The organism is Mycobacterium sp. IDUB_39 (assembly GCF_055419205.1).
Genome location: NZ_JBVAXF010000007.1, coordinates 286,459 through 382,439 on the forward strand (window position 1 = coordinate 286,459; position 95,981 = coordinate 382,439).

Here is a 95,981-nt window from a genome sequence, read left to right on the forward strand (position 1 = left end):
GAAGCGTTGCTGCACAGCATCCGAGAGGGTGTCGTTGCGGTGAACACCGACGGCGTCGTCACCCTGCTCAACGACAGCGCACAGGGGCTGCTAGGCGTCACGGGTGATGCGGTGGGACGCCACGTCGACGCGAGCGGGATGGACCCCGCTGTCGTCGATTTCCTCTTGTCCGGTGACGACGGCCGCGACGTCGTGATAACGACGCGGACAAGGGTTCTCGCGCTCAATCGGCGGGCGGCCAGCACCGGCGGCGAGCGGATCGGTACCGTCACCACGATGCGCGACAGCACCGAGCTGGCCTCGATGCAGGCCCAGCTGTCATCACACAAGAGCGTGACCGACACTCTTCGCGCGCAGACCCACGAATTCGCCAACCAGTTGCACACCATCTCGGGGCTCGTCCAGCTCGGCGAGTACGACGCTGTGCGCGATCTGGTCGGAACACTGACCCGGCGCCGTGCCGAGATCAGTGACGCCGTGACACGCCACGTCGCCGATCCCGCGGTGGCAGCGCTGTTGATCGCCAAGTCCTCACTGGCGGCAGAGAGCGGAGTCGCCCTCGTGCTCGACGATGACAGCCACCTCACCGCATTGGATCCCGCACTGGCGACCGATGTCATCACGGTCCTGGGGAATCTGATCGACAACGCGGTGGACGTGTCGGAGGGATCCGAGCGCGCAGTCGTCACCGTCGCCCTCGACGACGCCGGCGAACTGACCATCTCGGTCGCCGACTCCGGGCCGGGTGTGCCCGAGCACCTGCGCGAGTCCATCTTCGCCCGCGGCGTCACCTCCAAACCCGATGTGCCCGGTGGCAGAGGCATTGGGCTCGCGCTGGTCCGACTCGTCAGCGCGCAACTGGGCGGCACGGTCGACGTGTCCGACGGGCCACACGGCGGCGCAGTCTTCGACGTGCGATTGCCACTGGACCGTCCCGATGGGAGTCGCGGCGATGCGTGAGGTCCTCGTGGTCGATGACGACTTCATGGTCGCCGAGATCCACCGGCGATTCGTGGACCGGGTCGACGGATTCCATGCCTCCGGCGTCGCCCGCACCGGCACCGAGGCTCTCACCCATGCCGCGGAGTCCAGCCTCGATCTGATCCTGCTCGACGTCCATCTACCCGATATGACGGGACTGGAGGTGTTGCAACGCTTGCGTTCTCGCGGCGACCGTGTCGGGGTGATCATGATAACTGCGGCCAGGGAACTCGACACCGTGTCCGGCGCATTGGACGGCGGCGCCGCCGACTACCTGATCAAGCCGTTCGAATTCGACCAGTTCAAGGCGAAACTCGAGGCGTTCGCTGCCCGCGACGACGCCCTGCGGTCAGCTGCCGGAGTCGATCAATCCCTGATCGACTCGCTCTTCGGTGGCTCGACGCCCGCGCGCGGCGGTGAGTCGCTACCCAAGGGCCTGGGCCCCGAGACGGGCCAGTTGGTGCTCGAGGCCGTCAGGTCGGCCGGCGAGGTGTCCGCAGCCGAATGCGCCGAGCTGGTGGGGATCTCGCGTGTCAGCGCGCGACGCTATCTCGAGCACTACCTCGGTGTGGGTGCGCTCGAGCTACGTCTGCAGTACGGCGTGGGACGGCCCGAGCGTCGATACCGCACGTCCTGATTGCGACGAAGACTCGTCACGATACGACCCGCGTCGACCGGGTACGGCTACGCCGCGTCGGGTTGGGGTGGATCGGAACTGGATTGTGCGCCAGCGTCTTCGGCGGTGTCGTCGTCGGCGGTCTCGTTATCGGCGGTCTCGTTATCGGCGGGTCGGTGGAGACGTTCCGGGCGGTGATAGTCGTTGACGCGGGCCTGACCGGTGTCGAGGTGTTGCGGTGGGAGCCATTCGACGTCGTTGCGCGCGTTGATGCGGGTGGTCCAGCCGTCAGGGCCGACCATGCGGTTGTCCGGTCCGCAGGCCAGGCCGAGCTCATCGACGTTGGTCTGGCCGTCATCGGCCCAGTCGCGGGCGGCGTGATGGACCTGGGTGCCGTAGGCCGGTACCGGGCAGCCAGGTTTGGTGCACCCACCGTCGCGGGCGATCAGCATGATCCGCTGGGCTGGGGAGGCCACTCGGCGGGTGCGGAACAGCTCCAGGGCCGATCCGGTGGCCCCGTCGAACACCGCCAGGCTGTGGTGGGAGTGCGCGCCGAGGCGGATCACGTCACGGATCGGGAGCACCGTCCCCCCACCGGTGATGCCGACCCCGGCGCGGCTCTCGAGGTCTTGCAGGGTGGTGCGGATGATGATCGAGGTGGGCAGGCCGTTGTGTTGGCCCAGTACACCGCTTTCGAGCACATTGCGCCCGATCGCGATCAGCGCGTCGTGCTGACGCTGGGCCAGGCTGCGGTGATCGTTGTCGATCTGCTCCTGAGATGGGGTGCCGGTGATACAGGGTTGGTCGTCGTCAGGATTGCACATCCCGGGGCCGGCCCACTTGGCGAAGATCGCCTCATAGATCGCCCACGCCTCGGGGGTGAGGTTGCCCCTGATCGCGATCTTCCCGTCGCGCTGCTGGGGGCTGACCGTCAGCCCGCGGCGCCGGCTGCGTTCGGTGTCATCGGGTTCGGGACCGTCCTGGTCGAGCAGGAAGATGGTCCGCTCGGCGTTGTCCTTGAGTTGTTTGGGTCCTACTCCGGTGGCGGCGCGGACCAGGTCGACCTCGATCTGGCCGCGGGTGAGGGTGTCGACCGCGGGCGGGATGTTTGCCATCGCGTCGCGGATCACCTGCACGTGTTCGCCGGTGATCGACCCGTGCGCACCCGCCAGTGCTGTGGCGGGCAGCACCGGATCCAGCGGCGCCCCGCTCACCGTGCGGCGTGGGCCCAGTACGGCGGCTTCGTCGAGTCGGCGTTTGGCCTCGCGGGTGGAGATGCGCCACCGGATCGCGAGCACATCGCGCCAGGACTTCGCACCCATCGCCTGGGATGTGGTCTCGGCCTGCAGGCGGGTCAGCAGCCGATGGCCCTGGCTGGGCAGCTGACAGGCCAGCGTCTCGAGATCGTCGAGTACCTCTAGCAGTTCGGGTGCGGTGAGCGCATCGATGGGCAGTGCAGCCAGGTCGTCGTGGGCCGCGCGCATCGCGGCGACCGCCTCGCGAACCGAACCCGAACCCCCACCCATGACTCGAACATATGTGCGAACTCTAAGGACTTGACGGTGGCGTTCCGAAGAGAACTCTGAGAAACAGCACCAGGATAGGAATCATTGAAACGCAAGTGACAGTTGAGCTTTCACCACACACCCTTGATCCGATCGCGATACGACCGTCCGTCGGGGTCGTAGATCATGCGGTACGCGGGTCCGGCCCACAGTCGGGTGAGGACGCCCAGCCTCTCCGGCCGGTGCGCACGCAGACGCCCGGGCGGTCGCGGGCCCACACGGCCATCCGCGTGCCATTCGTCCAGCGCCCGCGCCGTCTCGTCGAGCACCTGCACCACCGTGGCCGGATCGACCAGCCCGTCGTCATCGCTGCCGTCCGCCGCGCGGTCCAGGTGCTCACGCAGGAGGCGCAATCGCAGGTCACGCGCGAACACCCGCGCACCGTCACCGCGTCCCGCCGGATCCCTCGGCGACCGCTCGTCTCGGGTGTCGTCGAGCACGGCACAGGAAAGCTCACTGTCATGGCTCCACGACCGCCGATTGAAGTTGTCACTGCCGACACAGGCCCACACGTCGTCGATGACGCACGCCTTCGCGTGGACGTACACCGGAGTTCCGACGTGGTTCTCGACGTCGAAGACGTGTACCCGATCGGCACTGACCCGACGGCACGCCTCGATAGCCTTGTGGCGACCAATCTGATTGGGCGGCAAGGCCAACCGCCCGTCGACGTCCGGGAAGCGCGGCACCACCGCCACCAGGTGCAGCTGCGGGTTGTCCCGTAGTGCCTCGGCGAACAGGTGGGCGACCTGCCTGGACCACAGGTACTGGTCCTCGAGGTAGATCAGCCGTTTCGCACGCTTGACCGCCTTGGTGTAACCACGGGCGATGCTGCGCTCACCGTGCGGTGCGAAGGAGTACGCGAAGTGGGCGTCGGGATAGGTCCGCAAGGGCTGCACCGCGTGCGGTCCGCAGACCGGCGGCACCGACGGCCGGTCGGGCAGCGGGTCCGGCCGCATGTCTGCGCCGCGGAACTTGTCCCGCGCCCAGGCGACGGGCGACATCACGTCCAACGGAGCGGAGTCAGTCCAACGCTCGCGGAACGTTGCGTCGAGGGCGTCGACGATCGGCCCCCTGAGCCGCAGTTGGATGTCATGCCATGGCGGGTGATCCCCGTACCGCGGTGACATCTGCACCGCCTGCGGGTCTCCGAGATGCCGCTCGTCGTCCCGGCGGGAGTGGCACAGATCGATGCCGCCCGCGAAGGCGACGTCTCGCTGGGGGTCCGCCGGATGCCGGATCACCACCAGCTTCTGATGATGCGATCCGCCGAACCTGACCCGCTGATCGAGCAGCACCTCACCGCCCGCGCGCTCGACATCCTCCCCGAGGTGGCGGTTCTCCTCCTCGCTGTACTGCAGTTTGTCGAGATGCGAACGCCACATCAGTCCCTTGACAATGACGCCGCGTTCGGCTGCCGCGCAGAGAGATTCGGCGACCGTCGGGCCGCTCTCGCGCAGGTTCTCGTCGGGGTCGCCGCGCCAGTCGGTGAAGAACACGTGGTCGCCGGGACCGCACGCCGCAATCTCGGTGGCCAGCGCGTCGAAGTAGGTCGCGCCGTGCACCAGCGGTTCAATCAGATTGCCGTCACACCACGCGGCGATATCGGTGTGCGGGTTACCCCGTTCGGCTGAGGTCAGGAACCAGTCGGTCGGATCCATGCCGCCACCCCTCACCTGAGCCATCAGGCACAGTCATGCCCCGCTCAGATGCCCACCAAACGCACCCCGCATCAGCGCATCGCCTCAAGATCAAACCGTGACATGATCCGGGCATGCTCACCCGCCTGCTCGCTGCGCTCAGCACCGTCGCACTCATCGCGTCCTGTGCGCCCGCCGCGAATCGCTCGGAATCACCCACCCCCAGTGCCGATACGACGCGATCCGACGCGGTGATGCGCATCGTCGACGACGTCATGAAGCAGGAACACCTCAAGGCCGTGATCATTCGGGTCACCGAAGACGGGCGCGAGCTGCTCACCCGCGCCTCCGGCGAGTCGATGACCGGCGTGCCCGCCACTCCCGCCATGCACTTCCGCAACGGTGCCGTCGCGATCTCGTACGTGTCGACGCTGCTGCTGCGACTGGTGGATCAGGGCAAGGTGAGCCTCGACGACAAGCTCTCCACCTGGCTGCCGGACGTCCCGCACTCCGATCAGGTGACGCTGGGCCAGCTCGCCCAGATGACGTCCGGCTACGACGACTACGTCATCGGCAACACGGAGTTCATCGCCGCGTCGTACCAGGATCCGTTCCGCCAGTGGGAGCCCGAGCAACTGCTCGGGTTCGCGACGTCCAAACCGCTGCTCTATGAGCCCGGAACCAACTGGAACTACGCCCACACCAACTACGTCCTGCTCGGCAAGGCGTTGGAGAAGGCGACTGGCGAGCAGATGCCCAAGCTGCTCGACGATGAGGTGCTCGAACCGCTCGGGCTGACCAACACCGCGAACTCCTTCACACCGGAGATCCCCGCACCCGCCCTGCACGCCTACACCAGTGAACGTCGCGAGGCGCTTCAGATCCCCAGCGGCACACCGTTCTACGAGGAGTCCACCTTCTGGAACCCCTCATGGACCATCACGCACGGCGCGATCCAGACCACGAATATCTACGATATGGAGGCCAGCGCGGCGGCCATCGGGTCCGGCAAGCTGCTGTCGAAGAAGTCCCATGAGCTGATGGTGTCGCGCGACCTGCTTGGCAAGACGCATGCGCAACCAGGCTGTACGACGTGTGGTCCGATGAGCGATTTCTACACCTACGGCATAGGCATCGTGACATCTGGCGACTGGCTTCTGCAGAATCCATTGTTCTCGGGCGAGGCCGGGGTCATGGCCTACCTCCCGTCGAAGAAGATCTCCATCGCCATCGCCGTGACGTATCTGCCCGAGGCATTCGACGAACAAGGCAACTACGTCAACGCCGCCGACAAGCTGTTCCGCAGGGTCGGCGCCGAGCTCGCGCCCGATGACGCCCCACCGACCCCACCCCGGTGACGCGCATACGGAACAATTGGTCACCATGACCCGCACCGTGCTCTTCATTCGCAACGAACACCTGGCCACCGAGGCGATGCTGGGCGAGGCGTTCGACGAATGCGGTTATGAGATAGCCACATTCGATGTCGTCCCGAGCGATCGGGTCGACTCCCCCGACGTCGAGGTCACATTTCCAGACCCACGTGACTACGACGTCATCGTCCCCCTCGGCGCGCGGTGGCCGGTCTATGACGAGACACTGCGCCGCGGGTGGGTGGGCGCGGAGATGGCGATGCTGCGCGATGCGGCCACGGCGGGCGTCGCCACGCTGGGGGTCTGCTTCGGCGGACAGCTGATCGCACAGGCCTTCGGCGGCTCCGTGGCGCGGTCCGATGTCCCCGAGATCGGCTGGTACGACGTGCAGACCGACGATGATGCGCTGATCCCCGCCGGTCGGTGGTTCCAGTGGCACTTCGACCGGTGGACGGTGCCGCCCGGTGCGACCGAGATCGCCAGGACCGCGAACTCGTCGCAGGCGTTCGTCCTCGGACGGGCACTTGCCCTGCAGTTCCATCCCGAGCTCGACGAGGCCTTGCTCGAACTGTGGCTCGACGTCGACCGTGACGGTGACGTCGAGTCCCTCGGGTTGACCGCGGATCGGCTACGCGAGGCCACCCGCGATATGCGGCCCGACGCCGCGGCCCGCATCCGGCGCCTGGTGCGAGGGTTCTCCGAGAAGGTCCTCGCTCAGCCCTGCCCAAGCTGATGAGCGAGGGCGACTGCGACCTCGGGTTGGCGGAACCGGTGGCCAAGCGCCACGAGCTTGTCCGGGATCACACGTTGATTGGCCTCGGCGAGTTCGCGGGCGCCCTGCTCGCCGAGCAGTAGCCGCGGCCCGAAGGCCGGGACCGGGAGCAGCGCGGGCCGATGCATCACCCCGGCGAGCGCCTTGGTGTACTCGGTGTTGCGCACCGGGTTAGGCGACACGGCGTTGACCGGCCCGACCAGTCGCTCGTCGTACACGGCGCGGTAGTACACGTCGAGCAGGTCGTCGAGCCCGATCCAGGACGTCCACTGCCGACCGCTGCCCAGTCGTCCACCGAGACCCGCCGCGAACAGCGGGCGCAAGAGCTTAAGCGTGCCGCCGTCGGCAGCCTGCACGATCCCCGTCCGGACGGTGACGACGCGCAGACCCGCGTCAGAGGCCGGTGCGGTCGCCTCCTCCCAGTCAGCGACCACATCCGCGAGGAAACCCTGGCCGCGCGAGCCACCCTCGGTCAGCGGCTCGTCGCCGCGGTCGAAGCCGTAATACCCGATGGCTGAGGCGCTTACGAAGACCCGCGGGCCGTCGGGTGTGCGGGCCGCGCACTGCGCCAGCCTGCGGGTCGGGTCAACGCGGCTGTCGCGGATCGCCGACCGGTGCGCCGCCGTGAACCGCCCCGCGATCGACTCGCCAGCCAGGTGCACAACGGCGTCCACCCCAGCCAGCAGATCGGGTGTGGGCGAGCGCGGATCCCAGCGCCGCTCTCCGGCACCGGTCGGATCATGACGCACCAGCCGGATGACCCGGTGGCCGCCGGTGCTCAACAGTGCCGACAACGCGGTGCCGACCAGACCCGTGGCCCCCGTCATCGCGACGGTCAGCGGACCTGTGCCCATCGTGGCGGCGTCACGGTGCGCGGCCAGATCATCGGCCAGCTGACGATGGCGGTACACGAACGTCGAGCGCAGGGCCGCACCCGGCACCGCGGTCTCGACGGTGTCGTGCACCCGTGTGGTGCCGGCGGCGGGACCGTCGGTGAAATCATGCGTGTGCCGCCATCGGCCGATCACCCGCGGCGGTAGCGACCGCACACCCGACGAGGTGAGCACGTCGACGAACCGGCGTGGCGGGTCGAACTCAGCGGGTTCGTGCTGGGCCACCCACCGCAATCCGCCGGGCAGAGCGAGAACCGCGCGACCGTCAGCCAGCGAGTCGGTCTCGGCGACGACCCTCATCGGCTGCCAGGGCGGGACCAGACGCCGCATCGCGCCGGGTCGCGTGTGCCACGCGAACACGTCGTCGCGCGGATGATCGACGATGCTGTCGTACTCGATGCCCACATCTCTCGATTCGTCGCTGCGGCCAAGTCGGATTGCCGAGCCACCCAACCTAGCGCTGCGCACGGGCCTAAGCTTCAGGTATTCCGATGTCAGCCACCCGGAGAACGTTCCGGGACCGCGGGAAAGCCGGCCGGGCGCTGGCCGCACTTCTCACGGCCTATCGCGGCCGAGATGACGTGGTGGTGCTGGGTCTGGCGCGCGGCGGTGTGCCTGTCGGATGGGAGGTCGCGGCCGACCTGCATGCCCCACTCGATGTCTTTCTGGTGCGCAAACTGGGCGTTCCCAACTGGGCCGAACTCGCGATGGGTGCCATCGCCAGCGGCGGCGAGGTAGTTCTCAATGACGACGTGATACGCCGTCTGCGGATCTCTGCGGCCGAGCTGGAGGACATCATCGGCCGGGAGACTGAGGAGTTGCATCGACGAGAGTCGGCCTACCGCGGCGATCGGGGCCAGCGGAGTCTGCCCGGCAAGATGGTGATCGTGGTCGACGACGGGATCGCCACCGGCGCGAGTATGAAGGTGGCGGTGCGTGCGATCCGCTCGGCCGGTCCGGCAGGCATCGTGGTCGCGGTGCCGGTGGCACCGCGTTCGGTGTGCCGTGAACTCGCCGCCGAGGTCGATGATGTGTTCTGCGCGACGACTCCCGCCTCATTCGACGCCGTCGGGCAGGTCTACGACGACTTCCACCAGGTCTCCGACGACGAGGTCAGAGACACGCTGGGGCGTCCGACTAGCGACGTGCGCTAATCGCGCTTGGTGGAATCCTCCACGCCGGACTTTTCGTCCGCCGGTAGGTCATCGTCGACGGCGACCGCGGTGGTATCCGCCTCCGCAGATGCACCCGAGGTCCCGAAGACCTCGGTCTCATCGGAACCGGCCGCTTCGTTCGAGTAGGCCGTGTCATCCGAGTACGCCGCGTCATCGGTGGTCACCGGAAACTGCGAGGTCTCCTCGTCCGGGTAGTCCTCTGCCGGCTCGGACGCCGCCAAGGCGGCCGTCTGGTCGTCGGCGTCATCGGAGTCGGAGCCGCCTGCGCCCCTCGAGCGCTCACGAAGGGCATCGACGATCAGCAGCAGCACCCCGATCACGCTGGCGGCGATGCACACCCACGCGATCACCTCGTTGCTGGTGACGACCGCGGTGACGAGGGAGGCCAGGCCGATGACGGCAAGGACTAGCGCGATGATTAGCACAGGTGAACCGATCGGTTAGTTGTTGCCCCGGTTGAACTGGTTGAAGCCACCGTCATTGTTGGCGGTCGAGTCGACCGGTGCCGCCGAGCCACGCTGGCCCAGCTCCTCGAGCTGCGACTCGAGGTAGGTCTTGAGCCGGGTGCGGTATTCACGCTCGAATGTCCGCAACTGCTCGAGACGTCCCTCGAGGACCGTCCGCTGCTGGTTGATCGTGCCCATGATCTCGGAGTGCTTGCGCTCGGCGTCCGCCTGGAGGGCGTCGGCCTTCTCCTGTGCCTGCCGGAGTTGGGTCTCCGACCGCGTCTGCGCGTCGAGCAGCATCGCGTCTGCACGCTGCTTCGCCTCGGACACCGTGGTCTCGGCGGTCTGCCGGGCCTCGGTGACCATGGCATCGGCCTGCGCGCGGGCGTCCGACAGCATCTTGTCCGACTCGGCCTTCGCCGTTCCGGTCAGGCGGTCTGCGGTGTCCTGTGCCAGGCCGAGGATCTTGGCCGCCTTGATATGCGACTCCTCGCTGACCGGGGCCGCCACGAACGCCGGCTGTGCAGGCGCGACCGGCTCCGGCTCAGGCTCGGGTTCGGGCTGCTGGTAGGACGGGATCGTCTGCGTGGCCTGCACGCCACCGCCTGCGCGCGCAGCTGCCACCTCCTGATCCAGTTCGCTGACTCGCTGGCGCAGGTCGGCGTTCTCCTCAATCAGCCGGCTGAGTTCGTTCTCAACGAGATCGAGGAATGCATCGACTTCGTCCTCGTTGTAGCCACGTTTGCCGATGGGTGGCTTGCTGAACGCGACATTATGAACGTCGGCGGGTGTGAGCGGCATTGTCTGCCCCCTTGGAGTCTGGACCGTCAACCGGTCGCAAGTGTCGAGCCATTGTTAGGAGTAACTGGAGTCCATCCTGTCACAGGCGACCCTGCGGTTGCAGGAGAGGTCGCGAATTAAGAATGAATTTCAATCTTGAGCGATCGCCTAGCCGCTCCCGGCAAAGCGCGACCCTGTTGTGTCAGGCCGCAGCGCCGAAGGCCATCTGCATGCCGATGAACGCCAACAGCAACAGCACCATGATCGACAGGTCGAACCGCACCGCACCTATCGTGAGCTGCGGAATCAGTCGACGCAGCAATTTCACCGGCGGGTCGGTCAACGACAGGATGATTTCGAGGACAACGACCGTGAAGCCCGTCGGCTGCCAGTCCCTGCTGAAGGACCGGATGAACTCGACCACGACTCGGGCGATGAGCAACAACCAGAAGAGAAACAGCGCGAAGCCCAGAATCTCGAAGAACAGCGCCAACTGGGCGACCTCACTCATGAGAATGCGTGACCGCAGGGCCACACGGAATACGGGTAGACGAAGGGATTGCCGTCAGCCTACCCGGCCAGCGTCGGCCTACTGGTAGGCGTAGAAACCGGCCTCGGCGATCCGCTTGCGCTCCTCGGCGCTGACGTCGGTGCCCGATGGCGACAGCAGAAACACCTTGGTGGCGACCTTGTCGAAAGATCCCCGCAGGGCGAATGCCAGCCCGGCGGCGAAGTCGACGAGACGCTTGGCGTCGGCGTTGTCCATCGACACCAGATCCATGATCACCGGGGTGCCGTCACGGAACTGCTCGCCGATGGTGCGGGCCTCGCTGTAATCCTTCGGACGCAACGTGGTGATCTTGGCCAGCGGGCTGCCCGCCTCGAACAGTTCGGCCATCCGGCGCGGCTCCATGGCGACCGCGCCACGGGTGGCACCGCGCAGCGTGTTGAAGCGGGGCCGCTCGAACTCGCGACGGCCGCGGAACGGCTCGTCGTCGCCGTAGCCGCCGCGGTAGCCAGCGGGCGCGGGCTCCATGTCGCGGCCGAACTCTCGCTCGAACTCGCGTCCGCCCAGACGGTCGTCATAACCCCTGGCGTCCATACGACCGTACGAGTCGTCCTCGAAGCGCTCGTCGCGCGGCCGGCGCGGGTATGCCCCGCGCGACGAACGCTCGTCGTCCTCGTAGTACTCGTCGTCATAGTCGTCCATGGGCGCCATACCGAAGTAGGCCTTGACCTTGTGAAGTGTGCTCATCTCAGAACCCTTCTGGAGACTGTGGTTTGTGTTGTCTGTGATGAAGATGTGACTGGAGTGACTACTCAGGGTGACGTTAGTGGCCGTTGCCCCATAAGCGAGGTTCCGACACGCACACACGTGGACCCGTGTTTGACCGCCGTCTCGAGGTCGCCTGACATACCCGCCGACAGACCGAGCCGTTGCTGGTAGCTGGTCTGTACCCGCTCCCGCTCGGCAGCCAAACGCCCGAACGCCTCATCTGCGTCGGAATCCAGCGGTGGAATCGCCATCAATCCGACGAACGTCAGACCGTCGGTCGAGTCGGCGGCGGCGCACACCTCGTCGACCTCATCACGGTTGCGGGCGTCCACGCCGCCCCGTTGAACGTCTCCGTCGAGGCTCAACTGGACGTACACCCCAAGCGCTTCCTCGCGCCGCCCGTCGGCCAACGCCTCGACCGACGCGCGACCCAGCGCACGGAGCAAGGCAATGCTGTCGACCGAGTGCGCGGTGTGGGCCCAGCCTGCGACCGCCTTCGCCTTGTTGCGCTGGATGCGGCCGACCATGTGCCAGCGAATCGGGCGCTCGGTCAATTCGCCACCCAATTCGGTCGCGACTTCGGCGACCTTATTCGACGCTTCCTGCTCGCGGGATTCGCCGAATGCGTCGCATCCAAGTCGCCGTAGGGAAATGACATCGGCTGCCGGAAAGAATTTCGTCACAGGCAGCAATTCAATGTCATTCACGTCACGTCCGGCGGCATCCGCCGCGTCGCGCAATCTGGTCCGCAGCCCGGTCAACGCCGCACCGAGTTCGGCTTCGCGTGGTGATGTCATTCCGCGTGCACCGTCATTCCATCCACACCAACGACGCCAGTCGGCCGGTGGGCGCATCGCGCCGATGACTGAACAGGTTCGGGTCGTCGACCGTGCACCTCGGATCAACCGATATCGCCGAGATACCCAAACCCGTGAGCTGTCTTGCGATCCCGGCCCGCAGGTCCAGGCCCGGGGTGCCGCGGCCGGTGACGGTGCGACTGCCCGGCAACGCGGCCTCGACCTCGGCGGCCATGGCCTCGGGCACTTCATAGTTGGTCCCGCTGACGGCGGGCCCGAGCAGCACCGAGATGTCCTCGGCGCGCGCTCCCCTGTCGACCATCGTCTCGACGGCGCGAAGCACCACGCCGTTCTGCGCGCCGACCCGGCCCGCGTGCACGGCGGCGATGACGCCGGCGCGCGCATCGGACAACAGCAGCGGAACACAGTCGGCGGTCACGACGGCCAATGCCAGACCCCGAGTGGCGGTCACCAAACCGTCGGCGTCGCCGTCGACCGGACCGGGACCGTCCACGACGACGACACGGTCGGAGTGGACCTGGTTCATCCACACCACGCGCTCAGGGCCGAGCCCGGTGGCCTTCGCCAGCCGAAGACGATTGGCGGCCACGGCCGCCGGATCGTCGCCGACGTGATCACCGAGATTGAAGGATGCGAATGGGGCCACCGAGACCCCGCCCGCGCGGGTGGTGGTTACCCGACGAATGCGTACGGTCACGGTTCCAAGTATTCGCGTAGCGACGCTGCCAGCTCTCAGTGCCGCATGAAGGGCGGGACGTCGACATCGTCGTCGTCATCGCCACCGCCGCCGATGCTCACCGTGGCGCCGTTGGTGTGCAACGGCACACTGGCCGGATCGGCGGATTCGACGAACGGCGAGGTGACCTTGCCCGCGCGGCCGGGCACGATGCCCTGCCCCGTACCACCGACAACCGGGTTGCGGTTGGGTCCGCTGGCCTCGAACCCGGCCGCGATCACGGTGACTCGGACCTCATCGCCCAACGAGTCGTCGATGACCGTGCCGAAGATGATGTTCGCGTCTTGGTGGGCGGCGTCCTGCACCAGCGATGCCGCTTCATTGATCTCGAACAGTCCGAGATCGCTGCCACCGGCGACCGACAGCAGCACACCCTGTGCGCCCTCCATCGAGGCCTCGAGCAGCGGCGAGTTGATCGCAATCTCCGCGGCCTTGAGCGCCCGACCGTCGCCTCGCGCCGAACCGATGCCCATCAGCGCGGTGCCCGCACCGCTCATCACACCCTTGACGTCGGCGAAGTCGACGTTGATCAGACCGGGTGTGGTGATGAGGTCGGTGATGCCCTGAACTCCGTTGAGCAGCACCTCGTCAGCACTGCGGAACGCATCCATCAAGGACACTGCCGCGTCGCCCATCTGGAGCAGACGGTCGTTGGGGATGACGATGAGCGTGTCGCAGCTCTCGCGGAGCGCGGTGATACCGGCCTCGGCCTGATTACTCCGCCGCTTGCCCTCGAAGGAGAACGGCCGAGTGACCACGCCGACGGTGAGCGCACCGAGCTTGCGGGCGATTGTCGCGACGACGGGCGCGCCACCGGTTCCGGTGCCACCACCCTCGCCTGCGGTGACGAACACCATGTCGGCACCGCGGAGCAGTTCCTCGATGTCGTCCTTGGCGTCGTCTGCGGCCTTGCGCCCGACCTCCGGGTCGGCTCCTGCACCCAGACCTCGGGTGGAGTCGCGCCCGACATCGAGCTTGACGTCGGCATCACTCATCAACAGCGCCTGCGCGTCTGTGTTGATGGCGATGAACTCAACGCCCTTCAGACCCTGTTCGATCATCCGGTTGACGGCATTCACGCCGCCGCCACCGATGCCGACGACCTTGATGACGGCGAGATAGTTGTGCGGGGGCGTCATGGGTCCCGTTCCTCCCTGGGTTGCCTTTCGTGGTGCCGGAACCCTCGATCAAAACCCTCAACCTGAACCATAGGCTTAGAGTTATGTCAAGTAGTTCCGCGCAAACAGAACGGTAGGGCGAGTTCGGAGTACATCTGCGCAGGCGCGCCGAAGGGTTTTCGAGCATTTTCGCCTCGGACGCGTGTAAGGCGTCACCTGACCGTCGGCAGGTCCGGGCTGGAGACGTCGTAGGTCTGACCCGGCTGAGTCAGGAGCGCGCCGAGTTTGAGCGCCTTCTCCTCCGTGCGATCCGTGGTGCCCCAGATGACCTGTCGGCCATCGAACAGCGTCAGCGTTATCGACGCGACCGACGGAGCGGCGACGCGGCTCACCTGTCCGGCCACCTCCGGCCGCAGTGCGAGCAGGACCTCCAGCGCCGCCCTCGTCGGTGGATCGCTGGGTCCGGGATTGTCGGCATCGAGATAAGCCAGGCCGAGCGGCGGTGTCGCCGTGGCGAAGTCGACACCGTCCCGGTCGAACAGATGCGGACCGTCGGGATAGTCCTTGACCACGACGGGGACGCGTTCGACGACGGTGATGCGCAATGTGGACGGGTACTCGCGCTGCACCCTGGCGCTGGCCACCCGCCGGATCGTCGCGACCCGTTCGGCGACCGCATCCGTATCGATCTGCAGCAGCGGTGTGTCGGGCGCGACGGCGGCGGCCTGCTCGACCTCCTCCTGAGTGATCGTGACCAGACCGGTGATCACCGTGGACCGCGCCGCCATGATCGGCGTGAAGTACAGCAGCAGACCAAGGCTAACCGCCAGCACGCTGATCAATGCGGACCACAGCAGCGCCTTCAAACCCCGGATCAGGCCGCGGGCAGGGCGTTTCGGCTCCGCGACGGTGCGGCCGTCGACCTTGCGCTTGGCCTCCCGCCGGGCGTCCTCGATGGCCGTCGCCCGCGCCTGAGCGGCACGCCGCTCCTCCCGCTCCCGTCGTGCCCGTCGACGCGGGCCCTCGTGGTCCGGCTCCGGTTCGGGTTCCTCGGCTACACCGCCGGGGTCAGCGGCGGGATCGTCAGGCGTGTCAGCGGCGGGTTCCGGGGCCTCGGCAGTGTCGTCCGGATCCGGTTCGGCGTCAGTCGATTCCGGTACCTCTGATTCCACGACATCGTCTGATTCCAGTGGGCCGTCTGATTCCAGTACGCCGTCGGCCTCCGCGGGATCCTGGGGCTCGGTCATGGATTCCGAGCCCGTGCGTCGAGCGCCACCAGGATCTCCTGTCCGAGCAGCGTCACGTCACCGGCGCCCATCGTCACGACGACGTCACCGGGTCGGGCCGCGGCCGCGACGCGAGCGGCGACCGCGGAGAAGTCGGGCACGTAGTGCGTGTTCACCGTGGTGTGCTCGGCGACACTCGCACCGCTCACGCCTGCCAGGGGCTGCTCTCGCGCGGCGTACACATCGAGAACGAAGACCTCGTCGGCCAGATCGAGCGCGTGGCCGAACTCGCGGGCGAAGGTCTGTGTCCGCGAGTACAGGTGTGGCTGGAACACGACGAGGGAACGCCCGTCGCCCGCGACGGCCCGCACCGCCTCCAGCGTCGCGCGCACCTCGGTGGGGTGATGCGCGTAGTCGTCGAAGACCCGCACACCCGCGGCGGTGCCCACCGCCTCGAATCGGCGGCGGACCCCCTCGAAACCGGCGAGTCCGTCGAGAACGGCCGCAACGTCGGCACCCGCTTCACGGGAAGCCAACAGTGCGGCCAATGCGTTGAGCGCCATGTGTCTGCCGGGTACCGCCAACCGCATACCGCGGGGGCCGGAATCGCCTGCGAGTTTGATCTCCGCGACGCCACCGGTGCCCTGCTGGGTCCAAGTCACCAGCTTCGCTTCGAGATTCGGGTCGTCGCCCTTGTCACTACCGCCCCTGTCACTGCCGTAGGCCAGCACTCGTACGCCCAGTTCGCGGGACCGCGCGGCCAGCGCTGCGCCGCCAGCGTCGTCGGTGCACACCACCAGCGACCCGCCGGGCCGCAGCCGCGCGACGAACTGGTCGAACACCGCGTTGTAGGCCTCGACGCTTCCAAAGTGGTCCAGGTGGTCTGCGTCGACATTGGTCACGACGGCGACGTCGGGGGTGTACTCGAGCAGTGAGCCGTCACTCTCGTCGGCCTCGGCCACGAAACAGTCGCCGCTGCCGTGGTGAGCGTTGGTGCCTGCCTCCCCGAGATCACCACCGACGGCGAACGACGGGTCGAAACCGCTGTGCTGCAACGCGACAATGACCATGGACGTCGTCGTGGTCTTGCCGTGAGTGCCGGTCACCATGACCGTGGTGTAGCCGTCCATCAGGCTGGCGAGCACTGCGGGCCGCAGCACGACCGGGATGCCCCTGCGGTGCGCCTCAACGAGTTCGGGGTTTGTCTTGGGGATGGCGGCGTGCGTGCTGACGACGGTGGTCGGCCCACCCGGCAGCATGTCGAGCGACGAGGCGTCGTGGCCGACGCGGATCAACGCTCCCCGAGCGCGCAACGCAACCAGCCCGCGCGACTCCTTGGCGTCGGATCCCGACACCTGACCGCCGCGGTCCAAGAGGATGCGCGCAATGCCCGACATGCCCGCACCCCCGATGCCGATCATGTGCACACGCTGCAACTCCGCGGGCAGGTCACGGGCGCTCATCGGATCCGACTCCGACGCTCGCCGACCACGGCCAGTGCCACCTCGGCCACTCGCCGGGCCGCATCGGGATGGCCGGCCGACACCGCCGCTGACGTCATCTCAGACAACCTCTGATCATCGGACAACAGACCTCCCACGGTCTCGGCGATGAGTGACGGTGTCAGGTCGGCATCGTCGACCAGCACCCCACCCCCTGCATTGACCACGGGTAACGCGTTCAGGCGCTGCTCGCCATTGCCGATCGGCAGCGGCACGTAGATCGCCGGAAGGCCGACGGCGCTGACCTCTGCCACCGTCATGGCGCCGGACCGGCAGACCGCCAGGTCGGCGGCCGCGTAGGCCAGATCCATCCGGGACAGGTAGGGCACCGCGACGTATGGCGGATCACCGGGCCGCGGTTCGGGAAGGTCAAGGACGTTCTTCGGCCCATGCGCGTGCAGCACCGAGATCCCGGCTGCGGCAAGGGCATCGGCGGCACCGGAGACGGCGCGGTTGATCGACTGCGCACCCTGGGACCCACCGAACACGAACAGCACCCTGGCATCTGCGTCGAAGCCGAAGTGCGCGCGGGCCTGCGCCCGCAGCGCGGCGCGGTCCAGATCCGTGATGGCCTGACGGACCGGCACCCCCACCACTTCGACGCGTCGCAGGCCAGGGTCGGGTACCGCCGACAGGACGCGGTGCGCCGAGCGTGCGCCCACCCGGTTGGCCCACCCGGCGGCGGCGTTGGCCTCGTGCACGACCACCGGAATGGACCGCCGTCGCAGCAGACCGCCGCGGGCGGCCAGGTAAGCCGGCAGCGCCACGTACCCACCGAACCCGATCACGACGTCGGCTTGCACGTCGTCGAGGACGTCACGGGTCTGGCGCACCGATGATCGCACCCGCAACGGCAGGCGCAGCAGTTCACCGGTCAGCTTGCGAGGCAGCGGCACGGGCGGAATCAATCGCAGGTCGTAGCCACGTTCGGGCACCAGTCTGGTCTCCAGACCGCGCTCGGTGCCCAGAGCCGTTATTCGGATACCGGGATGCAGTGCTACCAGGGCATCGGCGACTGCCATCGCCGGCTCCACGTGTCCCGCGGTGCCTCCACCGGCAAGGACCACGGAAATCGCGGGGTCGTTCACCCGTAACGCTGGCCTTCCAGTGAGCGAGCCCGCCGGCCCTGTTGGCTCTGTTGGCTCTGACGGCCTCCATGATGCCCTGCGCCCCCAACCCGCCGGTCGGCCGCATGGCCGGTACGCCTGCGCTCGTCGCGCCCCGGCTGCGGCTTGCGCGCCGGATCCGCCTTGGCTCGAGCCCTGCCCGGAGACTTGGGTGCCGCCGCCCTCTTGCTGTTCTTGGCGGTCTTCGCCGTCTTGGCGGTCTTTGCGGTCTTGGCGTCGGCGGTGTTCTTCGGTCGCGAGCGCAGCCGGTCCTTGGCGGCCTCCAACCGGGTCGGCACGTAGGGCTCGGGCAGCGGCAGACGCAACAGCCGGTTCATCCGGTCGTCGCGGCCAGAGCGAAGCGCCGCCACGGCCTCGGGTTCGTGTCGCGCCGCGTTGGTGATGATGCCCATCATCAGGAGCGTTGTCGCCGTTGATGTTCCACCAGCTGAGATCAGTGGCAGCTGCAGTCCGGTAACGGGTAGTAGGCCAACCACGTAGCCGACGTTGATGAACACCTGGCCGAGGATCCACAAGGTGGTGGTCGCGGTCAGCAGGCGCAGGAACGGATCGGCCGAACGTCGTGCGATGCGCATACCGGTGTAGGTGAACACGCCGAACAACAACAGCAGACCCATCGCACCGACGAACCCCAGTTCCTCGCCGATGATCGCGAAGATGAAGTCGTTGTGCGCGTTCGGCAGGTAGTTCCACTTGGCGGTGCCCTGACCAAGGCCATCGCCGAAGATCCCGCCGTTGGCCAGTGCGTACCGCGCCTGGCGGGCCTGATAACCCGCCCCCTGTGAGTCGGCGCCCGGGTTCAGCCACGACTGCACGCGAGTCGAACGGTAGCCCGCCGACATCGCCAGCACCGCGGCCGACACCATGACCGCCACCAGCGAGCTGACAAAGACCCGCAACGGCAGACCTGCGAACCAGAGCAGGCCGAGCAGGATGATGCCCAGCGACACCGTCTGGCCGAGGTCGGGCTGCATCACGATGAGAAACAGCGCGATGACCGCGGCGGGAACCAGTGGGAAGAGCATCTCCTTCGGTGATGCGCGTTCCATGCGGCGCGAGGCCAGCAAATGTGCTCCCCATATCGCGAAGGCGATCTTCGCCAGCTCCGATGGCTGCATCGAGAGCCCACCGAAAACGAACCAGCCGCGGGAGCCGTTGGCAATCTTGCCGATTCCGGGGATGAGCACCAGGACGAGCAGCACGATCGTCAGGGCGAAGCCGGGAAATGCGAGGCGCCGCATGAGGCTGACCGGCATGCGGAGCGCGATGTAGAACGCGACCAGCCCGACGAGCGTCCACAGCACCTGTTTGCCGAAGACGGCCCATGGGCTGCCGTCAAAGTCGTAGGAGTACACGCCAGATGCCGACAGCACCATGGTCAGGCCGAGTGTGGTGAGCAATGCGGCCACGGCGATGATCAGGTGGAATGACGTCATCGGGCGGCTCAGCCAGGCGCCGACGCGGGTACGCGGGACGACGGGCGCGGTGGCAGGGGCGGCGCCATCGGCGGCGGGTTCGGGTTGCCGGACGAACGGCATGCGCAGTCGTAACCGGGACAGCAATGCGGGCATCGTCACCTACCCGGCCACGTCAATCACATGAGTCACAAAAACATCACAAGACTCAGCTGTCCCCTGCACCCCAAAATCCTCCCCCGTCACACGCAGGATCGGCCGGACATCCGGCGCGTGTCGCCCAAAGTGAAGGTCTCGTTCAGGGCACGGCGAGACCAGGTCACGCTCCGACGGTGGATATCCACTCGCTGTAGAAGAGAGCGACGCCCAATCCACAGGCGATCGCTGTCAGCAACCAGAATCTGATGATGACCGTGGTCTCGGCCCACCCGACCAACTCGAAGTGGTGGTGGAACGGAGCCATTCGGAACACGCGGCGACCGGTGGTCCGGAACGCCAGGATCTGCACTACGACTGAGGTGACCTCGGCGACGAACAACGCGCCAAGCACGATCGCCAACGTCTCGGTCCGGCTGGTCACCGACAACCCGGCGATGATGCCGCCAAGTGCCAGCGATCCGGTGTCCCCCATGAAGATCTTGGCCGGCGCGGCGTTCCACCACAGGAAGCCGATACAGGCACCCGCGGTCGCGGCGGCGACCAGCGCGAGATCGAGTGGGTCGCGCACGTTGTAGCAGCCCAGCCCCGGACTCGTCGCACACGCGTTGCGGAACTGCCAGAACGTGATGAGCACGTAGGCCGCGGTGACCATGGCCATCGCGCCCGCGGCAAGACCGTCGAGACCGTCAGTGAAGTTCACCGCGTTGGACCACGCACTGACCAGCACCACGACGAACAGCACGAACACCGCCGGGGCCAGCGTCACCGTGGCGATCTCGCGGACGTAGGACAGTTCGGGGCTGCCCGGAGTCAAACCGTCGGCGTTGCGGAATTGAAGTGCCAGCACGCCGAACAGCACCGCCGCCACCAGTTGACCGACGGTCTTGGCGGTCTTGTTCAGCCCGAGGTTGCGGGACCGGCGGATCTTGATCAGGTCGTCGATGAAACCGACGGCGCCCAGAGCGGTCGCCAGCCCCAGCACCAGCAGACCCGATGCCGACGGCCCCTTACCGTCGAGGGCGAGTCCGACCAGGTGGGTGCCGAGGTAGCCGGCCCAGATGCCCGCCAGGATCGCGACGCCACCCATCGAGGGCGTGCCACGCTTCTTCTGGTGGCTCGGCGGCCCGTCCTCGCGGATCTCGTGCCCGAATCCCTGTCGGGTGAACACCCGGATCAGTGCCGGTGTCAGGAGTATCGACACCGCCAGCGCGATGCCGACGGCGATGAGTATCTGTCTCATGCCGTGTCGATCCCCCGGTCGCTGCGCTCCTGCCCGCCGGTGTCGATCCCCCGGTCGTCAGCGAGCGCCTCCGCAAGAGCCGACAGTCCCGCGGAGTTGGATGCCTTCACCAGCACCACGTCGTCATCGTGCAGCTCGGCCCGCAACAGGGCCAGCGCCGCGTCCGCGTCGGGCACCATCATGGACTCACTGCCCCACGATCCCTCCATGACAGCTCCGTGATGCATCGCGCTCATCGACCTCCCAGTTCCAACCACGACGAGTCGTGACACATCTAAACGCACCGCCAGTCGACCGATGTTGTCATGCTCGATGATCGCGTCGTCGCCGAGTTCGGCCATCTCGCCCAGAACCGCCCAGCTTCTGCGCGGCGCCCCGTCCGGTCCCCCGGACTTCGCCATCCACGCCAGCGCCTTCAGGCCAGCCCGCATCGAGTCGGGGTTGGCGTTGTAGGCGTCGTTGACGATCGTCACACCGTCGGCCCTCGTACTGACCTGCATGCGGTGCCGCGACACCGGACCCGCACCCGCCAGCGACGTGGCCACCTGCTCGAGGCTCGCGCCGCACTCGAGGGCGACGGCAGCGGCACACAACGCGTTTGAGACCTGATGGTCACCGTGCACGGCGAGTTCGACGGCCACCGCGCCCGACGCGGTGTGCATCGTGAACCGCGGCCGCGCGAGTTCGTCGAGCATGACGTCCTGCGCCCAGACATCGGCCCGCTGGGCGCCGTCGCGTGCCACCCGCACCACACGTGCCGCCGTCTTATCCGCCATCGCCGCCACCGCGGCGTCATCGGCATTGAGGATCACCACACCAGAGGCCGGGACGGCCTGCGGCAACTCGGCCTTCGTCGCGGCGATGACCTCGCGGGAGCCGAACTCACCGAGATGAGCCGTGCCGACGTTGAGCACCACCGCGATCGCAGGCGGTGCGATGGCGGCCAGCGCCGCGATATTGCCCGGGTGGCGAGCCGACATCTCGAGGATGAGGTAGTCGGTGTCTGTGGTGGCGCGGAGCACCGTCCACGGGTGGCCCAGTTCGTTGTTGAAGGATCCCGGCGGGGCGATCACTTCGCCCAGCGGGTCCAGTACGGCCGCCAGCAGATCCTTGGTGGACGTCTTACCCGATGACCCGGTCACGCCGACGATCGTGAGACCGCCTGCCACTAGCTCGGCTGCGACGGCAGCCGCCAGCCTCGCCAGCGCCGCGAGTACGGCGGCCCCGGAGCCATCGGTGTCGTACTCCAACACTCCCGCGGCCGAACCCGATGCCGCCGGTGCGGGCTTCACGACGATGGCGGGTACTCCGACGGGCCGCGCAGCCAGCACCGCGACGGCGCCCGCGGCCACCGCGCCTGCAGCGAAGTCGTGGCCGTCCGATCTCGCGCCCGGCAGCGCCAGGAACAGTCCGCCGGCGCTCACTGCGCGAGAGTCGAACTCGACGGTCCCCGTCACCCGTGTGAGGGCGGCCTCCTGCGGCGAGATGTCGGACAGCTCGCCGCCCACGATCTCGGCGATACGGGCCAGGGTCAGGTCGATCACGCTTTGTCCCTTCGTGTCTCGAGGGCGAGCGCGAGTTCCTCACGGTCGTCAAACGGCCGGGTCTGCCCACCCGCGGTCTGGCCGGCCTCGTGTCCCTTGCCCGCCACCAGCACGACATCGCCGTCACGGGCCCAGCGCACCGCGTGCTCGATCGCCGAGCGCCGATCTCCCACCTCGACCACCTCCGCAGACGTATCGGCTGCGCGCGCCGCGGCCACGATGGACGCACGGATCTCGGCGGGATCCTCATCGCGTGGGTTGTCGTCGGTCACCACGACGAGGTCGGCCAGTTCGGCCGCGACCCTGCCCATGGGTTCGCGCTTGCCCTGATCTCGGTTGCCGCCCGCGCCGAAGACCACAGCCACCCGGCCGTCAGTCTCGCGACGCAACGTCTCGAGCACGGCGTTCAACGCTCCTGGCTTGTGCGCGTAGTCGACGACGGCCAGGAATCCCTGTCCCCTGTCGACGGGTTCGAGGCGACCCGGGACCCGCGCCGTCCGCAGTCCCGGTGCGGCCTGATCCGGGGACACGCCGACGGCGTCGAGCATCGCCGCGGCCAGTAGGCAGTTCGCCACGTTGTAGCGGCCCGGCAGTGCGACACGCAGCGGATGGCGCGCGCCCGCGGGGTCGCGGGCCACGAAGTCCTGGCCGGCCTGGCCTGCCGCGCGCACATCCTGCGCCTGCCAGCCGTCACCCAGACCCTCGATGCTCACCGTCACCGGGTCGTGCGCCCTCGCCGCGATGCTCTGACCCGCATCGTCATCGATGCACACCACCGAGATGTCGGCGTGTGTCGCGGACTCGGGTTCGAAGAGACGCGCCTTGGCGTCCAGGTAGTCGGCCATCGTCGGATGGAAATCCAGGTGATCGCGGGACAGATTAGTGAAGCCGCCGACGGCGAAGTGCACGGCGTCCACCCTGCCCAGGGTCAGCGCGTGGCTCGACACCTCCATCACAACGGTGTCGACGCCCCGCTCAGCCATGACAGCGAGCAGCGCCTGAAGGTCGGGCGCCTCGGGTGTGGTCAGCGAGCTGGGCTCGTCGCGTCCGTCGATTCGGATGCCGACCGTCCCGATCAGCCCGGCCACCCGCCCGGCGGCCCGAAGCCCGGCCTCCACCAGATAGGTGGTGGTGGTCTTGCCGGATGTGCCGGTCACGCCGATGACGCGTACATGGTCCGAGGGGTTCCCGTAGACGGTGCTCGCCAACTCTCCGAGCACCGCACGCGGCGTCGGATGCACCAGAACCGCGACCCCCAGATCGGCACCCAGCAGCGCGGCGCCGTCTGGATCGGTCAGCACGGCCAACGCCCCCTGTGCGACGGCGTCGGCAGCGAAGGCGGCGCCATGCGAGGACGACCCTGGCAGCGCGGCGAACAGATCGCCGGGCATCGCATCCTGGCTGCGCAGCGTGGCACCGGTGACCGTGACACCCGCGGTGACCGCCCCAAATGCGGGTGTGGCGGCGATATGTTCCGCGAGGTGCGCGAGATCGGCACCGACCGGGTGCGAGGGACGCAGCTTCATGGCGTTGACACAGTACCGGCCCGACGACGTCGGCCGTCCATGCTCAGCCCTGGAGGACCAGCGGGGGTCCGGGATCGGGCGACAGCGGCACGTTCTCCCGCTGCAGCAGCCATGCGGCGATGTTGTGGAACAACGGCGCCGCCGTCGTACCCGGCTGTCCGTCGGCCGTGCGATGCGGGTTGTCCATCATCACGCCGACCACATACCTCGGGTCATCGGCAGGCACCATACCGGCGAACGTGATCCAGTAGACGTCCTGGAAATAGCAGCCGCAGCCCGGGTCGATCTGCTGGGCCGTTCCGGTCTTGCCCGCGATCTGATACCCCTCGACGGCGGCCTGCCAGCCGGTGCCCTGCTGTTCACCACGCGGATCGCGCTGGATCGTGGCCCGCAGCATGTGCCGCACCGTGCGCGCCGTCTCGGGTGAGACCACCCGCACTCCCTCGGGCCGCGGCTCGTCGGAGCGGCTACCGTCGTCAGCGATGATGGACTTGATGATGCGCGGGGGCACGCGGACACCGTCGTTGGCGATCGCCTGGTACATGCCGGTCATCTGCAGCAGCGTCATCGAGAGCCCCTGTCCGATGGGCAGGTTGGCGAACGAACTGCCCGACCACTGATCGATCGGCGGCACCAGACCCGCGCTCTCACCGGGCAGGCCCACGCCGGTGCGCTGTCCGAGCCCGAACTTGTCGAGCATCTCGGCATACCGCTGCTCACCGACACGCTGCGCGAGCATGAGCGTTCCGACGTTGGAGGACTTTCCGAACACTCCCGTGGTGGTGTACGGCATCACGCCGTGCACCCAGGCGTCTTTCACGGTGACGCCACCCATGTCGATCGAGCCGGGTACCGACAGCATCTCGTCGGGGTTGGTCAGCCCGAACTCGATCGCCGACGCGGCGGTGATGATCTTGTTCACCGAGCCCGGTTCGAACGGTGAGGACACCGAGAGATTGCCGAGTTCGCGGTCCTCCTGCCTACCGATGTCCTGGCTGGGGTCGAACGTGTTGTCGTTCGACATGGCAAGGACCTCACCAGTTTTCGAGTCGAGCACCACAGCCGACACGTTCTTCGCCCCGGACAGGCTCTTGGCCTGCGCGACCTGTTGCTGGACGTAGAACTGGATATCGTCGTCGATGGTCAGCTGGACCGTCGACCCGTCGACGGCGTCATGCCGGTTGCGGTAGCTGCCCGGGATCACGACACCGTCGGAGCCACGGTCGTAGGTGACCGAACCATCGGTGCCCGCGAGCTTGGCGTCGAGTGAGTCCTCAAGACCCAGCAGGCCGTGGCCATCCCAGTCAATGCCGCCGACGATATTGGCGGCCAGCGACCCACCCGGGTACTGGCGGATGTCCTGACGCTCGGAGCCGACCTCGGGGTACTTGGTGGTGATCGCATCAGTGATCGACGGATCCACGGAGCGCGCCAGGTAGACGAACGAGTCCTTGCCGGTGAGCTTCTTGAGCAGAGTCTTGGTGTCGGGCTTGTTGTTCAGCAGACCCGAGACTCCTGCCGCGATGGCGGCGAGGCGCTTGGCCGGTTCGGGCGCAGCGGGATCGGCGGTGTGCGCGTCGGCCAGCTGCTTCTGGATCTTGGCCGGCTGGAAGGTGAGTGCCCGGGCCTCAATGGTGAATGCCAACTTGTCATTATTGCGGTCGACGATGCTGCCGCGCACCGCCGGGTTGATGTCAGTCACCTTGAGCTGACCGGCAGCCTCGGCGCGCAGCCCGGCGGCCTTTGGCACCTGCAGATTGAAGAGTTGCGCACCCGCGATCAACAGCAGCAGTGCGATGACCGCGTTCCCCACCCGATGCCGGAAGACGAACGACGCGCTGCGCAGGCCGCCCTCAGCGGCCGGCTCCCTGGTGCGCCGAGCACGAGCCGAATGCGGTTGACCGGCAGTGGACTTCGCCGGTTGGGGGGTGCGGCGGATCCGACTCATTCAGGTACACCGGGAGCGGGTGGGGCGACCAAGACGGGCTGCTCGCTGGACGGGCCGGGCAGCGTGGGCGTCAGCGGCGAGGCGATGTGCCCCGCCTCAGGCGCCAACGGCGCAGCCAGCGGGGCGACGTCGGTGGCCGGCATCTCGGCACCGGGAACCGCGGGACCGGGGAGCGTGGGCACACCGTGTTCCGGCACGGCGGGCGCGGGTGGTGCGGCCGGCACGTCAGGCGCGGCGGGCGGCGCGGCCGCGAGTGGCGCGCCTGGCGCGGCCGGTGCGGCCGGTGCGGCCGGGACTCCGGCCATGTCCGGTGCCGCGAGAACCCCTCCGGGCACGGGCACCTCGGGATTCGGCTGGGCCGGTCGACCCGGGAGGCGTACCACCTGCTCACGCGGCTCGACCACGCGCGGCCCGGGAGCCGCAGGCGGCGCCGGTGGGGCCGCCTCGGGCAGTGGGGAGTTCAGCGGCGGCGGCGAGACGCCCTCGGCGGGTTTGGGCGTGCCGACGACGACCCATGCTCCCGCCGGGTCCTGCACCAGGTGGGCGGTGTCCCGCGAGGGGATCATTCCGAGCTGGCGCGCGGACTCCGCCAGGGCAGGTGCCGCCTGGGCTTCGAGCACATCGCGCTCGAGAGCTTCCTTCTGCTGCAGCAGAGCCTGATTCGTCTGGCGGGCATGGCCGAGTTGGTAGGAGCGCTCAGCTGCGTCGGTGGACAGCCACAGCGTGACCGCCAGTCCGATGCCAAGCGCACCGATCACCAGGACCACGAACGGCACCCTGCTGACGAGTTCGCGGGGGTTCAGCTCGATGGTCGAGAGTTTGACCAGAATCCGTTCCCGAAGCCGAACCCGCAGTGGCGGCCGAACGACCTTGGGCGCCTTGGCCTTGCGTGCCTTGGAGCGAGCCTTGGCCTGGGCCGCGTTCTTCGGCCTGCCCGGCGCCTCGTTGGGCCGTGGGATCGGACTGGTCGCCGGAGCGCTGCCCTTGGCCCGCTGTGGACGCTGCTCGCGCGTGGACCGGCGCCCGCGCGGCGCAGCCTCACCCGAGCGCCGCGAAGTCGGGTTGTCCCGCCCCGGTCGTTTCCGCTCGCCGCTGCGGCGTACGGGTTCTGTCCGTTTGGCCATCACGAGCCCTCCCTACTGATGACTTTCTCGAGTGCCCGCAGCCGAACCGATGCGCTACGCGGGTTGAATTCGATCTCCGTGGCGTCGGCCTTCTCCGCACCACGGGTCAGCGCCGTGAAATGCGGTTCGTAGCCGGGTAGTTCGACTGGCAACCCCGATGGGCTGCGAGATGCTGTGGCCGCGCTGAACAAGCCCTTGACGATCTTGTCCTCGAGCGACTGGTATGCCATCACGACGATCCGGCCACCGGCCGGGAGCGCGTCGAGCGCCGCGGGCAGCGCATCGCGAAGCGAGTCCAGTTCACCGTTGACCGCCGTGCGCAGCGCCTGGAACGTTCGCTTACCCGGGTGCCCACCGGTGCGTCGAGCGGGTATCGGGATGGCGGCGTAGAGCACCTCGACGAGTTCACCGGTGGTGGTGAACGGCTGCCGAGCCCGACGCCTACCGATCTCGGCGGCGATCTTGGAGGCGAAGCGTTCCTCGCCGAACTCCCGCAGGATCCGCGCGATCTCCTTCTCACTGAAGGTGTTCACGATATCGGCGGCAGTCAGCGGTCCGTCCGGATCCATCCGCATGTCCAGCGGGGCGTCGTGGGAGTAGGAGAAGCCACGTTGGGTCTGGTCGAGTTGCATCGACGACACACCGAGGTCGAAGAGCACGCCGTCCACCGTCGGTTCGGCGCGGTCCGCCCAGTAGCCGTCGTAGGCGGTGCGGACGAAACGGACGCGGTCGCCGAAGGGGGCCAGGCGCTTGGCGGCGATCGCCAGCGCAGTGGGGTCACGGTCGAGGCCGACCAGTCGCAGACCGGGAAGGTCGGCGAGGAATCGTTCGGAGTGCCCACCGGCTCCCAGGGTGGCGTCGACGAGAACCGCGCCGGTGCCGTCGGCGCTGTGCCGGGTGAGCGCGGGCGTCAGCAGTTCGACGCAGCGGTCGAGCATGACGGGTACGTGCGGCGCTTCGCGTGGTGTGTCGTCGCGGGGTGTGTCGGAGCGCGGTGTGTTGGAGCGCTCGTCGTTGTCGGGGTTGTCATCGGACATCGCGAACCTCCTCGCCTCAGTCATCCGCAGGAGAAGCGATGCCCCTACATCGAGGTCCCTGCCCGAGGTCGCGAACCTGGCGTCGGGGAAGTACGCCAGGGTCGGTTCGGGCAGAGGCCACGATGCACGGGCACCGTGCAGGCCGGCTTCCGGATCAAATGATGTCGCGCAGAGTTTCATCGCTGGCCGCGGAGAAGTTCTCTTCGTGGGCAGCCTGGTATTCCTGCCAGGCCTGCGCGTCCCAGATCTCCAGATACGTGATCGAACCGGTGACCACGCATTCCTTGGTCAGGTCCGCGTACCGCCGGTGGTCGGCCGTCAGCGTGATCCGGCCCTGCGCATCCGGATGCTGCTCGTCGGTGGCCGCGGCCAGGTTGCGCAGGTAGGCCCGGGCCTCCGGATTGCTCCGCGACGCCTGCGTGAGCCGTTCCGCGAGCGCTTCGAACTCGGCACGCGGATAGACGGCGAGGCTGTGATCTTGGCTCTTGGTGACCATCAACCCCCCTGCCAGTGCGTCGCGGAACTTGGCGGGCAGCGTGAGCCGCCCCTTGTCGTCGAGCTTTGGCGTGTAGGTGCCGAGAAACATCCCGCCACCTCCCACCACCTCAGAACCCCGGTCGTTCCGATGTCCGCCACTTTACCCCACAATCCCCCACTTTGTGCCACACGATGGCAAAAGTTCCCCCACTTCCCCCACCTTCTGCCACGCCTGCCCATCTCGGAGCGTTCGCGGGCCCGCGTCGTTCCAGCGGCAGTTCCCAAAGTCGCAGCTAGGCGCCCTTTAGGTATGAGGTGGGGCGTGGTGGGGCGTCATCACCCCCGCCCGCCCGGCGCCGGCCGAAATCGGCGTGTCGTGACCCGCGGCAAGGCAAAGCCCCACGGCCCCCCACCAGGGGCACGCCAGATGGGCATGAAAAAGGGGCGGCCCCTATGGGGCCACCCCTGTGTCGACTACCGAGCGTCTACTCGTCGAACCGGCGGCGGAACCTGTCCTCCATGCGGCTGGTGAATGAGCCGCTGCCGCCCTTGGCCTTCCGTGCGCGCTGCGCACCACCCTCGGGCGCTTGCGCATCGCGACCACCCACCACGCGCGGACCCGTGATCGCGAAGACCACACCGCCGAACATGATGATGAAGCCGACGACCGAGAGCGCCGGCAGGCTTGAGATCCAGGTGGCCTTGACGGCGATGCCCGCGACGAGCATCGCCAGACCGATCACGAACAGCACTCCGCCCTGCAGGCGGCGACGGGCTGAGGGGGCGCGGAGATTTCCACCGCGGACACTCGAGGCGAATTTTGGGTCCTCGGCGTAGAGAGCGCTCTCGATCTGGTCGAGCATGCGCTGCTCATGATCGGAGAGTGGCATCCGTGCCTCCCATGCTGCCGCGGCCGTGGCGACCGTCCAAAGTCGTCTAGCGTTGTCTGCGCCCACAGTCGCGGGCACTCAACAATCATGATACGAGGTCAATCTCGGGCGTACCACCTTGTTCGATGGTCGATTGTAGGGCCTTGGTCACTGCGACCCGGGTACCGCGTCACCCGCCGAACCCCGAGCCCGATAATGGCGTGAATCAGTGGGCATCATTCCCAGACCGCGAAGGGCATCAAAGGTTGGCGACGTACGTGATCGATCTGTCGCCCGGCGACATGCAACGGCGCCTGGGCGAGGCCCTCGCCGTCTACGTCGACGCGATGCGCTACCCGAGGGGAACCGAGGAGCAACGCGCGTCGATGTGGCTCGAGCACACCCGCCGCGACGGTTGGAAAGCCGTGGCCGTCGTCGATGCGCCGCCCGACACCCAGGACCCCGACCGACTCGCGGATGCGCCCCTACTCGGGGTGGCCTACGGCTACTGCGGCGCCCCCGATCAGTGGTGGCAGCAGCAGGTCGTCGCGGGTCTGCAGCGCGGTGGCGCCGATGAGGCACACATCGCCGACCTGATGACCAGCTACTTCGAGCTCACCGAGCTGCACATCCACACCCGGGGCCAGGGTCACGGGCTGGGCGAGGCTCTTGCTCGGCGCCTGCTCGCCGGTCGGGCCGAGTCACACGTCCTGCTGTCGACCCCGGAGATCAACGGCGAGTCCAACCGGGCCTGGCGGCTCTACCGCAGGCTCGGGTTCACCGACGTAATCCGCGGCTACCACTTCGCAGGCGATCCCCGGCCGTTCGCCATCCTCGGCCGTCGTCTTCCCCTATGAGCGCGCTCTGAACTGTTGGGTCTGGCACGATGACCGGGTGCCCGACCGACCGCGCCGCACCCCAGGCCGCACCCGCAGCCGTCGCCGGAGCCAACGATTGTTGGCCCTGCTTCTACTCCTCGTGATCGTTCCGGCCGCCGCCGGCTGCGTCCGGGTGCGGGCCACGATCACCGTCTCCCCCGACGACCGGGTGTCTGGACAGATCATCGCGGCAGCCATCCCGCGTGACGGTGACGACAAGGGACCCCAGCTCCTCAACAGCCTGCCCTTCAGCAATAAGGTGTCCGTCTCCCCGTACAAGCGCGACGACTACGTCGGCTCACAGGCCGTGTTCTCCGACCTGACGTTCGCCGAACTCCCCCAGCTCGCGGGCATGAATCGCGACGCGGCGGGCGTGGACATCTCACTGCGACGCGCCGGCGACCTGGTCATCCTGGAGGGCCGCGCCGACCTGACGTCGCTGAGCGACCCCGAAGCCGACGTCACACTCAGTGTCGCGTTCCCCGGCGAGGTGACCTCGACCAACGGCGACCAGGTGTCCGGGGACGTTGTGGAGTGGAAACTGCGACCGGGTGTCGTCAGCACCATGAACGCCCAGGCCCGCTACACCGACCCCAGCGCGCGCTCGTTCACCGGCGCCGCGATTTGGCTCACCGTCGGTGCGTTCGTGGTGGCCGGCATCATCGGCTACATCGCGTGGTTGAGCCGCGACCGCCGACCGGTGCTGGCGAACCCCCACGACCCGGCACGCTGATGCCGCAAGCTCTAGTCTGATGTCACTCCGGGGTAATGAAAGGGGCGTCCGCTGAGCGTGGATGCAGCCGCACCGTCGACCGCCCAACTGGTGGCGGCCGTCACCGACCAACTGCGGGACTATCTCCGCTGTCGCCGACGCGACGCCGCCTACATCGGCGAGGACTTCGCTGAGCTGACGGCGGCTCTCGACGAATTCGTCCTGCGCGGCGGTAAGCGACTGCGGCCCGCGTTCGCCTACTGGGGCTGGCGCGCGGTGGCCGAACCCGACGCGGATGTGGCCGGCACCGACTTAATGCTGCTGTTCTCAGCGCTGGAACTCCTGCACGCCTGCGCGCTCGCCCACGACGATCTGATCGACGCGTCCGCCACACGACGTGGCCTCGCCACCGTGCACCACCTGTTCGCCGACCTGCACCGCGACCGCGACTGGCACGGATCACCACAACAGTTCGGCATGTCGGCGGCCATCCTGCTCGGCGACCTGTCGCTGGTGTGGGCCGATGACATCGTGGCGACGGTCGACCTGGCCCCCGATGCCTACCGTCGTGTCCGCCGCGTCTGGGCCGACATCCGGACCGAGGTCCTCGGCGGCCAATACCTCGACATCGCCGCGGAGGCCGGTCGCGCCGAGTCGGTGGCCTCGGCGTTGAACGTCAACACCTTCAAGACGGCCTCCTACACGATCTCGCGGCCACTGCAGTTCGGCGCGGCCGCCGCGGCGGACCGACCCGACGTCCAGGAGATCTTCCACGAGGTGGGCACCGATCTCGGCGTCGCGTTCCAGCTCCGCGACGACGTCCTCGGGGTGTTCGGCGACCCGGTGGTGACCGGCAAGCCCTCTGGCGACGATCTGCGTTCGGGCAAGCGCACCGTATTGCTCGCCGAGGCGCTCGAGCGGGCCGACCGCTCGGACCCAGTTGCCGCCAAACTCCTGCGCACGTCTATCGGCACCGAGCTGTCCGATGGCGAGGTCGGAGAACTGTGCTCGGCAATCGAGTCCGTCGGCGCACTGGCGGCGGTCGAGGAGCGCATCGCCGAACTCACTCACCGCGGGCTCGACATCCTGGCCGCCGCGCCGATCGATGATCGCGCCAAGGTCGGTCTCGCCGAGCTCGCCAGATTGGCGTCGAACCGGACCGCTTGACATCAATGCCTACCACGACATCGACACATGATCCGAAATCTGGCCTTGGGGCTGGCATTTCGCGGCTAATCGCGTTCACCGCGTCGCCAGAGGCCCGACCCGCGCTGATGGGATTTCTGGGCGCCTGCCTGATAACCCTCGGCGGCCTCGGTGCAGGCAGCACTCAACTCCACGATCCGCTGCTCGAGTCGCTACACGTGTCCTGGCTGCGGTTCGGCCACGGGCTGGTGGTGTCGTCGATACTGCTCTGGACCGGTGTCGCGGTAATGCTGGCGTCATGGCTGTGGCTGGGGCGACGGGTCGTCGACCGCACCGCGTCCGAGTACACGATGGTCGCCACGACGGGGTTCTGGCTCGCGCCACTGCTGCTGAGCGTGCCGGTGTTCAGCCGCGACACGTACTCCTATCTGGCGCAGGGTGCGCTGCTGCGAGATGGCTTCGACCCCTACATCGTCGGGCCGATCGAGAACCCGAATTCCCTGCTCGACGATGTCAGCCCGATCTGGACGACGACGACGGCACCGTACGGTCCGGCGTTCATCCTGGTCGCGAAGTTCGTCACGATGATGGTCGGCGACCACGTCATCGCCGGGACCATGCTGCTGCGCCTGTGCATGCTGCCCGGACTGGCGCTGCTGATCTGGGCGGCCCCCCGCGTGGCTCGCCACATCGGCGCCAACGGCGCTGCGGCACTGTGGATCTGCGTGCTGAACCCCCTTGTGATCATCCATCTGATGGGTGGTGTGCACAACGAGATGCTGATGGTGGGCCTGATGATGGCCGCCATCGCGCTGACGCTGCGCAACCATCCGGGCTGGGGGGTGAGCCTCATCGCGATAGCCGTCGCGGTCAAGGCCACCGCGGGTATCGCGCTGCCGTTCATGGTTTGGATGTGGGTGCACCGACTCCGGGCCAACCGGAACCTCGGGCCGATCCGCGCGTTCGCCACCGCGACCGCGGCGTCTGCGGCGATATTCGTGGTGGTGTTCGCCGTGGTCTCCTGGCTGGCGGGTGTGGGACTGGGCTGGCTCACGGCCCTGGCGGGTTCGGTGAAGATCATCAACTGGCTGACCCTGCCCACCGCTGCGGCCAACCTGGTCAACGCCGTCGGCGGGTTGTTCCTGCCGGTGAACTTCTACGCCGTGCTCGAGGTCACCCGCATCATCGGCATCGCGGTCATCGCCATCACGCTTCCGCTGCTCTGGTGGCGGTTCCGCCACGACGACCGCGAGGCGCTGACCGGCATCGCGCTGGCCATGCTGGTTGTGGTGCTGTTCGTTCCCGCGGCCCTGCCCTGGTACTACACCTGGCCGTTGGCGGTGTTGTCCGTGCTGATGCAGAACCGCGCCGGGATCGCCGTCATCGCCGGCTTCTCGACGTGGATCATGGTGATCTTCAAACCCGATGGCTCACACGGCATGTACTCCTGGCTGCACGTGCTGTTGGCCACCGCATGCGCCGCCGGGGCGTGGTACTACCTGGCCAAGGCGCCGGAGCCGACGAGCATCGAACCCGACCCGCTGACCGCTGACCGCTGACCGTCAGTAGGTCAGTACGCCATCGCCTGTGCCCGGCGCAGCACCTCACGGGCCTGATGGGAGTGCAGTGCGTCGACGGGCCTGGCATTGGACTGCGCCTCAGTCGTACCGTCGCGGCTGATCGTCAGCGAGGAGTCGGGCGTGAACAGCCAACGCACAATCTCGGTCTCCTCGAAACCACCGTCGTGCAGCACGACCAGCAGTCCGGGAAGGCTCTTGGCGATGCGCCCCGAATCGTCGAAGAACGCCGTAGGCACCACCGCATTGCCAGCTCGACGCACCGCCAACAGGTGACGCTCACGCAGGTATTGATGAACCCTGGTGATGGGGACTCGTAGGAGGGACGCGACAGTGGGAAGGTCGTATACGGCCTCGTCGGGGTCGAGTACGTCTTCGGCGGCCGGAATGATGCTCACCGTGCCGAGTCTAGGATGTGGATGCGTGGAGAGCAGCCAACGTCACGACCCACTCATCGGTGTCGTCTTGGACGGGCGCTACCGAGTCGACACCCCCATCGCCACCGGAGGCATGTCCACCGTCTACCGCGGGCTGGACATGCGACTGGACCGACCCGTGGCACTGAAGGTGATGGATTCGCGGTACGCGAGCGATCAGCAGTTCCTGACTCGGTTTCAGCGGGAGGCACGCGCGGTCGCCCGGTTGAAGGATCACGGTGTTGTCGCCGTCTACGACCAGGGCTTTGACGGCAGACATCCTTTCCTTGTCATGGAACTCGTCGAGGGCGGAACCCTGCGGGAGTTGTTGCGCGAGCGTGGTCCGATGCCGCCGCATGCCGTGGCGGCCGTGCTCGCCCCGGTGTTGAGTGGGCTGGCGGTGGCGCACCGCGCCGGCCTGGTGCACCGTGACGTGAAACCCGAGAACGTCCTCATCTCCGATGACGGTGAGGTCAAGATCGCCGATTTCGGTCTGGTGCGCGCCGTCGCTGAGGCGAAGATCACGTCGACCAGCGTCATCCTGGGCACCGCGGCCTACCTGTCACCCGAACAGGTGAGCAGTGGTGACGCAGGCCCGCGCAGCGACGTGTACGCCGTCGGAATCCTGGCCTATGAACTGCTCACCGGCCAGACCCCGTTCACCGGTGACAACGCCCTGGCCGTCGCCTATCAGCGGATGGACCACGACGTGCCGCCGCCCAGCGCCGCCATCGCTGGCGTACCAACACAATTCGACGATCTGGTGGGTTGCGCAACGGCACGCGACCCCGCCGACCGGTTCGCCGACGCCGAGGACATGGGCGCCGAACTCGCCGATATCGTCGACGAACTCGGACTACCCGACTTCCGCGTGCCCGCGCCGACCAACTCGGCACAGCACGCGGCGGCCACGGCGCACATCGGCCCGGTCGACCCCGAGCGGACCACCGAGCACAGCGGCAGACCAGCCCGCCAGCACACCCGGGAGTTGACCCGCGGCCCCGACGACTGGCAACCGGCCGAGCCGACGACGGATGTCGCCATCCAATCCCGCTCGGCGCCAGGACGATTCGCCGGAATCGAGATCGACGAGTTCGAGTGGGCCAGGCAACGCAACAAGCGCGCCCAGTTGTTCTGGGTAGTCGCCATACTCACGTTGACCGGGCTGATCGCCGCGGGTGCGTGGACACTCGGCAGCAACCTTTCCGGACTGTTGTAGCTACCGAACATGCGGCCGGGCCGAACATTTACATCACCCCCAACGGTGTCGTCCTCGGACTGCTGTCGATGTTTGCACTGTGCAAGGTTCCAGAATCAATCGTGATGATCGCGCCTAAGGCAACCGATCCGGGTCGATAATCAACACGGCGGCGAGCGGTCTGACTGATCGAGGAGCCGCGCCGTGCGACTCCCCGGACCGGCCACGCCCCTCGCGGCCGGAATATCCGATGCGATGAACGGGGTGCGAAATGTCAATACAGGAAAACAAAGACGTCATCCAGCGAGGCTATGAAGCCTTCTCCAGCGGTGATCTGGAATCGGTGATGAGCCTGTTCGACGACGACATCGAATGGGTGCAACCGGGCGAGAGCGCGATCAGCGGCACCTTCCACGGCAAGGCCGAAGTCATCGAGCACCTCGGGCGAATGGCCGAGAAGGCGCTGACGGTGAAGCTCAACCGCCTTATCGCCGAGGGCGATACGGTCGTCGCGCTCACCGAGGTCACAGCGGGAGGCGAGACCGGCCAGGACGCCGACATATTCACCATCCGCGACGGCAAGACCACCCACGTTCTAGTGCACGGTGACACGGCGCTGGTTGAGCGCGTATACGGAAAGAAGCAGCTCGCGTCTGGCTAACAAACGACGAATACAAGCTAGTCGCGCAGCATCTCCGCGACCAGGAACGCCAGCTCCAGTGACTGCTGGGTGTTGAGCCGGGGATCGCACGCCGTCTCGTAGCGACCGGCCAGATCCGAGTCCGAGATGTCCTGCGCGCCACCGAGACACTCGGTGACGTTCTCGCCGGTGATCTCGACGTGGATGCCGCCGGGATGGGTGCCCAGCGCCCGGTGCACCTCGAAGAAGCCCTGGACCTCGTCGACGATGCGGTCGAAGTGGCGCGTCTTGTACCCGGTGGACGACTCATGGGTGTTGCCGTGCATCGGGTCGCACTGCCAGATCACCTGATGACCAGACGCCTGCACCTTCTCGATGATCGCGGGCAGCACATCGCGCACCTTGCCGTTGCCCATCCGGCTGACGAATGTCAGACGGCCCGCCTCGTTGCGCGGGTCGAGCCGCTCGACGTACTCGACGGCCATCTCGGGTGTGGTGGTCGGACCGATCTTCACGCCGATCGGGTTGGCAATCACCTCGGCGAACGCAATGTGGGCGCCGTCCAGCTGACGGGTGCGCTCACCGATCCAGACGTAGTGCGCCGAGAGGTCGTACAGCTTCGGGCCACCCTCCGCGTCAGCGTCCATCCGCAGCATCGCGCGCTCGTAATCCAGCACCAGCGCCTCGTGGCTGGCGTAGATCTCGGCGGTCTGCAGGTTGCGGTCATTGACACCGCAGGCGGTCATGAACCGCAGCCCGCGGTCGATCTCGCCGGCCAACGCCTCATAGCGCGCCCCCGCGGGCGAAGTCCGCACGAACTCCCGGTTCCAGTCGTGCACCTGGTGCAGCGAGGCCAGGCCCGACGATGTCAGCGCCCGCACCAGGTTCATCGCGGCACTCGCGTTCGCGTAGGCCCGAACCAGACGGGACGCGTCGTGTTCGCGCACCGACGCATCCGGCGCGAAACCGTTGATCATGTCGCCGCGGTAGGACCGCAGGCCCAGCGCATCGATGTCCGATGAGCGCGGCTTCGCGTACTGCCCGGCGATGCGAGCCACCTTGACCACGGGCATGCTCGCGCCGTAGGTGAGCACGACTGCCATCTGCAACAGCGTGCGGATGTTGGCCCGGATGTGCGGCTCGGTGTTATCGACGAAGGTCTCGGCGCAGTCGCCGCCCTGCAGCAGGAAGGCCTCACCCCGCGCGACGTCGGCCAGATGGGCCTTGAGCCTCTCGATCTCCGACGGCACGGTGACCGGCGGGACACTCTCGAGAACGGTCCGCATCGCCTTCGCCTGGTCCGCGGGCCAGCTCGGCTGCTGCAGAGCGGGCTTGGCCAACGCAGCATCGAGCCGATGGCGCAGGTCCTCGGGCAGCGGCGGCAAATCCGGGAGCTGGTCGATGGGTACGTCGACGGTCCAATTCACCCGTCTATGGTAACCGCGCCCCCGAGCGCAAGTTACCAGCCATACCCGCAGCTCAGGCCCGTGTGGCCCAGGCGCCGTCCGCGTCGTCGGTCATCAGGGTGAAGCGCAGCAGGTTGTGTTTGGCGTCGACCAGAGCATCGTGGGCGTCGCGCGGGCGCGGTGGCATCCGCGGTGATCCCCGTTCCTCCCAGAACTGCCGCAGCTCCCGGGTGAAGCGCGGGATGGCGGGCGGCAGGTCGGTCATGGGACCCCACAGCTGACACAGCACCACGTGGTCGTAGGCGCCGACCCAGGCCCACAGCTCGATGGGCTCATCACCGTCAATGTCGAAGAAGTCCTCGAGATCCGACCGGATCTGGCGTCGCGAACGCCACAGCTTCGACGACGGCGACGGCAGCTTCGGCAGCACGTGCTTGCGCACCCAGGCGCCCGCTCGGTCTGGATCGAACTCCGTCGAGATCGCGTAGTACTCGCGGCCATCCTCGGCGGCCACGCCGATCGAGATCAGCTCGATGGTCCGACCGTCGTCGATGAACTCGGTGTCATAGAAGAAGCGCATCGCCGCTCAGGCCACCACTTCTCGCTCTGCAGATGCCGAGGCCGGAGCCGGGGCCGGGGCGGCATGAATCTCGCGATCCAACTCCTCATCCACCTTCGCGTCGTCGGGGAACTGCGGCTCGCCGGCTATGACGTGCTGCAGCCAGAGCTTCGCCTGAACCACCGGCCGACGCAACCGCCGCTCGCGCTCCAGGGCCTTGTGCATCTTGCGCGGGCGGGTGGTGTAGCGCCAGCGCGCCCACGGTGCGTGCGGCCGGGACAACCGAATCGCACCCACGATCAACAGCGGCGTGATGAACATGCCGATCAGCCCGGTCCACACCTTGCCCTTGAACAGGACCACGACGGCGAGCAGCAGGGTCAGCACAGCGATCACGATCACGCTGATCCTGGCCACCATCGAGTGGTCGTCGCGCCAGATCCCGACGTCGAAGAACGACAGCGGGTTGAAGCCGAGCACCAGCAGCCCCGCGACGGCGACGGCGGCGAACACCGCGTCGACCGATGTGCGGCCGTCCTCTGCCCAGTACACGTCCTCGAGGTGCAGGATCAGCGCGAACTCGTCGAGCACCAGTGCCGCACCGATGCCGAAGAAGATTGCCGCGGCTGTGAATTCGGCCACTCCGCCGTTCACCGCGAGCGTCACCATGGTCACCCCGGACACCATCACCAGAACCACGCCGATCACCACGTGGTGGATGTGCAGTCCGCCGCCGCCCATCGAGATGTTGCGCGGCTGCCACCATCTGCGCGGGGCGTCACTGCCGGCCTGGCTGCGGATGTATCGGACGATGGTTCGGGTCACGAAGAACGTCAGGATGAAGGCCACCAGACAGCTCAGCAGTGGCAGTCGATCGTGCGTGATGAAGTCCAACTGGACGGTGAGGTGCACGGTCGGAAACTTACGCTGGCCCCCTCGCGTCGCCGGGTGGATACCCGGTGACGCGCCGAGACGCACGGATAGTCTGTTGTCCGATATGAGTAGACGGCAGACGCTCGGTGGGGCTAAGTGGTGGCCGGGAGCATGGCCAACCGTGGCGTGGCGGTTGTTCCAACTCCTCACCGTCGCCGCCGTGGTGTGGGCGGGGTGGCGGCTGCTCGGCCACATGGCCTATCGCATCGACATCGACGTGTACCGAATGGGCGGTCGGGCCTGGTTGGACGGCACGCGGCTCTATAGCGACGACACCATCTTTCACACCCAGGCCGGACTGGATCTGCCTTTCACCTACCCGCCGCTCGCCGCGATCGTGTTCGCGCCGTTCGCCTGGCTCACACTCCCGGCCGCCAGCGCGCTCATCACCGTGATCACGTTCCTGCTGCTCATCATGTCCACCTGGATTGTGCTGACCCGGCTGCGGGTCGCCGAGCACACCACAGTCATCTCCGGGTCCGCATGGGCGCGGCGGGTTTGGCTCGCCGCGGCCATCGTCGCGCCGGCGGTGATCTACTTCGAACCCCTGCGGGCGAACTTCGAGTTCGGCCAGATCAACGTCGTACTCATGACTTTGGTCATCGCGGACTGTGTGCCCCGCAAGACTCCGTGGCCGCGCGGGCTGCTGCTGGGCATCGGGATCGCGCTGAAGCTCACGCCCGCGGTGTTCCTGCTCTACCTACTCGTGCGACGCGACACCCGCGCCATCCTGGTCACCGCGGCCTCGGCGGCTGGCGCGACGGTGGTCGGCTTCATTCTGGCCTGGCGCGACTCTTTCCAGTACTGGACCCAGACCGTGCATGACACCGACCGGATCGGCACGGCCACGCTGAACACCAACCAGAACATCGCGGGCACGCTGGCACGCCTTGGCCTGGGCGAGACACCCCGGTTCGTGCTGTGGCTCCTGGCCTGCTTCGCCGTGCTGGGCCTTACGGTGTGGGCAGCGCGGCGCGTTCTGCGCGGGCGGCCCGCCGAGTCTGTGCGCGCATTCGATGAGGCGCCGGTGCTGGCCCTGATCTGTGTGGCGATGTTCGGGCTGGTGGTCTCGCCGGTGTCCTGGTCGCACCACTGGGTGTGGGCGCTGCCGACGGTGCTGACCACGACGGTGCTGGCCTACCGGTACCGCGATATCGCGCTGGCGTTGATCAGCGTGTGCGGTTTCGCGCTGATGGTGTGGACGCCGATCACGCTGATGACACCACACGAGGAGACCTCAGCGTCGCTGTGGCGGCAGCTGGCGGGAGGCTCCTATCTGTGGTGGGCGCTGGCAGTCATCGCCGTGGCAGGTGCCGTCGGCGGCAAATTGACCACTGCCGCCGACCGACGGGAGTCTGGCAACCCCTCACCGGCCGGCGTGCCGCCGATACCTGCGACCAACTGATATCCCCGGGTCGCTTCGCTCTACCCCGCAAGCGGGGGGACCCCCAGCCCGCCGCAACTAGCCCGCCGCAGTCGCGGGGATGCGACTGGGCGGTTGTCCCCCGCCGTCGCCCTTGCCGTCCTGTGCGGTCTTGACGTCAGCGGCGTAGAGGTCGACGTACTCCTGGCCCGACAGTTGCATCAGCTCGTAGACGATCTCGTCGATGACGGCGCGTTCGATGAACCGGTTACCAGCCAGACCCTCGAACCGAGAGAAGTCCATGGGCTTTCCGAAGCGCACCTCGACACGGCCGAACCGCCACATCTTGCTTCCCGGCGGATTCACCACGTCGGTTCCGATCATCGCGACCGGAATGACGGGGACACCCGTCTCGAGCGCCAACCGGGCCAGTCCGGTCTTGCCCTTGTAGAGGCGCCCGTCGGGTGAACGGGTGCCCTCGGGGTACATGCCGAGCAGTTTGCCCGCGTCGAGGATCCTCTGCGCGGTGCTCAGGGCGGCCTGCGCCGAGTCGGCGTCGGTGCGGTCGATGGGAACCTGGCCGGCGACTGTGTAGAACCATCGGCTGGCCCAGCCCTTGAGCCCCGTGCCGGTGAAGTACTCGGACTTGGCGAGGAACGTGATTCGCCGCTTGACCACCAGCGGCAAATAGAAGCTATCGGCGACCGCGAGGTGATTGCTGGCCAGGATTACCGCGCCGGAGTCCGGAACATATTCCAGCCCTTGCACTTTCGGCCGGCCCAGCAGCGAGAGCAGTGGTCCCATGAAGACGTATTTGAACAGCCAGTACCACATCAAACCTCCCGCGGCGGGCGCCCCGGTCGGTGCCCCCCGACAACTTTACCCACGTGTCGGTGTACCGACCACATGGCCACGATGAGATACGTGCAGCTGCGCCGCTCAGTCGTCGATGGTGACCGGGATGTGCTGGTATCGGCCGGGCCCCGGGGGCGGCGGATCGTCATCCGGCGGTGGCTCGGGCGGACCCGACGGCGAGGTCGGCGGTTCGGGGAATCCGGTGCCCGAGGAGTCCGGAAGGTTGTCCACCATGGCCCGGACCACGGCCAGGAGGGCGACGCTGTGTTCGGAGATCACCGTCAGCAGCGGATGCTGCTCACCAGCGACAAGCGCCGCCAATGCGCACACCGGGCACCACACCTGCTCGCAGTTGCTGGCACCGCCCTGCCCTGCCCGTGCCGCGGCTAGCCGTACCGCCGGGTCAAGCCGGTCCAGCAGCGCCTGCGCGAGCTGACGCAACTCGGGACCCAAGTCGGGGTGAGAGCCACTCATTGAGGCCACACCTCCGGATTCGGTCGGAAACGGACTGTCAGCTCAGTGCCGCGAAGCTGGGCATCCGTCACGATGCATCGCCTCAGCACAGACGCCAATCGAACCCGGCGCCGCATGCCACCCGCACCGATGATCAGATCGTCGTCGACCCGGCCCAGGGTCAACGTCGTCGGGTCGACCTGCGGCAACTCTAACCGCAGGCGATACACGGCATCGAGCCCGGACCCGGACTCACGGTCCACCACGGGCTGCACCGGTCCCGGCGGCGGTGAGCCGTCCCTGCGGCGCGCGCCCTCGAGCAGTTCGGCCAGTGCCTTGGGCCCGATCGGTTCACCCGCCACGTGCGGAACCAGCACCAGCAGGACATCGCCGATCGCCGTGTCGAGTTCGTCGAGGACGGCCTTCTGCTCGGCGATTCGCTCGGTGTACCAGTCGAAGGCCGGGTGCTCCGGCAGGTTGCGGTACTCGAACGACTCGTCTTGTACGAGAACCTGATTGACGATCAACTCGTTGACCGACACCCCCATCAGCGCCAGCGCGCCCAGGGTTCGAGCCGCCTCGGCGGCCACGACGCGTTCCGGGGTGAGAACCAGGTGAGCGCCGACCCGCGAGCCGTCGACCAGCAGTCCGCTCAGTCGATCGGTCCCCGCCATGATCTGTTCAACCAGTGCGACGACGCCGGCCGACCGCGCCTCGGCAGCGGCCAGCGACAGACGGCGGTGACGTGGCCAGGCGCGCTCCAGGTACAGCCCGAACGTCGATGGCAGGGTCAGCATTCGCATGGCGTCCGCGGTCGAGGCGCAGTCCACCACCACGTGATCCCAGTCGCCGCAGGCGGCGAGTTCGCCGACCTCGTGCAGACCGAGTACCTCCTGAACTCCCGGCAGGGCCGAGAGTTCCTCGGGGGCGAAGTCACCCAGGTCGGACTCCGGGAAGCGGACCGCGAGGACGCCCGCGATCTGCCGCCAGCGCGCCTCGAGCAGCGCCAGCGTGTCCAGCGCCAGCGCGTCGAGGAAGCCACCGTCGGCGTCGGCACGCCCGGCGCCGAGATCAGCAAGTATCCGGGTCGGGCGCCGCTCACCGGTCGGGGTGATCGTCACCCCGAGCACGTCGCCGGTGGAATGCGCCTGGTCGGTCGACACGATGAGCACGCGCTGCCCGGCCCGGGCATCGCGCACCGCGGTCGCGGTCGCCAACGTGGACTTGCCTACTCCGCCCTTACCGACGAAGAGGCTGATTCGGCTACCGGCCTGCGCCTGGACACCACTGGCCGTCACTCAGCCTCGACTCGCTTCTTGAGGTCCTTGAGCGCGGTGTCGGTCAGGCGGCGCTCGGCCTTGCGTTTGAGTAGCCCGATCATCGGGATGACGAGGTCCACCGCGAGTTCATAGGTGACATCGGTGCCAGATCCGTTGGGCTTCAACCGATATGCGCCGTCGAGCGCCTTGAGCAGCGAGCTGGACACCAGCGACCACGTGACCGAGGTGTGATCGGCAGGCCATACGTAGGACAGCACCATGGTGTCCTTGAGGACGGCGGCGTCCAACACCAGCCGTGCGGTGCGCGGGTATCCCTCGTCGTCGACCTCGAGGACCTCGGTCTCCTTGTACTCCGCCACCCAGTCCGGATACGAGCCGATGTCGGCGATCACGTCCATCACGGTCGCCGGATCGGCGTCGATGAAGATCGTCTGCGCAGTCTTGTCAGCCACGTGTTCCCTTCCCGGGGTCACCCTTCAGCACAGAAATGTACCCTCATCGGCTCTTCTGGGTCGCCGGAGCGCTCTGCAGACGCCGCGCCCTCAGGCCAGCCGCGAGACCCCGACCGGCCGCGATTCCTCGAGGGTCCGCTTCACCTCGAACGCCATCTCCTTGCCTGCCACCCGGCGCTGATGATTGCACTTCGCCAGATTCATCCGCGCCAGCTCCCGCGCGGAGACGCCAGAGGGCTCGGCGTGCAGGAAGTAGTGCAGGATGACGCCGTCGAGCGCGGCCTCGAGCCATACCTCCATGGTGCCGGTGAGGGCACCGGTGACCGTCCAGCGGTGACCCACGGGCCCGCGGTCCTCGACAACGGCCAACCGCAGGTCCGGCCACCACCGGGCCCACGAAGCCGGGTTCGCGACGGCGGCGCCGACGTCCTCGGGGTCGGCGCACACGAACGTCTCGTCCGCGATCTGGATGCTGTTCATCGTCGTCGAGTTTCGCATACGCCTCTTCGCAGGTGTGGGCCCGCGACCTGCGGGAGGCCGACTAGGCTGGAGGACGGCAAATGCGGTCTGATCCCCCTGCCGCCTCATCCCGTCCGAAAGGCCTCGATCGTGCGTGAGTTCAGTGTTCCCGCATCGTTTACCGTCGGCGAGCATGACAACGTCGTGAGCGCCGTCTTCGCCAATGAGCGCGACGACCCCGACCACGTCATCATCCAGCGTCTCGTAGACGGATCGTGGACGGACGTGACCTGCGCGCAGGTCGCTGCCGAGGTCCGCGCCCTGGCACAGGGCCTGATCGCCGAGGGCGTCAAGCCCGGCGACCGTGTCGCCATCCTCTCCTCGACCAGGTACGAATGGCCGATCATCGACTTCGGGATCCTGGCTGCGGGCGCGGTCACCGTGCCGATCTACGAGACCTCATCGGCCGAACAGGTGCGATTCGTGCTCGCCGACTCGGGCGCGGTGGCGATTTTCGCCGAGTCCGATGCCCACGCGCGCACGATCTCGGCGCTCACCGCCGAGCTGCCGGAGCTGCGCAAGGTGTATGTGATCGAGGGATCCGACAACGACTCCGATCAATCAACTCTCGAGGCCCTGTCCCGGACCGGAGGCGACGCTGACGGTGCCGACCTGGAGGCGGGCATCGCCGCCGTCAAGTCGTCGGATCCCGCAACGCTGATCTACACATCGGGTACGACGGGGCGACCGAAGGGCTGCCAGCTGACCCACTCGAACCTGCTTCACGAGATCCGCGGCGCGAAGGCCTGCTTCCCCGACCAGCTCGCCAAGGGCGAGAAGCTGCTGGTGTTCCTACCGCTGGCCCACGTGCTGGCCCGCGCCATCACCGTTGCCGCGTTCACCAACAAGGTCACGCTCGGCTTCACCAACGACATCAAGAATCTGGTACCCACCCTGGCTGTGTTCCGACCCACCCTGGTGGTGTCGGTGCCACGCGTGTTCGAGAAGGTCTACAACACCGCAGAGCAGAACGCTCAAAACGACGGCAAGGGCCGCATCTTCGAGATCGCCGCCAACACCGCGATCGAGTGGAGTCAGGCCCAGGACACCGGTGGCCCCGGCCTGCTGCTGAAGCTCAAGCACTCAGTGTTCGACAAGCTCGTCTACGGCAAGTTGCGCGCCGCGCTCGGCGGCAGGTGCCACTCGGCCATCTCCGGTGGCGCTCCCCTTGGCGCCCGGCTCGGGCACTTCTACCGCGGTGTCGGCCTGTCCATCTACGAGGGCTACGGGCTCACCGAGACCAGCGCGGCGATCACCGTCAACCGGACAGACGATCTGAAGGTCGGTTCGGTCGGAAAGCTGGTGCCGGGCAACAGCATGCGCATCAACGATGACGGCGAACTGTTGGTCAAGGGCGGTGTGGTCTTCGGCGGCTACTGGCGCAATGAGGACGAGACGAAGGCCGTGTTCTCCGATGGCTGGTTCCACACCGGCGACCTCGGCGCGATCGACGATGCCGGATTCCTGACCATCGTCGGGCGCAAGAAGGAGATCATCGTGACCGCGGGCGGCAAGAACGTCGCGCCCGCCCTGCTCGAGGATCGGTTGCGTGCCCACCCCTTGATCAGCCAGGCGATGGCCGTCGGTGACGCGCAACCATTCATCGCGGCGCTGGTGACCATCGATCCCGAGGCCTTCCCCGGCTGGAAGGAACGCAACGGCAAGGACGCGGGGGCTTCGGTCGGCGACCTGGCCGATGATCCGGACCTCGTCGCCGAGATCGACCTGGCCGTCAAGGAGGCCAATCAGGCGGTGTCCAAGGCTGAGGCCATTCGCAAGTTCCGCATCCTGCTCGTCGACTTCACCGAGGCCACCGGCGAGTTGACGCCGACGCTCAAGGTGAAGCGCAAGGTCGTGGCCGAGAAGTTCGCAGGCGATATCGAGGCGCTCTACGCGAAGACGGGCGACTAGCCCCGCACTCGTCGAGGTAGGCGGCCGATTCATCCCGGGCCGCTTGGTGTTTCGCCGCGATATTCGGATGACTCGCATCGGCGCCTCGGGTACACATGGGTGTGTGCCCGCGCTGAAGCTGCGAACCATCGCCGATGAAGATGACTACCAGTCATTCATGTCCGCGGCGTACACGGTGTTCCTGCAGGACGTGCAGAAGGACGAGATCGACCTAACCCGCAAGTTCACCGATCTCGACCGGATGTTCGGGTTTCACGACGGAACACGGTGGGCGTCCACCGGCGGGGCGTTCACCAAGGAAGTGGTGCTGCCTGGGGGTGTCATCACCCCGGTCGCCGCCGTCACCGCGATCACGGTATCGCCCAGCCATCGGCGCCGCGGCCTGCTCACCGCGATGATGCGGTATCAACTCGACGACATCACGGCCCGCGGAACCGAGGCGATCGCGATGCTCTACGCATCGGAGGCCTTGATCTACGGGCGTTTTGGCTACGGGATGGCCAGTGCGGATGCCGTGCTGTCCGGGCAGGTGCGCGATCTCGGATTCCGTCCCGACGTCGATCTGGGCGACGGCGCGGTGACCGAGACCGACGCCGACACGCTACTGGCATCCGCGCCGGCCATTTACGACCTGGCGATCGCGCAGCTGCCCGGGCAGATGCCCAGATCCCGTCCGTGGTGGGACACGTGGATTCACGACAATGACGAACGGCGCAAGGAGACCGGCCGGATCCGCTTTGCCCTGCACCACGAGGCCGACGGCACCGCCAGCGGCTTCGCCATCTACCGGCCCAAGCCACAGTGGAGCGACGGTGGGCAACCGACGAGCGAGATTCACCTCCAGGAGGTGCGGGCCACCAACCACCGGGCGTACGCCCGGATCTGCCGCTACCTCCTCGACATGGACCTCATCAGGAGCGTGAAGTTCCACGGTGCCGCTGTCGACGAGCCGCTGCGCTATCTGGTCGCCAACCAGCGGGCACTGCAGTGTGCGGTGGGCGACGGCATCTATGTACGGCTTGTCGACGTCGCGCGCGCACTGACGTTGCGCTCCTACGCCGCTCCCATCGACGTGGTGCTCGACGTGACCGACGAGTTCTGCCCGTGGAACACCGGACGGTTCCGCCTGCGCAGCACGCCCGATGGGGCCGAGTGTGAGATCACCACTGCACCGGCCGATATCGCCATCTCCGCCCGTGATCTCGGCGCCATCTACCTGGGCGGTGTGAGCCTGGCGGCATTGGCCGGCGCGGGGTTGGCGGTCGAACTCAGCGCAGGGTCGCTACACCGGACGGCGATCGCCTTCGGCTGGCCCGTCGCGCCGAGCGTGCCCGACGACTTCTAGACCTCCAGCAACTCCGCGAGGCGCGCGGCCTTGGTGCGCCACTGCCAGTTCTGCACGACCCAATCACGGCCGGCCGCGCCCATGGCTGCGGCGCGGTCGGGGTCGGCGAGCAGGTCACCGACCGCTGCCGCGATCGCCGCGACGTCACCGCCGTCCACCACCAGACCGGTCTCGCCGTCACGCACCGATTCCGGCGCACCCCCGGAGCGACCGGCCACGACCGGCACACCGGTGGCTGACGCCTCCAGGTAGACGATGCCGAGCCCTTCCACGTCGAGCCCCGCTCCACGGGTGCGGCACGGCATCGCGAACACATCGGCCATCGCGTGGTGTGCGGGTAACTCCTCGCCTGGCACGCCGTCGGTGAACACGATGTGATCGTCGACGCCGGAGTCGCGGGCGAGATCGTGCAGCGACTCCCGATACGGTCCGCCCCCGACGATGACCAACACGGCGTCGTCCACCCGCTTCCGGATGGTGGGTAGCGCACGGATCAGCATGTCCTGACCCTTGCGGGGAACCAGGCGCGACAGGCACAACACAACGGGGCGGTCGCCGAGCCCGTACCGCGCGCGCAGTTCGGCTCGGGCCACCGGGTCGGGCACGAAGCGATCCGTGTCCACCCCCGGGGCGAGGTGTTCGAGCGCCGCCCGTGGGCCGAACGCCGAGGCGAACCGGTCTCGCGTGTAGTGACTGATGAACGTGATGACGTCGGCATCGTTACCTATGCGCCGCAAGGCCGTTCTGGCCAACGGCAGCATCGACCATCCCACTTCGTGGCCGTGCGTGCTGGCGACAATGCGGCGCGCTCCCGCGGCGCGAGCCACCGGCGACATGAGTGCCAACGGGGCTGCGGCACCGAACCAGACCGTCTCGATGTCGTGTCTTCTGATGAGCTGACGCATCCGCAGTGCCACCGCGGGTTCGGGCAGCATCAGCGTGGTCGGGTGACGCACCACCTGGTAGCCGGTGGCGGCGGCCGCGACGTCATAGTCCTCGGCGCCCTTCCACTTCGGCGCGTAGACGGTCAGCTGGCGGTCACCACTCGCGACCAGCCCCCCCACCAGGTTCTCCAGGTAGGACTGGATGCCGCCACGGCGCGGCGGAAAATCGTTGGTTACCAGCAGCACCCTCGTCACCGCAGTGAGGCTAGCCGCTGAGCCACTGCCGCCACGCGATCAGCACCTCATCCAGCTGCACGCCCAACACATCGCGCACCCCGTCGGCGATGTCGGTGTGCCCGACACCGCAGGTCGCCAGGTACAGCCTGCGCAAGCTGTCGGGGCCGTAGCGGTCGGCGATGAACCGGCTGAACCACCACGCCCGGTCGTACGCCAGTGACCGGGCAGCGCCGGGTGTGTCCAGGTCGAGGTCGGTCGGCAGCCGAGCCAGGTCGGCAGCGGCCGCGGGGCCGCGCAGCGGGATCGGTGGCCGCCCGACATAGTCGGCCACGCCCTCGGTGAGCCAGCGCGGTGCATCGGTGGCGGTGACGTGCCGTACCGCATGGTGGAAGAGTTCGTGGCGCAACACGATTCGCAATGATGCGTCGCTCATGCCCGCTGCGCCGGGGGCGAACACGATGCGCTCCGAGGTCGTCGCCGCGGCGATATCGGAACCACCGCCACCCATGGCGGTGAACTGTTCGTCCGTGCCGGTGACGACCACCGCGATGTCACGTCTCCAGTCCTCCCCCCAGAACTCGGTGACCGCGTCGGCCGCATCGTCGAGATCACCTCGGATGCGGTCGGCCAGGCCGGTCGTCCCCGGGCCGGGAAGGACCAGGATCTCCGCGGTGCGGCCGTCACGCAGCGCGACGTGCTGGGTGGCGGCTGCAGGTGGGGTCGGCGCCACGACGGCAGAGGACGGTGCGGGTGTCGCCGTTATCGCGGGTGTAGCGGGTGTCGCCCGGGTGAGCAGGACGACGGCAGCGACCAACTCAACGAGCAGGACCAGCGCCAGTAAGGGGCGTCTTGTGCCAGTGAACTCAGTACCGCTGAACTCAGTACCGGCGAACGTTGTGGATCGGCGCATTGTTGACCGGCGCGACCCTGACCGGCGTGCCGTAGGTGGACGCATGCACCATCATGCCGTCCCCGATGTAGATGCCCACGTGGGATGCATCGGAGTAATAGGTGACCAGGTCACCCGGCTGCATTTGATCCATCGACACCGGCTGGCCACCCTGAGCCAGTGCCTGGCTAGAGTGCGGGAGGTTGACGCCGACCTGGCCGAAGGCCCACATGACCAGCCCGGAGCAGTCGAAGGCGTTGGGGCCGGACCCGCCCCAGGAGTACGGCGATCCGATGCGTGTCAGCGCGGCCTGCACGGCCATCTGTCCCTCGGCACCGCCGCCCGGCATCACCACTGCACCCTCGGGCAGGCCGCCGATAGCGCCACCGGGGCCGGCCGCCAGGACCTCGGGACCACCATCACCTGGCGGCACCGCGCCCGGCGGGGGCGGGATCGGCGGGATTGCGGCCAGCGCCTCGCGCTGGGCCGGCGTGAGCGCCGTGTACTGAGACTTGACGACCGCGATCTGCACCTGCAGCTTGCTTTGCTTGGATTGCAGTTCTGCGCGGACGGCCGCGGCCTGCTCGGCTGCGGTCTTGGCGTCGGCGGCCGACTTGGCGGACGCCTCGCGGGTGCGCAGTGCCTGCTCGCCGACCGTCCGGAAGTTCTTCATCTGTACCGACATCTCGGTCGCCATCACGCGCTGGACGGCGAGCTGGTCGATGAGTCGTTGGGGCGAATCGGCGGTCAACATCGCGTCGAGTCCGTCGGTGCGGCCACCCATGTACTGCGCTGCAGCAACTCTGTCGACAGCCTTCTGGAACGTTGCCAGCTGCGTCTGTGCGGCGTCCGCCGCGGCCATGTCCGCACCGTACTGCGCATCGGCGTTCTGCTGCGCAGCGACCTTTGCGTCAAGGTCAAGCTGTGCGCTGTGCATCGCCTCGGTGGACTGTTCTGCCTCGCGGGACAGCTCGTTGAGCTTTGCCAGCGCGTCGTCGGCGGGATCAGCCTGCACATTCCCCGCGAGAATGCCGGAGAAGACGGCAATTCCGGCTATGGCGCCTGCAAGGGGTCGACGAATTCCACGTGTGCTCATGTGTGTGCGGTCGAACCTCAAGATTTATGCGTCCTTCAACTGCCGTTGCGAGCCGTCGAACTTCTGTTAGGTCTCAGATAGGTTACGAAACGGCATCGGGCTTGTCCAACAGAAGAGGCAAATTTAACAGGCGAAAGGACTTTTTTTCGCTGTGAACGCGTTGCGGTGCGTTCAGGCAACCCCGGATTGACCATGGCGATGAATCGGAACCAGCCGCAGTCTTGGGGCCAGCCCCACATCAGCCAAGACTTCCAACGCCCGCTGTTCGTCGGGGCGCAGCGTCTCGGGGACGCCCAGCAAAACACTGATGACGCAGTCCTTACATCCGTGTCCCCGCACGGCGCAGTCGTCACAGTCGATGATGACGCTGCCGGTGTCACTGCCGGTGTCCGGCGTCTCGTTAGGTGCCATGTCAGCACTCCTCTCACTTCGAGTTGACTCGGACGCTAACGACACCCCCCGACAAGGTCCGCCGTGCTGCCGACGGATGCGGACCGCGAACTACACGCATGTCAGTCGCGGGGCCTAGCGTCACTTCCGTGGGACGACCGAATCTTGCCGAGGCCGAGCAGCTGGCACTCGACATGGACGTCGCGATGGACGGGCTGGCGCTGCGCGACACCACATTCGTCGTGGTCGACCTCGAGACCACCGGAGGACGTGCGACCGAGAGCGCGCCGGGCCGCGGCGACCACGACCAGATCACCGAGATCGGCGCGGTCAAGGTGCGCGGCGGAGAGATCATCGGTGAACTCGGCACGCTGGTCGATCCCGGACGGACCATCCCACCCCAGATCGTCGCGCTGACCGGGATCACCACGGCAATGGTGTGCGACGCGCCGCGCATCGAGTCGGTGCTGCCGTCGTTCCTCGAGTTCGCCCGAGGCGCCGTCCTCGTGGCGCACAACGCCGGGTTCGACATCGGCTTCCTCAAGGCCGCCGCCAAGCGGTGCGATATTGCCTGGCCACGGCCACCGGTGCTGTGCACCGTCAAGCTCGCGCGCAGGGTTCTTACGCGCGACGAGGCGCCCAGCGTCCGACTCTCGGCACTGGCCCAGTTGTTCAGCGCCAACACCACGCCGAACCACCGTGCCCTCGACGACGCCCGCGCCACCGTCGATGTCCTGCACGGGCTGATCGAGCGTGTGGGCAATCAGGGCGTGCACACGTTTCCAGAGCTACGCACGTACCTGCCCAACGTCACACCGGCCCAACGCGGCAAGCGCCATCTCGCCGCAGGCCTGCCCCGGCGACCCGGCGTGTATCTGTTCCGCGGTCCGAGCGACGAGGTGCTCTATGTCGGCACTGCCGTCGACCTGCACCGCCGCGTTGCGCAGTACTTCACCGGCGCCGACCCACGCACACGCATGAAGGAGATGGTGGCGCTGGCCACTGCCGTCGCCCACGTCGAGTGCGCCCACGACCTGGAGGCGGGCGTGCGGGAACTGCGCCTGCTCGCCGCGCATGCACCGCCGTACAACCGACGGTCGAAGTTCCCGCACAAGTGGTGGTGGGTGGTCCTCACTGATGAGCCATTCCCCCGGTTCTCGGTCGTGCGCAGACCCACGCACGATCGAGTCGTCGGCCCGTTCCGGGCGCGCGCCGACGCCGCCGATACCGCCGCGCTGCTGGCCCGGTTCACTGAGGTGCGGACGTGTACGTCGCGGCTGTCCCGTACGGCGCACCATGGACCGGCCTGCCCCGAACGGGAATTGGCGCCATGTCCGGCGGTACGCGACGTCGGGGCCGCTGACTACGCTCCGGCGCCCACGCGGGCCCAACGCCTGATCGACGGCGCCGAACGGACGGCACTGTGCGATGCGCTCACCGAGGTTGAAGACCTCGCAAGACGCGGCCGCTACGAAACGGCAGCACGGTTACGTGATCACGCTGCGACGGCCATCGATGCGCTCTGGCGAGGCCAGCGGCTACACGCCCTGGTCGCGGTCGAGGAGTTGGTTGCCGCACGCCCCGACGGCGCGGGCGGGTGGCACCTCGCGGTCATCCGACGTGGCCAACTCAGCTCGGCGGGCAGTGCCAGGCGGGGCGTCCCACCGATGCCCGTGGTCGACGCGATATGCGCTGCGGCCCAGACCATCCTGCCGGCGCCCGCGCCGTTGGGCGGAGCCATGGTCGAGGAGACCGCGCTCATCGCGCGCTGGTTGGGCCACCCGGGGGTGCGGATCGTGCGCGCGGACGACGGCTACGCCAGCCCACTGGGAGCCGCCGGAGGGCTCGCGGATTGGGCTGCCCTGGCCCGCTCAGCGCGGCTCGCCGCCCAGGCCGGTTCCGATGCGGAACTCGACGACCGATACGGGACCACGCCGGTACCGAAACCCGTGCGCCTCAGCGCTTCTGGGTGAACCGCGCCCAGCGCCCGAGCAGCTGCTGGGCCGCACCGGAGTCGATCGCCTCGGTGGCACGTGCCAACCCGGCCTCCCACGCCGGCACCCACTTGGCGTCACTGGACAGTCCGGCGTGGGCGACCATCGCACCGGCGGCGTTGAGCACCACCGCATCGCGAACCGGACCCTTGGCGCCACCGAACACCTCGCGCACCGATACCGCATTGGTCTCGGCGTCGCCGCCCATCAGCTCACTGAGGTGAGCCCGCGCGAAACCGAACGCCGCGGGATCGAAGGTCAGCCGTTCCACGGTGCCCGCCTGGACCCGCCAGATCGTGCTGGTGGTCGTGGTGGTCAACTCGTCGAGACCGTCATCGCCGTGCACCACCAGGACACTGGAGCCACGCTGAGCGAACACACCCGCCATCACCTCGGACAGGTCCGCCCACGCGCAGCCGATCAACCCGGCTCGCGGTGACGCCGGGTTGGCCAGCGGCCCAAGCAGATTGAAGACCGTGGGCACACCGATCTCGCGACGGACGACCGACGCGTGCCGGTAGGAGGGATGGAACTGCGGCGCGAAGGCGAAGCCGATACCGACCTCGGCCACGCTGCGCGCGACATCGTCGGGGCCGAGGTCGATCTTCACCCCGAGCGCCTCGAGAGTGTCAGCACCACCCGAAAGGGAGGACGCGGCGCGATTTCCATGCTTGATCACGGGCACCCCGCACGCCGCCACCACGATCGAGGCCATTGTCGACAGGTTCACCGTGTTGGCACCGTCACCGCCGGTACCCACCACGTCCACCGTCTCGCGCCCGATCACATCGGTGGGCACTCGCCGCGCGTGCCGGAGCATGATGTCGGCCAGCTCCGACACCTCAGCCGAGGTCGGCCGCTTCATCTTCATCGCCACGGCGAAGCCAGCGATCTGAGCGGGTGTCGCGACTCCCGTCATGATCTGATCCATCGCCCAGGCCGCCTGTCCGGGAAGCAGCGGCTGAACCGTCGTCAGACGGCCGAGGATCTGGGCCCAGGTGGGGGAATCGTCGGAAGACACGCCGGTGAGCCTAACGCCATCGCCACGGCGTCCAACCGGCGATGGCCACCGTTGTTGCGACACGAATATTACGAATCTCGCGACCCGGGTGGAGTTGGACAACTACAAAGCGTCATACTTCATGTGTGACGAGCGTTGTAGGGACTTCTGGAACCGCGATCACGTCGCGAGTTCATTCGCTGAACAGGCCCAACATGGTAAGTGTTGGCACCATAGTTTGGCTTTCTAGCGAGTTGATGTTCTTTGCTGGCCTGTTTGCCATGTACTTCACGGCACGGGCTCAGGCGGGCGGTGACTGGCCCCCGCACCCCACAGAACTCAATCTCGCGCTCGCGGTACCCGTGACGCTGGTGCTGATCGCGTCGTCGTTCACGTGCCAGATGGGCGTGTTCGCGGCTGAGCGTGGCGACGTCTACGGACTGCGCCGGTGGTACATGGTCACCCTGGTGATGGGCACGTTCTTCGTCCTCGGCCAGGGCTACGAGTACTACCACCTGGTCGCGGAGGGCACCACCATTCCGGGCAGCGCCTACGGATCGGTGTTCTATCTGACCACCGGGTTCCACGGCCTGCACGTGATCGGCGGCCTCATCGCCTTCGTGCTGCTGCTGATGCGCACCAGGATGAGCAAGTTCACCCCGGCCCAGGCCACCGCCGCGATCGTCGTGTCCTACTACTGGCACTTCGTCGACATCGTGTGGATCGCTCTGTTCGCCGTCATCTACTTCGTCCGATGATTGGCTCGCCGATGAGAAGGGGTTCGATGACCAGCAAGTCCCGCCGTCGGTTGCGCCGACGCCTGTCCGCAGGCGTTCTGCTTCTGATTGGACTCGCATTCGCCGGGGCTCTCGCGGCGACCCTGACGCCCAAGCCTCAGGTCGCCCAGGCCGACGAGTCGCAGATGGCCCTGTTGCGCACGGGCAAGCAGCTTTTCGACACGTCGTGCATCACGTGCCATGGCGCCAATCTGCAGGGCGTGCCCGATCGCGGACCGAGCCTCATCGGCACCGGCGAGGCCGCGGTGTACTTCCAGGTCTCCACCGGCCGCATGCCCGCCATGCGCGGTGAGGCTCAGGCGCCTCGCAAGGCCCCGGTCTTCGACGAGCACCAGATCGACGCGCTCGGCGCCTACATCCAGGCAAACGGCGGCGGCCCGGTCGTCCCCCGCGACGCCAACGGCGGTATCGCCCACGAATCGCTCCTGGGCGACGACGTCGCCCGCGGCGGCGACCTGTTCCGCCTGAACTGCGCGTCGTGCCACAACTTCACCGGCAAGGGCGGCGCGCTGTCCTCCGGCAAGTACGCACCCGACCTCGGTGAGGCGTCGAAGGAACCCGCGCAGATCTTCACCGCGATGCTCACCGGCCCCCAGAACATGCCGAAGTTCTCCGACCGGCAGCTCTCCCCCGAGGAGAAGCGGGACATCGTCGCGTACGTGCACGAGGCAGCGAACACGCCTGACCCCGGTGGCTACGGCCTCGGCGGCTTCGGCCCCACCACCGAGGGCATGGCAGCCTGGATCATTGGAATGGTCGCCGTCATCGGCGCGGCAATGTGGATCGGATCACGAGCATGAGTGACGAGGTGAAGCGCCCCACCGACGCCGAATTGGCGGAGATGTCGCGCGAGGAACTGGTCGCCCTTGGCGGCAGGATCGACGGTGTCGAGACCGTCTTCAAGGAGCCGCGCTGGCCTGTCGAGGGCACCAAGGCCGAGAAGCGTGCCGAGCGCTTGGTCTCGTACTGGCTTCTGCTGGGCGGGATCTCGGGCCTCGCCCTGTTGCTGGTCTTCATCTTCTGGCCGTGGGAGTACAAGCCCTTCGGCGCCGAGGGTGAGCGCATCTACACACTCGCCACCCCGCTGTACGGCCTGACCTTCGGCCTGTCGGTGCTCGCCATTGGTATCGGCGCGGTGCTCTACCAGAAGAAGTTCATTCCCGAGGAGATCTCGATCCAGGATCGCCACGACGGCGCCTCCTCCGAGCTCGACCGCAAGACCATCGTGGCCAACCTCACTGACACCCTCGAGGCCTCGACGATCAAGCGGCGCAAGCTGGTTGGCCTGTCGCTGGGCATCGGCCTCGGCGCCTTCGGTGCCGGCACGGCGGTCGCCTTCATCGGCGGTCTGATCAAGAACCCGTGGAAGCCAGTCGTTCCCACCGCCGAGGGCAAGAAGGCGATGTTGTGGACTTCGGGGTGGACTCCCCGCTTCCACGGCGAGACCATCTACATGGCCCGCGCCACCGGCATCCCCGGCGAGTCCCCGTTCGTGAAGATGCGACCCGAGGACCTCGACGCAGGCGGCATGGAGACGGTGTTCCCGTGGCGTGCATCCGACGGCGACGGCACCACCGTCGAGTCGTCGCACAAGCTGACCGAGATCGCCATGGGCGTCCGGAATCCCGTGATGCTCATCCGCATCCGGCCCGAGGATGTGACTCGCGTGGTCAAGCGCCAGGGTCAGGAGAGCTTCAACTTCGGCGATCTGTACGCCTACACGAAGGTCTGCAGCCACCTCGGTTGCCCGTCGTCGCTCTACGAGCAGCAGACGTACCGGATCCTGTGCCCATGCCATCAGTCGCAGTTCGACGCACTGCACTTCGCGAAGCCGATCTTCGGCCCCGCGGCGCGAGCACTCGCACAACTTCCCGTAACCATCGACAAGGACGGGTATCTGGTCGCCAACGGTGACTTCATCGAACCCGTCGGACCGGCATTCTGGGAGCGAACGTCATGAGTCCACAGAGTGGTTCAAAGCTAGGCGCCATTGCCGCAGCGCAGGGTGACGCGATCGATTCGCGCTACCACCCGTCCGCGGCGGTTAGGCGGCAGCTCAACAAGGTATTCCCGACGCACTGGTCGTTCCTGCTCGGTGAGATCGCCTTGTACAGCTTCATCGTGCTGCTGATCACCGGCGTGTACCTGACGCTGTTCTTCGACCCGTCGATGGCCGAGGTCACCTATCACGGTGTCTACCAACCGCTCAACGGCGTCCAGATGTCGAAGGCTTATGCGTCGACACTCGACATCAGCTTCGAGGTGCGCGGCGGTCTGTTCGTCCGTCAGGTCCACCACTGGGCTGCGCTGCTGTTCGCGGCGTCGATCATGGTCCACCTGGCCCGCATCTTCTTCACGGGCGCATTCCGCAGGCCCCGCGAGGCCAACTGGGTGATCGGCTCACTGCTGCTGATCCTGGCGATGTTCGAGGGTTACTTCGGCTACTCGCTGCCCGACGACCTGCTCTCGGGCACCGGCCTGCGCGCCGCGTTCTCGTCAATCACGTTGGGTATGCCGGTGATCGGCACCTGGCTGCACTGGGCGCTGTTCGGCGGCGACTTCCCCGGGACGATCATCATCCCGAGGCTGTACGCGCTGCACATCCTGTTGCTTCCCGGAATCATGTTGGCGCTCATCGGCGCTCACCTGGCATTGGTGTGGTTCCAGAAGCACACCCAGTTCCCCGGTCCCGGCCGCACCGAGAAGAACGTCGTCGGTGTTCGAGTCATGCCGGTGTTCGCCGTGAAGTCCGGCGCGTTCTTCGCCGTGACTACCGGCATCCTCGGACTGATGGGCGGTCTGCTGCAGATCAACCCGATCTGGGCCCTCGGCCCGTACAAGCCGTCACAGATCTCAGCGGGCAGCCAGCCCGACTTCTACATGATGTGGACCGACGGTCTGGCCCGTATCTGGCCGGCGTGGGAGTTCTACCCGTGGGGCCACACCATCCCGCAGTCGGTATGGGTGGCGGTCTTCATGGGTCTGATCCTCGGCCTGCTAGTCATGTATCCGTTCCTGGAGAAGAAGTTCTCCGGCGACACCGCGCACCACAACCTGCTGCAGCGTCCGCGTGACGCACCGGTCCGTACCGGCATCGGTGCCATGGCCATCGCGTTCTACATGGTGCTGACGTTCATGTGCATGAACGACATCATCGCGCTGAAGTTCCACATCTCGCTGAACGCGACGACGTGGATCGGCCGCATCGGCATGGTGGTTCTGCCCGCGATCGTCTACTACATCACTTACCGGTGGTGTGTCGGACTGCAGCGCAGTGACCGCGCGGTGCTCGAGCACGGCATCGAGACGGGCATCCTCAAGCGCCTGCCTCAGGGTGCCTACATCGAACTGCACCAGCCCTTGGGCCCGGTCGACGATCACGGTCACCCGATCCCGCTCGAGTACCAGGGTGCACCGCTGCCCAAGCGCATGAACAAGTTGGGCTCCGGCGGAGCGACGGGTAGCGGTAGCTTCCTGTTCCCCGACCCGAAGTCCGAGAGCGATGCACTCGCAGAGGCCGAGCACGCATCCGAGCGCAAGTCGCTCACCGCGCTCAAGGAGTACCAGGACGAGGAGTTCGGCACGTCCAACGGCAACGGTTCGCCGAACGGCCATCACTGAGTTTCAGCCCTCAGGCAGTAACGCCGGCTACGCCTTCGCGTAGTCGGCGTTACTGCTTTATGGGGCCATTGGGATCACCTGCTGAGACTGCGCACAGGGCTGTGAAACCGCCAAGTTAACGACCCTCAGCGCAGTCTCGCGGGGCCTGGCTCAGCCGACTCCCCCACCGAGACCACACACAGGGCTGTGAACCGCCGAGTTAGCGACAGGGACGACGGTTTTGGCGGAAGGCGTGAGTGCGCATAGGCACGTGACGCGCCGTAAGGCGGCAGGCTGGCAGGCCAGCAGGCCGGAAGGCGTAAGCGTCAGGCGAGGACAGCGCGCAGCTGACGCAGGAAGAACACCGGCACTGCAGGCATGGCCACGATGATGACACCGGCGACGCCGTAGGCGGCCCACGCCGATGCCTCGTGCTCGGTGGCCGCCAGATAGGTCGCAAGGCCGATGAGCGCGGTCGACGCTCCCATCGCACTGGCGATCGCCACGGGGCACCTCAGATAGATCTGTTCGACAGCCGCCGTCGGGAAGCCCACCCGGCTGCTGGCCGGCGGTATCGGCTGACGCCGGATGGCCGGCGCACCCGCGGAACGCAGATTCGACGTCTGCACCGGGTCGCCGAAGACGGACTGGTCGGGTCGCGTGCCGGCATACGGTGAACCCGCTCCCTCGGCAGCCGAGCGTCGGGCACGAAGCAGCAGCGGCACCGCGGCGACGATGACCACCGCCGACACCCCGATGACGGTGTAGAGCAGCCACGGCGTCTCAGATTCGCCACTGGTGCCCACGTTGTTGCTGCTCAGATCGACGAGCGCGACGATGGCCGCCACCCCGGCTCCAAGCGCGATTAGCCACAGGGCGGCGCACACACCCAGAAGGATCCGGTCCGTCTGGTCGAGCGTTTCGGGGTTCAGCCGCGAGCCACGCGCGGCGCTGGTGTCATCGGCCATCAACAGCTCGTCTGCCAATCGTTGTTCTGCTGCGATGCGATCGTCTGACCGTCGCTCGTCGTGATCGAGCAATTCAGCTTCGACAGCCTCAGCAGGCTGGACGCCTGGACCGAACCGTACTCCGACATCGAGATCGGCGTCACCGTCAGCGACCACGGGATGTACACGTTCTGCTGCGTGCGCTGGCGCCCCGACGCATCGGTGTAGGTCACCGAGATCCGGTCGAGGGGCGCCTTGGTTCCGGTCACCGTGTAGGTGATGAACCTCGGACCCGCAGGCGCGGTCGTCGTGGCCGGTGGCGGAGGCGGCGGAGGCGGCGCCTCGGTGATCGGCGCAGGAGGCGGCTCTGTGGCGGGAGGTGGCGGAGGCGGCTCGCTCGGGGGCGGCGGCGGAGGCGGTTCCTCGCTGCTCGGCGGCGGCGGAGGAGGCGGCGGAGGCGGCGTCGTGGTCGTGGTGGTGATCTCGTCTTGGACCGGTGGCAACGCCGACGTGGTCGTGGTGCTCGGGTTCGCCAGGTCGGTGCTGTCGGTGCGCGCGACCAGCAATGTCACCGAGACGACCAGCGCGACGGCGGCCACGATGGCGACCACACCGACAACCCAGGGCCACTTGGGTGGTTCCTGGTCGACGGGTGCGGAACCGGGCTCGTACGTGTCGTAGTCGTACAGCGCGGGGTCGGGTGGCACGTATGGCCCACTCAGGAACTGCTCGGACTCGGGGGCGGAGTACGCCCGGGAGTAAATCTCCGTCTCACCTGTTCGGGGTGCGTCGTGCGCCGGTTCGTCCGGTTTCGGAGAATCCGGCCCAGGGGGATTCGGCCCGCTCATCTACGCCTATCCTTCTCGACTGCCCATCCGTGCCCCGGCAACACTACCCAACCAGGTATGCGAGGGACCCTCGCGACGCGGCACGCGGGCAAACCTCGCCCGTATCGTGACCTGGCGGCCAGCGGGTCAGTGCTTCTCGGGACCGGTGTAGTACTCGAAGACCAGGCCGGACACCGAGGAGATCACGAACGCGACGCCGGCGACGATCAGCCAGGGCAGCCACAAGGCCATGGCGACCGCGGTGACAGACGCGGACAGGGCGATCAGCAGGGGCCACCAGCTATGCGGGCTGAAGAAGCCCAGCTCCCCCGCGCCGTCAGCGATCTCGGCGTCCTCGTAGTCCTCGGGGCGCGTGTCGAGCCGGCGCGCCACGAACCGGAAGAAGGTGCCGATGATGAGTGACAGTCCCGTGGTGAGGACCAGCGCGGTGGTTCCCGCCCACTCGACGCCCCCGTTGGCGTACAGCGCGGTCAGCACGGCGTAACCAACCGCGCACAACGCGAAGAACGCGGTCAGGAATTCGAACAGCCTGGCTTCGATATGCATGAGGTTGTCCTACCTACTTGCTCGCCTGGGGAGCCTGTTCACCGCGGCGGGTGTCGAAAGGCTCGGTGGTGACCGCCGTCGGCGGTAATCCGATGGCAACCAGCGCGTCGGCGTTGGAGGCCTTCGGGTTGTCCTGACGGAACTGGAGGTACGCCTTGAAATCGTTTGGCTCCACGACCCGGACCTCGAAGTTCATCATCGAGTGATAGGTGCCGCACATCTCGGTGCAACGTCCGACGAACGCGCCGGTCTCCTCGATCTTGCTGATCTGGAAGATGTTGTCCGAGTTGTTGGCCTTGGGCTCGGGCAAGACGTCCCGCTTGAACAGGAACTCCGGAACCCAGAAGCCGTGGATGACGTCGGCGGACGCGATCTGGAACTCGACGCGCTTGTCCTTGGGCAGCACCAGGATCGGAATCTCGGTGCTGGTGCCCAACGTCTCGACCTTGTCGAAGTTGAGGTAGCTGCGGTCCTCGGGGTTCATGCCGCGGATCGGACCGACCTTCTCCTCACCGTGCGCGTCAACGCCCTCGGGCTTGGACGTCATGGCGTCCTTACGCGCGCTGTCGACACCGTCGTAGCTGAGCGTGCCATCGGCGAAGGCGATCTTCTGGTACCCGAACTTCCAGTTCCACTGGAACGCCGTGACGTCGATGACGACCTCGGGGTTGGGGTCCTTGTGCAGCATCTTCTCCTGCACCACAACGGTGAAGTAGAAGAGCACCGAGATGATCAGGAACGGCACGACCGTCAAGACGAGTTCCAACGGCATGTTGTAGCCGAACTGCTTGGGCAGTTCGGTGTCCGTCTTCTTCTTGCGGTGGAACGCGCTGGTCCAGAAGATCAGGAACCAGACGATGCCGCCGATGACGAACGAGGTGATGACCGCCCAGACCCACAGCTCACGATTGAGCTTGGCCTCAGGCGTGATGCCCGCAGGCCAACCGAGGCCGAACACCTCCTGCCAACTGCATCCGCTCAGCAGGAGTGTCATCCCGCCTAAAACAGCTGACAACACCACCAACTTCAGCCCGCGAGCGGTCACGTTGGTGCCTCCTAGATGTCCGTTGGGCCAGGCGAATACTACGCAGCGTAGACCACTCCGGTGGGCGCGAGCGAAGCGACCGGGGAATGTCGCGGTGGGCGCGAGCGAAGCGACCGGGGAATGTCCGCGGGTGCGCGTCTCAACGCAGCGCGGCATTGGGCATACTTGCGCCGTGTGCGGACTGCTGGCCTTCCTGACCGATCCGTCCGCTGACATCGCCTCTGGGCTGGTCGAAGCGGTTTCCGGTGCATCACATCTGATGCGCCATCGAGGGCCGGACGAGCCCGGAACGTGGACCGACGACGACGCGTCCCCGAGTGTCGTCCTGGGTTTCAATCGGCTGTCGATCATCGACATCGCGCACAGTCACCAGCCGCTGCGGTGGGGTCCGCCGGAGTCCCCCGACCGATACGTGTTGGTGTTCAACGGCGAGATCTACAACTATCTCGAACTGCGTGAGGAACTGACCGCCACACACGGAGCCACGTTCGCCACCGACGGTGACGGTGAGGCGATCGTCGCCGCGTACCACCACTGGGGTCCGGCCGCGGCGCTCGGCCGACTCCGGGGCATGTTCGCGTTCGCGGTGTGGGACACGGTGGCACGCGAGTTGTTCTGCGCCCGTGACCCGTTCGGGATCAAGCCGCTGTTCATGGCAACCGGGCCCGGCGGGACGGTGGTAGGCAGCGAGAAGAAGTCGCTCCTGGACCTCGCGCCCATCGCCGGACTCGATCTGGGCATCGACGACCGCGCCGTGCAGCACTACACCGTGCTGCAGTACGTACCGGAACCCGAGACGCTGCACCGGGGTATCCGCCGGCTGGAGTCGGGCTGCTACGCGCGGATCCGGCCGGGTGAGGCTCCCGAGGTGACGCGGTACTTCAGGCCCCGGTTCGCCGCCAAGCCCTTTGCGTCCTCAGGTGACGACGCGCAGGCTCGCTATGACGAGATCACCGCTGTCCTCGAGGACTCCGTCGCCAAGCACATGCGGGCGGACGTCACTGTCGGCGCATTCCTGTCCGGCGGCATCGATTCGACGGCCATCGCGGCGCTGGCCATGCGGCACAACCCGCGTTTGATCACGTTCACCACCGGCTTCGAACGCGAGGGCTTCTCGGAGGTCGATGTCGCGGCGGCCTCCGCCGAGGCGATCGGCGCACGGCACATCACAAAGGTCGTCAGCCAGGCCGAGTTCGTCGCAGCCCTGCCCGAGATCGTCTGGTACCTCGACGAGCCCGTCGCGGACCCCGCGCTTGTGCCGTTGTTCTTCATCGCCAGGGAAGCGCGCAAGCACGTGAAGGTCGTGCTATCCGGCGAGGGCGCCGACGAACTGTTCGGCGGGTACACCATTTACCGGGAACCGTTGTCGCTGAAGGCCTTCGACTATCTCCCCCGACCGGTGCGCCGCTCGCTGGGCAAGGCGTCACGTCCGCTGCCCGAGGGGATGCGCGGAAAGAGCCTGTTGCACCGGGGGTCACTGACGCTCGAGGAGCGCTACTACGGCAACGCCCGCAGCTTCTCCGACGATCAGCTGCGCGCGACGCTGCCCGGGTTTCGACCGGAGTGGACGCACACCGATGTCACCGCGCCGCTGTATGCGGAGTCCGCCGGGTGGGATCCGGTCGCGCGGATGCAGCACATCGACCTGTTCACCTGGTTGCGCGGCGACATCCTGGTCAAGGCCGACAAGATGACGATGGCGAACTCACTGGAACTGCGTGTGCCGTTCCTGGACCCCGAGGTCTTCGCTGTGGCGTCCAGGCTGCCGTTTGACCAGAAGATCACCAGGGCCACCACCAAGTTCGCGTTGCGCCGCGCCCTGGAGCCGATCGTGCCCGCGCATGTCCTCAACCGGGCGAAGCTGGGCTTCCCGGTCCCGATCCGGCACTGGTTGCGTGCTGGCGAACTGCTCGACTGGGCGTATGCCACCGTCGCGTCGTCACAGGCCGGTGACCTCGTTGACATCGCCGCCGTGCGCCGCATGCTCGACGAACATCGTGCCGGCGCCAGCGATCACAGTCGGCGACTGTGGACGGTGCTGATCTTCATGCTCTGGCATGCGATATTCGTCGAGCACAGCGTGACCCCGCAGATCAGGGAACCGCACTACCCCGTGCAGTTGTAGGCCATCCCGGCGAGCCGTGAATCAGGCGAGCGCGGCGGTGATCTCCGCGCCTGCCTCGGCACCGTAGGCGTCGGTGATGCGCGCCATCGCGGTTTCCTTGTCCCAGGTCCACTCCTGCGGGCCGGGTGCCTCGAACACCAGCACCGCCACTAGCGAGGCGAGCTGCGCGGAACGCTCCAGCGACAACCCCGCGCTACGACCGGTGAGGAAGCCGGCACGGAACGCGTCGCCGATACCGGTGGGATCGGCCTGGTGCAGCTCGGGCACCACGCCCACGTGAATCGAGGTGCCGTCCTTGGAAACCAGGTCGACGCCCTTGGGGCCCAATGTGGTGATGCGCAGACCGATCTGGCTCATCACCTCGTCCTCTGAGAGGCCCGACTTCTGCAGCAGGAGATCCCACTCGTAGTCGTTGGTGAACAGGTAGGTGGCACCGCCGATGAGCCTGCGGATCTCCTCACCGGACAACCGCGCCAGCTGCTGAGAGGGGTCGGCGGCGAACGCGATCCCGAGCTCGCGGCACTCCTCGGTGTGCAGGAACATCGTCTCGGGGTCATTGGCACCCACGATCACCAGTTCCGGTGCGCCGGTGCGGTTCACGAGGTTGGCGAGCTTGATGTTGCGGGCCTCCGACATGGCGCCGGGGTAGAACGACGCGATCTGCGCCATGTCCTCGTCGGTGGTGCAGACGAACCGAGCGGTGTAGGCGGTGTCCGAGATCAGCACGTCATCACAGTTGACGCCGTGCGATGTCAGCCACTCCCGGTAGTCGTCGAAGTCCTTGCCCGCCGCGCCGACGAGTGAGGCGTCACCACCCAGCAGGCCTATCGCGTATGCCATGTTGCCGGCGACTCCGCCACGGTGCACCACGAGATCGTCTACCAGGAAGCTCAGCGACACCTTCTGCAGGTGGTCGGCCAGCAACTGTTCGGAGAACTTTCCTGGGAATCGCATCAGGTGGTCAGTTGCGATTGACCCGGTCACCACAATGGTCACGAAAGCACTCCTTGTTTTCATTAAGTCGTTTGCTCAAAGTGAAGCGGGACCCGCCCAGGGCATTGGTTTCACCATCAGTGCAGGTCGATGCGATAGCCTAACAACGACATGGCCGGCCCATACCCTTACCCCGATTCGTCTCCCCAGCAGCCCTTTCCGCCGCAAGGTGGGAGCTACGGGCCACCTTCTTCATACCCGGGCGCGTACCCGGACCAGGTGCCGTCGCCCTATCCAGGAGCGCTCCCACCACCGGTTCCCTACCCGAAACCCCGGCGACGAAAGCCTCTTCTCATCGCCGGGATCGCGATCCTGTCGGTAGCGGTGATCGCTGCGGTGGTGGCGGCCCTGGTGGCCTTCGGCGGCCAGGAGGAGGCCACCGACGCCACGGTGACTCCGGCGCGCGCACAGACCGCCATTCAGGACTACATGGATGCTCTGAGCCGCGGCGACACGGAAACGGTCGCGCGCAATGCGTCCTGCGGTCTGTTCGAGGAGATCAAGGACCGCAAGGCCGATATGTCGCTGGCCAAGCTCGCCAGCGATGCGTTCCGCCGCCAGTACAAGAGTGCTGAGGTGACCTCGATCGACAAGGTCGTGACCTGGTCGCCGAATCAGGCGCAGGTGCTGTTCACGATGCAAGTTCAACCCGCGCGTGCGCAGGGTCAAGCCGAGAGGCAGGGCGTGGCGCAGATCCTGACGCTGGACGACGAACTGCTGATCTGCTCGTACCTGCCCCGCACCGGCCAGTTCTAGCCTGGCTGCGCCCGGCCCCCGGGCGCAGCCTCAGGCCGTCAGTTGAACGAGTCGCCGCAGGCGCAGGACCCGGTCGCGTTGGGGTTGTCGATGGTGAAGCCCTGCTTCTCGATCGTGTCAACGAAGTCGATGACGGCACCCTGGATGTAGGGCGCGCTCATCCGGTCGACGGTCAGGCCCACACCATCGAAGTCGGTGGTCAGGTCGCCGTCGAGCGTCCTGTCGTCGAAGAACAGGTTGTACTTCAGACCGGCGCAGCCGCCCGGCTGAACCGCGATGCGCAACGCGAGGTCATCGCGCCCCTCCTGATCGAGCAGTGACTTCGCCTTGGCCGCCGCCGCATCTGTCAGGGTCGCGCCATGTGTGGTGACCTCGGTCGCCGGTTCTTGCTGAACAGTCATTGGTTCTCCCTGTGCATACTCATGCTTCAGACACCTCAACGGTACCTTGCCGGGCCGCTATTCCCGACTCTCAACTCCACGAGGCGGCGGTCTGGCGGGCCAGGCCCCTCAGCTGGTTGGCGGCGTCGTCGATGGCCACCTGCACCGAACCGGCGAAGTCGACGATCGAGTGGGCCGCCGCGATCCCCGCGGCACCCAACGCATCGGCATCGAGTGTGACCTGGCCAGCCAGCACCAGCACGCGCGTATCGCCCACCGCGCTGGCCGCCAGCGCGCTGACCACCTTTCCGTGCAGCGACTGGTCATCGAAGCGGCCCTCACCGGTGATGATGACGTCGGCTCCAGCCACATCGTCGGCCAACCCGGTGAAGTCGGCGATCACCGCGGCACCGGCTTCGCGCCTGCCGCCCAGCGCCAGCAGCGCAGCGCCGATACCGCCGGCCGCACCCGCGCCGGGTTCGACGGCGACGTCACGACCGGCCAGCGTCCTCAGCTCGGCAGCCCACTGCGTCAGCCTGTCCTCCAGGACGGCGACGGTGTTCCGATCCGCACCCTTCTGCGGGCCGAACACCGCGGCCGCGCCCGTGGGTCCCAGCAGCGGGTGCTCGACATCGGTGGCCGCGATCACCTCGACGCCGGCCAATTTGTTAGCTGCCGGGCCCAGCCCGCCGAGTGCGTCGACGAGGCCGCGACCGCCGTCGGTGCATCCGCTGCCGCCCAGCCCGATGACGAGGCGGTGGGCCCCGGCGGCGATAGCGGCGGCGATGAGCTGGCCCACTCCCCTGCTGTGCGCGGCAAGCGCGGTCGACACGTTCGGTGGGCCACCCAGCAGCGCGAGACCGCAGGCCTGCGCGCACTCGATGTAGGCCGTGCCGGTGTCACCGTCCAGAACCCACTGGGCGGTCACATCCTCGGCCAGCGGACCGCTCACCCGTGTGGTGCGCAGCTCGCCGAGTCTGCTGGCCAGCACGGCGACGAAACCGGGACCGCCGTCGGACTGGGGCGCCAGGGTGAGGTGATCGGATCCGCGGGCCGAACCCCAGCCTGCCGCGATCGCCTCGGCCGCATCGACGGCGGTGAGGGTGTCGCCGAAGCAGTCGGGTGCGATGAGCACACGCAGCTGGGGGCCCGTCATTCACAGCAGCCTAGGTCTCCACCTGTTCGGGTGCATTTCAGGCGATAACCGGCTCCGACCGGCGGGATGACGGGAGCTCTCACGGCTGACGTAATCTGGGTGCCGTGAAACTGCTGGGCCGCAAGAAGGAAACCTCCCAACCCGAGGAGTCGGTTTCGGCCGACGAATCCATCGATCAGTCGGTCGATCAGAACACCGCTCAGGACGTGCGGACGACGGCCCCCAAGGGCCGGCCCACCCCGAAGCGCAGCGATGCCGCCCGCAAGCGCGGACCTGTGGCACCTGCTCCGATGACCTCCGCCGAGGCCCGGAAGCGTCGCAAGGAGCTGGGCGGCCCCAAGTTGTCCAAGGAGGAGCGCCGCGCCGACAAGTCGGCACGGCGTGCCGAGATGACCGAGCGCCGCGCCAAGATGATGTCCGGCGAAGAGGGCTATCTGCTTCCCCGCGACAAGGGTCCGGTGCGCCGCTACGCCCGCGACATCGTGGATGCGCGCCGCAACGTGCTCGGCCTGTTCATGCCCGCCGCGCTCGGACTGATCTTCGTGATGCTGGCCGTTCCGTCCGTCGAGGTGCAGCGCCTGCTGTCGCCGGCGATGCTCGTGTTGGTGCTGATCATGATGATCGACGGCATCTTCGTTGGCCGCCGGGTCAACAAGCTGGTCAACGCCAAGTTCCCGGACAACATCGAGAGCGGTTGGAAGCTCGGCTTCTACGCTGCCAGCCGTGCCTCGCAGCTGCGTCGCATGCGGGCGCCGCGCCCTCAGGTCAACCGCGGCGACAAGATCGCCTGACCGCAGTGCGGGTTCTCGTGCTCGGCGGTATCCGTTCGGGCAAGTCGGCGTGGGCCGAGTCGGCGATCGCGCAGGCGTCCACCGAGGGCGGCGTGCGGTATCTGGCCACCGGTGGCAGCGATTCCGACGATGCGGACTGGTCCGTTCGCGTGGCAGCGCATCGGCAGCGTCGTCCGTCGCACTGGTCGACCGTCGAAAGCCCGGACGTCGCAGCACATCTGCGCGCCGATTCCACCACTGCGACGCTCGTCGACGATATGGGCGGCTGGCTGGTCGCCGCGCTGGACCGCCGCGACGCGTGGACTGGTGGCCAGGATGCGATCACCGGTGACGTGGACGATCTCCTCGACGCCGTCGACGGTTTCGCGGCCCCACTGGCGCTGGTCAGCCCCGAGGTCGGTCTCACCGTGGTGTCCGCGACGGAGTCGGGCCGCCTGTTCACCGACGCGCTGGGAACCCTGAACCAGCGCCTGGCTCAGCGGTGTGAACGCGTCGTGCTTGTCGTCGCCGGTCAAGCGGTCACCGTGAAGGAGCCAACATGACCGACACCCCAGCCACCCCCGACTTCCCCACCGTCATCGCACCGGACACGGAGGCCGAGGCCGCGGCGCGTGCCCGTCAGGACACACTCACCAAGCCGCCCGGTGCACTCGGCCGCCTCGAGGATCTCTCGGTGTGGGTGTCGGCGTGCCAGGGCCAGTGCCCGCCGCACCAGTTCGACAGGGCCCGCGTGGTGGTGTTCGCCGGCGATCACGGCGTCACCGCCGCGGGCGTCTCGGCGTTCCCGTCCGAGGTGACCGCGCAGATGGTGGCGAACTTCGCCGCGGGCGGCGCTGCTGTCAACGTGCTGGCCGAGGTCGCCGGTGCCGGCGTGCGGGTCGTGGACATCGCCGTCGACACCGAGGCGCCGCTGTCGGCATCGATCGGAGCGCACCGAATTCGGCGTGGCAGCGGCAATGTCGCCGTCGAGGACGCGCTGTCCGTCGATGAGGTCATCGCGGCAATTCAGGCCGGCCGCGACATCGCAGACGAAGAGGTCGACGGCGGCGCCGACCTTCTGATCGCCGGCGACATGGGAATCGGGAACACCACGGCCGCAACGGCGTTGATCGCGGCCCTGACCGACACCGAACCGGTCGTCGTGGTCGGTCGCGGAACCGGCATCGACGACGCCGGCTGGGCGCGCAAGACCGCAGCCGTCCGCGACGCGCTCTACCGTGCACGGTCGTCATACACCGATCCGGTTGCCCTGCTTCGAATCTGCGGTGGCGCCGACCTTGCCGCGATGGCGGGCTTCTGTGCGCAGGCGGCGATCCGCCGCACCCCGCTTCTGCTCGACGGTGTCGTGGTGACCGCGGCCGCCCTCGCCGCGGACCGCATGGCGCCGGGGGCGCGGCAGTGGTGGCAGGCCGGTCACCGGTCCACCGAGCCCGCGCACGTCCTCGCGCTGCAGCGGCTGGGTCTGGATCCGATCGTCGACCTCGGGATGCGCCTCGGCGAGGGCACCGGTGCGACCGTGGCCCTGCCCGTGCTGCGGGCCGCGGTGGCGACTCTGGCATCGATGGCCACGTTCGGCGAGGCCCACGTGACCGACCGCGTGGCCGACCCCGCGCCGTGATCGGTTCGCTCACGTCGGCACTCGCGTTCGCCACGGTGCTGCCGGTTCGCACGCGCCGACCGTTCGGCCGGGGTGGGCTCACCGTTCTGCCGGTGGTGGGCATCGCACTCGGCGCCCTGGCGGCGGGCGTGACGTGGGCCGCGGCCAGGGGGTTCGACGAGGGCAACCCGCTGACGGGCGTGCTGGCTGTGGCTGCGCTGCTGATCATCACCCGCGGTCTGCACATCGACGGTCTCGCCGACACGGCGGACGGGCTGGGCTGCTACGGCCCGCCGGACCGTGCGCTCGCCGTGATGCGCGACGGACCGGCCGGACCGTTCGCGGTCGCAGCGGTCACCGTGGTGATCGTGGTGCAGGGCCTCACGTTCTCCGTATCGGGGCTGCTCGCGATCGTGGTGGCGGTGACCGCCGGCCGGGTGGCGGTGGTACTGGCCTGCCGACGCTCAGTGCCCGCCGCACCTGGCAGCGCGTCGGGTTCTAGTGTCGCAGGCACCCAACCGTGGTGGGTGGTGACGGCCTGGGTCGCCCTGGTCACCGCGGCGGCCGTGTTCGCCACCCCTCGGCCATGGCAGGGCCCGGTCGCCGTGCTGGTGGCGCTCGCTCTGGCCGCGGCACTCGTCGCGCACTGCGTGCGCCGGTTCGGTGGGATCACCGGGGACGTGCTGGGTGCGGCCCTCGAGGTGACGACGACCGTTGCGGCGCTGGGGATGGCGATCGGCTGACACGTCAGCCGTGCAGCACCTTGAGCCCGATCGCGGCCGCGACGATCACCCCGATGAGAACGACCTTGGCCACCGACACCGACTCGTCACCTGTGGCGAACGAGTAGACCGCGGTCAGCGTCGCGCCGATGCCCACCCAGATGACGTAGCTCGTCGCGGTCGGCAGTTCGCGCATGGCGTAGGCCAGCCCGCCCATCGATACGACGAGCGCCGGGAAGAACACCAGCGACGGCGCGAGCCTGGTGAAGCCCTCCGACTTGCCCAAGGCCACTGCCCACACGGCTTCGAAGGCACCCGAGACGACCAGAATGATCCAAGACATGACACACCTCTCCACGCGCCGTCTTGTCGCTGGCCGGGTACGGTGCCGCTCGTCCGGTGTCCGATGAGGACACCCCATTCTACCTAGCCGAGACGGGTCATCCATTCGTGGGTGTCAGCGAACGTCCCACGCTGAATGCCGGTGAGTGTGTCGCGCAGGGCCATCGTGACCTCACCCGGCTGGCCATCGGCGATGGTGAACTCGCCGTCGCCGGACTTGACGTGCGAGACCGGGGTGATGACGGCGGCGGTGCCACAGGCGAACACCTCGGTGATCTCGCCGGCGGACGCCTTCTTCCGCCACTCCTCGACATCGATCTTGCGCTCCTCGACGGCGTACCCGGCGTCGGTTGCCAACTGCAGCAACGAGTCCCGGGTGATACCGGGGAGCAACGAGCCGCTTAGCTCGGGTGTCACCAGCCGGGCCGAGCCACCGCTGCCGAAGACGAAGAACAGGTTCATCCCGCCCATCTCCTCGACGTAGCGGCGTTCGATGGCATCGAGCCACACGACCTGATCGCAGCCCTGTTCGGCGGCCTCGGCCTGCGCCAGCAGCGACGCCGCGTAGTTGCCGCCGAACTTCGCCGCGCCGGTGCCGCCGGGGCTGGCCCGCACGTACTCGGTCGACAGCCAGACCGACACCGGCTTGATGCCGCCCTTGAAGTAGGCGCCGGCCGGTGAGCCAATCACCATGTAGCGGTACTCGGTGGCGGGCCGCACGCCGAGGCCGGGCTCGGTGGCGAAGATGAACGGCCGCAGGTACAGCGACGCCTCGCCCCCGGCCGCGGGCACCCAGTCGTCGTCGACGGCGATCAGCTGGCGCAGCGACTCCAGGAACACCTCGTCGGGCAGCTCGGGAATGGCCAGCCGGCGCGCCGAGCGGCGCAGCCGGGCGGCGTTGGCGTCGGGCCGGAACGACACGATCGATCCGTCGGCCCAGCGGTAGGCCTTGAGTCCCTCGAAGACCTCCTGCGCGTAGTGCAGGACGATCGCCGACGGGTCCAGCTCGATGGGGCCGTACGGCACCACCTTGGCGTCATGCCAGCCGCGTCCCGCGGTGTAGTCGATCGACACCATGTGATCGGTGTGGAACCGACCGAAACCGGGATCGGAGAGGATGTCGGCGCGCACCTCGTCACTTGCCGGATTCGTATTTCGGGCAAGCGAGAACTCGAGAGGGCCGTCGGTCATACCGGAATTGTATAACCCACCACTATCGAGTTTTCGCCTCCACGAAGGGTGGTGCGACGACCTCGCATTCGAGCCGTTTCCCACGGACGTCAACCGCCACCGTCTGGCCGTCGGCGACCCCGGCGTCGGTGTCGATGAGCGCCAGCGCGATACCGAGTTTGAGTGTTGGAGAGAATGTCCCCGACGTCGTCACCCCGACGGTCCTGTCGCCGTCGAGCACGGTCATATCGGCGCGTAGCACCCCACGCCCGAGGGCCCGCAGTCCGCGCAGCACTCGCCGCGGTCCCGCCTCCTTCTCGGCGAGCAGGGCGTCGCGCCCCCAGAACGCCGGCTTCTTCCAGCCGATCGCCCAGCCGCATCGCGCCTGTACTGGCGATATCTCCAGCGACAGCTCGTGACCGTGCAGCGGGTAGCCCATCTCGGTTCGCAGTGTGTCGCGGGCGCCGAGGCCGGCGAGTTCACCACCCGCGGACGTCACCGCAGAGACCAGCGCGTCGAACACGACACCGGCCCGGTCCCACTCCGGGAGGAGTTCGTAACCGTGCTCGCCGGTGTAACCGGTGCGGCACACCCGCACTGCCACCCCGTCGAACTCGGCGTCGGCGTAGGCCATGTAGTCCATATCGGTGGGCAGGCCAAGCGCGCCGACCACCTCAGCGGACTTGGGGCCCTGAACCGCCAGCACCGCATGGGATCGGTGCTGGTCAGTGATGGTCAGCCCGGCCGGCGCCTTGTCCTTCAGCGCTGCCACGACGGCGGCGGTGTTGGCCGCGTTGGGCACCAGGAACACCTCGTCATCGGACACGTAATAGGCGATCAGATCGTCGATAACGCCACCGGATTCGTTGCAGCACAACGTGTACTGCGCCTTGCCCGCACCGATTCGGTTCAGGTCGTTGGTGAATGCGGAGTTGACGTAGGCGGCGGCCCCCTTGCCGACGACCAGCGCCTTGCCGAGATGGCTGACGTCGAAGAGGCCGACGGCGTTACGGGTCGCGTTGTGCTCGGCGACGGTGCCGGCGTAGCTCACCGGCATCAGCCAGCCCCCGAACTCCGCGAAGCTCGCGCCCAACGCTCGATGGCGGTCTACCAGTGGGCCCTGCAGCAGGTTGTCACTCACGCCGCAAGGTTAATCCCGGTCGCTCCGCTCTCCCCAGGCTGGCCGCACTGGCTAGGGTTGACCACTGTGAGTACCAGTCCCGGTTACCAGTCCCCCGTCGTCAACGTCGCCACCAGCCTGCCCAAGCGCGGTACGGGCTCTGCGGTGCTGATCGTCCCCGTGGTGAACGGCGATGACGAGTCCGACGCAAGCGTCAAGGTCGTCGCGAACCCGTTCCTCGACGCGGAGGCGGTCGGTGAGATCGAGGTCGCGCTCCGGGCGCTCGGCGCCAAGGCCGGCACCGAGCAGGTCACCCGCATTGTGGTGCCGTCGCTGCCGGTGGCCAGCGTGTTGACCGTCGGACTGGGCAAGGCTCGCGACGAGTGGCCGCAGGACCTGATCCGTCGGGCCGCAGGGGCGGCCGCCCGCTCGCTGTCGGGCACGGAGACCGTCATCACCACACTGTCCGATCTCGACGTGGCCGCCACGGTCGAGGGGCTGATTCTGGGCGCCTACCGGTTCACCGACTTCCGCAGCGACAAGACGGCGCCCAAGGAGCCGGGGCTCGCCAAGGTCACCGCGCTGTCCACGGCCAAGGACGCGAAGGCTCAGGCGGCGCGCGGCACCGATATCGCCACGGCGGTGGCCACCGCCCGGGATCTGGTCAACACTCCGCCCAGCCACCTCTTCCCCGAGGAGTTCGCCAAGCGGGCAAGGGCTTTGGGTGAGGCCGTCGGTCTCGAGGTCGAGATCCTCGATGAGAAGGCCCTGGAGAAGGGCGGATACGGCGGCATCGTCGGCGTGGGCAAGGGATCATCTCGCGGCCCGCGCCTGGTCCGGCTGATCCACCGCGGGTCGAAGCTTGCGGCCAAGAAGAAGAAGGCGAAGACGGTCGCGCTGGTGGGCAAGGGCATCACCTTCGACACGGGCGGTATCTCGATCAAGCCCGCGGCCAACATGCATCACATGACCTCCGATATGGGCGGTGCCGCGGCCGTCGTCGCGACCGTCGTGCTCGCGGCCAAGCAGAACGTGCCCGTCGACGTGATCGCCACCGTGCCGATGGCCGAGAACATGCCGTCGGCGACGGCGCAGCGCCCCGGCGACGTGCTGACCCAGTACGGCGGCATCACCGTGGAGGTGCTCAACACCGACGCCGAGGGCCGCGTGATCCTGGCCGACGCGATCGTGCGGGCGTGTGAGGACCAGCCCGACTACCTGATCGAGACGTCGACGCTGACGGGCGCGCAGACGGTGGCCCTGGGCTCGCGGACGCCGGGTGTCATGGGCAGCGACGAGTTCCGGGACCGCGTGGCCGCGCTGTCGCAGCAGGTGGGCGAGAACGCCTGGCCGATGCCGCTGCCCGAGGAACTCAAGGACGACCTCAAGTCGACGGTGGCCGATTTGGCCAACGTCAGTGCGTCGCGCTACGCAGGCATGCTGGTCGCCGGGGTCTACCTGCGCGAGTTCGTGGCGGATGGAGTGCAGTGGGCGCACCTCGACGTCGCCGCGCCGGCCTACAACACCGGCGGGCCGTGGGGCTACACCGGCAAGGGCGGCACCGGGGTGCCGACGCGGACGATGTTCGCCGCCATCGAGGACATCGCCGCGAGCGGCTAATCAAGCAGGGCCGCGAGCGGCTAATCGAGCAGCTAGCTACAGAACCGTGCCGCGGGCGGTGCTGCGCATCACCTGCGGCAGGGCGTGCGCGACGCCGTACAACAGGTAGGCCTCCGGGGTGACGGGGCGGATCGGCTTGTTCTTCTTGACCGCTCCGATGATCGCCTTGGCCACCTTGTCGGGGCCGTAGCGCCGCGCCTTGAAGCCTCGTTGAATCTGCGCTCGGCGCGCCTCGACCGCGTCCTGCCTGCGGGCGGGCACGTCGAAGCGCGTCGTGTTGATGATGTCGGTGTCGATCACTCCGGGGCACACCGTCGTCAAACCGATTCCGGCGGAATCGAGTTCGGCACGCAGACAGTCGGAGAACATGTGCACCGCGGCCTTGCTGGTCGCGTACGCGTTCATCGACTGCATCGGCGCGTAGGCGGCCATGGAGGCGACGTTGACGATGTGCCCGCCGGTGCCACGGTCGACCATCCGGTCGGCGAAGGCGCGGCAACCGTTGACGACACCACCGAAGTTGATGTCGAGCACCCGGTCGTACTCGTCGGCCGGGGTGTCCAGGAAGTTGCCGGCCTGGCCCACGCCTGCGTTGTTCACCACCACATCGGGCACCCCGTGGGTGGCACACACCTGCTCGGCGAAGCCGTTCACCGCCGCGGCGTCGGCGACGTCCAGGCGGTAGGCGTGCGCGGTGCCGCCCGCAGCGGCGATCTGCGCGACGGTGGCGGCCGCTGCGTTCTCGTTGACGTCACTGACCACGACCTCCGCCCCCTCGGCGGCAAAGGCCAGCGCGGTGGCGCGACCGATTCCGCTGCCTGCCCCGGTCACCGAGACCAGCGTGTCGCCGAAGGCTCCGCGAGGCCGGCCGACCTGGGCGCGCAGCAGGCCGCGGGCGGGCTCCGCGCCGCCCAGGAAATCGACGAGTTCGGTGACGGATTGCGCCACCACCTGCGGGTGTGAGAACACCGACCAGTGACCGGCTTTCACCTCTCGACGCCATAGCCGCGAGACCCATTTGCCGGTCTCGTCGTAGACGTGGTGGCGGACAAAGGGATCGCGGGTGTTGACGATGATCTGGACCGGCACGTCGACGTGATGGTCCCTGCGCGCGCTGGCAAGTGATCGGAAGTAGTTGGCCGGGTACACCTTCATGCTGCGCACGGCATCGGTGACGAGCGCGTCCGAATGGTGAATCTGGTCGGCGGGGATGCCGTCACGCCACTGCAGGATTGCCCGCATGACGCGCGGCAGGAACACGCGCGTCAGCGCGGGCGCCACAACCGGCACCGAGTTCGCGCCCATGTACGTCAGGCGAACCAGGCAGCTCAGTGAGCGCAGGAACCGCGGGAGCCGGTACGGCTGCTTGAGGCCCTCCATGACATAGCGGTTCAGGTGGTCACCGCTGGGGCCGGACAGGGATGTGAACGAGGCCACCCGGTCGCCAGCGCCGGTGCGCGCCAGGTACTCCCACACACCCGCCGATCCCCAGTCGTGAGCCAGCACGTTCACGGCGACCCCGGGCGAGACAGCGTCGATCACCGCGGCGAGGTCGTCGGCGTACCGGGACATGGCGTACGCCGACACCTTCCTGGGCACCGATGATCTCCCCACGCCGCGGTTGTCGTAGCGGATGATCCGGAAGCGGTCGGCCAGCATGGGCACGACGCCGTTCCACAGCACGTGGGAGTCGGGCCACCCGTGTACGAGTACGAGCGTGGGCCCCTCGGGGTTGCCCTCTTCATAGATGGCAATCCGTTCGCCATCCGCGCTGTGCACAAAGCGCTCACCGGTCGACGTCATCAGGCTCCCCGTCATTGTCGCGTCCAAAAGTAACCAGTACCGCCGGTACCGAATGGATCGACCATGCCCGTATCTGCGCGGACATGTCAAGAACGCGCTACTCGAGCGCCCTGCGGGCCTCGCGCTGGCGTTCGATGCGCCGGCGCGCGTCGAAGTCGCGCATCCGCTGCGGGTAGCCGACCTTCTGGACGTCGTAGACGGGGATGTTCAGCTGACCGCTCAGGCGCCGCGCACCCGCGTCCCCGCCCGCCCGGCGGCGGGTCCACTCGCCATCCGCCGCCACCAGCACCACCGTGACGTCGGTGACGGTGGTCTGGGGCTCGATGAAGGCCTCGACACCCTGGTGTGTGCTGACCCAGTCGTGGAGGTACTGGAGATCGGCGGCGGGGTCGGCGCTAGCGGCACGCCGGGAGCCGCGACGGCGGAATCTGGAGAACAGCCCCAATTCGACCCGGCTCCTTCTACTCGTCGCGGCAGTTCGGCCTCAACGCCTTACCCGATAGTGCCAGAGGACCGCACTGCTAGGTCTGCGACGACCCGCGCGCCCGGACGTGACAGGATGGACACCGCGACAATTCGGCCCGGCAGAGCAACCGTTCGAGGGAGTCAATAGACATGGCCATCTCCGTCCAGATGCCCGCACTCGGTGAGAGCGTTACCGAGGGGACAGTCACGCGATGGCTGAAGCAGGAGGGCGACACCGTCGCAGTCGACGAACCCCTTCTCGAGGTCTCGACGGACAAGGTGGACACCGAGATCCCGTCCCCCGTCGCCGGTGTGCTGACCAAGATCATCGCCCACGAGGACGACACCGTCGAGGTCGGCGGTGACCTCGGGTTGATCGGCGAGGCCGGCGAGTCCAGCGAGGACGCCTCCGGTGCTGATGCGCAGCCCGCCGCTCAGGAGCCCGAAGCCGAACCGGAGCCGGAGCCCGAGCCGGAGGCAGCGCAAGAGCCGGCCCCCGAGCCCGCGAAGTCGGCACCCGCCTCCAGCGGCGCCGCGACGTCGGTGAAGATGCCTGAACTCGGCGAGTCCGTCACCGAGGGAACGGTGACCCGGTGGCTCAAGAAGGTCGGCGACAGCGTCGAGGTCGACGAGCCGTTGGTCGAGGTCTCCACCGACAAGGTCGACACCGAGATCCCCTCGCCGGTGGCGGGCACCCTGGTGTCAATCACCGCCGAGGAGGATGACGTCGTCGCCGTCGGTGGCGAACTGGGCAAGGTCGGCTCCGCGGACGCGGCGCCAGAACCAGAGCCGGAGCCCACACCAGCGCCGAAGGCCGAGCCCAAGCCCGAACCCAAGGCTGAGCCCACGCCGGAACCCAAGCCCGAGCCGAAGCCGGAACCCAAGCCGGAACCCAAGCCGGAACCGAAGCCCGAGCCCACGCCGCAGCGCGCGGCTCCTGCCGCGGAGGCGCCCGCATCTGACGCGAGCCCGTATGTGACACCGCTGGTGCGCAAACTGGCCACGGAGCACAGCGTGGATCTCGGATCGGTGAAGGGCACCGGTGTCGGTGGCCGCATCCGCAAACAGGACGTGCTGGCAGCAGCGGAGGCCGCCAAGGCACCCGCTCCCGCGGCGGCACCGGCCGCTGCCGCCAAGCCCGCTGCCGCGGCACCGGCTACTCCGGCCCCTGCGCTGGCCCACTTGCGCGGCACCACGCAGAAGGCCACCCGGATCCGCCAGATCACGGCGAAGAAGACGCGTGAATCCCTGCAGACGACAGCACAATTGACGCAGACCCATGAGGTCGACCTGACCAAGATCGTGGCACTGCGTGCGCGAGCCAAGGCCAGCTTCGCCGAGCGCGAGGGCGTCAACCTGACGTTCCTGCCGTTCTTCGCCGTCGCGGTGGTCGATGCCCTCAAGGCGCATCCGAACGTCAACGCGAGCTACAACGAGGACACCAAGGAGATCACCTACTTCGACGCCGAACATCTCGGTTTCGCGGTGGACACCGAGCAGGGTCTGCTCTCCCCCGTCGTGCACAACGCAGGTGACCTGTCGCTGGGCGGGTTGGCCCGCGCGATCGCCGACATCGCGGCCCGCGCCCGGTCGGGCAACCTGCGGCCCGACGAGCTGTCCGGTGGCACGTTCACCATCACCAACATCGGCAGCCAGGGCGCTCTGTTCGACACCCCGATCCTGGTGCCGCCGCAAGCGGCGATGCTCGGCACCGGCGCCATCGTCAAGCGCCCGCGGGTGGTCGTCGACGACAACGGCAACGAGTCGATCGGTGTGCGGTCGGTGTGCTACCTGCCGCTGACCTACGACCATCGCCTCATCGACGGTGCCGATGCCGGTCGCTTCCTGACGACCATCAAACGTCGCCTCGAAGAGGGAGCGTTCGAGGCAGACCTCGGTCTGTAGGAGGCACACGCCACCGTGACCAATGCCGTCATCGCGATCGCGGGTTCCTCGGGTCTGATCGGCTCGGCCTTGACCTCGGCGCTGCGCGCGGGAGACCACCGCGTGCTGCGGATCGTGCGGCGGCCACCGTCGCACCCCGATGACGTGTTCTGGAATCCGGACACCGGCGAGTGCGATCCGAGCACCCTGCGTGGCGTCGACGCCGTCGTGAATCTGTGCGGCGTCAGCGTGGGGGCCAAGCGATGGTCGGGCGCGTTCAAGCAGAGCCTGCGCGACAGCCGCATCGGCCCGACCGAGGTGTTGGCCAACGCGATAGCCGATGCGGACGTCCCGGTGCTGATCAATGCCAGCGCGGTCGGCTACTACGGCGACACGCGTGACCGCGTCGTCGATGAGACCGCGCCCGCCGGCACTGGCTTCCTGGCCGGACTGTGCGAGGACTGGGAGGCGGCGACGACCGCGGCGCAGCAGTCAGGTGCCCGGGTCGTGCTGGCCCGCACCGGGTTGGTGCTGGGTCCCTCCGGTGGCGTGCTGAATCGTCTCAAGCCACTGTTCTCGCTCGGACTGGGCGCACGTCTGGGCAACGGTCGCCAGTACATGCCGTGGATCAGCCTCGAGGACGAGGTGCGGGCCCTGCTGTTCGCGATCGCGCACGCCGACGTGTCGGGGCCGGTGAACCTGACCGGCCCGGCGCCGGTGACCAACGCCGAGTTCACGTCCGCGCTTGGCCGCGCCGTGAACCGGCCCTCGGCGCTGCTGGTGCCCGGATTCGCATTGCGCACCGTGCTGGGCGAGTTCGCCGATGAGGGTCTGCTGGGCGGCCAGCGCGCCATCCCCGCGGTGCTCGAACGCGCCGGATTCGAGTTCCATCACAACACCATCGGCGAAGCGCTGGCGTACGGCACGGCGCCCAACTACGGCTGACGGGTAGCGTCAAGGACATGGTGGCAACGTCGGTGCGATCCTCTTCGGCGGCTGTCGAGGTTCGCCACCTCGGCACCGTCGACTACCAAGATGCGTGGCAGATGCAGCGCGAACTGGCCGAGGCCCGGGTCGCGGGCGGCCCCGACACCCTGCTGCTGCTCGAGCATCCGCCCGTCTACACCGCGGGCAAGCGCACCGAACCGCACGAACGGCCGGTCGACGGCACCCCGGTGATCGACACCGACCGCGGCGGCAAGATCACCTGGCACGGCCCGGGCCAGCTGGTCGGCTATCCGATCGTCGGCTTGACCGAACCTCTGGATGTGGTGAACTTCGTTCGGCGGCTGGAGGATTCGCTGATCAGCGTGTGCGCCTCACTCGGCCTAGAGACCGGACGGATCGACGGCCGGTCGGGGGTGTGGGTGCCCGGCGACGGTCGACAACCGGCTCGCAAGATCGCCGCGATCGGCATTCGGGTCGCGCGGGCGACGACGTTGCACGGCTTCGCGCTGAACTGTGACTGCACGCTGGACGGCTACGGCGCGATCGTGCCGTGCGGCATAGCCGATGCGGGTGTCACGTCCCTGACGGCTGAACTCGGCCGCCGCGTCACCACCGATGACGTCGCCGAACGGGTGGCCGCGGCAGTCTGCGACGCGCTCGACGGCCGGACGACGCTAGCATCATTGTCGTGAGCGTCGACCCGGGAACCCGCAAACTGCTTCGTCTCGAGGTCAGAAACGCCGAGACCCCCATTGAGCGCAAGCCGCCGTGGATCAAGACCCGCTTGAAGACCGGACCGGAGTACACCGAGCTCAAGGCCCTGGTGAAACGTGAGGGTCTGCACACGGTGTGCGAAGAAGCCGGCTGCCCCAACATCTACGAGTGCTGGGAGGACCGCGAGGCCACGTTCCTCATCGGCGGCGAACAGTGCACCCGACGATGCGACTTCTGCCAGATCGACACGGGCAAGCCCGCCGAACTGGACCGCGACGAGCCGCGGCGCGTCGCCGAGAGCGTCGCGACGATGGGCCTGCGCTACTCGACCGTGACCGGCGTGGCCCGCGACGATCTCCCCGACGGCGGCGCCTGGTTGTACGCCGAGACCGTCCGCCAGATCAAGGCGCTCAATCCGAACACGGGTGTCGAGCTGCTGATCCCCGACTTCAACGCCATCCCCGAACAGCTCGAGACGGTGTTCGAGACGCGTCCGGAGGTGCTGGCGCACAACGTCGAAACGGTGCCGCGCATCTTCAAGCGGATTCGTCCTGCGTTCCGCTACCAGCGCAGCATGGACGTCATCACGGCCGCGCGTGACTACGGGCTGGTCACCAAGAGCAACCTGATCCTGGGCATGGGCGAGACACCCGAGGAGGTCCGCACCGCACTCGACGACCTCCATCGCGCCGGCTGCGACATCGTCACCATCACGCAGTACCTGCGCCCGTCCGCGCGCCATCACCCCGTCGAGCGGTGGGTCAAGCCCGAGGAGTTCGTCGAGCACGCCGCCTATGCCGAGGGCATCGGATTCGCCGGCGTCCTGGCCGGTCCGCTGGTTCGCTCGTCGTACCGAGCAGGTCGGCTGTACGCGCAGGCCGAGCGGCTACGGACCAGCCCGCCCGTTTCCTGATTCGCCCACCCGCACCCGTATCCTGGTCCCATGGCGAAAACTCGCAACCCCGCCGCTGTGAAGGCCGCCAAGGCCGAGGCGAAGGCCACCCGAAAGGCGGCCTCAAAGCAGCGCCGCAGTCAGCTGTGGCAGGCGTTCCAGATTCAGCGCAAGGAGGACAAGCGCCTCCTTCCCTACATGGTCGGCGCATTCGTGCTGATCGTCGCGGCAGCGGTGACCGCGGGCGTCCTCAGCGGCAGCACCTTCACGATGGTGACGCTGATCCCCCTCGGCATCGTGCTCGGCGCGCTGGTCGCGTTCATCGTCTTCGGCAGGCGGGCGCAGAAGTCGGTCTACCGCAAGGCGGAGGGACAGACCGGCGCCGCGGCGTGGGCGTTGGACAACCTGCGCGGTAAGTGGCGTGTCACTCCCGGCGTCGCCGCGACCGGCCACTTCGATGCGGTGCACCGGGTGATCGGCCGACCGGGCGTGATCTTCGTCGGTGAGGGCGCCGCAGTGCGGGTCAAACCGCTTCTCGCCCAGGAGAAGAAGCGCACCGCCCGACTGATCGGCGACACTCCGATCTACGACTTCGTGGTCGGCAACGGTGAGGGCGAGGTGCCGCTGTCCAAGCTGGAACGCCACCTGACCAAGCTCCCTGCCAACATCACGGTCAAGCAGATGGACGCGCTGGAGTCCAAGCTCGTTGCGCTGGGGTCGCGGATGGGGCCTGCCGCGATGCCCAAGGGACCGATGCCCGGCAACGCCAAGATGCGCGGCGTGCAGCGCACCGTGCGACGCAAGTAACACCCCAAGCACCCTCAGTCCGCTGGGCGAAGATCCCCCAGCACACGGGCCGATGCGCTGCCCGGCTCCGGGCGATAGATCAACAGATGCTGTCCGCCGGAGTGCGGAACGTTCAGCCTGGTGCGTTGGAGATGAAGGTCGCCGACCACGGGATGCCGCATGTGGACAACGCCTCGGCGATACCCCACGTCCGCGCGTGCCCAGAGTTCGCGGAACCGTTCACTACCGGCCGACATCTCCTCGACGAGTGCGCGCAGCCGGGGATCGTTCAGATCGCTGCCGGCCACTTCGCGTAATCCGCTCACCGCGACTTCGGTCGCCTCGTCCCAGTCGACGTAGAACTCACGGGCGGCCGGCGCCAACAGCCGCCACCGCAGGAAGTTCGCACCGGGCGCGAAACCCGGTGACAACGCGCGGGCAATGGGGTTCGCGGCCAGCACATCCTGGTAGCGGTTGGCCACGATCGCGGGCATCGAGAACTGATCGATCAGTTCATCCAAATCATCGGCCACCGCATCGACCCCGATGTCGGGTGTGCGACCTGGGGCAGTCACCAGCTGATGCAGATGCGCTGTGGCGTTGACGTCGAGTTGAAGGGCGCGTGCCAGCGCATCGAGGACTTGTGCGGATGGATGCCTGTCACGCCCCTGCTCGAGCCGCACGTAGTAGTCCGCGCTGATGCCGGCGAGCAGTGCCAGCTCCTCGCGGCGCAGTCCCGGGACGCGCCGCCGCGCACTGACCTCCAGCCCGACGGCCTCGGGCCGAAGTTGTTCGCGGCGTGCACGGAGGTACTCCCCCAGCGCGCTCGCCCCCTGTGCCACCGACAGATCCTAAGGCTGTCCCTGCCAATACCAGGGTCACTACGGCTTCTCCGGAAAGCCGCGAGCAGGAATTCGCGAGGTCCGCGACACGCTCATGGTGGATGTAGCCATCAGCTCATCGCAGCAAGGAAGACCGAAATGTCCACACTCCACTTCCACCAGGTCACCAGCTCGACCCCCGAGCAGTTCATCGCCGGGCTCACCGACTTCGGCCCTGGCCGCTCGAAGCTCTTACCCAACAGCGCCGACGCATCGCTGCTGGTGCATCATCTGGGCGCTCGCGAGACCGACGTCACCGAGGGCGGGCGCGGCACCTGGGAGCGCCTGCACTACTACTGGTCCGAGTTCGGCGGGGCATCGGGCTACACCTACACCCTGACGCCGCGACCCGACGGAACGACCGAAGTCGACGTCGTCATCGTCCGCGAGGGGAAGAACCTCAGGGGCCGAGTGCTCGCGGGCGTTCTCGGAACAGTCGACGAGGATGTCCTTTGAAAGGCGTTCACCAGCAGCGTCGATGCCATCGAGGCACGCAACGATACGCAGGCGGCACGGTCGTGAGCGGGCTCATTCATCCCAAGTTCACGACGATCGACGGCCTGTCGATCCGCTACGCGGAGGGCGGCACCGGAGCGCAGCGGGCTTTGCTGCTCAACCCGTGGCCGGAGAGCGTCTTCGCGTACGAGCAGACATGGCCACAATTGGCCGCGGCCGCGCACCTGGTCGCCGTTGACCTGCCTGGATTCGGCGGCTCGGAACGACGCGATTCCTTGATGAACCCGAAAGCGATGGGCGGGTTCATCGTTCGCGTCGCCGACGCGTTCGGACTCGACCGGCCGCATGCGGTGGCACCGGATATCGGCACGTCGGCCACCCTGTTCGCGGCCGCCGCCCATCCCGACCGGTTCGCCAGCCTGGTCATCGGATCCGGCGGGGCGGCCGTGCCGGTGACAGTCGCCGGCCCGCTCAAGGAGTGGGTGGAGGCCACCGACCTGGCACCGTACCGTCAGATCGGCGGCCGCACGATCGTCGAGATCGCTCTTGACACCATCGCCGGGTACACCCCGTCGCAAGAGGTTCGCGACGACTACATCGCCTCCTACGCGGGCGACCGGTTCGCCGAGTCCATTCCGTACGTGCAGGCGTATCCCGAGCAGCTTCCGCAGCTGGGCGATCTCCTGGCCGAGATACGCACGCCGGTACGCATCGTGCAGGGCAGTGATGACCAGGTCGTGCCCGCGGTGAACGCGACCTATCTCGGTGACCGTCTGCCCAACAGCAGCGTGGACTTCATGGCCGGGGTGGGCCACTTCTCCTGGGAGGAGAAGCCCGAGGCCTATGCGGCCCTGGTGACCGACTGGTGGCAGCGCGCGGCCGTCGCCTCGGCGTGAGTCCGGTGCGCTAGCGCCTGACGATCGCGGTGCCCGTGGCCTTGTCCTGAAGTCCCCGACCGTCGGAGTCGGTGAACAGCGGCGGGATGACGAGCGCCACCAGCACACCGCGCGCGAGCGCGCGACCCACGCCGACGTGGATGCGGTGGTCAACGGATGCGACCTGCAGCCCCAAGGCGGCCTGTCCGGGTGTGAAGCTGAACAGTCGCACCGAGACGATGCCGAGCACCAGCCAGATCACCAGCACCGCCGTCGACAGCATTTCCAGCGACAACAGCCCGAGCGACATCAACAGGGCTGCCAGTCCGTAGGCGATGAGCCAGTCGAGCACCAGAGCGCCGATGCGCCTGCCCCAACCGACAAGTGAACCGGCGCCCGACGGGGGCAATCCGAGTCGCTGCCCCGGGTAGTCGTTGGGTCCCTGGGAGGAATCACCCGCCTCGGGCGGCGGTGGGCCAGACAGCCAGGTACCGAAGGTGCGCGCCATGCCACAAGCATATGGTCCACCCAATCGCGTAACGTCCGCGCAACATGCGGTTGACTGGCGTGCAACATCGTGTCCTTAGCGTCAACCCGCGGGTTACCAGTAAAAGGAGAGCACTCAGTGGCAGAAAAGACGGCCGACGACATCATCAAGCAGATCAAGGACGAGAAGGTCGAGTACGTCGACATTCGGTTCTGCGATCTCCCTGGCGTCGTGCAGCACTTCTCGATCCCGGCTTCGACGTTCGACGAGAGCGTGTTCGAGGACGGACTCGCATTCGACGGCTCGTCGGTGCGCGGCTTCCAGTCCATCCACGAGTCCGACATGATGCTGCTGCCGGATCCCGAGACCGCACGCATCGATCCGTTCCGCGCCGCCAAGACGCTGAACATGAACTTCTTCGTGCACGACCCGTTCACGCGCGAGGCCTACTCCCGCGACCCCCGCAACGTCGCCCGCAAGGCGGAGAACTACCTCGCCAGCACGGGCATCGCCGACACCTGCTTCTTCGGCGCTGAGGCCGAGTTCTACATCTTCGACTCGGTGACGTTCGACTCGAAGATCAACGGCACCTCCTACGAGGTCGACTCGGAGTCGGGATGGTGGAACACCGGCGAGCCCTTCGAGGCAGACGGCAGCCCGAACCTGGGCTACAAGGTCCGCCAGAAGGGTGGCTACTTCCCAGTCGCTCCGTATGACCACTACGTCGACCTGCGCGACGAGATGGCCACCAACCTTCAGAACGCCGGCTTCATCCTGGAACGCGGTCACCACGAGGTGGGCACCGCCGGCCAGGCCGAGATCAACTACAAGTTCAACACCCTGCTGTCGGCCGCCGATGACGTGCTGCTGTTCAAGTACATCATCAAGAACACGGCGTGGAAGAACGGCAAGACCGTCACCTTCATGCCCAAGCCGCTGTTCGGTGACAACGGTTCGGGTATGCACGCCCACCAGTCGCTGTGGAAGGACGGCAAGCCGCTGTTCCACGATGAGTCGGGCTACGCCGGCCTTTCCGACCTGGCGCGCCACTACATCGGCGGCATCCTGCACCACGCGCCCTCGCTGCTGGCATTCACCAACCCGACGGTGAACTCCTACAAGCGCCTGGTGCCGGGTTACGAGGCGCCGATCAACCTGGTGTACAGCCAGCGCAACCGTTCGGCGTGTGTCCGCATCCCGATCACGGGCAACAACCCGAAGGCCAAGCGCCTTGAGTTCCGCTGCCCCGACAGCTCGGGCAACCCGTACCTCGCGTTCGCGGCGATGCTGATGGCCGGCATCGACGGCATCAAGCGCAAGATCGAGCCGTTGGCCCCGGTCGACAAGGACCTCTACGAGCTCCCCCCCGAGGAGGCCGCCAACATCCCGCAGGCGCCCACCTCGCTGTCGGCGGTCATCGACAAGCTCGAGGAGGATCACGAGTACCTCACCGAGGGTGGCGTCTTCACCGAGGATCTGATCGAGACCTGGATCTCCTACAAGCGGGAGAACGAGATCATGCCGATCCAGATCCGGCCGCACCCCTACGAGTTCTCGCTGTACTACGACTGCTAGCCCTTAGACGTCCACCAGAGGACGTCTAAGTAGCAGTAGCTCGCGACGAGTCCATCCGCTAAGCGGGTGGGCTCGTCTGCGTTTGGGAGGCGCTCGCGCTACTGGGTGCCGGAACGCCCGGTCATCCCCTTGAGGTCGACGCCACCGAGGGAGTCGGAGCCCACCTCGACGTTATGCGCGTGCGCGAAGTGGTGCAGGCCGAAGGCCGCATCGATTCCGTTCCGCAGGCCCATCTGATCCTCACACTGGTTGACGGCCCTTTTGGTGAGCGCGAGCCCGAATCCGGGCATCGTGGCGATCCGCGCGGCCAGCGACATCGCCTCGCTCTCCAGATCGGCGCGCGGCACCACCCGGCTGACCATCCCGACCTCGTAGGCGCGCTGGGCGGTGAACCGATCACCGGTGTAGAGGATCTCCTTGGCGAACCGCGGCCCCAGCACCCACGGGTGCGCGAAGTACTCCACACCCGGAATCCCCATGCGCACGACGGGATCCGCGAAGAACGCGTCATCGGACGCCACGATGAGATCGCACACCCACGCCAACATCAGGCCGCCTGCGATGCACGCACCATGCACCATCGCGATGGTCGGCTTCGGCAGCTCGCGCCACCGGCGACACATCCCGAGGTAGACCTCCATCTCACGGGCGAAGCGTTGATCACCACCGGCGCGGTCCACGTGATCCCACCAGAGCGCTGCCCGGTTCTCGTAGTGCACGTGATGGTCGCGCCCCGGCGTCCCGATGTCGTGCCCCGCACTGAAGTGCTCGCCGCTGCCGCAGAGCACGATCACCCGAACGTCCTCGTCATCGACCGCGCGGCAGAAGGCGGCATCCAACGCGTATGTCATCGCCGAGTTCTGCGCGTTGCGATACTGCGGCCGGTTCATGGTCACGACGGCCACCCCGTCAGTCACTCGATAGGTCACCACATCGACGTCGTCCTGCACCTGATCACCTCTCAAGGGTTTGCCACACTCGGGCGCGTCCCGCCTTGGCCGACACTACGGCTACCAGTTCCGCAGCGAGCACAGCGCTCCCCTTGGTCCGTCACTGGACGCGACGACGACACCGTCGACCGCCAACTCGCATCGGAAATCCGCTGGGGCCGAATCTATTCCGCCGGTCGCACTCACCATTGCCCACTGTCTCGGATCGGCCAGCCCGACCTCCAGCACCCAGGGTGAGTCCGGGCCAATCCGAGCGGTGGCCCGGGGACTGAACAGGTACGGATTGTGGCTGTAGTCGGCCCACGACGGCGGATCGGTGTCGCGGTAGTAGACGTCTGCCTGAACCGGCGTGCGGGTCGTGACGGTGTACGTCACGCGGTGGGTTGCCGGTTCCTCTGCGCCCGAGGTCGCGGGCCCGAGGGCGATACCCGCCGTCAGCATCGCGATGACCGCGCCCACCACGCGGATTGCCTTGGTCGCGTTCGCTCCGCGCGTGCTAGGCATCGCCGCGAACCCACCGTGGCGTGCCATCGATTGTCTGGCAGCTGAGGAAGAGACCGTCCGGGGCCTGCGCGACTCGCGCCTCGTGCCCCTGACAGACGGCATGCTCGTCCTTGACTCCCATCATCGACGGAGATCTGAAGTACCGCGGCTCGTGTCGACGTGGCGATCCGCAGAACACCAACCGACCCCACGACGTGGTGCCGAACACGTAGTGACCGGTATCTCCGCATGCGGCGCCGAGCGTCACTCCCGGGGTGACACCCGGTGTGCACCAGGCGTCGTCACACGGCAATGGGTCAGCCTTCGCCGCCACAGGTGAACCCAAGCTCACGGCGAGCACCGACACCACGCTGGCAAGCAGAATCCACCGCATGCGCTCACCCTGGCACGCGCGCTGTCGGTCGACGCTCGAACTGTCCGCTCAGCGGGCGTAACGGCATACCCGACGGGAAGTGCGGGATACCTTGGCGCGAATCGAATCAACGTCGGCGACCATGTCTCGGCGTGTTGAGGAGCGTGGGATGCGAACACCAAAAGCGCTCGGCGCCACGGCGGCGGCCGCGGCCATGATCGGACTGGTCGTGGCTGCACCACCATCGGGGGCCACCGGCGAGCAGTGGGGCCTCAACGGCACCTACACGGCTACGTCCAACGGCGAGTGGGCGAAGACCAACGAACGATTCCACGATGAGGCCAGCATTCGCAGCACCTGGACCATAGCCACCCAGTGCAGCTACCCGACCGAGTGCACCGGCACGGTGTCAAGCGATTTCGGCTGGACCGCGCCCGTCTACAAGACGGGCGGCGTGTGGTACGTCAAGCGGACGGTGGAGAACTGGCAGCCGTGCCCGAACGGCACCGCCTCCCCCGGTCTACAGGTCTTCCGGTTCGCCCCAACGACGCCCGACGGCGGTCGGGTCGATCCGATGTCGACGACGCTGGTCGGTGAGGATCAGACGACCGGCATCAGCGGCGCGTGCGGCATCAGCCTGCCCCTGTTCATCAACATGCCGTTCAAGCTCGTCAAGTCGGGTTCCTGAAACCGCTTCCCTCGCAGCGCCGTTCACTGTCACTTGGGGAGCAGGTCCTCCCACGTCCCAGCCGGTGTCGCCAAGTCGGCCTGCCGGTACACCTTGCCGTCGGGCGTGGCGTACCGACCGGTCTCGGGATCGTAGGTGGCGATCGCCACCGATGGACCGTCCGATCCACCGGTCGACGAGGAACTCGGCGCCACCCCCGGTGGCGTCCCCTCGACCGGGCCGTAGATGTGCTCGCCGGTATTGACACGATCGTCGGGCGCAACGCCCTGGGCGATCAGGTTCGGATCGATCGGGTAGGGCCCGAGCACGTGCTGACGCATCGCCAAGGGCTCGTAGGGCTTATCGCTCTCGCACATCTCGACGGTCGGAGCACGCTTTCCCGGTTGCCCCATGCAGGGGTAGTTGCGTGCGCCACGAACACCGATCGGCGAATCCTGCGGGAGCTTGCAGTACAGACCGTCGGGAGTGTCGACATCCGACAGATCGGCCGGTGACCGCCACGACGACGGCGGCAGGAAGCCGACCGTACACGCCGGCGGATCGTTCATGCTGAGCGTGAAGTCCCCCATCGCCATACCGGTCGGGTTGTTCCGTGCCACACCGACGGTCTGTGTCGCCGCGACATACGGCGGAAGGAGTACCAGAAGCTGCTCGATCGACGCGTGGTAGGTCACGGCCACCTGGCCGACGGTAGTCATGTTCGCCATCAGCACCGGCAGAGTCGGCTTGACCTGATTGAGCAGTGCTGAGGCCTCATCGGCCGCCCCGGGCCCGACCTTCATGATGGTCCGCACATGCGCGTCGTTTACGGCGACGCGTTCGGTGATCCGGGCCAGGCTGCCCGCCCACATCTTGATGTCGTCGATGGACTGCTGCTGACCGTCGAGGAGCGGCCGGCTGTCATCGATGAGCGATCGCATCTGATCGGCGGCGTCGTTTGAGTCGCCAACCACCTTCGCGCCCGAGTCCATCAGTGACCCGAGGTCGAATCCGGATCCGTTGAGCCCCTTGAACGATTCGTCGAGCAAGTCGCCGATGCGGTCCTTCGGCACGCTGTCCAGTAGCGAACTGACCTGGTCGAGCATCGGGCCGACCGCCTGGGGAATCGATGTGTTGTCCCTTGGTATGACCGAGCCGTTGCGCAGGCGCGGTCCTGTTGGGTCTGACGACGCGCCTTGGGGCTGCAGATCCAGATACTGCTCACCGACGGCGGACACGCTTCGAACCTCGGCGTGAACGTCGGCTGGGATGTCGTAGGACGTGTCCAGCGACAGTGTTGCCTCGGCGCCGACTCTGGTCGGGATCACATCGGTGACCTTCCCGATCTGCACACCGCGATATGTCACGTTGGAGAACCGGTAGAGGCCGCCGGTGCCGGGTAATTCCACAACCACCTTCATGCGACCGATGTTCAACAGTGTGGGCGCCTGCATGTAGACGACCACCATCGTGAAGACGCCGATGACCGATGCGATGGTGAAGATGATCAGCTGGATACGCACGAACCTGGTGAGCATCAGTTGCCTTCCGCGACAGGAGGTGTCGGAGCCTGTTCGTCGACGAGCGGCGGCAGGTCGGCCACCTCCGGCGGAGCCGGTGTGACGGGCGCCTTGAGCGGATCGAGGGTGTAGGTGGAGTACCAGGGGTCACCCGGCGCTGGTGTCATCGACATCCCCTCCTGTCCCCATCGCGTACCGAGGAACAACCCGCGCTTCAACCGGGGCACGGTGAAGTCGAAGACGATGAACTGGTTCATGTAGTCGCCCCTGATGGCCCGGTCGATGAAGTTCTGGGTGTAGGGGAAGGTCGGGGCGTAGCTGAGTACGGTGCCCAGGTCGGGGCCGACATCGGCGAGCGACCGCAGCGTCGGCTCCAGATTCTGCAGGTTGCGCACTAGGTCGGCCCCGGTGTCGTCGATCAGCGCTGTCGCAGTGTCGCTGAACGCGCCCAACTCCCGCAGCGCCGTCGTGATCTGCGGGCGTTGTTTGACGAGCACCTCAAGCGCAGGCGGAATCCTGTGCAGTGCGGCGGTGAGGACGTCGTTCTGCTGTGCGAATCCGGCGGACAATCGGTCAAGTGCCGCAATGGATCCGATGATCTGGTCACGCTGGGAGTCGAAGATTCCGATGAAGTCGTTCAGTCGGGTCAGCAGATCACGGATGGGGGCCTCCCTACCGTTCATTGCCGCACTGAACTCCCTGATGATGTCTCCGGCCTGGCCCAGACCGCCCCCGTTGACGACGACGGACAGTGACGACAGCGTCTGCTCGGTCGACGGATAGGACGACGAACTGTTCAGCCCGATCACGGCTCCGGGGGCCAGCCTGCCGCTCGGCTTCTGGCCGACCGGCGGATTCAGCGCCAGGTGCATCGATCCCAGCAGGCTGGTCTGCCCGACGGTGGCAACGGCGTTGGCGGGCACGACCACATCCGGCTTCACCGACACCTCGACGTCGGCGTGCCAGCCCGTCAGGCTCATCCGTCCGACGGTGCCGACCACGACGTCGCCGACCAGGACCGGTGAATTTGATTCCAGGGTACCGACATTGGCGATCTCGACGTGGTAGATGGCGGCATCTGGCCCACGCCCCACAGTGCCTGGCAGCTCCAGTGAGTTCAAACCCTCGAAGGCGCATCCCGATGCCGTGAGCACCACGCAGCATGCCACCGCCGTCATCCGAGCCAACGAACGCTGTCTGGTCATGCCGGAGGTGTCCCTTCAACCGGGCCCGGTACCGGAGTGGCTTCCGCCGGGTACAGCATGTCGCGGAGAGTGGGCGGCGTGGCGGGGCCGGGCATGGCCACGCCGGCCGGTACCGGCGCACCCGGGAACAACGCGGGTGTCGGGTTGGCCGGCAGGCCACCTGGCGCGTACACGCCCGGAGGAATTGGAGGACCGTTGGGTGCAAGTGGCGGTGGCACATCGCCTGCGCCGGTGTAGGCCGACACCGAGATGTCCGTCGACGGCATGGGGGCGCTCGCCCCCTCACCTCCGGGTGCCAGCTTCGGATCCGAGTAGATCAGGTTGCCCGGGCTTGGTGACTTCGCCAGGTAGGCGTTGATCGGCATCGGCAGGTAGTTGAAGTTGAGCAGCTTCAGGGCCGGCCCCAGGTAATCGGCGCACAGTTTCGCGGTTTCGGCACTGGTGGCGTTCTCGAGAGCCCCGATCGCCGAGCAGACCAGCTGGACCGGGTTGGCGAAGTTGCCCATCGCGAACGCGCCGAGCATTGTTCCGGTGTCCGGGTTGTAGATGTTGTAACCGTTGCCGATCGCGTTGGGCGCAACGTGCAGGACGTTCTCCAGCTTGACGCGGTTGTCCGCCAGGTTCTGCGTGACGTCGGCGAGCCGTTCAACCTGCTCGGATGTGGCGTCCCGACTCTCCGCGATGAAACGCTTCACCTCGCCGACCGCCTCTGCCAGTTTGGTGAGCGTCGTGTCGATATCGGACCTGCTGGCGTCGACGAGGCTGCTGACCGTTGCCAGCCGATTCTGGAACTGGACGATCTGCACGTTGCTGTCCCGAAGTGCGCCCACGAAGACCTGAAGATTCTTGATGATGTCGATGAGGTTTCCACTGCCATCGGCCAGGATTCGACCGACGCCGGACAGCTGGGCGATGGTCTCGCGCAGCTTGTCCCCGTTACCGTCCATCGCGTTGGCCGCGCTGTCGATCAGGCGCCCGACCGAACTCGAGGAGACGCCGGTCTGGCCGTCCTCGGACGGGCCCAGTTCGGCTGCCAGCCTGGATAATTGGGTCTTGACCTCATCCCACTCCACCGGAACGGCCGTCCGGTCGAGTCCGATCACAGCGCCGTCGGGCATAACCGGTCCCGCCGACACGTCGGCCTCGTAGGCCGGTGTCAGCTGTACGTATCTGGCCGCGACGAGATTCTGCGCGACGACTACGGCCTTGGCGTCGGCGGGGATCGGCACGTCACGATCGATGGCCAGCGTCATTCTGGCCTGCGACTCCTCGGGCTCGATCGACTGGATGGTCCCCACCCGCACCCCGGAGACTCGCACCTCGTCACCGGGATAGATCGAGGTGGCAGAGGTGAAGTAGGCGGTGATGGTCCTCGGTTCGAAGTACGCCAGCCGTACCAGTAGTGCCCCGCCCGCAGCCAGCAGCGCCACCAATGCGATCAAGAGCAGCTTCGCGCTGCGCCGCCGTCCGGTCATCGCGACCCTCCTGGAATGCCGTTGTAGGGCATGGGGAACTCGGCGCGCGGGCCGGCGTTGTCAGGTGGTTGCCCGGCGTTGACACCACGACGGAATCCGAAGGCGTAGTCGAAGAACGGCTGCAGCGACTGCGACGGTATGAGGTTGCCGACAAACGCGTTGTAGTAGTAGCCGTTGTTAACGGCCTCCCCCTGTGTCACCTGGTACTTCGCCAGTCCGTCAAGGGCTTTGGCGATGTTGTCCCGGTTTCGCTGCAACATCTCGGTCACCGTGTTGAGCTTCTTCAGCGTCGGCGCGAGTTCCTGCTCGTTGTCACGCACCAAGCCGGTCAAGTGCTCGGCCACCGCGGAGGTGTTGGCCAGCAGATTCACGATCGCGTAGCGCCGCTGCTCGAGCACGCCCATCAGGTCGTTGGCGTTGAGCATCAGCGTGTTGACCTGTTGGCTGCGCTGCGACAGCACCCCCGTCACATCGGCTGCGCTCTTCAGCAGATCGCGCAGCGTCTCGCCCCTGCCGTTCAAAGACGCGGAGAGCCGTGTCATCCCGTCGAACGTCGGACCCAGCGTGGGCGCGATACGGTCGATGGTCTCCGACAGCGTGTCGAGTGAGTGATTGAGCGACGCGGTGTCAGTGCCCGCAGTGTTCGTGGTGAAGTCACTGACCGCCTGGGTCAGCGAGTACGGGGATGACGTGCGCGACAACGGGATGACATCGGTCCGGCCCAGCGATCCGCTGCCGGTCGGCTCGAGGGTCAACATCCTCTCCCCCAACAGCGTTCCGGTCCGGATGTGCGCCGTGGTGTCCCGTCCGAGACGGACACCGCTGTCGAGGCTGAACGTCACCAACGCCTTGCCGTTGTGCAACTCAACGCCGGAAACGCTGCCCTTCTTGACCCCTGAGATCTTGACGTCATTTCCCGAGGTGAGTCCGCCGGCCTCGGTGAACAGCGCCTGGTGCCGTATCGACGTCGCCATCGACCACAGCTGTTCGGGCCGCAGCCCGACAGTGACGATCAACGCGATGAGCACGACACCGATGAAACCGGCTCGGACCAGCGAGGATCCACGGTACTTACCCATCAGGGCTCTCCGCATCTTGCGTGCTGCTGAATGATCCACGGGAAGTACGCGGTACGGCCCTGGAGGTCTGTCACCCGGACGGACATACCGCACAGGTACTGGTTCAGGAAGCTGCCGTACGCCCCGAGTCGGACGAGCTTGCGGTAGTTCGCCGGCGCCTTCTGAAGCGAGATGTCAAGGAGTTCCTTGTCCTTCTCGAGCAGCGGCGCCATGCGGTTGAGCTGATCGATGGTGCCGGCCAACGGCGGTCGCGCCTTGCCAAGGAGGTCCGACATCGATGCCGTGCCCTGGTTGAGTGCCTCGATCGCGGTGCCGACCGGGTCGCGGTCCGCTGCCAAACCGGTGATGAGTTGTTCGAGCCGGTCAACCGCGCTGGATAACTGGTCGCCGTCCTTTGCCACAGTGCCGACCACCTGGTTGAGGTTGTCGATGAGGTTCTGCACCATCTGGCCGTTGTCGGCTATCGCCGACGTGAACGACGCGGTCCTGCTGAACAGCGACTCGACGTTGCCGCTCTGCCCCTGCAGGATCTCGATGAGTGATCCGGTAAGGGCGTTGACATCCTGCGCGTTGAGACCCGAGATCACGGGTTTGAGCCCACCGAGGAGAAGGTCGAGATCGAGTGCGGGCTCGGTCCGTTCCAGTGGGATCTGCGATCCCGTCGCCTCGAGTCGAGTGCTCCCCGGGCCGTCGATGAGCTCGAGGTAGCGATCACCGACAAGGTTGAGGTACCGAACCGCGACCTTGGTCCCGTTGGTGATCTTGACGTCACGGCTGGCGTCGAAGTCGACTATCACGGTGTTGTCGGGTTGCAATGCCACCGTTTTGACCGTGCCCACCCTGATTCCCGCGACGCGCACCGAGTCGCCGCCCTTGAGGCTGGATGCATCGGCGAACACTGCGGAGTAACCGTCGGCACTGCCGCCTCGATACTGGCCGAAGATGGCGAACAGCGCCGCGGTGAGCATCACCATCACCACGCCGAACACCCCGAACTTGGTGGCCGACTTCCACACACCCGTCATCCCGGCTGTCCAATCTGTGCCGTGTTACGCGGCGGTCCGTCGATGGGGCCAAACAGCGCCTGCTTGAGGGCATCTGAGTTGAGCAGGATGCCCTGGTTGCCGTACTCGGCCTGGTTGGCGCCGATGTCGGAGACCACGAACGGTGCGCGGCGCTCATACCCGACGTCGGGCAGTCCCGCGCACTGCGGGCCTCCACTTGCGGCGACCTTCGGCAGGTTCTGCGGATACCGATAGCGCTCGCGGCCCAGCACGAAGGAGTCGAGCAGGAGGACACCCGGCACCGGTGGCGGCGGCCCCATGGCGAGCGGAACCATGCCCGCGAGGCCACAGTAGAGGGCATGGTTGTACTGGTTGGTCAGATCGGTCGTCGGCGCCAGCAGGTGCAGCACGTCGGTGATGCCCTGGCGATTGCTGGACAGCACGTCGTTACCGATGCCCGCCAACCCGATTGCGCTGACCAGCAGAGTGTCCAGGTCAGTCTGTGAGTCGACGAGCGTGTCGCTGATCTGGGTCGAATTGCGCACCGTGGCAAGGAGGTCCGGTGTCACGTCTGCGTAGGTGTTGAGCACCTCTGGGGCTACGGCGATTTCGTGGCTGAGGTTGGACAGGCTGGGGTCGAGCTTCACCAGCAACTCGTCCAGTTCCACCAGCGTCTGGCCGAGCTTCTCGCCCCTGCCGCTGATGCCCGCGGATAGCGCACCCAGCGTCTCGTTGAGCTTGACGGGTTCGATCTTGTCGAGGACCGACACCAACTGCTGGAAGATCGTGTTGATCTCGACGGTGACGTGCTGCCCCTGGATCACCTGGCCAGCCCGCAGCGACTGGTCGGAGGGATCATTCGGCGGCACGAGTTCTACGAACTTGGCCCCGAACACCGTGGACGAGGTGATGTCGACGCCGACATTGTCGGGGATCAGGTCGAGACGCGCGGGATCGATGGCGAGATGCAGGACAGCAGTGCCGTCCGGTCGCGGCTCAATGGACTCCACATTGCCGACCTCCGCACCGTGCAGTTTCACCCGCGCGTCGGGGTTCATCACCAGTCCGGCGCGATCTGAGATAACGCTCACGGGAATGGTTTTCGTGAAGCTTCCACGGAACATCCCCACCGAGAGAACGACGATCGCCATGAGTACGAGCACGGCGCTCGACCCCACCAGCAGTCGCCGGGTGTCTGGGTTCATTGGCTGCAGTTCTCCCTATCCCGACAGGTTGAAGTTGCCGTTGGAGCCGTAGACGGCCAGTGAGACCAGCAGGGTCACTGAGACCACGATGATCAGTGAGGTGCGCACCGCGTTACCCACGGCCACCCCGACCCCTGAGGGTCCGCCGGTGGCGTAGTAGCCGTAATAGGTGTGCACCAACAG

95 protein-coding genes and 1 riboswitch (1 of these 96 running past the window's edge) are annotated in these 95,981 nt (G+C 67.2%); of the genes, 35 read left to right on the top strand and 60 right to left on the bottom strand.

Features of this window, described 5'->3' with window-relative positions; genetic code table 11:
* Both ACZY0X_RS25770 and ACZY0X_RS25775 read left to right on the top strand, forming a co-directional pair.
* Positions 1-960 carry the 3' portion of a sensor histidine kinase gene (locus ACZY0X_RS25770; RefSeq protein WP_463774443.1) on the top strand. Its footprint begins 690 nt before the window's first position, so the window shows 960 of its 1,650 coding nt (coding positions 691-1,650); its start codon lies beyond the left edge, outside the window; its stop codon occupies positions 958-960.
* On the top strand, positions 953-1,618 hold the full coding sequence (locus tag ACZY0X_RS25775; RefSeq protein WP_463774445.1) for a response regulator: 666 nt from the start codon (positions 953-955) through the stop codon (positions 1,616-1,618). Before ACZY0X_RS25770 ends, ACZY0X_RS25775 begins: the two co-directional genes overlap by 8 nt.
* Before the next feature lie 47 nt (positions 1,619-1,665).
* Here ACZY0X_RS25775 and ACZY0X_RS25780 read toward each other — a convergent pair whose 3' ends face one another.
* Both ACZY0X_RS25780 and ACZY0X_RS25785 read right to left on the bottom strand, forming a co-directional pair.
* The gene (locus ACZY0X_RS25780; protein WP_463774447.1) at positions 1,666-3,123 is read right to left on the bottom strand and encodes an HNH endonuclease signature motif containing protein; all 1,458 of its coding nucleotides are present in this window, start codon (positions 3,121-3,123) and stop codon (positions 1,666-1,668) included.
* Between the two features lie 110 nt (positions 3,124-3,233).
* Positions 3,234-4,823, bottom strand: coding sequence for a phospholipase D family protein (locus tag ACZY0X_RS25785; protein ID WP_463774448.1), 1,590 nt, complete (start codon positions 4,821-4,823; stop codon positions 3,234-3,236).
* A 113-nt stretch (positions 4,824-4,936) separates the two neighbouring features.
* Between ACZY0X_RS25785 and ACZY0X_RS25790 the strand changes: the two genes are divergently transcribed.
* Both ACZY0X_RS25790 and ACZY0X_RS25795 read left to right on the top strand, forming a co-directional pair.
* Positions 4,937-6,160 carry a serine hydrolase domain-containing protein gene (locus ACZY0X_RS25790; RefSeq protein WP_463774450.1) on the top strand — a complete coding sequence of 408 codons (1,224 nt, stop codon included), beginning with the start codon at positions 4,937-4,939 and terminating at the stop codon, positions 6,158-6,160.
* 25 nt (positions 6,161-6,185) lie between these two features.
* The gene (locus ACZY0X_RS25795; protein WP_463774451.1) at positions 6,186-6,908 is read left to right on the top strand and encodes a type 1 glutamine amidotransferase; all 723 of its coding nucleotides are present in this window, start codon (positions 6,186-6,188) and stop codon (positions 6,906-6,908) included.
* Here ACZY0X_RS25795 and ACZY0X_RS25800 read toward each other — a convergent pair.
* On the bottom strand, positions 6,890-8,245 hold the full coding sequence (locus ACZY0X_RS25800; protein ID WP_463774598.1) for a TIGR01777 family oxidoreductase: 1,356 nt from the start codon (positions 8,243-8,245) through the stop codon (positions 6,890-6,892). The two genes, ACZY0X_RS25795 and ACZY0X_RS25800, sit on opposite strands and share 19 nt — an antisense overlap.
* 86 nt (positions 8,246-8,331) lie before the next feature.
* On the opposite strand from ACZY0X_RS25800, the gene ACZY0X_RS25805 reads away from it, so the two are divergent.
* Positions 8,332-8,994 (top strand): phosphoribosyltransferase, encoded by a 663-nt coding sequence (locus ACZY0X_RS25805; protein ID WP_463774452.1) that lies wholly within the window; start codon positions 8,332-8,334, stop codon positions 8,992-8,994.
* On the opposite strand, the gene ACZY0X_RS25810 is transcribed toward ACZY0X_RS25805, so the two are convergent.
* From ACZY0X_RS25810 to ACZY0X_RS25900, 19 genes are all read right to left on the bottom strand, one after another.
* Positions 8,991-9,440: a DUF308 domain-containing protein gene (locus tag ACZY0X_RS25810; RefSeq protein WP_463774453.1), complete on the bottom strand. Its 450-nt coding sequence runs from the start codon at positions 9,438-9,440 to the stop codon at positions 8,991-8,993. The two genes, ACZY0X_RS25805 and ACZY0X_RS25810, sit on opposite strands and share 4 nt — an antisense overlap.
* 15 nt (positions 9,441-9,455) lie before the next feature.
* Positions 9,456-10,262 (bottom strand): DivIVA-like cell division protein Wag31, encoded by an 807-nt coding sequence (gene wag31 / locus ACZY0X_RS25815; protein ID WP_463774455.1) that lies wholly within the window; start codon positions 10,260-10,262, stop codon positions 9,456-9,458.
* 181 nt (positions 10,263-10,443) lie between these two features.
* Positions 10,444-10,734 carry a YggT family protein gene (locus ACZY0X_RS25820; protein ID WP_241405605.1) on the bottom strand — a complete coding sequence of 97 codons (291 nt, stop codon included), beginning with the start codon at positions 10,732-10,734 and terminating at the stop codon, positions 10,444-10,446.
* Between the two features lie 96 nt (positions 10,735-10,830).
* Positions 10,831-11,496, bottom strand: coding sequence for a cell division protein SepF (locus ACZY0X_RS25825; protein ID WP_463774456.1), 666 nt, complete (start codon positions 11,494-11,496; stop codon positions 10,831-10,833).
* Positions 11,497-11,561: 65 nt separating this feature from the next.
* Complete coding sequence (locus ACZY0X_RS25830; protein WP_463774457.1) at positions 11,562-12,314, bottom strand: YggS family pyridoxal phosphate enzyme; 753 nt, start codon at positions 12,312-12,314, stop codon at positions 11,562-11,564.
* Between the two features lie 13 nt (positions 12,315-12,327).
* A complete protein-coding gene (gene pgeF, locus ACZY0X_RS25835) occupies positions 12,328-13,032 on the bottom strand; it encodes a peptidoglycan editing factor PgeF (RefSeq protein ID WP_463774459.1) in 705 nt (234 codons plus the stop codon).
* A 35-nt stretch (positions 13,033-13,067) separates the two neighbouring features.
* Positions 13,068-14,210 carry a cell division protein FtsZ gene (ftsZ, locus tag ACZY0X_RS25840; RefSeq protein WP_241404756.1) on the bottom strand — a complete coding sequence of 381 codons (1,143 nt, stop codon included), beginning with the start codon at positions 14,208-14,210 and terminating at the stop codon, positions 13,068-13,070.
* 191 nt (positions 14,211-14,401) lie between these two features.
* Positions 14,402-15,436: a cell division protein FtsQ/DivIB gene (locus ACZY0X_RS25845; RefSeq protein ID WP_463774460.1), complete on the bottom strand. Its 1,035-nt coding sequence runs from the start codon at positions 15,434-15,436 to the stop codon at positions 14,402-14,404.
* The gene (gene murC / locus ACZY0X_RS25850) at positions 15,433-16,878 is read right to left on the bottom strand and encodes a UDP-N-acetylmuramate--L-alanine ligase (protein WP_463774461.1); all 1,446 of its coding nucleotides are present in this window, start codon (positions 16,876-16,878) and stop codon (positions 15,433-15,435) included. The genes ACZY0X_RS25845 and murC overlap by 4 nt, the downstream gene beginning before the upstream one ends.
* Complete coding sequence (murG, locus tag ACZY0X_RS25855) at positions 16,875-18,005, bottom strand: undecaprenyldiphospho-muramoylpentapeptide beta-N-acetylglucosaminyltransferase (RefSeq protein WP_463774462.1); 1,131 nt, start codon at positions 18,003-18,005, stop codon at positions 16,875-16,877. Before murG ends, murC begins: the two co-directional genes overlap by 4 nt.
* Complete coding sequence (gene ftsW, locus ACZY0X_RS25860) at positions 18,002-19,615, bottom strand: putative lipid II flippase FtsW (RefSeq protein WP_463774464.1); 1,614 nt, start codon at positions 19,613-19,615, stop codon at positions 18,002-18,004. Before ftsW ends, murG begins: the two co-directional genes overlap by 4 nt.
* 163 nt (positions 19,616-19,778) lie before the next feature.
* A complete protein-coding gene (gene mraY / locus ACZY0X_RS25865) occupies positions 19,779-20,858 on the bottom strand; it encodes a phospho-N-acetylmuramoyl-pentapeptide-transferase (protein WP_241404751.1) in 1,080 nt (359 codons plus the stop codon).
* Positions 20,855-22,402, bottom strand: coding sequence for a UDP-N-acetylmuramoyl-tripeptide--D-alanyl-D-alanine ligase (locus ACZY0X_RS25870; protein ID WP_463774465.1), 1,548 nt, complete (start codon positions 22,400-22,402; stop codon positions 20,855-20,857). The genes mraY and ACZY0X_RS25870 overlap by 4 nt, the downstream gene beginning before the upstream one ends.
* On the bottom strand, positions 22,399-23,928 hold the full coding sequence (locus tag ACZY0X_RS25875; RefSeq protein WP_463774467.1) for a UDP-N-acetylmuramoyl-L-alanyl-D-glutamate--2,6-diaminopimelate ligase: 1,530 nt from the start codon (positions 23,926-23,928) through the stop codon (positions 22,399-22,401). Before ACZY0X_RS25875 ends, ACZY0X_RS25870 begins: the two co-directional genes overlap by 4 nt.
* Before the next feature lie 43 nt (positions 23,929-23,971).
* On the bottom strand, positions 23,972-25,876 hold the full coding sequence (locus ACZY0X_RS25880; protein ID WP_463774468.1) for a peptidoglycan D,D-transpeptidase FtsI family protein: 1,905 nt from the start codon (positions 25,874-25,876) through the stop codon (positions 23,972-23,974).
* Positions 25,873-27,000, bottom strand: coding sequence for a cell division protein FtsL (gene ftsL, locus ACZY0X_RS25885; RefSeq protein ID WP_463774469.1), 1,128 nt, complete (start codon positions 26,998-27,000; stop codon positions 25,873-25,875). Before ftsL ends, ACZY0X_RS25880 begins: the two co-directional genes overlap by 4 nt.
* Entirely contained in the window at positions 27,000-28,217 is a 1,218-nt protein-coding gene (gene rsmH / locus ACZY0X_RS25890) for a 16S rRNA (cytosine(1402)-N(4))-methyltransferase RsmH (RefSeq protein ID WP_463774471.1), read from the bottom strand. Before rsmH ends, ftsL begins: the two co-directional genes overlap by 1 nt.
* Entirely contained in the window at positions 28,192-28,623 is a 432-nt protein-coding gene (gene mraZ / locus ACZY0X_RS25895; protein WP_241404745.1) for a division/cell wall cluster transcriptional repressor MraZ, read from the bottom strand. The genes rsmH and mraZ overlap by 26 nt, the downstream gene beginning before the upstream one ends.
* Before the next feature lie 376 nt (positions 28,624-28,999).
* Positions 29,000-29,404: a DUF3040 domain-containing protein gene (locus ACZY0X_RS25900; protein WP_463774472.1), complete on the bottom strand. Its 405-nt coding sequence runs from the start codon at positions 29,402-29,404 to the stop codon at positions 29,000-29,002.
* A 245-nt stretch (positions 29,405-29,649) separates the two neighbouring features.
* Between ACZY0X_RS25900 and ACZY0X_RS25905 the strand changes: the two genes are divergently transcribed.
* From ACZY0X_RS25905 to ACZY0X_RS25920, 4 genes are read left to right on the top strand one after another with little or no spacing between them, the layout of a single operon-like run.
* Positions 29,650-30,240 (top strand): GNAT family N-acetyltransferase, encoded by a 591-nt coding sequence (locus ACZY0X_RS25905; protein ID WP_463774473.1) that lies wholly within the window; start codon positions 29,650-29,652, stop codon positions 30,238-30,240.
* A gap of 37 nt (positions 30,241-30,277) precedes the next feature.
* A complete protein-coding gene (locus tag ACZY0X_RS25910; protein ID WP_463774474.1) occupies positions 30,278-30,994 on the top strand; it encodes an LppM family (lipo)protein in 717 nt (238 codons plus the stop codon).
* A gap of 57 nt (positions 30,995-31,051) precedes the next feature.
* Positions 31,052-32,140 (top strand): bifunctional (2E,6E)-farnesyl/geranyl diphosphate synthase, encoded by a 1,089-nt coding sequence (gene idsA2 / locus ACZY0X_RS25915; protein WP_463774475.1) that lies wholly within the window; start codon positions 31,052-31,054, stop codon positions 32,138-32,140.
* Positions 32,141-32,145: 5 nt separating this feature from the next.
* The gene (locus ACZY0X_RS25920; protein ID WP_463774477.1) at positions 32,146-33,678 is read left to right on the top strand and encodes an alpha-(1->6)-mannopyranosyltransferase A; all 1,533 of its coding nucleotides are present in this window, start codon (positions 32,146-32,148) and stop codon (positions 33,676-33,678) included.
* Positions 33,679-33,689: 11 nt separating this feature from the next.
* On the opposite strand, the gene ACZY0X_RS25925 is transcribed toward ACZY0X_RS25920, so the two are convergent.
* Positions 33,690-34,094, bottom strand: coding sequence for an Rv2175c family DNA-binding protein (locus ACZY0X_RS25925; protein ID WP_463774478.1), 405 nt, complete (start codon positions 34,092-34,094; stop codon positions 33,690-33,692).
* Here ACZY0X_RS25925 and ACZY0X_RS25930 point away from each other — a divergent pair.
* Positions 34,087-35,331 carry a protein kinase domain-containing protein gene (locus tag ACZY0X_RS25930; protein WP_463774600.1) on the top strand — a complete coding sequence of 415 codons (1,245 nt, stop codon included), beginning with the start codon at positions 34,087-34,089 and terminating at the stop codon, positions 35,329-35,331. The two genes, ACZY0X_RS25925 and ACZY0X_RS25930, sit on opposite strands and share 8 nt — an antisense overlap.
* A 250-nt stretch (positions 35,332-35,581) precedes the next feature.
* Complete coding sequence (locus ACZY0X_RS25935) at positions 35,582-35,971, top strand: nuclear transport factor 2 family protein (protein WP_463774479.1); 390 nt, start codon at positions 35,582-35,584, stop codon at positions 35,969-35,971.
* A gap of 17 nt (positions 35,972-35,988) precedes the next feature.
* On the opposite strand, the gene ACZY0X_RS25940 is transcribed toward ACZY0X_RS25935, so the two are convergent.
* Genes ACZY0X_RS25940 through ACZY0X_RS25950 form a run of 3 tightly spaced genes read right to left on the bottom strand, consistent with a single transcriptional unit; the run spans position 35,989 to position 38,827 of the window.
* The gene (locus ACZY0X_RS25940; protein ID WP_463774481.1) at positions 35,989-37,377 is read right to left on the bottom strand and encodes a class II 3-deoxy-7-phosphoheptulonate synthase; all 1,389 of its coding nucleotides are present in this window, start codon (positions 37,375-37,377) and stop codon (positions 35,989-35,991) included.
* 52 nt (positions 37,378-37,429) lie between these two features.
* Positions 37,430-37,936 (bottom strand): polyadenylate-specific 3'-exoribonuclease AS, encoded by a 507-nt coding sequence (locus tag ACZY0X_RS25945; RefSeq protein WP_463774482.1) that lies wholly within the window; start codon positions 37,934-37,936, stop codon positions 37,430-37,432.
* 6 nt (positions 37,937-37,942) lie between these two features.
* Positions 37,943-38,827: a hypothetical protein gene (locus tag ACZY0X_RS25950; RefSeq protein ID WP_463774484.1), complete on the bottom strand. Its 885-nt coding sequence runs from the start codon at positions 38,825-38,827 to the stop codon at positions 37,943-37,945.
* Between the two features lie 85 nt (positions 38,828-38,912).
* On the opposite strand from ACZY0X_RS25950, the gene ACZY0X_RS25955 reads away from it, so the two are divergent.
* Positions 38,913-40,253 carry a glycosyltransferase family 87 protein gene (locus tag ACZY0X_RS25955; protein WP_463774485.1) on the top strand — a complete coding sequence of 447 codons (1,341 nt, stop codon included), beginning with the start codon at positions 38,913-38,915 and terminating at the stop codon, positions 40,251-40,253.
* A 57-nt stretch (positions 40,254-40,310) separates the two neighbouring features.
* Here the strand turns inward: ACZY0X_RS25955 and ACZY0X_RS25960 are convergent, their stop codons facing one another.
* The 5 genes from ACZY0X_RS25960 to ACZY0X_RS25980 form a co-directional block, all read right to left on the bottom strand.
* On the bottom strand, positions 40,311-41,045 hold the full coding sequence (locus ACZY0X_RS25960; RefSeq protein ID WP_463774486.1) for a lysophospholipid acyltransferase family protein: 735 nt from the start codon (positions 41,043-41,045) through the stop codon (positions 40,311-40,313).
* Positions 41,046-41,150: 105 nt separating this feature from the next.
* The gene (locus tag ACZY0X_RS25965) at positions 41,151-41,540 is read right to left on the bottom strand and encodes a hypothetical protein (protein ID WP_463774487.1); all 390 of its coding nucleotides are present in this window, start codon (positions 41,538-41,540) and stop codon (positions 41,151-41,153) included.
* Positions 41,537-42,817 (bottom strand): ArsA family ATPase, encoded by a 1,281-nt coding sequence (locus tag ACZY0X_RS25970; RefSeq protein ID WP_463774489.1) that lies wholly within the window; start codon positions 42,815-42,817, stop codon positions 41,537-41,539. Before ACZY0X_RS25970 ends, ACZY0X_RS25965 begins: the two co-directional genes overlap by 4 nt.
* Positions 42,814-43,251, bottom strand: coding sequence for an SRPBCC family protein (locus ACZY0X_RS25975; RefSeq protein ID WP_463774490.1), 438 nt, complete (start codon positions 43,249-43,251; stop codon positions 42,814-42,816). Before ACZY0X_RS25975 ends, ACZY0X_RS25970 begins: the two co-directional genes overlap by 4 nt.
* 90 nt (positions 43,252-43,341) lie before the next feature.
* A complete protein-coding gene (locus ACZY0X_RS25980; protein WP_463774491.1) occupies positions 43,342-43,731 on the bottom strand; it encodes a polyketide cyclase / dehydrase and lipid transport in 390 nt (129 codons plus the stop codon).
* 129 nt (positions 43,732-43,860) lie between these two features.
* Between ACZY0X_RS25980 and ACZY0X_RS25985 the strand changes: the two genes are divergently transcribed.
* Both ACZY0X_RS25985 and ACZY0X_RS25990 read left to right on the top strand, forming a co-directional pair.
* Positions 43,861-45,681, top strand: a complete 1,821-nt coding sequence (locus ACZY0X_RS25985; protein ID WP_463774492.1) for an AMP-dependent synthetase/ligase — start codon at positions 43,861-43,863, stop codon at positions 45,679-45,681.
* Positions 45,682-45,784: 103 nt separating this feature from the next.
* Positions 45,785-47,026, top strand: coding sequence for a GNAT family N-acetyltransferase (locus ACZY0X_RS25990; protein WP_463774493.1), 1,242 nt, complete (start codon positions 45,785-45,787; stop codon positions 47,024-47,026).
* On the opposite strand, the gene pimB is transcribed toward ACZY0X_RS25990, so the two are convergent.
* From pimB to ACZY0X_RS26010, 4 genes are all read right to left on the bottom strand, one after another.
* Positions 47,023-48,165, bottom strand: coding sequence for a GDP-mannose-dependent alpha-(1-6)-phosphatidylinositol monomannoside mannosyltransferase (pimB, locus tag ACZY0X_RS25995; RefSeq protein WP_463774495.1), 1,143 nt, complete (start codon positions 48,163-48,165; stop codon positions 47,023-47,025). The genes ACZY0X_RS25990 and pimB overlap by 4 nt on opposite strands.
* 10 nt (positions 48,166-48,175) lie before the next feature.
* Positions 48,176-49,057, bottom strand: coding sequence for a peptidase (locus ACZY0X_RS26000; protein ID WP_463774497.1), 882 nt, complete (start codon positions 49,055-49,057; stop codon positions 48,176-48,178).
* Positions 49,026-50,153 (bottom strand): peptidoglycan hydrolase RipC, encoded by a 1,128-nt coding sequence (gene ripC / locus ACZY0X_RS26005; RefSeq protein WP_463774498.1) that lies wholly within the window; start codon positions 50,151-50,153, stop codon positions 49,026-49,028. Before ripC ends, ACZY0X_RS26000 begins: the two co-directional genes overlap by 32 nt.
* A gap of 150 nt (positions 50,154-50,303) precedes the next feature.
* The gene (locus ACZY0X_RS26010; RefSeq protein WP_463774499.1) at positions 50,304-50,543 is read right to left on the bottom strand and encodes a hypothetical protein; all 240 of its coding nucleotides are present in this window, start codon (positions 50,541-50,543) and stop codon (positions 50,304-50,306) included.
* Between the two features lie 173 nt (positions 50,544-50,716).
* On the opposite strand from ACZY0X_RS26010, the gene ACZY0X_RS26015 reads away from it, so the two are divergent.
* Positions 50,717-52,495: a DEDD exonuclease domain-containing protein gene (locus ACZY0X_RS26015; protein WP_463774601.1), complete on the top strand. Its 1,779-nt coding sequence runs from the start codon at positions 50,717-50,719 to the stop codon at positions 52,493-52,495.
* Here ACZY0X_RS26015 and trpD read toward each other — a convergent pair.
* Positions 52,479-53,537, bottom strand: coding sequence for an anthranilate phosphoribosyltransferase (gene trpD / locus ACZY0X_RS26020; RefSeq protein WP_241404722.1), 1,059 nt, complete (start codon positions 53,535-53,537; stop codon positions 52,479-52,481). The two genes, ACZY0X_RS26015 and trpD, sit on opposite strands and share 17 nt — an antisense overlap.
* Before the next feature lie 125 nt (positions 53,538-53,662).
* On the opposite strand from trpD, the gene ctaE reads away from it, so the two are divergent.
* From ctaE to qcrB, 4 genes are read left to right on the top strand one after another with little or no spacing between them, the layout of a single operon-like run.
* Positions 53,663-54,274, top strand: coding sequence for an aa3-type cytochrome oxidase subunit III (gene ctaE, locus ACZY0X_RS26025; RefSeq protein WP_241404721.1), 612 nt, complete (start codon positions 53,663-53,665; stop codon positions 54,272-54,274).
* On the top strand, positions 54,271-55,113 hold the full coding sequence (qcrC, locus tag ACZY0X_RS26030; RefSeq protein ID WP_463774501.1) for a cytochrome bc1 complex diheme cytochrome c subunit: 843 nt from the start codon (positions 54,271-54,273) through the stop codon (positions 55,111-55,113). The genes ctaE and qcrC overlap by 4 nt, the downstream gene beginning before the upstream one ends.
* Complete coding sequence (qcrA, locus tag ACZY0X_RS26035; protein ID WP_463774503.1) at positions 55,110-56,273, top strand: cytochrome bc1 complex Rieske iron-sulfur subunit; 1,164 nt, start codon at positions 55,110-55,112, stop codon at positions 56,271-56,273. Before qcrC ends, qcrA begins: the two co-directional genes overlap by 4 nt.
* Positions 56,270-57,934 carry a cytochrome bc1 complex cytochrome b subunit gene (gene qcrB / locus ACZY0X_RS26040; RefSeq protein ID WP_463774504.1) on the top strand — a complete coding sequence of 555 codons (1,665 nt, stop codon included), beginning with the start codon at positions 56,270-56,272 and terminating at the stop codon, positions 57,932-57,934. The genes qcrA and qcrB overlap by 4 nt, the downstream gene beginning before the upstream one ends.
* 305 nt (positions 57,935-58,239) lie before the next feature.
* Here qcrB and ACZY0X_RS26045 read toward each other — a convergent pair whose 3' ends face one another.
* The 4 genes from ACZY0X_RS26045 to ctaC form a co-directional block, all read right to left on the bottom strand.
* On the bottom strand, positions 58,240-58,881 hold the full coding sequence (locus tag ACZY0X_RS26045) for a DUF2561 family protein (protein WP_463774505.1): 642 nt from the start codon (positions 58,879-58,881) through the stop codon (positions 58,240-58,242).
* Entirely contained in the window at positions 58,881-59,708 is an 828-nt protein-coding gene (locus ACZY0X_RS26050) for an MmpS family transport accessory protein (RefSeq protein WP_463774506.1), read from the bottom strand. The genes ACZY0X_RS26045 and ACZY0X_RS26050 overlap by 1 nt, the downstream gene beginning before the upstream one ends.
* 126 nt (positions 59,709-59,834) lie before the next feature.
* Positions 59,835-60,254 (bottom strand): cytochrome c oxidase subunit 4, encoded by a 420-nt coding sequence (locus ACZY0X_RS26055; RefSeq protein ID WP_463774507.1) that lies wholly within the window; start codon positions 60,252-60,254, stop codon positions 59,835-59,837.
* Between the two features lie 13 nt (positions 60,255-60,267).
* A complete protein-coding gene (gene ctaC, locus ACZY0X_RS26060; RefSeq protein WP_463774509.1) occupies positions 60,268-61,299 on the bottom strand; it encodes an aa3-type cytochrome oxidase subunit II in 1,032 nt (343 codons plus the stop codon).
* A gap of 172 nt (positions 61,300-61,471) precedes the next feature.
* On the opposite strand from ctaC, the gene asnB reads away from it, so the two are divergent.
* Entirely contained in the window at positions 61,472-63,424 is a 1,953-nt protein-coding gene (gene asnB / locus ACZY0X_RS26065; RefSeq protein WP_463774510.1) for an asparagine synthase (glutamine-hydrolyzing), read from the top strand.
* A gap of 21 nt (positions 63,425-63,445) precedes the next feature.
* On the opposite strand, the gene ACZY0X_RS26070 is transcribed toward asnB, so the two are convergent.
* Positions 63,446-64,420 (bottom strand): carbohydrate kinase family protein, encoded by a 975-nt coding sequence (locus ACZY0X_RS26070; RefSeq protein WP_463774512.1) that lies wholly within the window; start codon positions 64,418-64,420, stop codon positions 63,446-63,448.
* A gap of 216 nt (positions 64,421-64,636) precedes the next feature.
* On the opposite strand from ACZY0X_RS26070, the gene ACZY0X_RS26075 reads away from it, so the two are divergent.
* Positions 64,637-65,173: an Rv0361 family membrane protein gene (locus tag ACZY0X_RS26075; protein WP_463774513.1), complete on the top strand. Its 537-nt coding sequence runs from the start codon at positions 64,637-64,639 to the stop codon at positions 65,171-65,173.
* 38 nt (positions 65,174-65,211) lie between these two features.
* Here the strand turns inward: ACZY0X_RS26075 and ACZY0X_RS26080 are convergent, their stop codons facing one another.
* Both ACZY0X_RS26080 and ACZY0X_RS26085 read right to left on the bottom strand, forming a co-directional pair.
* Complete coding sequence (locus ACZY0X_RS26080) at positions 65,212-65,574, bottom strand: iron-sulfur cluster assembly accessory protein (protein WP_463774515.1); 363 nt, start codon at positions 65,572-65,574, stop codon at positions 65,212-65,214.
* 70 nt (positions 65,575-65,644) lie between these two features.
* Positions 65,645-66,709 carry a glycerate kinase family protein gene (locus tag ACZY0X_RS26085; protein ID WP_463774516.1) on the bottom strand — a complete coding sequence of 355 codons (1,065 nt, stop codon included), beginning with the start codon at positions 66,707-66,709 and terminating at the stop codon, positions 65,645-65,647.
* 104 nt (positions 66,710-66,813) lie between these two features.
* On the opposite strand from ACZY0X_RS26085, the gene ACZY0X_RS26090 reads away from it, so the two are divergent.
* The 4 genes from ACZY0X_RS26090 to ACZY0X_RS26105 are packed head-to-tail and all read left to right on the top strand — an operon-like array spanning position 66,814 to position 69,840.
* Positions 66,814-67,500 carry a DUF3043 domain-containing protein gene (locus ACZY0X_RS26090; protein WP_463774518.1) on the top strand — a complete coding sequence of 229 codons (687 nt, stop codon included), beginning with the start codon at positions 66,814-66,816 and terminating at the stop codon, positions 67,498-67,500.
* Positions 67,501-67,505: 5 nt separating this feature from the next.
* Entirely contained in the window at positions 67,506-68,042 is a 537-nt protein-coding gene (locus tag ACZY0X_RS26095) for a bifunctional adenosylcobinamide kinase/adenosylcobinamide-phosphate guanylyltransferase (RefSeq protein WP_463774519.1), read from the top strand.
* Positions 68,039-69,118: a nicotinate-nucleotide--dimethylbenzimidazole phosphoribosyltransferase gene (gene cobT, locus ACZY0X_RS26100; protein WP_463774521.1), complete on the top strand. Its 1,080-nt coding sequence runs from the start codon at positions 68,039-68,041 to the stop codon at positions 69,116-69,118. Before ACZY0X_RS26095 ends, cobT begins: the two co-directional genes overlap by 4 nt.
* On the top strand, positions 69,115-69,840 hold the full coding sequence (locus tag ACZY0X_RS26105; RefSeq protein WP_463774522.1) for an adenosylcobinamide-GDP ribazoletransferase: 726 nt from the start codon (positions 69,115-69,117) through the stop codon (positions 69,838-69,840). The genes cobT and ACZY0X_RS26105 overlap by 4 nt, the downstream gene beginning before the upstream one ends.
* 4 nt (positions 69,841-69,844) lie before the next feature.
* On the opposite strand, the gene ACZY0X_RS26110 is transcribed toward ACZY0X_RS26105, so the two are convergent.
* The 3 genes from ACZY0X_RS26110 to gcvT form a co-directional block, all read right to left on the bottom strand.
* A complete protein-coding gene (locus ACZY0X_RS26110; protein ID WP_463774523.1) occupies positions 69,845-70,162 on the bottom strand; it encodes a DMT family transporter in 318 nt (105 codons plus the stop codon).
* Positions 70,163-70,174: 12 nt separating this feature from the next.
* Positions 70,175-70,238, bottom strand: a riboswitch (guanidine-III (ykkC-III) riboswitch).
* 7 nt (positions 70,239-70,245) lie between these two features.
* Positions 70,246-71,352 carry a branched-chain amino acid aminotransferase gene (locus ACZY0X_RS26115; RefSeq protein WP_463774525.1) on the bottom strand — a complete coding sequence of 369 codons (1,107 nt, stop codon included), beginning with the start codon at positions 71,350-71,352 and terminating at the stop codon, positions 70,246-70,248.
* Positions 71,353-71,374: 22 nt separating this feature from the next.
* The gene (gcvT, locus tag ACZY0X_RS26120) at positions 71,375-72,472 is read right to left on the bottom strand and encodes a glycine cleavage system aminomethyltransferase GcvT (protein ID WP_463774526.1); all 1,098 of its coding nucleotides are present in this window, start codon (positions 72,470-72,472) and stop codon (positions 71,375-71,377) included.
* Between the two features lie 66 nt (positions 72,473-72,538).
* Between gcvT and ACZY0X_RS26125 the strand changes: the two genes are divergently transcribed.
* Positions 72,539-74,071 carry a leucyl aminopeptidase gene (locus tag ACZY0X_RS26125; RefSeq protein ID WP_463774527.1) on the top strand — a complete coding sequence of 511 codons (1,533 nt, stop codon included), beginning with the start codon at positions 72,539-72,541 and terminating at the stop codon, positions 74,069-74,071.
* Between the two features lie 36 nt (positions 74,072-74,107).
* On the opposite strand, the gene ACZY0X_RS26130 is transcribed toward ACZY0X_RS26125, so the two are convergent.
* Both ACZY0X_RS26130 and ACZY0X_RS26135 read right to left on the bottom strand, forming a co-directional pair.
* Positions 74,108-75,874, bottom strand: a complete 1,767-nt coding sequence (locus tag ACZY0X_RS26130; RefSeq protein ID WP_463774603.1) for an SDR family oxidoreductase — start codon at positions 75,872-75,874, stop codon at positions 74,108-74,110.
* A gap of 97 nt (positions 75,875-75,971) precedes the next feature.
* A complete protein-coding gene (locus tag ACZY0X_RS26135) occupies positions 75,972-76,319 on the bottom strand; it encodes an oxidoreductase (protein WP_463774528.1) in 348 nt (115 codons plus the stop codon).
* Between the two features lie 170 nt (positions 76,320-76,489).
* On the opposite strand from ACZY0X_RS26135, the gene sucB reads away from it, so the two are divergent.
* From sucB to ACZY0X_RS26160, 5 genes are read left to right on the top strand one after another with little or no spacing between them, the layout of a single operon-like run.
* The gene (gene sucB / locus ACZY0X_RS26140) at positions 76,490-78,244 is read left to right on the top strand and encodes a 2-oxoglutarate dehydrogenase, E2 component, dihydrolipoamide succinyltransferase (RefSeq protein ID WP_463774530.1); all 1,755 of its coding nucleotides are present in this window, start codon (positions 76,490-76,492) and stop codon (positions 78,242-78,244) included.
* Between the two features lie 15 nt (positions 78,245-78,259).
* On the top strand, positions 78,260-79,168 hold the full coding sequence (locus ACZY0X_RS26145) for a TIGR01777 family oxidoreductase (RefSeq protein WP_463774531.1): 909 nt from the start codon (positions 78,260-78,262) through the stop codon (positions 79,166-79,168).
* A 20-nt stretch (positions 79,169-79,188) separates the two neighbouring features.
* Positions 79,189-79,863 carry a lipoyl(octanoyl) transferase LipB gene (lipB, locus tag ACZY0X_RS26150; RefSeq protein ID WP_463774604.1) on the top strand — a complete coding sequence of 225 codons (675 nt, stop codon included), beginning with the start codon at positions 79,189-79,191 and terminating at the stop codon, positions 79,861-79,863.
* Entirely contained in the window at positions 79,860-80,798 is a 939-nt protein-coding gene (gene lipA / locus ACZY0X_RS26155) for a lipoyl synthase (RefSeq protein ID WP_463774532.1), read from the top strand. Before lipB ends, lipA begins: the two co-directional genes overlap by 4 nt.
* 30 nt (positions 80,799-80,828) lie before the next feature.
* A complete protein-coding gene (locus ACZY0X_RS26160; RefSeq protein ID WP_463774534.1) occupies positions 80,829-81,584 on the top strand; it encodes a DUF4191 domain-containing protein in 756 nt (251 codons plus the stop codon).
* A gap of 14 nt (positions 81,585-81,598) precedes the next feature.
* On the opposite strand, the gene ACZY0X_RS26165 is transcribed toward ACZY0X_RS26160, so the two are convergent.
* Positions 81,599-82,405, bottom strand: coding sequence for a helix-turn-helix domain-containing protein (locus tag ACZY0X_RS26165; RefSeq protein WP_463774536.1), 807 nt, complete (start codon positions 82,403-82,405; stop codon positions 81,599-81,601).
* Positions 82,406-82,543: 138 nt separating this feature from the next.
* On the opposite strand from ACZY0X_RS26165, the gene ACZY0X_RS26170 reads away from it, so the two are divergent.
* Both ACZY0X_RS26170 and ACZY0X_RS26175 read left to right on the top strand, forming a co-directional pair.
* The gene (locus ACZY0X_RS26170; protein WP_463774537.1) at positions 82,544-82,900 is read left to right on the top strand and encodes a hypothetical protein; all 357 of its coding nucleotides are present in this window, start codon (positions 82,544-82,546) and stop codon (positions 82,898-82,900) included.
* 62 nt (positions 82,901-82,962) lie between these two features.
* The gene (locus tag ACZY0X_RS26175; protein WP_463774539.1) at positions 82,963-83,796 is read left to right on the top strand and encodes an alpha/beta fold hydrolase; all 834 of its coding nucleotides are present in this window, start codon (positions 82,963-82,965) and stop codon (positions 83,794-83,796) included.
* Positions 83,797-83,806: 10 nt separating this feature from the next.
* On the opposite strand, the gene ACZY0X_RS26180 is transcribed toward ACZY0X_RS26175, so the two are convergent.
* Positions 83,807-84,283 (bottom strand): RDD family protein, encoded by a 477-nt coding sequence (locus ACZY0X_RS26180; protein ID WP_241404690.1) that lies wholly within the window; start codon positions 84,281-84,283, stop codon positions 83,807-83,809.
* Between the two features lie 117 nt (positions 84,284-84,400).
* On the opposite strand from ACZY0X_RS26180, the gene glnA reads away from it, so the two are divergent.
* On the top strand, positions 84,401-85,837 hold the full coding sequence (gene glnA, locus ACZY0X_RS26185; protein ID WP_463774541.1) for a type I glutamate--ammonia ligase: 1,437 nt from the start codon (positions 84,401-84,403) through the stop codon (positions 85,835-85,837).
* A 98-nt stretch (positions 85,838-85,935) separates the two neighbouring features.
* Here the strand turns inward: glnA and ACZY0X_RS26190 are convergent, their stop codons facing one another.
* The 3 genes from ACZY0X_RS26190 to ACZY0X_RS26200 are packed head-to-tail and all read right to left on the bottom strand — an operon-like array spanning position 85,936 to position 87,664.
* Positions 85,936-86,787, bottom strand: a complete 852-nt coding sequence (locus ACZY0X_RS26190) for an enoyl-CoA hydratase (RefSeq protein WP_463774542.1) — start codon at positions 86,785-86,787, stop codon at positions 85,936-85,938.
* Positions 86,788-86,847: 60 nt separating this feature from the next.
* Positions 86,848-87,291 carry a hypothetical protein gene (locus ACZY0X_RS26195; protein ID WP_463774543.1) on the bottom strand — a complete coding sequence of 148 codons (444 nt, stop codon included), beginning with the start codon at positions 87,289-87,291 and terminating at the stop codon, positions 86,848-86,850.
* Complete coding sequence (locus tag ACZY0X_RS26200) at positions 87,284-87,664, bottom strand: hypothetical protein (protein WP_463774545.1); 381 nt, start codon at positions 87,662-87,664, stop codon at positions 87,284-87,286. Before ACZY0X_RS26200 ends, ACZY0X_RS26195 begins: the two co-directional genes overlap by 8 nt.
* A gap of 148 nt (positions 87,665-87,812) precedes the next feature.
* Between ACZY0X_RS26200 and ACZY0X_RS26205 the strand changes: the two genes are divergently transcribed.
* The gene (locus ACZY0X_RS26205; protein WP_463774547.1) at positions 87,813-88,331 is read left to right on the top strand and encodes an Rv2253/PknI dimerization domain-containing protein; all 519 of its coding nucleotides are present in this window, start codon (positions 87,813-87,815) and stop codon (positions 88,329-88,331) included.
* Between the two features lie 29 nt (positions 88,332-88,360).
* Here ACZY0X_RS26205 and ACZY0X_RS26210 read toward each other — a convergent pair whose 3' ends face one another.
* The 7 genes from ACZY0X_RS26210 to ACZY0X_RS26240 form a co-directional block, all read right to left on the bottom strand.
* The gene (locus tag ACZY0X_RS26210; protein WP_463774549.1) at positions 88,361-89,848 is read right to left on the bottom strand and encodes an MCE family protein; all 1,488 of its coding nucleotides are present in this window, start codon (positions 89,846-89,848) and stop codon (positions 88,361-88,363) included.
* Positions 89,848-91,035, bottom strand: coding sequence for an MCE family protein (locus tag ACZY0X_RS26215; protein WP_463774551.1), 1,188 nt, complete (start codon positions 91,033-91,035; stop codon positions 89,848-89,850). The genes ACZY0X_RS26210 and ACZY0X_RS26215 overlap by 1 nt, the downstream gene beginning before the upstream one ends.
* The gene (locus tag ACZY0X_RS26220) at positions 91,032-92,510 is read right to left on the bottom strand and encodes an MCE family protein (RefSeq protein WP_463774552.1); all 1,479 of its coding nucleotides are present in this window, start codon (positions 92,508-92,510) and stop codon (positions 91,032-91,034) included. The genes ACZY0X_RS26215 and ACZY0X_RS26220 overlap by 4 nt, the downstream gene beginning before the upstream one ends.
* Positions 92,507-93,589, bottom strand: a complete 1,083-nt coding sequence (locus tag ACZY0X_RS26225; protein WP_463774554.1) for an MCE family protein — start codon at positions 93,587-93,589, stop codon at positions 92,507-92,509. Before ACZY0X_RS26225 ends, ACZY0X_RS26220 begins: the two co-directional genes overlap by 4 nt.
* Complete coding sequence (locus ACZY0X_RS26230) at positions 93,589-94,614, bottom strand: MCE family protein (RefSeq protein ID WP_463774555.1); 1,026 nt, start codon at positions 94,612-94,614, stop codon at positions 93,589-93,591. The genes ACZY0X_RS26225 and ACZY0X_RS26230 overlap by 1 nt, the downstream gene beginning before the upstream one ends.
* Positions 94,611-95,798: an MCE family protein gene (locus ACZY0X_RS26235; RefSeq protein ID WP_463774557.1), complete on the bottom strand. Its 1,188-nt coding sequence runs from the start codon at positions 95,796-95,798 to the stop codon at positions 94,611-94,613. The genes ACZY0X_RS26230 and ACZY0X_RS26235 overlap by 4 nt, the downstream gene beginning before the upstream one ends.
* 15 nt (positions 95,799-95,813) lie before the next feature.
* On the bottom strand, positions 95,814-95,981 hold a 168-nt coding region (locus ACZY0X_RS26240; RefSeq protein WP_463774606.1), incomplete at its 5' end, for an ABC transporter permease.

What these genes read in the sequence shown, in the direction of transcription:
- ACZY0X_RS25775 (WP_463774445.1), top strand. Translation starts at nt 953, where the DNA reads ATGCGTGAGGTCCTCGTGGTCGATGACGACTTCATGGTCGCCGAGATC.
- ACZY0X_RS25780 (WP_463774447.1), bottom strand. Translation starts at nt 3,123, where the DNA reads ATGGGTGGGGGTTCGGGTTCGGTTCGCGAGGCGGTCGCCGCGATGCGC.
- ACZY0X_RS25785 (WP_463774448.1), bottom strand. Translation starts at nt 4,823, where the DNA reads ATGGATCCGACCGACTGGTTCCTGACCTCAGCCGAACGGGGTAACCCG.
- ACZY0X_RS25790 (WP_463774450.1), top strand. Translation starts at nt 4,937, where the DNA reads ATGCTCACCCGCCTGCTCGCTGCGCTCAGCACCGTCGCACTCATCGCG.
- ACZY0X_RS25795 (WP_463774451.1), top strand. Translation starts at nt 6,186, where the DNA reads ATGACCCGCACCGTGCTCTTCATTCGCAACGAACACCTGGCCACCGAG.
- ACZY0X_RS25805 (WP_463774452.1), top strand. Translation starts at nt 8,332, where the DNA reads ATGTCAGCCACCCGGAGAACGTTCCGGGACCGCGGGAAAGCCGGCCGG.
- wag31 (WP_463774455.1), bottom strand. Translation starts at nt 10,262, where the DNA reads ATGCCGCTCACACCCGCCGACGTTCATAATGTCGCGTTCAGCAAGCCA.
- ACZY0X_RS25825 (WP_463774456.1), bottom strand. Translation starts at nt 11,496, where the DNA reads ATGAGCACACTTCACAAGGTCAAGGCCTACTTCGGTATGGCGCCCATG.
- ACZY0X_RS25830 (WP_463774457.1), bottom strand. Translation starts at nt 12,314, where the DNA reads ATGACATCACCACGCGAAGCCGAACTCGGTGCGGCGTTGACCGGGCTG.
- ftsZ (WP_241404756.1), bottom strand. Translation starts at nt 14,210, where the DNA reads ATGACGCCCCCGCACAACTATCTCGCCGTCATCAAGGTCGTCGGCATC.
- ACZY0X_RS25845 (WP_463774460.1), bottom strand. Translation starts at nt 15,436, where the DNA reads ATGACCGAGCCCCAGGATCCCGCGGAGGCCGACGGCGTACTGGAATCA.
- murC (WP_463774461.1), bottom strand. Translation starts at nt 16,878, where the DNA reads ATGAGCGCCCGTGACCTGCCCGCGGAGTTGCAGCGTGTGCACATGATC.
- ftsW (WP_463774464.1), bottom strand. Translation starts at nt 19,615, where the DNA reads ATGCCCGCATTGCTGTCCCGGTTACGACTGCGCATGCCGTTCGTCCGG.
- mraY (WP_241404751.1), bottom strand. Translation starts at nt 20,858, where the DNA reads ATGAGACAGATACTCATCGCCGTCGGCATCGCGCTGGCGGTGTCGATA.
- ACZY0X_RS25875 (WP_463774467.1), bottom strand. Translation starts at nt 23,928, where the DNA reads ATGAAGCTGCGTCCCTCGCACCCGGTCGGTGCCGATCTCGCGCACCTC.
- ACZY0X_RS25880 (WP_463774468.1), bottom strand. Translation starts at nt 25,876, where the DNA reads ATGAGTCGGATCCGCCGCACCCCCCAACCGGCGAAGTCCACTGCCGGT.
- ftsL (WP_463774469.1), bottom strand. Translation starts at nt 27,000, where the DNA reads ATGGCCAAACGGACAGAACCCGTACGCCGCAGCGGCGAGCGGAAACGA.
- rsmH (WP_463774471.1), bottom strand. Translation starts at nt 28,217, where the DNA reads ATGAAACTCTGCGCGACATCATTTGATCCGGAAGCCGGCCTGCACGGT.
- mraZ (WP_241404745.1), bottom strand. Translation starts at nt 28,623, where the DNA reads ATGTTTCTCGGCACCTACACGCCAAAGCTCGACGACAAGGGGCGGCTC.
- ACZY0X_RS25900 (WP_463774472.1), bottom strand. Translation starts at nt 29,404, where the DNA reads ATGCCACTCTCCGATCATGAGCAGCGCATGCTCGACCAGATCGAGAGC.
- ACZY0X_RS25920 (WP_463774477.1), top strand. Translation starts at nt 32,146, where the DNA reads ATGCCTACCACGACATCGACACATGATCCGAAATCTGGCCTTGGGGCT.
- ACZY0X_RS25930 (WP_463774600.1), top strand. Translation starts at nt 34,087, where the DNA reads ATGCTCACCGTGCCGAGTCTAGGATGTGGATGCGTGGAGAGCAGCCAA.
- ACZY0X_RS25935 (WP_463774479.1), top strand. Translation starts at nt 35,582, where the DNA reads ATGTCAATACAGGAAAACAAAGACGTCATCCAGCGAGGCTATGAAGCC.
- ACZY0X_RS25945 (WP_463774482.1), bottom strand. Translation starts at nt 37,936, where the DNA reads ATGCGCTTCTTCTATGACACCGAGTTCATCGACGACGGTCGGACCATC.
- ACZY0X_RS25955 (WP_463774485.1), top strand. Translation starts at nt 38,913, where the DNA reads ATGAGTAGACGGCAGACGCTCGGTGGGGCTAAGTGGTGGCCGGGAGCA.
- ACZY0X_RS25960 (WP_463774486.1), bottom strand. Translation starts at nt 41,045, where the DNA reads ATGTGGTACTGGCTGTTCAAATACGTCTTCATGGGACCACTGCTCTCG.
- ACZY0X_RS25965 (WP_463774487.1), bottom strand. Translation starts at nt 41,540, where the DNA reads ATGAGTGGCTCTCACCCCGACTTGGGTCCCGAGTTGCGTCAGCTCGCG.
- ACZY0X_RS25980 (WP_463774491.1), bottom strand. Translation starts at nt 43,731, where the DNA reads ATGAACAGCATCCAGATCGCGGACGAGACGTTCGTGTGCGCCGACCCC.
- ACZY0X_RS26000 (WP_463774497.1), bottom strand. Translation starts at nt 49,057, where the DNA reads ATGCGCCGATCCACAACGTTCGCCGGTACTGAGTTCAGCGGTACTGAG.
- ACZY0X_RS26010 (WP_463774499.1), bottom strand. Translation starts at nt 50,543, where the DNA reads ATGGCACCTAACGAGACGCCGGACACCGGCAGTGACACCGGCAGCGTC.
- ACZY0X_RS26015 (WP_463774601.1), top strand. Translation starts at nt 50,717, where the DNA reads ATGGACGTCGCGATGGACGGGCTGGCGCTGCGCGACACCACATTCGTC.
- qcrC (WP_463774501.1), top strand. Translation starts at nt 54,271, where the DNA reads ATGATTGGCTCGCCGATGAGAAGGGGTTCGATGACCAGCAAGTCCCGC.
- qcrA (WP_463774503.1), top strand. Translation starts at nt 55,110, where the DNA reads ATGAGTGACGAGGTGAAGCGCCCCACCGACGCCGAATTGGCGGAGATG.
- qcrB (WP_463774504.1), top strand. Translation starts at nt 56,270, where the DNA reads ATGAGTCCACAGAGTGGTTCAAAGCTAGGCGCCATTGCCGCAGCGCAG.
- ACZY0X_RS26045 (WP_463774505.1), bottom strand. Translation starts at nt 58,881, where the DNA reads ATGGCCGATGACACCAGCGCCGCGCGTGGCTCGCGGCTGAACCCCGAA.
- ACZY0X_RS26050 (WP_463774506.1), bottom strand. Translation starts at nt 59,708, where the DNA reads ATGAGCGGGCCGAATCCCCCTGGGCCGGATTCTCCGAAACCGGACGAA.
- ACZY0X_RS26055 (WP_463774507.1), bottom strand. Translation starts at nt 60,254, where the DNA reads ATGCATATCGAAGCCAGGCTGTTCGAATTCCTGACCGCGTTCTTCGCG.
- ACZY0X_RS26080 (WP_463774515.1), bottom strand. Translation starts at nt 65,574, where the DNA reads ATGACTGTTCAGCAAGAACCGGCGACCGAGGTCACCACACATGGCGCG.
- ACZY0X_RS26085 (WP_463774516.1), bottom strand. Translation starts at nt 66,709, where the DNA reads ATGACGGGCCCCCAGCTGCGTGTGCTCATCGCACCCGACTGCTTCGGC.
- cobT (WP_463774521.1), top strand. Translation starts at nt 68,039, where the DNA reads ATGACCGACACCCCAGCCACCCCCGACTTCCCCACCGTCATCGCACCG.
- ACZY0X_RS26110 (WP_463774523.1), bottom strand. Translation starts at nt 70,162, where the DNA reads ATGTCTTGGATCATTCTGGTCGTCTCGGGTGCCTTCGAAGCCGTGTGG.
- ACZY0X_RS26115 (WP_463774525.1), bottom strand. Translation starts at nt 71,352, where the DNA reads ATGACCGACGGCCCTCTCGAGTTCTCGCTTGCCCGAAATACGAATCCG.
- ACZY0X_RS26130 (WP_463774603.1), bottom strand. Translation starts at nt 75,874, where the DNA reads ATGACGTCGACCGGTGAGCGCTTTGTGCACAGCGCGGATGGCGAACGG.
- sucB (WP_463774530.1), top strand. Translation starts at nt 76,490, where the DNA reads ATGGCCATCTCCGTCCAGATGCCCGCACTCGGTGAGAGCGTTACCGAG.
- ACZY0X_RS26160 (WP_463774534.1), top strand. Translation starts at nt 80,829, where the DNA reads ATGGCGAAAACTCGCAACCCCGCCGCTGTGAAGGCCGCCAAGGCCGAG.
- ACZY0X_RS26170 (WP_463774537.1), top strand. Translation starts at nt 82,544, where the DNA reads ATGTCCACACTCCACTTCCACCAGGTCACCAGCTCGACCCCCGAGCAG.
- ACZY0X_RS26180 (WP_241404690.1), bottom strand. Translation starts at nt 84,283, where the DNA reads ATGGCGCGCACCTTCGGTACCTGGCTGTCTGGCCCACCGCCGCCCGAG.
- ACZY0X_RS26195 (WP_463774543.1), bottom strand. Translation starts at nt 87,291, where the DNA reads ATGCCTAGCACGCGCGGAGCGAACGCGACCAAGGCAATCCGCGTGGTG.
- ACZY0X_RS26200 (WP_463774545.1), bottom strand. Translation starts at nt 87,664, where the DNA reads ATGCGGTGGATTCTGCTTGCCAGCGTGGTGTCGGTGCTCGCCGTGAGC.
- ACZY0X_RS26205 (WP_463774547.1), top strand. Translation starts at nt 87,813, where the DNA reads ATGCGAACACCAAAAGCGCTCGGCGCCACGGCGGCGGCCGCGGCCATG.
- ACZY0X_RS26210 (WP_463774549.1), bottom strand. Translation starts at nt 89,848, where the DNA reads ATGCTCACCAGGTTCGTGCGTATCCAGCTGATCATCTTCACCATCGCA.
- ACZY0X_RS26215 (WP_463774551.1), bottom strand. Translation starts at nt 91,035, where the DNA reads ATGACCAGACAGCGTTCGTTGGCTCGGATGACGGCGGTGGCATGCTGC.
- ACZY0X_RS26220 (WP_463774552.1), bottom strand. Translation starts at nt 92,510, where the DNA reads ATGACCGGACGGCGGCGCAGCGCGAAGCTGCTCTTGATCGCATTGGTG.
- ACZY0X_RS26225 (WP_463774554.1), bottom strand. Translation starts at nt 93,589, where the DNA reads ATGGGTAAGTACCGTGGATCCTCGCTGGTCCGAGCCGGTTTCATCGGT.
- ACZY0X_RS26230 (WP_463774555.1), bottom strand. Translation starts at nt 94,614, where the DNA reads ATGACGGGTGTGTGGAAGTCGGCCACCAAGTTCGGGGTGTTCGGCGTG.
- ACZY0X_RS26235 (WP_463774557.1), bottom strand. Translation starts at nt 95,798, where the DNA reads ATGAACCCAGACACCCGGCGACTGCTGGTGGGGTCGAGCGCCGTGCTC.